Here is a 112,454-nt window from a genome sequence, read left to right on the forward strand (position 1 = left end):
AGGCGTGACAGACCGGGCGCCGGTTCGGGGGAGCCGGCGCTCCACGGCCCCCGTGGCCCCAGACCCGCGAAGGCGGGACGTCAGAGACGAACCCATGGCTGAGTGGTCTCCGGCATCCCGCCTTCGCGTACTTCTCCCGCGCTGACCGCGTGCGCCCCTGCCGCGACGCTCAGGCGAGCAGCTGGTGCCGAGCCAGGTCGCGATAGAGCGGCGTCGACTCGATCAGCTCGGCGTGAGTGCCCTGACCGACCACTGCGCCGTCCTGCAGCACGACGATGAGATCGCTGTCGACGACGGTCGACAGTCGATGAGCGATCACGATGAGGGTGCGATCGGTCGAGACCGCGTCGATGGCCTCGCGCATGCGCTGCTCGTTCACGCCGTCGAGCGACGAGGTCGACTCGTCGAGCAGCAGGATCGGTGCGTCGGTGAGCAGCGCGCGGGCGATCGCGAGACGCTGGCGTTCTCCTCCCGAGAGCATCACGCCGTCTTCGCCGACGGGGGCATCGAGACGCAGCGGATCGCGATCGAGCACGTCGCCCAGGTTCACCGCGCGCAGCACCTGTTCGCAGGCCGCATCCGAGGCATCCGGCGAGGCGAGACGCAGGTTGTCGCCGAGCGTGCCGGCGAGGGTGGGGGCGTCCTGCTCGACGTAGCCGAACTGCGCGCGCAGCTCGTCGCGCGGGTAGGTGCGCGAGTCGTGGCCGTAGAGGCGGATCGAACCGCCCGTCGGGTCGTAGAAGCGCTCCACGAGCGAGAGGATCGTGCTCTTGCCGGCACCGCTGGGCCCGACGAGTGCGACGCGCGCACCTCGGGGCACCGCGAACGAGACGCCGCGCAGCACCTCGCGCTCGGCCACGGCGGCCGAGTCGTCGGTCGGTTCGAGGTGCGCGTCGGCCAGAAGCGTCTGCGCCTCCTTCGCGGCGGCGAGGCGAGCGGCGACCACGTTCTCGGGATAGCGGAAGCGCACGTCACGGAACTCGATCGCCGGAGCGAGGGGGTCTGCCGCATCGCGGGGGACGGATGCGGCGATCTCGGCGTCGTGCTGGGTCTCCGTCGGCAGGTTCAGCACCTCCTGGATGCGGCCGAGGGCGCCGAGTGCCTGGTTCACCGAGGTGATCGCCCCGAAGGTGGTGGCGAGCGGCATCACGAGCATGAACAGGAACAGGATGAACGTGATCAGCGAGGCGATCGTGATCGTGCCGGCCGCGACCCGGAAGCCGCCGACGCCCAGCACCACCAGGAGCGACACCTGCAGTGCGACTCCGGCGATGGGGACCACGAGCGACGAGATCTTGGCGATCCGCACCCCGATGCCGTAGGCCTCCGAGGCGAGCGCCGACACGGTCTCGGTCTCGCGCTCGGTGGCTCCCGAGGCGCGCACGGTGCGGATCGAGCCGACGGCGCGCTCGACCCCGGAGGCGAGTTCGCCGACCTTCTCCTGCTGAGCGGTGGACGCGGTGCGGATGCGGCCGCTGAGCGCCGTGACGACGACGACCGAGGCTCCGATCACGACGACGATGAGCAGCAGCAGGACCGGGTCGATCACGAGCATGGCGATCAGCGCGCCGAGGAAGAGGATCGCGCTGCCGACGGCATCCGCCAGTCCCTGGGTGAGCACGGCGTAGAGCAGTGTCGTGTCGGTGCCCACGCGCGAGACGAGGTCTCCGGTCCGGCGGGCGTCGAACTCGCTGATGGGCAGGTGAAGGATGCGCGAGATCAGCTTGCGACGGCTCGAGTACACGACCGCGGTGCCGGTGCGCTGCAGCAGATAGTGCTGGTAGCCGGAGATGATCGACGACACGATCACGAGACCGACGAGGACCCACACCAGGATCCCGAGGCCCTGGTCGGACTGCACGGCTTCGATGAGCTGCCCGACCAGCAGCGGTTGCGCGAGCGAGGTGGCCGCCCCGAAGACGCTGAGCACAGCGACGACGATGAGCGTGCGCCTGTGCTCGAAGAGGAAGGGGAGGAGCTGGCGGAAAGTGGCGCGCGGGCCGTCGTAGTGCGCGCCGCGTCCGCGTCGGCGTGATGTCGCCGTGCTGGACATGCGGGACCTCGTTCTGAAAGGGGGTAGTTCGACCGTACTTCGTGTGCGGGCGGATCCTGTGGATGGGCTGTATGAGTGTCAGTGCCTGCCGAAACGGCGGTGCGCCGCCTGCTTCGAGACGCCGAGGGAGCTCGCGATCGCCTGCCAGGAATAGCCGAGATTGCGCGCCCGTCGCACCTGTGTCTCCTCGGCCCTGGCCAGCTCGCTGCGCAGAGCGGCGAGGCGGTGGAGCTCCGAGAGCGGCTCGCCGGCGTCATCCTGTGCGATGGCGGTCTTCATGGTCATGGGGAACCTCCTGCGTCAATACTTGTTGACGATCGCCCCCTTGTCAACATGCATTGACGTTATCTCGGTGCTCAGGATGCGAGACTGGGCCGATGCTGTCCGCATCGAAACCCGTGCCCGGCGACCGCGTCGCCGTCCTGTCGCCCGCCTTCGCCGCGCCCGCGGTCGCGCCCGAGCTCCACGAGCAGGCGCTCAGCCGACTCGAGCAGCTGACCGGACTGATCCCGGTCGAGTATCCGACCACGCGGCAGCTCGATGCGAGTCCTGAAGCCCGGGCCGCCGACGTGAACGCGGCCTTCGCCGACCCGAGCATCCGGGCGATCCTGGCGACGATCGGCGGGGACGACCAGATCCTGGTGGTGCCGCACCTCGACGCCGCGCTCGCCCAGGCCGACCCGAAGCCGTTCCTCGGCTACAGCGACAACACCAACATCCTCAACTGGCTGTGGAGCCTCGGGATCCGCGGCTACTACGGCGGATCCACGGCCGTGCATCTCGGTCCGGGGCCCGCGGTCGACGACGTGCATCTGCGGTCGCTGCGCGCGGCGCTGCTCGACGGCGGCACGGTCGAGATCACGGAGCCCGGAGAGTCGGAAGATGTGGGGAGGCGCTGGACGGACCCGCGCGCTCTCAGCGAATACGGCGATCGGGTCGCGACCGAGGACTGGACCTGGTCGGGTCCGGCTGTCCGCGTCGAAGGTCGCACCTGGGGCGGCTGCCTCGAGGTCGTCGATCAGCTCGCGCTCGCCGACAGGCTGCCCTCGGCATACGACCTGCGCGGCGGGATCCTGCTGCTCGAGACCAGCGAAGAGCGTCCGCCGGCGAGCTGGGTGGCGCGATGGATGCGCGGGCTGGGCGAGCGCGGCATCCTCGATGTGGTCGCGGGAGTGGTCGTCGCGCGTCCGCCCGTGAGCGATTTCGAGTTCCTCCCCTCGTCGACCGAGGCAGACGCGCTGCGCGCCGCGCAACGGGATGCGGTGATCGAGACGGTCTCGCGGTACAACCCCGACGCGGTGGTCTGCGTCGGGGTGCCTTTCGGCCACACGCGGCCGCAGTGGATCGTCCCGTTCGGCGGCACGATGGTGCTCGACGGCTCGACGCGCACCGTCCATGCCGCCTACTGACAGCCGGACGACGAAGGGCGGCACCTCCCGAGGAGATGCCGCCCTTCGTGTGGACGAGCGCGTCAGAGTTCGACGGCGGCCGCGACTCCGAGATCCGATTCGTAGTCGTTGTCCTTGGTCTCCTTCGACAGCAGGAGCGCGATGAAGGTCAGCACGCCCATCGCCGACAGGTACAGTCCCACCAGCCACGGAGCGCCGTCGCCGAGCTCCCAGAGCCAGAGCGCGATGAGCGGAGCGACGGCTGCGCCGAGGATCGACGAGACGTTGTAGGAGATCGCGGATCCCGTGTAGCGGACGTTCGTCGGGAAGAGCTCGGGCAGCAGCGCTCCCATCGGACCGAACGTCGCGCCCATGAGCATGAACCCGAACACGAGGAACGCCTGCGCGAGGGCGCCCGTGAACTTCGGGTCCATCGCGGGGAGCAGGAACGCATTGAACGTGAAGCCGAACACGATGATGAGCCCGGTGACCCACAGCAGCAGCTTGCGACGCCCGATCGTGTCGGCGATGGGACCGGAGAGCAGGGTGAAGATGCCGAAGAACACGACGCCGACGATCTGCATGAGCACGAAGTCCGTGTAGGCGAACCCGAGTCCCGGATAGAACTGCGCGGCGAAAGCCGACGCGTCGAAGTCCTTGCCCGTCGCCTCGGCAGCGGCCTGAGCGGCGGCGGACGCCGTCTCGAGCGTGGCCGGCTTCGTGCCGTACGCCAGGGTGAAGTTGGTCATCAGGTAGAACAGCACGTACGTCGCCAGCATGATGAACGTGCCGAGGATCAGCTGCTTCCAGTGGTGGCGGAACACGGTCGCGAGGGGCAGCTTGCGGATCGCGCCCTTCTTCTCGGCCTTCTTGAAGGTGTCGGACTCGACGAGCTTCAGACGCACCCACAGGCCGATGATGACCATGACGGCCGAGAACAGGAACGGGATGCGCCAGCCCCACGACAGGAAGGCCTCGGACTTCAGTGCGGGGTTGTCGGCGTGGGGAAGCAGCCAGTTGATGCCGAGGAAGAGGAAGTTGGCGATGATGAAGCCGAGCGGCGCGCCCAGCTGCGGGAACGTGCCGTACCAGGCGCGCTTGCCGGCCGGAGCGTTCTCGGTGGCGACCAGCGCGGCACCCGACCACTCGCCGCCGAGGGCGAAGCCCTGAGCGAGGCGCAGGATCAGCAGCAGCAGTGCCGCCCACCAGCCGATCTGCTGGAACGTGGGAAGGAGGCCGATGATGAAGGTCGCGATGCCCATCGTGAGCAGCGAGGCGACGAGCGTCGCCTTGCGTCCGAACTTGTCGCCGAAGTGGCCGAAGACGACCGCGCCGATGGGGCGGGCGACCATGGCGGCGCCGAACACGGCGAACGATGACAGCAGCGACGTGGTGTCGTTGCCGGTGGGGAAGAACAGCACGGGGAACACGAGCACGGCCGCTGTCGCATAGGCGTAGAAGTCGTAGAACTCGATCGTGGTGCCGACCAGGCTCGCCGTGATGACACGCGAACGCGGGTTCGCGGGGGCGGTGGACGTACTCATACAGCTCCTTAGATCCATGGCCCGGTATACCAAGGCACCGAGAGATCCTACGCCTTCCTGAGCGTTTGCTGGGTGCGTGTGACATCCCGCTGGATCGCGTGCGTAGAGTCGGAGGCGGATGCCCGTGCCCACCCGAGACGGAGAACCGTGACGACGAGACTGCTGCTGATCGCCGATACGCATGTGCCCGCCCGTGCGAAGCGATTGCCCGACGCGGTGCTGCGAGCGGTCGACGACGCCGACATCGTCGTGCACGCGGGGGACTGGATCGACCTCGCGACGTTGGATCTGATCGAGTCCCGGTCGCGGCTGCTCGTCGGCGTCCACGGGAACAACGACGGCCCCGCGCTGCGAGAGCGACTGCCCGAGATCGCACGGCTGACGGTCGAGGACGTCGAGGTCGCCGTGGTGCACGAGACCGGACCGAAGCAGCGGCGCGAGGAGCGGATGGATGCGGCGTTCTCGGGCGTCGACCTGCTCGTGTTCGGCCACTCCCACATCCCGTGGGACACCGTCGCCCCATCCGGGATGCGCCTGCTGAACCCGGGGTCGCCGACCGACCGCCGCAGGCAGCCCGTCTGCACGATGATGTCGGTCGCGATCGACGGCGAACGGGTCGACGCCACGCTGGTGCCGCTCGCATGACCACCGCACCTCGCGCGGGTAACGACATCGAGGTTCCCGCGGCGTACCGCGCCCCGATGCGATCGCGCGACGACGGGGTGCGCGAGGGGCTCGCGGTCGAGCGCGCGCTGCGGATCGGGGTCTGCGGAGTGGGAGGTCGCCTCGACCGCATCCCGGAGTCGCCGGCCGACGCGCTCGCCGCAGTCGATGCCGCCTTCGGTGAGCGGGCGGCGCGCAGGCTCGAGAGGTTCTCCTCGGTTTCCGAGGGGTCGTTCGTCTGGACGCGCGACGTCGACGGACTGCTGTGGCTCGGCCGGATCGCCGGGCCCTGGCGCTACGACGCGTCGGGCGAAGCCCGTGCAGTCGACCTCGTGCACGTGCGCGCGTGCGACTGGCTCGATCGTCCGGTGGAGCCGGCCGCGGTGCCGTCCGGCGTGCACGAGTCGTTCGCGCGGGGCGGTCGCAACTGGCAGAGCATCACCCGGGCCGACGCCGCGCACCTCACCGCGGCCGTCTGGAAGTCCCGCCGCAGCGGGTGACGGGCCCGATCAGTCGGTCGGGCGCAGGTCACGGAGAATGGCGTCATACCGGCTGAGGAAAGCGCGCTCGTCGAGTCGCTTGCGTCGGAGCCACGACGTGACCTCGTCGTTGCGCTTGCTCGCGTTGCAGGACCCGCACGCGGGCACCACGTTCTCGACGGTGTAGCGACCGCCGCGGGAGATCGGCATCACGCAGTCGCGTTGGAGCGCGATCTCGCCCGCTCCGCAGTACGCACATCCGCCCCAGGCCTCCTGCAGCGAGGCCCACTGCTCGGCGGTGAGGTCGTTGTCCGCTCTGGCCACCCGGCCCCGGCGCCGCTTCGCATGACGGGCGCGCGCAGCGGGCGTGGGGGTGGAGAATCTTCGGCGCGGCACAGACACACGGTACTGGGCGGATGCCCGTGCCTGTGATCTATTCCTCGGTGTCGCCGAGAGCGAGCGCCGGCACGAAGTCGGCCGTGGGCGCGAGCAGCTGCTCCAACTCGAGCACGATGAGCCGGTTGTCTCCCGCTCGCGTCGCCGGGGCCGGCACGAAGAGGGTGCGCTGCGGCCCGTTGCGCCAGTACCGTCCGAGGAAGAACCCGTTGACGAACGCATAGCCCTTGCTCCAGGCAACGGTGTCGAGGAACAGGTCGGCGGCGGAGTCGAGCGCGAAGTCTGCGACCCACGCAGAGGGTGTGCTTCCCGGGCCGCTCGACGTGTTCCCGCCGCTGAAGCCGATCTCCGCCGCGATCCCTGCGACGTCCAGCGCGGTCGAGTGCCAGTCGGTCAGCGGCGTGCCGTCGAGGGCAGGAGCGCCGATCAGACCCTTCTGCTCGCCGAGTCGGTGGTCGTAGTTCACGCGGCCGCCCTCCTCGACGAGGATGCTGAGCGTCCGTCCCGCGGGAATCCGCAGGGAACGGTCATGACGGGTGCGGGAGAGCGTGCCGACGGGCTGGCCGTCGACGCTCACCCAGGCGAGGTCGCGCACCTCGTCGAGCACGAGCTGACCGCCGCGACCTTCGGGAAGCTCGACGTCGTAGCGGACCAGAGCGCTCAGGTGCTCCAGCTCGTCGAATGTCCGCGGAACTGCGGATGCGGGCGTCGATGCCGCGGCATCCGTCCATGATCCCGCCGGCTTCAGCGGCACGGAGAAGACCGGTGCCGCGGTGGCCGCGGCGGGCAGCTCGTCGGGGACGGGCGCGTACTTCGCGATGACGTCGCGGAAGGCGAAGAACTTCGCGGTCGGGTTGCCGGCCTCGTCGAGAGGCGCGTCGTAGTCGTATGACGTGACGATCGGCAGGTAACGGCCCTTGTGGTTGGCACCGTTCGTGAGACCGAAGTTCGTGCCGCCGTGGAACATGTAGATGTTCACCGAGGCCCCCGCGGCCAGCAGTTCGTCGAGATCGGCGGCGGCGGTGTCCACGTCGGTCGTGTGATGCACGCCGCCCCACCAGTCGAACCAGCCGTCCCAGAACTCGGAGCACATCAGGGGACCGGTGGGCTGGTGGGAGCGCAGGGTGGCGAGGCGCTCGGCGCTGCGCGATCCGAAGGATCCGGTCTTGTGCAGCTCGGGGAGGCTGCCGTCTGCCAGCATCCGATCGGTCGGCTGGTCGACCGTGGTGAGGGGCACGGTGATACCGGCTTCTCGGGTGAGGGCGACGAGCGCCTCGAGGTAGTCCTTGTCCGAGCCGTACGCGCCGTACTCGTTCTCGATCTGCACGAGCACGACCGAGCCGCCACGGTCGATCTGCCGGGGCGCGACGATGTCGTAGACCCGGCGGAGGTAGTCGCTGACATCGGCGAGGAACGTCGGCTCGGAAGAGCGCAGCTCGCGCTCGCCCGCGGTGAGCCAGTTCGGCAGCCCGCCGTTGTGCCACTCGGCGCAGATGTAGGGGCCGGGCCGCACGATCGCATCCATGCCCTCCGCCTGGATCAGGTCGAGGAACCGGCCCAGGTCGTTCCAGCCCGTGGCATCCCACTCGCCGCGCCGAGGCTCGTGAGCGTTCCATGCGACGTAGGTCTCGATCGTGTTGAGTCCCATCAGACGGGCCTTGCGGATGCGGTCCTGCCACTGGTCGGGGTGCACCCGGAAGTAGTGGATGGCACCGGAGATCACCTGGTGGGGGAGCCCGGCGCGGAGGAAGTCTGTCTCGCCGATGGAGAAGGAGGTCACGATGAGGTGCTTTCGATGGGGAGGGCCGGACGGAGAGCGAGTCCCCGTCCGGCCCGGACGTGCGATTACTTGTTGACGGCGAAGCCCTGCGAGTTGCCGTACTCGACCAGCGCGTCCTGCCAGGTCATGAGGCCCTCGTTCAGGTCGGTTCCGTTCTGGTACGACTGGCCCACGGTGTCTCCGAAGATGCTGTTGCCGTAGACCTGGTAGGGCAGGTAGCTCCAGCCCTCGACCACATCGTCGGCCGCTGCGGCGAGGACCTCGTTGATCTTCTGGCCGCCGAAGTACTCGGGCGCGTCGGCGAGGAACTCCTCGCTCGACAGCTCGGCGGTCGTCGACGGGAATCCGCCGGACTCGAGGAACGTCGAGATGCTCTCCTCCGAGTTGTTCAGCCACCACAGGAATCCGGCGGCGAGTGCCGGGTTCTTGCTCTGCGTGGTCACGGCCTGGCCGCCGCCGCCGTTCTCCGCGGTCGCCGGGGTGCCGTCGTAGGTCGGCATCGGAGCGACGCGCCAGTCACCGGCACCGTCGGGGGCGCCCGTGATCAGGTTGCCCGGCATCCAGGCGCCGATCACGAGGGTCGCGAGGCTGCCGTCGCCGAGAGCGCGGAACCACTCGTCGCTCCAGCTGCCGTAGGGCGCGAGCAGGTCCTCCTCGACGAGGCGGTTCCAGTTCTCGGTCCACTTCTTCGATCCGTCGTCCTGCAGGTCGATCGTGACGTCGGTGCCCGACGTCTCGAACGGCTTGCCGCCGGCCTGCCAGATCATCGAGGTCGCGAAGCCGGCGTCGCCGGTGTCGTTCGTGATGTAGGCGTCGGGGTTCGCGGCGTGGATCGCCTTCGCCGCCTCGTAGTACTCGTCCCACGTGGTGGGCACGGCGACGCCGGCGGCGTCGAACACGGCCTTGTTGTAGAAGAGCGCCATGGGGCCGGAGTCCTGCGGCAGGCCGTAGATCGCGTCGCCGTCGGTGACGGAGTTCCAGGTCGAGGCGGTGTAGTCGTCCTCGAAGTCGGCGAAGCCGTACTGCGAGAGGTCGACGAAGGCATCCGTGAGCGCGAACTGCGGGAAGGCGTAGTACTCCATCTGCACGACGTCGGGGGCGCCGGAGCCCGCCTTGATGGCGTTCTGCAGCTTGGTGTACTCCTCGTTGTTGGTGCCCGCGTTGACCACGTTCACCTTGACGTTCGGGTACTCCTTCTCGAACGCCTCGACCTGAGCCTCGGCGGAGGGGGTCCACGACCAGTACGTGATCTCGCCGCCCTTCTCGAGAGCGGCCTCGACGGAGTCGAACGAGCCGTCGCCGGCAGCGCTGCCGCCGGAGCCGGAGTCGCCGGTGCTGCAGCCGGCCAGCGCCAGCGCTACCACGGTTCCGGCCGCGAGCACCGTGAGGGTGCGCCGTGCGGCGGGTGAGGGAAGGTGCTTCATTGCTGTGTCCTTTCGGGGGGTGCGGTCCAGCGTCGGACCGACAGGGGGCGGTGCGGAGGGTGCCGGAGGCTACTGCTTGACGCTTCCGGCGGTGAGACCTGACTGCCAGAACCTCTGCAGCAGCAGGAAGGCGATGACGATCGGGATGATGGTGAGGAGGGAGCCCATGATCACCAGGTTGTAGATCGGCTGAGATCCGGCGCCGATCGCCTGAGCGCTCCACTGGTTCAGGCCGACGGTGAGCGGGTACCAGGCGGGGTCGGACAGCATGATCAGCGGCAGGAAGTAGTTGTTCCACGTCGCGACCACGGTGAACAGGGTCACCGTCACGATGCCCGGTGCGAGCAGTCGCATCGAGATCGTGAAGAAGGTGCGGAACTCTCCGGCGCCGTCGATGCGCGCCGCTTCCAGCAGCTCGGTCGGCACGGACTCCGACGCGAACACCCAGATCAGGTACAGGCCGAACGGGCTGATCAGCGAGGGGATGATCACCGCCCACGGGGTGTTCGTGAGCCCGAGCTCGCTGAAGAGCAGGAAGGTCGGCACGGCGAGGGCGGTGCCCGGCACGGCGACCGCGCCGAGCACGACGGCGAACACCGCGCGCCGGCCGGGGAAGCGGTACTTCGCCAGGCCGTAGCCGGCCATGGTGGCGAGCAGCGTCGCGCCTCCGGCGCCGACCACGACGTAGAGCAGCGTGTTGCCGAGCCAGCGCAGGAAGATGCCGTCCTGATACGAGAAGGTCGCCACCAGGTTGTCGACGAATGCGAAGTCGTCGGAGAACCAGAGCCCGAACGAGCTGAACAGCCCGGACTGCGTCTTGGTCGAGCTGAACAGCAGCCAGACGAGCGGCACCAGTGTGTACAGGGCGTACATCACCATCACGATCAGCAGGATCTTCGACTTGCGCGGATTCATCAGATCGTGGCGCTTCTGCGAGGGACGGGCGAGGGGGAGTGCCATGTCAGCGCACCTCCGACTTCGAGCCGCGCAGCTGCACGACGTAGGCGATCACTGCGGTGATGACGCCCATGATGATGGCGATCGTCGCGGCGTAGTTGAACTGCTGTCCGGCGAACGAGAGGTTGTACGCGTACATGTTGGGGGTGAAGTACGTCGTGATCACGTTCGGAGCCAGGGGCCTCAGGATGTTGGGTTCGTTGAAGAGCTGGAAGCTGCCGATGATCGAGAAGATCGTGGCGATCACGAGAGCACCGCGCACCGAGGGGATCTTGATCGAGAAGATCGTGCGCCAGGCACCCGCGCCGTCGAGCGACGCCGCCTCGTACATGTCGGTGGGGATGGTCTTCAGCGACGAGTAGAAGATCAGCATGTTGTAGCCGACGAACTGCCAGGTCACGATGTTGCCGATCGAGACCAGGATCCACTCCCGGGCGAAGGGCGTGATGAGGTCGCTGCCGAGGAAGTCGTTGAAGTTCGACGTCAGACCGAACTGGTCGCCGTAGATGTACCCCCACATGAGCACCGCGACGACCGCGGGCACCGCGTACGGCAGGAAGATCAGGATGCGGAAGAACGATGCGCCGCGCAGACGTGCGCTGTCGAGGGCGAGCGCCGCGGCCAGCGCCAGGACGAGCATGATCGGCACCTGCACCACGAGGAACAGCACCACGCGGCCGAACGCCTCCCAGAACTGCGGGTCGGTGAGCGCGCGGACGTAGTTGTCGAACCCGACGAACGCCGTGCCGCCGATCAGCTTCTCCTGGAAGAAGCTGAGGTAGAGCGCGTAGGCGAGCGGGGTCAGGAAGACCAGGGCGAAGACGACCATGAACGGGCCGACGAAGGCCCATCCCTTCCAGTCGCGCTTCTCACGCCGGCGGATGCCGTGGTCCGCCAGGGCTGCGGAATCTTGAGTCGTCATTGACGAGAACCTTCTTAGAGATCGGGCGCTCACGGCGCCGTGTGTCAACGTCAACATATTCGATGCACTGCTAGTGTGTCAACGTCAACACATGAATGGATGAGTGCTCGTGACCTCGGTACAGTCGGCAGAGCCGCCGCAGCGGCGGCGAGACCCCTCCATGGAGGACGTGGCCCGCGAGGCCGGCGTCTCCGGACAGACCGTGTCGCGCGTCGTGAACGCGCGCGGCTACGTCGGCGCGGCCACCAGGGAGCGCGTCGAAGACGCCATGCAGCGGCTCGGCTACCGGCCCAACAGTGCGGCTCGTGCGCTGCGATCCGGCCGATTCCGGGCGATCGGCGTCATCATGTTCTCCTTCAGCTCGTACGGCAACCAGCGCACGCTCGATGCGATCGCCGTGCGCGCCTCGCAGATGGGATACGCCCTCACCCTCATCCCCGTCGAGTCGAGTGCCCGCGACACCGTCGCGGGAGCCTTCCGCCGCCTGGAGGAGCACGCCGTCGACGGGATCATCATCGTGATCGAGGCGCATCAGCTCGACGAGGCCGAGGTCGAGATCCCCGACGGTCTGCCCGTCGTGCTCGTCGACTCGAACCGTGGCACGACTCACCCGTTCGTCGACACGGATCAGGCTCAGGGTGCGCGCCTCGCGACCGAGCACCTGCTCGACCTCGGCCATGAGACCGTCTGGCACGTCGCAGGACCGGCGAAGTCCTATTCCGCAGAGCGTCGACGTGAATCCTGGCGCTCGACTCTCATGGAGCGCGGCATCGAGGCACCCGAGCCGCTGCAGGGCGACTGGTCAGCCGAATCCGGCTATCGCGCCGGGCTCCGCCTGCGTGACGACGACGGCGTCACCGCCGTGTTCGCGGCGAACGACCAGATGGCGATCGGCGTCGTGCGGGCATTCCGCGAGGCCGGTCGAGACATTCCCGGCGACGTCAGCGTGGTCGGGTTCGACGGCCTGCCGGATGCCGCCCAACTGTGGCCGCCGCTGACCACGGTGCAGCAGCATCCCGAGAAGGTCGGCGCTCTCGCGGTCGACGCCCTCCTCGCCGAGCTCGATGGGGGAGAGCGCAGTCAGACGCCGCTCGTCGGCACCGAGCTCATCGTGCGCGAGAGCTCGGCCCCGCCGCGCGCCGCGCGCTGACTCCGGCATCCTCTCGCGCGCGCCCCCCGCACCCAGCTCCCCGAGGTCAGAATCCGCTGATCCGGCGGAAGGGAAGGAGAGTCAGCGCCAGATGGCGGCGATGCCCGCGTTGAGGGCGGTCAGGATGCCGACGAGCCAGAACATCGCGGGCGGCACGCTGCCGGACTTGCGCTGCTTCGACGTGCCGATGCCGAGGAGCGCACCGATCGCGAGCAGCACCACGAGCTTCGTGCCGATCTTGGCGTAGTTCATCTCGACGCCCTCCGGCAGACCCCACGGAGCGGCGAGGGCGAGACCCGCGATCGCTGCGATGGTCATGCCGATGCTCATCAGGCGCGTGAACTCGCGCGTGCCGCCGAACGCCTGCACCGCCCAGGCGCCGAACAGCACGGCGAAGCCGATGAGATGGACGAACAGAACGACGTGCCGCAGAGTCTCCATGCCCTCACGGTACGAGCACGCGGGACGTGCGCGCCACCAAGGGGAGGCTGACCTACGGGGCAGGCTGACCTCAGCCCACGCGAGGCCCGGCCTCAGCCGCGCAGCGAGCGCACCAGGAGGGCCGTGCGCAGCGCGGCATCCGCAGCCTCCGCGCCCTTGTCCTCCTTCGAGCCCTCGAGCCCGGCGCGGTCGAGGCCCTGCTTCTCGTCGTCGAGCGTCAGCACGCCGAATCCGACGGGCTTGCCCGCGTCGAGCGAGACTCGCGTCAGTCCGTCGGTCGTGGCTGCCGAGACGTATTCGAAGTGCGGGGTGCCCCCGCGGATGATCACGCCGAGTGCGACGACGGCATCCGCTCCACCTGCGAAGGCGGCTTGGGCGGCGAGGGCGAGTTCGAACGACCCCGGCACGCGGACGAGGCGGTAGTCGGCGTCCGCGTCATCGAGCACACGCTGGGCGCCGGCGATGAGGCCGTTCGTGATGACGTCGTGCCAGGTGCCGGCGACGATGACGACCTTCAGGCCTCGTCCGTCGATCTTCTCGGTCTTGGGTGCTCCTGCGCCGCTCATGCGTCGTCCTTCCGTCCGTCGGCGAGAGCTTCTGCGAGCTCCGCCTCACCGATGATGTGACCCATGCGGTCACGCTTGGTCTCGAGGTATTGATGGTTGTTCGGTCCGACGCCGACGATCAGCGGCACCTGCTCGACGACATCGAGTCCGAGGGTGCGCAGCTGGTTCACCTTGTCGGTGTTGTTGGTCAACAGGCGAACCTTCGAGACGCCGAGATCGGCGAGGATGCCGGCCGCAGCCGCGTAGTCCCGCGCATCCGCGGGAAGCCCGAGTGCGAGATTCGCATCGACCGTGTCGAGCCCCTCCTCCTGCAGGCTGTAGGCACGGAGCTTGTTGATCAGGCCGATTCCGCGACCTTCATGGCCGCGCATGTAGATGACGATGCCGCCGTCCTGCTCGATCGCGTCGAGGGCGGCGTCGAGCTGCGGGCCGCATTCGCATTTGAGCGACCCGAAGGCCTCTCCGGTCAGGCACTCGGAGTGCACGCGCACGAGGGCGGTCTCGCCGGGCTCGCCCGACACGACGGCGATGTGATCGGTGCCGGTCACCCGGTCCTTGTAGGCGAGGAACCGGAAGGTCCCGTGCGTGGTCGGCACGGTCGCGTCGGCCCGCAGGCTGACACGGCGACTGGCGCGTTCGGGCGACCAGCCGGTGGGGTCGACCTGGTTGAGGTGGGCGATGAGCTGCTCGATCGTGATGACCGGCACTCCGTCGCGTGCACCCAGCTCGATGAGTCCGGGCAGTCGCATCATGCTGCCGTCCTCTGCCACGACCTCGGCGATCGCGCCCACGGGCCGCAGGCCCGCGAGCTTCATCAGATCGACCGCGGCCTCGGTGTGGCCGCTGCGCTCGCGCACTCCGCCGTCGACGGCGCGCAGCGGCAGGACGTGACCGGGGCGGATGATGCTCGTCGCGGTCGAATCGGGATTCGCCAGGACGTTCAGCGTGTGCGCGCGGTCGTGCGCGCTGATTCCGGTGGTCACTCCTTCGGCCGCGTCGACACTCACGGTGTAGGCGGTCGAACGGGCGTCCTCGGAGGCGGCCACCATGGGCTGCAGGTTGAGGTTGTCGGCGAGGTCGGCGGGCATCGGCGCGCAGATGAACCCCGACGACCAGCGGACCGTCCATGCCACCCATTCGGGCGTGGCGAGCTCGGCCGACATGATGACGTCGCCCTCGTTCTCGCGGTTCTCGTCGTCTGCGACGAGCACGGGGCGCCCCGCGCGAAGGGCCTCGAGGGCTTCGGTGATGGTGGAAAGGCTCATCGCGAGCCTCCTTCCGGTGCTGCCCGGAACGCCAGCAGGCGCTCGACGTGACGGGCGAGGATGTCGGTCTCGAGGTTGACGCGGTCGCCGACCGCGCGGGAGCCGAGGGTGGTGGCGGCGAGAGTCTCGGGGATGAGCGAGATCTCGAACCAGTGAGCGTCCGCGTCGACAGCGCTGACCGCGCTCACGGTGAGGGAGGTGCCGTCGACCGAGATGGAGCCCTTGTCGACCACGAGCGGCGCGAGGTCGTCGGGCAGCGAGATGCGCAGCACGCTCCACTGCTCGCCGGGTCGCACCTCGAGGACATCGCCGACGCCGTCGACATGTCCCTGCACGATGTGACCGCCGAGCCGCGCGCCGACCGGCATCGCCTTCTCGATGTTCACGCGGGTGCCGACGGATGCGCCGCCCAGAGCGGCCACGTCGAGGGTCTGCCTCATGACGTCGGCGTCGAAGGTGTCGCCGGTCGAGTCGACGACGGTGAGGCAGACTCCCGAGACCGCGATGGACTCGCCGTGCACGGCGTCGGAGACCGCCTTGGGGGCGCGAACCGTCAGCCGCCAGCCGTCTCCGGCGGGCGCGATAGCGGTGATCTCGCCGATCTCCTCGATGATTCCGGTGAACATCAGGCGGCTCCTTCTTCTGTGGTGAGCGCGGGATGAGCGATCGCGAGCAAGTCGGACCCGAGGGGCTGCCACTGGTCGATCGTCAGTCGTCGGGCGGCGTCGATGGATCCGACGCCGATGTCGGTCAGTGCCAGCCGGTCGCCGCCGAGCAGCACCGGCGCGATGTAGACGAGCACGCGATCGGCGAGCCCCGCGGCGACGAAGGCGCTCGCGAGCGTCGGGCCCCCCTCGATGAACACGCTCTGGATGCCGCGAGCGTGCAGGTCGGCGAGCACGGCATGCAGATCATGGGTGTCGTAGAAGAGCGGAGTCTGCGGATGCCGGCGGATCGCCGCATCGTCGGGGGTGATGCGCGAGCCGATCACGACCGGGACGGGCTGGTGTTCATGGAGCGCCTCGCCGTCGCGAGCCGTCAGCGAGGGATCGTCGGAGAGCAGAGTGCCTGTGCCGACGACGATCGCATCGGCCGCAGCGCGACGTCGATGGACGTCCGCGCGGGCTTCAGGTCCGGTGATCCACTGGCTGCTGCCGTCGGATGCCGCCGCGCGGCCGTCGAGGGACTGCGCCCACTTCACGGTGACGTGGGGGCGGCCGAGGCGCTGAGCGGTGAGCCAGCCGTCGATGATGCGGTGTGCGACATCGCTCTGTTCGCCCGCATCGACGCTGACGCCCGCCGAGCGGAGGCGGTCGGCACCGCCGCCCGAGACGGCTCCCGGATCGTCGAGGGCATAGACGACACGCGAGACGCCGGCCTCGATCAGCGCGACGGAGCAGGGGCCGGTGCGACCGGTGTGGTTGCACGGTTCGAGGGTGACGACAGCGGTCGCCCCCTCGGCGGCACCGGCGGAGAGTCGCGAGAGGGCATCGACCTCGGCGTGGGGCGTTCCGGCGCCGTGATGCCACCCTTCGGCGATGATCTCGCCGTCGGGGGAGAGGATGACGGCACCGACCTGCGGGTTCACTCCGCGAGGGCCGAGCGTCGCGAGCTCGAGCGCACGGGTCATCGCCCGGCGTTCCGCCTCGTTCACTGCCATCCGTGGTCCTCTCTGAGGCTCCGGGGGATCTCCTCGAGGGAGACGTCGGCAGAACGCGCGCGCGGCGGCGCACCGTGCTGCCTCCCTTCCGGACTAGCGAGGCTGGGCCTCGCACCACCGTCGGTCCCGGAATTCCACCGGATCGGCATCTCGGAGAACCGAGACGCTCGCGGACTGTCACCGCCGGTTCGGATTCTCACCGACCCCGGAGCACGTTGATGCTCTGAGTGTACTCAACACATCCGGATGCATTTCATTCCGCGTCGAAGTGCTACTTGAGCAGCCGTGACAACCGGCGATCGGCGAGCGGTTTTCCACCGGTCTGGCACGTCGGGCAGTACTCCATCGAGCGATCTGCGAAGAAGACGCTGCGCACCGTGTCGCCGCACACGGGGCAGGCCTCGCCACGACGAGCATGCACCTGCATCCCACGGCGCTTGGCGTCTTTGAGGTCGGCCGGCGGCTTGCCCGAGGCCTCGGCGACCGCATCCGCGATAGTCGTCTGCATGGCGGCATACAGGCGATCGACCTCGTCGTCGTCGAGCTTGTCGGCGATCGCGTACGGCGACATCCGCGCGGCGTGCAGGATCTCGTCGGAGTAGGCATTCCCGATTCCGGCGATCACGCCCTGATCGCGGAGCAGACCCTTGATCTGCGTGCGCCGCCCTTGGAGCAGACCGCCGAAGACCTCCCGCGTGAACGACTCGTCGAGAGGGTCGGGCCCGAGCCGGGCGATCCCCGGGACGTCCTGCGGGTCGCGCACGACATACACGGCGAGCGACTTCTTGGTGCCGGCCTCGGTGAGGTCGAATCCGCTCTCGTCGTCGAGGCCGACACGGACGGCGATGGGCGACTTGCCGGGTTTGATCGGCGTCGTGGGCAGCGTCTCGTACCAGCGCAGCCAGCCCGCCTTGGCCAGGTGGAAGACGAGATGCAGGTCGTCGCCGCACGAGAGCACGACGAACTTTCCCCGTCGAGAGGCCGCAGTGATCTGCTGACCGTGCAGTGCGGAGTTCGGCGGGTCGTATGTCTTGAGCGCGGCGATCGCGCCCACGCTGGTTCGCACGATCGTCCGCCCCACCGCGCGCTGGGTGAGGAATGTGGTCAGGCCCTGTACTTCCGGCATCTCCGGCATGCGTTCATCCTGCCATCGGGGTCGGACACGCGACTAGAGCACCGGCCAGTCGACCGGTGTGCGGTCGTCGGATGCGAGGAGTCCGCCGAACCAGCCGTCGTCGCGGCCGCGCTCGCTCGTGAGCGCCTGGCGTGCGAATCCCTCGTAGCGGAACCCGAGCGCCCTCGCCGACCGTGCCGACGCGATGTTGCCCGCGACCGCCCGCCAGCCCAGCCGTGCGAGACCGAGCTCGTCGAAGCCCCAGTCGACGACGGCGCGCGCGGCCTCGACGAGGTAGCCGTTGCCGCGCGCGGCAGAGGTGACCCAGTATCCGAGTTCCGCGTCCCCGCCGGTGTGGTGCGGCGTGATGTGGTGCAACCCGATCGAGGCGACGAGCTCCTCGTCGCGATACGCGCACCAGATCGTCTCGCTCCCGTCGGCCCACCACTCGCCGATCAGGCGCACATAGTCCGCGGCGTGCTCCCGCGTGTAGGGGCTCGGCACGGTCGTCCACCGCGGGATCTCCGGATCCTGGCAGGCTGCGACGATCGCGTCGATGTCCGACTCGTGCGGCACATGCAGCGTGAGGCGGTCCGTGGTGAGGGTGACCGGTTCCATCCCGGAATCCTACGGGTCGGAGAACGCGTGTGCGGGCGGCTCCCGGTCCCGGTGTCGGCGGCCGCGACTAGGCTTGTCCGGTGACTGTTCCGGGGATTCTGCGCGCCTTGGAAGAGGCGTCTCTTTTTCGTGACGCCCTCGGCTGGGCGCAGACCGATGCCGATCTCGGCCTCGTCGACGGCCTCGACGCGCCGGCGCTCGCCGGCCTGCTCGAGAAGCGCCGCGCCGCGGGTCATCCCGCAGCGCTGCTGACCGTCGTCCCCACGGGGAGGCGCGCCGAGAGCCTCGCCGCGGCGCTCGGCGCCTACATCCCCGACGCCGAGGTCGTGACCTTCCCCGCGTGGGAGACACTGCCGCATGAGCGACTGAGTCCCAGCCCCGACACCGTCGGTCAGCGACTGCAGACCCTCCGTCGCGTCGCCGAGTGGTCGGGTGACCACCCCCTCGTCGTCGTCGCCTCGGTGCGAGCAGCGCTCCAGCCCATCGCCGGCAACCTCGGCGAGATCGCTCCGCTCGAGCTGCGCGCCGGCACGCGCGGTCATGAGCTCGACCGCGTCGTCGAGCAGCTGGTCGAGCGCGCCTACTCGCGCGTCGACATGGTGTCGCGTCGCGGCGAGTTCGCCGTGCGCGGCGGCATCCTCGATGTCTTCCCCGCGATCTCGGAACACCCCTTCCGCGTCGAGTTCTTCGGCGATGAGGTCGACCAGATCCGCGCGTTCTCCGTCGCCGACCAGCGCTCGCTTCCGGGCGACGTCGACGGCGTCGATCTGCCTCCGAGCCGCGAGCTGCTGCTGACCCCCGATGTGCGCGATCGTGCGCGGGCGCTGATCGGCGGCTTCCCGGCGATCGCCGGCATGCTCGAGAAGATGGCAGAGGGCATTCCGGTCGAGGGAATGGAGTCGCTGCTCCCGGCGGTGTCCGGTCCGCTCAAGTCCCTGGCCGAGTATCTGCCCGAGGGCAGCGCGACCGCGGTCGTCGATCCCGAGCGCTCCAGCGCGCGGGCCATCACGCTGGGCGAGACGAACCGCGAGTTCCTCGATGCGGCCTGGAGCGCGGCGACGTCCGGCGCATCGGCTCCCATCGATCTCGGCGCCGGCGACTTCCTCACCATCGCCCGACTGCGCGAGGTCGTCCGCGACCGTGGCGGCGTGTGGTGGCGGCTGAGCCCGTTCGCGATGGGCGGCGAGGATGCCGAGACCATCGACGCCCAGGTCATCCCGTCGTTCCACGGCAACGTCGACGGCGCGATCTCGTTCGTCGACGCCAAGGTGGCCGAGGGGTGGCGCGTGGTGGTCATCGCCGCCGGTGCCGGACTCGTCGACCGCGCCCGCGACGTGCTCTCCGACCGTGGCATCGCCGCGCGCATCGTCTCCGAGCTCATCGAGGCGCCCGACACCGGCGTCGCGACGCTCGTCACAGGGTCCGTCGAGGCCGGCTTCCAGATCGGCGAGGCGAAGCTCGCCGTCCTCACCGACAACGAGTTCTACGGCCGCACCATCGGCGGCGACCAGCGGGTCGTCAAGAAGCTCGCCTCGCGCCGCAAGAACGTCGTCGACCCGTTGCAGCTCAAACAGGGCGACTTCGTCGTGCACAACACCCACGGCATCGGCCGCTTCGTCGAGATGACGCAGCGCGAGGTCTCCACGGGCGGCCGCAATGCGACCAAGTCGGTGCGCGACTACCTCGTGCTCGAGTACGCGCCGTCGAAGCGCGGCTACCCGGGCGACAAGCTCTACGTGCCGACCGACCAGCTCGACCTGCTCTCGAAGTACGTCGGCGGCGAGGGCCCCACGCTCTCGAAGATGGGCGGCAGTGATTGGTCGCAGGCGAAGGGCAAGGCGCGCAAGGCCGTGCGCGACATCGCCGTCGAGCTCGTCAAGCTGTATTCGGCGCGGATGAGCGCCAAGGGGCACGCCTTCGGTCCGGACACGCCCTGGCAGCGCGAGCTCGAAGAGGCGTTCCCGTTCGCGGAGACCCTCGATCAGCTGCAGACCATCGACGAGATCAAGGCCGACATGGAGCGGCCGATCCCGATGGACCGCCTGCTCTCGGGCGATGTCGGGTTCGGCAAGACCGAGGTCGCCGTGCGTGCGGCGTTCAAGGCGATCCAGGACGGCAAACAGGTCGCGATGCTGGTGCCGACCACGCTTCTCGTGAAGCAGCATCTCGAGACCTTCACCGAGCGCTTCGCCGGATTCCCGGTCAAGGTGCGGCCGCTGTCCCGCTTCCAGACCGACAAGGAGGCTCGTCTCACGCTCGACGGCCTGCTCGACGGCACGGTCGACATGGTGATCGGCACGCATCGCATCCTCACCGACCAGGTCATGTTCAAGGACCTCGGTCTGATGATCATCGACGAGGAGCAGCGCTTCGGCGTCGAGCACAAGGACACCCTCAAGAAGATGAAGACCAACGTCGACATCCTCGCGATGAGTGCGACGCCGATCCCGCGCACGCTCGAGATGGCGGTCACCGGCATCCGCGAGATGTCGACGCTCGCCACCCCGCCGGAGGACCGGCATCCGATCCTCTCGTTCGTCGGCCCCCGCAGCGACAAGCAGATCGCGGCGGCGATCCGGCGCGAGATCCTGCGCGAGGGGCAGGTGTTCTTCGTGCACAACCGTGTGCAGTCGATCCAGCGGGTCGCGGCACAGCTCGCCGAGCTCGTGCCCGAGGCGCGCATCGCGGTCGCACACGGTCAGATGGGCGAGCACGCGCTCGAGCAGGTCGTCGACGACTTCTGGGAGCGCAAGTTCGACGTGCTCGTCTCGACGACGATCATCGAGACCGGCCTCGACATCTCGAACGCGAACACGATCATCATCGACCGCGCCGACAAGTACGGACTCAGCCAGCTGCATCAGCTGCGCGGACGTGTCGGGCGAGGTCGCGAGCGTGCGTACGCCTACTTCCTCTACGACGAGATGAAGCCGCTGAGCGAGACGGCGGCTGACCGACTCCAGACGATCGCCGTGAACAACGACCTCGGCTCCGGCATGCAGGTCGCGCTCAAGGACCTCGAACTGCGCGGCGCGGGCAACCTGCTCGGCGGTGAGCAGGCCGGGCATATCGCCGGCGTCGGATTCGATCTCTACCTTCGGATGATCGGCGAGGCCGTCGCGACGTTCCGCGGCGAGGATGTCGAGTCGGGACAGGAGCTGCGACTCGAGCTGCCTTTGGACGCGCGCATTCCGGAGCACTACATCGACAGCGAGCGACTCCGTCTCGAGGCTTACCAGAAGCTCTCCTCCGCCTCGGCGGCCACGGCGAAGGACGACGCGATCGACCTCGTCATCGACGAGCTCACCGACCGCTACGGCACCCCGCCCGACGAGGTCGAGGGTCTGATCGCCGTCGCACGTCTGCGTCGGCGCGCGGCCAGAGCAGGACTCTCCGACGTGGTGGTCATGGGATCGAACCTGCGCATCGCGCCGGCGCGGCTCGAGGACTCGATCAAGGTGCGTCTGCAGCGGCTGTATCCCAAGGCGAAGCTGGTCGCCGGGGGTGAGGCCCTCGTCGTGCCCATGCCCACCGTGCCGGCCGCCGTGGGAGTCGGCCTCGAACCGCTGCAGGCGGCCGAGCTGCTCGAGTGGGTCGGGCAGCTGTTCACCGCGATCTTCCCCGAGCCCGTCTCGGCCGAGAAGACCGTCGACGCCTAGGCGCGGCGCAGCGACCTCGCGTGCGTCACAGCGAGAACCCGCCGTCCGTGGTCAGCACCTGACCCACCACCCAGGAGCCGGCGTCGGTGCACAGCCAGCCGATCAGCCGCGCCGGGTCGTCCGGTCGACCGACTCGGCCGAACGGCGTGCCGGCGATCCATTCGTCGACGCCCGAGAGATCGCGATCCGTGGTGTCCGCATCGAGGTAGCCCGTGTTCACGGGGCCTGGGTTGACGGTGTTCAGCACGATCCCGACGTCGAGCAGCTCCGCCGCCGTCGACCGCGTGATGCCCGCGAGCGCGGCCTTGCTCGTCGCATAGGAGATCTCTCCGCGCATCGCTCCGTGGCCCTGACCGGAGGTCATCCAGATGACGTGCGCCGTCGGCTTCTCGAACGGGCCGAGTGAGGGGATGCTGTCGCCCGGGCGGGCGACGGGGGTGTCCGCGCCGCCGAGCTCGACCCGGACTCGACGCGCCAGGCCCGCGGTGAGCAGCAGCGATGCGCGCGCGTTCGCCTGCCAGTGCGCGTCCAGCCGGTCGGCGGTCATGTCGAAGATCGTCCCGTCGCCTCCGCTCATCGCCTGATTGCAGACGACGATGTCGAGCCGTCCTGACAGCGAGGACGCCGCATCGAGCAGCGGTTCGATGCTGTCGGGGTCACGGAGATCCGCCTCGGCGTCGCCCATCACCGCTCCGGATGCGAGCGAGTCCCGGATGCCGGTGCGGACGGCGTCGAGATCGTCGCCGCCCCAGGGGTGGTCGAGATCGTGCGGGCGGAAGTGATGGACGAACACGTTCGCGCCGAGGGAGGCGAGCGTCGTGGCGGTCGCGAATCCGATGCCGCGCCTGCGCGAGACGCCGGTCACGAGCGCGGTGCGTCCGAGCAGGGGAAGGTCGGCGGAGTGCATGAGGATGCCTTTCGATCGAGGATGCCGCGGCATGCCGAGGGGCGGCCGGAGGCCGGGGAGAGATCGAGTCACCTGCATTGCATGGGCGTCAGCGTAGCAGAACGCCGCCGTCGGCCTTCTCGTCCCGTGCGCTGCACCACTACGCTGGCGTCATGTTGTACGAGCACCTCGGGGCTCGGCCCCGGATCCATGACACCGCCGTCGTCGCTCCCACCGCCGTGATCTCCGGAGACGTGACGATCGGACCGGACTGCCAAGTGCTGCACGGCGCCGTGATCACCGCCGAGGGCGGGCCCATCACGCTCGGCGAGCACGTGATCGTGATGGAGAACGCGCTCATCAGGGCGACGGCCGCGAACGCCGTGCACATCGGCTCGCACACGCTCGTCGGAACCCTCGCGAGCATCGCGGGTGCGACCGTCGGCGAAGAGGTCTTCCTCGCGTCGGGCGCCCGGATCTTCAACGGCGCGCTGGTCGGGGACCGGTGCGAGGTGCGCGTGAACGCCATCGTGCACCGGCGGGCGGTGCTGCCGTCCGGCACCGTCGTGCCGATCGGCTGGGTCGCGGTCGGGGATCCCGTCCAGCTCCTCTCTCCCGACCGCGAGGAGGAGATCTCCGCGGCCCAGCCCGAGCTCGACTTCCCGGGGCACGTCTTCGGCGTGGACCGCGACACCCCCGACCTGATGGTGCAGCTGACCGAGCGGTACGGCAGTTCCCTGGCCCGGCATGCCGACGACGTGCGTCTCGATGCCGACGGCCACGCGGCGGGCCGAGGGTGAGTGACGGGGCAGGGCTCGTCCGACCGGACATCAGCACGGAGGACGCCGCGCTGATCGCTCGCGACTGCTACGGGGTCGACGCCCAGGCGAGCGAGCTCGGGAGCAACCAGGACCGGAACTTCGTCCTGATCGAGCCGGACGGATCACGCAGCGTGCTGCGCGTCGACAACCCCGTGTTCGGCGACGACGCGAGAGCCGCGCAGCATGCGGCGCTCGACGCCTACCGCGCAGCCGGCGTTCGTGTTCCCACCGTGCTCCCCGGGCTCGACGGTGAGCTCACCCAGCGCTGGCGAGGATTCGCGGTGCGGCGCAGCGAGTTCGCCGAGGGCGAGCCGATGGTCGACGCGGGCTATCTCGCTCCCGTCGTCCTGGGGGAGTTCGGCACGCTGGCTGCGGCATCCGTGAACGCGCTCGCAGGTCTCGTGCATCCGGGGCTCGACCGTGAGCAGATGTGGGACATGCGCGTCGCGTACGAGCAGATCATCGCGCTGGCCCCGGCAGTGACCGAGGCCGAACTGCGCGTGCGCGTGCGCACGGCAGCCGATGAGGCTCACGCCGCTGTCTCGACCGTCGCTGCCGGCCTGCCAGTGCAGCCGATCCATGGCGACCTGACCGACGACAACGCCACCGGAATGCGCGGTGCCGACTCGCGGCTGCACCCCCACACGGTGCTCGATCTGGGAGACCTGGGTCTCGGTTGGCGCGTCGCGGAACTGGCTGTCTGCGTCTCGTCGATGCTGCACCATGAGCCGGAGCGCCCGCTTCGCGCACTCGACACCGTCGCGGCGTTCCACGCCGATGCCCCGCTCACTCGCGACGAGGCGGTCGCGGTGTGGCCCCTCGTCGTGCTGAGAGCAGCGCTGCTCGTCGCGAGCGGCTGGCGTCAGCTCGCGATCGACGGGGACAACGACTACGCCCGCGAGAGGATCGAGGGGGAGCAGGCCATCTTCGACGCGGCGACCGCCGTTCCGCTCGCCGAGATGTCCGAGCACGTGCTCGCGCGGCTCGGGTTCGCGTCTCCGGAGTTCGAGATGTCGGATGCCGAGACTCCGGATGAGACTCCTGATGCGGGGACCCCGGATGCAGGGACTCCGGATGAGACTCCGGATGCAGGGACTCCGGATGCGGGGACTCCGGATGCCGAGATTCCGGGGGACGCTCCCGACGTGCCTGACGCTCCCGACGTACCCGACGCTTCCCGCCGGGAACTGTCGATGCTGCTTCCCGATCTCGACGGCCGAGTCCTCCTGGTCGATCCGGGCATCGAAGCCGAGGGGCTCGATGCAGGGCGCTGGTCGCATCCGGATGCCGAGGCGATTCTCGTGGCCGAGGCCCACGCGGCGGGTGCTCGCGCTGCCGTGGTTCCCTACGGCGTCTTCCGGCTCACCCGGACGACCGTCGACGCCGTGAGTGCGGCCGCCACCTGGCCGGTGGAGACGGAGGTGCATGTCGCCCCCGGTCCGTCGTCGCGACTGGTCGCGCCGACCGCGGGGGAGCTGAAGATCACCGACGACGGGGTGCACATCGAGCTCGACGGCGGGTGGAGGCTCGCGCTCCGTGGCACCGACATCGAGCCGAATCGCAGCGGGAGAGTCGAGAGGGGCGAGAGCATCGGCAGGCTCGCCGCATCCTTCGAGAACCGCACGATGGTCATCGGGCTGACGCGAGGGGATGCTCCGCCGCTCCGCTCCCCGCTGCCGAATCCGCCGATCGCCGCGCGGCTCGTCACCCCGGAACGCGTCGCGGCCTGGCGTCGCTTCACCGCGGACCCCGCTCCGCTGCTGGGCCTCCGGTCCGCCGCGCAGCGCGACGAGGCCGGTCAGGAGCTCGAGCGCCGCGAGCGCATCTTCGCGGCCGCACAGGAGCGCTATTACGTGCACCCGCCGCAGATCGAGCGAGGCTGGCGGCACCACCTCGTCGACACGACCGGTCGCAGCTACATCGACATGGTGAACAACGTCGCCGGGCTCGGCCACGGCCACCCGCGAGTCGCGGCGGCGGCGAACCGCCAGCTGAAGACGCTCGCCACGAACTCCAGGTTCCTGTTCCGCGGCCTCGCCGAGTACAGCGAGCGACTCATCGCGCTGATGCCCGAGGGGAGCGGCCTCGACACCGTGCTGCTCGTGAACAGCGGATCGGAGGCGGTGGACCTCGGCATCCGTCTCGCGCAGGCGGCAACCGGCCGACGAACCGTCGTCGCGCTGCGAGAGGCCTATCACGGGTGGACGATGGCGAGCGATGCGGTCACCACCAGCGCCTATGACAATCCTGATGCGCTCGCGACGCGTCCCGACTGGGTGCACGTCGCCGATGTGCCCAACTCGTTCCGCGGCACGCACCGCGGCCAGGACTCGGCGGACCGGTACCTCGCCGACCTCGCCGCCGACCTCGACCGACTCAGCGTCGAGGGCCGGGATCCGGCCGGGTTCGTGTGCGAGTCCGTGCTCGGCAACGCGGGCGGGGTGGTCCTTCCCGACGGATATCTGACCGGTGCGTACGACCTCGTGCGTTCACACGGTGGCCTGTGCATCGCCGACGAGGTGCAGGTGGGCTTCGGGCGCATGGGATCCACGTTCTGGGGATTCGAGCAGTCCGGAGTGATCCCCGACATCGTCACGATCGCGAAGCCGATGGGCAACGGCTTCCCGATCGGCGGCGTGATCACTTCGAAGAGGATCGCCGACGCGCTGAGCGAGCAGGGCCAGTTCTTCTCCTCGGGCGGTGGCAGCACGCTCAGCAGCAGCGTCGGCCTCGCAGTCCTCGATGCCATGGTCGAGGACGACCTGCAACGCAACGCGCTCGACGTCGGTCGGCATCTGGCGGAGTCGCTCCGTGCGCTCGCGCAACGGCATCCGATCGTCGGGCCCGTGCACGGGCAGGGGCTGTATCTCGGGGTCGAGCTCGTGCGCGACCCCGAGACCCTGCACCCGGCGGCGGCCGAGGCGGCCGCGATCTGCGAGAGGCTTCGCGAGCTCGGCGTGATCGTGCTCACCACCTCGGAGCGCTCGAACGTGCTGAAGATCAAACCCCCGCTCTGTCTGTCGGTCGAGAGCGCCGACCATGTCGTCGCGATGCTCGACCGCGTGCTCACCGAGGGCTGGTGATCGAGCGGGGTCTTCGAATCGAGTCGGTTCTCGGCATGTTAAATGCGTATTTCGAATCAGATCCGCTCTTCCGCTGACGATTCTCCGGGGTACATACTGAGCGTCAGTGTCGGACCGCCCGAAGTCCGGCCCATGCGCTGTTCCCGAAGGAGTACTCATGGTCACGCCCATCAAGACGAAGCCGCTCGCGCAGGGCGGAGGAACCCTCCGCCGCAATCTCGGCCTCTGGGCGATCGTCGGTCTCGGACTCGGCTACATGACACCGACCGTCGTCTTCGACACGTTCGGCATGGTGGCTCGCGACACCGACAACGTCGTCCCTGCGGCCTACCTCGTCGCCCTCGTCGTGATGGTGTTCACCGCCATCAGCTACGGCAAGATCTCCCGCGCCATCCCGAGCGCCGGGTCTGCGTACACGTACGTCCGTGAGTCGATCCACCCGAACCTCGGGTTCATGGTCGGCTGGACCTCGCTCATCGACTATGTGCTGCTCCCGATGGTCAACTGCCTCATCATCCGCAGCTACCTCGAAGCGCTCTTCCCCGACATCCCCGGCTGGATCTGGGTCGTGCTGTACTGCATCCTCGTCACGAGCATCATCTACATGACGATGCGCGGCACCTCGAACATGAACATGATCCTGCTCGTGTTCTCGATCGTCGTGATGGTCGTGTTCGTCGTCATGGTCGTCGCGCAGCTGATGCGCGGCGAAGGAGCGGGCACGATCGCATCGGCCGCGCCTTTCATCCACGACGGTGCGACGATCGGCGCGGTGCTCATGGGCGCGACGATCGTCTGCTTCTCGTTCATCGGGTTCGACGCCGTGACGATGTACGCCGAGGAGGCGAAGGATCCGAAGACGATGCCCAAGGCGATCCTGCTGACCGTGCTGCTCGGCGGCGCGATCTTCCTCGTCGCCGCGTACGTCACGCAGCTGCGCTTCCCCGACTGGAACGAGTTCGCACCCGGTGGCGACATGCAGTACGTCGAGGATTCGACGCTGCCGATCATCGGAAACCTCGTCGGGGGCAACGTGCTCATGGCCGTGCTGACCGCCGCCGGCTTCTGCGCCACGCTCGCCTCGGGTCTCGCCTCGCACGCATCCGTCTCGCGGATGCTGCTCGTGATGGGTCGCAACAACGTCCTTCCGCAGAAGGCCTTCGGCTACATCAACCCGTGCACCCACACGCCCACCTTCAACATCGTGCTGGTCGGCGCGATCTCGCTGCTCGCGATCCCGTTCACCCTCGAGCTGATCGCGGCGTGGATCAACTACGGCGCCCTGATCGCGTTCACCTTCGTCAACATCTCGGTGATCGCCTGGTTCGCTGTGCGCAAGGGGCGGCGCCACACACCGCGCGACATCTTCTCGTACATCGTGATGCCGGGCATCGGCATGCTCCTCACGGGTCTGCTGTGGGTGAACCTGCACTCCGACGCCCTGACAGGGGGACTCATCTGGACCGCTCTCGGCCTGATCTACCTCGCCGTGATCACGAAGGGGTTCCGCAAGAAGGTGGTCGCGTTCGATGAGAACCAGGCGGTGACCGGGTTCAACAAGGTCGTGAAGGTGCCGGTCGACGAGAACTGAGCACCTCAGGCGTAGAGACGCGCAAGAGCCGCCTGCCCGGGAGGGAGGCGGCTCTTGTGTCGTGCGCAGTGGGTGCGACTCCGGTCAGATCACGCCCTGGGCGAGCATCGCGCCCGCGACGCGCTCGAAGCCCGCGATGTTCGCCCCGGCGACATAGTCGCCGGACACGTCGTAGCGCTCCGCGGCATCGAACGCGGCGCGGTGGATGTCCGCCATGATCTCGCGCAGCTTGTTCTCGCTCGCGTCGAAGCTCCACCGCTGGCGAGACGCGTTCTGGCTCATCTCGAGAGCGGAGGTGGCGACGCCTCCCGCGTTCGCGGCCTTGCCCGGCGCGAAGAGGACTCCGGCGCTCTGGAACGCATCGACGGCAGCGGGGACGCAGGGCATGTTCGCGCCTTCCGAGACCGCTCGCACGCCGTTGGCGATCAGGGTCTCGGCGGCGTGGAGATCGAGTTCGTTCTGGGTCGCCGACGGCACGGCGATGTCGACCGGGACCTCCCAGACGCTGCCGCCTTCGATGAATCGGGCGCCGGGGCGACGGTGGGCGTACTCGACGATGCGCGCGCGCTCGACCTCCTTGATCTGGCGCAGCAGGTCGACGTCGATGCCGGCGTCGTCGACGACGTACCCCGACGAGTCGGATGCCGTGACGGCGGTCGCGCCGAGCTGGGATGCCTTCTGGATCGCGTAGATCGCGACGTTGCCCGAGCCCGAGACGCCGACGCGCTTGCCGTCGAGCGAGTCGCTGTGCACGCCGAGCATCTCCTGTGCGAAGAACACCGCGCCGTAGCCGGTCGCCTCGGTGCGCACCTCTGCGCCACCCCAGCCGGTGCCCTTGCCGGTGAACATGCCGGACTCGTGGCGGTTGGTGATCTTGCGGTACTGGCCGAACAGGTAGCCGATCTCGCGACCGCCGACGCCGATGTCGCCGGCGGGGACGTCGGTGTGCTCGCCGAGGTGACGGTAGAGCTCGTTCATGAACGACTGGCAGAAGCGCATGATCTCGGCATCCGACCTGCCGTGCGGGTCGAAGTCGGATCCGCCCTTGCCGCCGCCGATGCCCTGGCCGGTCAGTGCGTTCTTGAAGATCTGCTCGAACCCGAGGAACTTGATGATCGACAGGTTGACCGACGGGTGGAAGCGCAGGCCGCCCTTGTACGGTCCGAGCACCGAGGAGAACTGGATCCGGTACCCGCGGTTGACCTGCAGACGCCCGGCATCGTCGACCCACGGCACGCGGAACAGGATCTGCCGCTCCGGCTCCACCAGACGCTCGAGGATGCCGCCGTCGACGTACTGCGGGTTGCGCGCGAGCACCGGTGCGATCGAGTTCAGCACCTCGTGCACGGCCTGCTGGAACTCGGGCTCGTGCGGGCTGCGGGCGAGCACCGTGTCGAACACGGGCTGCACGTCGTCGGCGAGCGGATGGAAGTCGACGGAAGACGGAGAGGTCACGCGAAAGAGCTTTCTGATCGGGGGATGGTGCTGCGTGCGATCGTGTCGCGTGAGGGTGCGCCGGATACGGCGAAGTTTTCACTCTAGCGGGCACGCCGACGTGAGCACCTTCACACCGGCATGCGCTTGTTCGGGGACGACGACGCGGGGGTCACCCGGTGTTCTGGAGGCCCGCCGCGACGCCGCTCACCGAGAGCAGCAGCAGTCGCCGCTGCTCGTCGTCGGCACCCGAGCCGGTCGCCTCGGCCGGGTCGCGCAGTGCGCGGAGGGCGCGCAGCTGCAGCAGCGACAGGGCGTCGACGTACGGAGTGCGCAGCTGCACGGCGCGCTGCAGGATCGGCTTGTTCTCGAGCAGGCCCACGCCGCCGGTGAGACGGATGACCCACTCGCGCGTCAGCGACAGCTCGTCGAGCACGAGCTGCGCGAGATCGTCCCGATCGCCGAGGGCGAGGTACTGGCGGGCGATGCGCTCATCGGTCTTCGCGAGGCTCATGGCGACGTTGTCGATCATGGTGCGCAGCAGCGGCCAGTCGCGATAGGCCTCGGCGAGACGGGCCTCGTCGCCGACGGCGGCGAGAGCGGTTCCGAGTCCGAACCAGCCGGCGAGGTTGATGCGGGCCTGGGTCCAGGCGAAGACCCACGGGATCGCGCGCAGGTCTTCCAGCGACTCGACCGACAGCCCGCGTCGAGCCGGGCGGGAGCCCAGGGCGAGCAGGCCGATCTCCTCGAGAGGGGTGACCGTGGCGAACCAGGGGGCGAAGCCCTCCGCCTTGACGAGCGAGAAGAAGCGCTCGCGCGACGAGGTGTCCATGACGGCGGCGATGTCGGCGAAGCGTGCGGCGGCGTCGCTCGTGTGCTTCTCGACGGACGGCGACGAGGCGAGCAGCGTCGCCGCGGCGACCTGATCGATGTGGCGCATCGCGATGGCCGGCTCGCCGTAGCGCGCGAAGATGACCTCGCCCTGCTCGGTGAGCTTGAAGCGACCGTCGACCGAGTGCGGTGGCTGAGCGAGGATGGCCGAGTTGGCGGGTCCGCCGCCTCGGCCCAGAGCACCGCCGCGACCATGGAACAGGGTCAATTCGATGTCGGAGTCTTTGGCCCACTGCGCGATCTTCTCCTGCGCCTCGTACAGGGCGAGGTTCGCGGCGACCGGGCCGACGTCCTTCGACGAGTCGGAGTAGCCGAGCATGACCTCGAGCCGGTTGCCCGTCGCGGCGAGGCGTTCCTGGAACTCCGGGAACGTCACGGCCTCCGCGAGGATGGCGGGCGCCGCCTGCAGGTCGGCGAAGGTCTCGAACAGGGGAACGACGTCGAGCACGGGGGCGTCGTCGCCCAGCGCGTGCCTCGCGAGCGCATACACGTTCGCGAGGTCGGACGCCGACTGAGTGAACGACACGACATAGCGGCCGGCAGCCCGCAGGCCGCGGTCGCGCTGGATCTCGGCGATCACGCGGAAGACCTCGAGCACCTCCTCGGTCTGCGCGCTGATCGCGTCGCCGCTGGAGAGCTCCGAGAGCGCCTTGCGGTGCACCTGCGAGTGCTGACGCACCTCGAGCTCGGTCAGATGGAAGCCGTAGGTCTCCACCTGCCAGATGAGGTGCTGCACGCCGCCGAACGCATGGCGCTTCGCGCCCGCATCCGCCAGCGACGACTGCACCGTGCGCAGGTCGTCGAGCAGCTCCTCGGGGCGCGAGTAGCGCTGCTCCTCGCCGCGGCGGGTGGCCGCGACACGGTGGGCGAGGGCGAGCAGCACGCGGCGGTGCGGCTCACCGGGGGAGCGGGCGCCCAGCTCCTCGGCGACGCGCGGCTCAGCGGCGGCGAAGGCCTCCCACAGAGCCGTGACTCCTGCGCTCGCAGGGGTGTCCTCGGCGTCGAGCGTGAGGGCGCGGCCGATGCGCTCGAGTGCGCGCTCCAGTCCGCGCAGCACGTGGTCGGACGCGATCTGCGACGCCTCACGGGTGACGGATGCGGTCACGAACGGGTTGCCGTCGCGGTCGCCGCCGACCCAGGACCCGATGCGCACGAACGCGGGCACGACCGGAGCGCTCGAGCCGGAGTCGTCGCCGCGGAGTGCGTCGTCGATGCGCCGGTACACGTGCGGCACGGTGGTGAACAGGGTCTCGTCGAACACGCCCACGACCGTGCGCACCTCGTCGGTCGGCGAGGGCTTCTCGGCGCGGAGCGGCGCGGTGCGCCAGAGGGTGTCGATCTCCTCCAGCATCCTCCGGCGCGCGCGGTGCTCCTCCGACCCGCCCTCGCTCGCGGCGTCGTGCTGGGTGAGCAGCTCGGAGAGGCGGCGGATGCTCGACGACACCGCGCGACGGCGTGCCTCGGTCGGGTGGGCGGTGAACACCGGGTGGAAGCGCAGGCCCTCGAGACGGCGGAGCGCCTCGTCGTCACCGACCTCCGTCTTCAGACGCGCATAGGCGGTGGCGACGGTGTCGGCCGCATCCTCGCGGCCCGGCTGGCCGGCCCGCTCGCGGAGCACCCGCACGCGCTGGTGCTCCTCGGCGAGATTGACGAGGTGGAAGTAGCAGGTGAACGCCCGGGCGACCTCGTCGGCGCGCGCGATGCTGAACGACTCGGCGATCGCGGCCGCCCGATCGAAGGCGTCGGAGGTCTCTTCGTCATAGGCCTGGATCGTCGCCAGCCGCAGCCGCTCGACGTCCTCGAAGAGGTCGTCACCGCCTGCTTCGCGCAGTACCTGGCCGAGAAGGGCGCCGAGCATTCTGACATCGGTGCGCATGGCATCCGGAATGCCGCGGCCCGCTTCGAAACGGCCGATGATGCGGATGGCCGAGGTGTCAGTGGGCTCGGGGAAGGCGTGTTCGGGGGTCACCGTTCGAGAGTATCCCGGGTCGGGGTCGTGCTCTGAACGCATGACGATGTGAGACGTGCGGGGCGCTCGCAACTACCATGGGGGCGATGCGCATCTCCGCGAACCCTCTCCGTGGCCAGCAGTTCCCTGCTGTCCTGCTCCTCCTCGCGGCAGGGCTCGGCATCCTGCTGGCGAATCTTCCCTCGCATGATGCGCTCGCCGCGGTGCTCGACTTCCACATCGCCGTGCCCGGCACAGTGCTCGACCTCTCGATCGAGCACTGGGTGTCCGACGGTCTTCTCGCCGTGTTCTTCCTCGTGGTGGCGATCGAGCTGCGGCACGAGCTCACCCACGGCGAGCTCGATTCGCCCAGCAAGGCCGTGCAGCCGGCAATCGCCGCCGCCGGCGGTGTGCTGGTGCCGATCGCTGTCTATCTGCTCATCGCGGGCGACTCCGCGACCGCCACCGGCTGGCCCATCCCGACGGCGACCGACATCGCCTTCGCGCTCGGCGTGCTCGCGATGTTCGGACGGGGGCTTCCGTCGAACGTCCGCGTCTTCCTGCTCGCGCTCGCGATCCTCGACGACATCATCGGCATCATCTTCATCGCGGTCCTCTTCGCGCACGACGTGCAGTGGCTGTTCCTCGCGCTCGCCGTCGTCGCCGTCGTCGCGTTCTGGCTGCTCAGCAGACTGCTCCATGCCAAGGGGCATCCGGCGGTGGCCGTCGCGATGATCGTCGTCGGCGTCGTCGCCTGGGGCCTGGTGGCCTCGTCGGGCATCCACGCCACCATCGCCGGCGTGATGCTCGGGCTCGTGATGTCCCCCGTTCCTGCCGCGCGCACCAGGCACGTGCTCGAACCGACCGTGAACGGCGCGATCCTGCCGATCTTCGCGTTCGTCGCCGCCTTCGTGGTGATCCCCGCCCTCGCACCGTCGGAGCTCTCTCCCGCCTTCTGGGGGATCGTCGTGGCGCTGCCCGTCGGAAAGATCATCGGCATCTCCCTGTTCGGGTGGCTCGCGATGCGGATCCGGCCCCGAGGCGCGGCGCCGGCCCTGCCGTTCGCCGACATCTTCGCCGCCGGCGCGCTGGGCGGCATCGGCTTCACCGTCTCGCTTCTGCTCGCCAACCTCGCCTTCGCGGCCGACGCCGGCACCCGCGATCAGGCGATCCTCGGTGTGCTCGTCGGCTCGCTCGTGGCTCTCGTGCTCTCGGGTGTGATCGTGTCACTCCGCGCCCGTACGTACCGACGACGGGGCGCCGTGACCTCGTGACCGCGAGGCGACCCGAGTGGCGTTCGAAGGAGGACCGGTGAGTGCAGAGCCCGCCCGCGACCCGCTGCGCGCCGCAGCCGAGACGATGCGCGAGGTCCGGAATCGCTGCGTCTGGTCGCAGCAGATCACCCATCGTGATCTCGTGCCGTATCTCATCGAGGAGTCGCACGAGGTGATCGACGCCGTCGAGGACGGCTCACGGGCCGACCTGCGTGAGGAGCTCGGCGACCTGCTCTGGCAGGTGCTGTTCCACGCCGCGATCGCCGCGCAGGACCCCGACGACCCGTTCGACATCGACGATGTCGCGGCCACGCTCACCGAGAAGATGGTGCGGCGGCATCCTCACGTCTTCGCGGACGAGGTCGCGACGACCCCTGAAGAGGTCCTGGTGCACTGGAACGCCGCGAAGGCGGCGGAGAAACGCGCGAGACGCAGCGTCCTCGACGGGATCCCGCGCGGTATGCCGGCGCTCGCGCTGGCACAGAAGGTCGCCGGTCGAGCCGAGGGGGCCGGCGTCGTCGTCGCCCGGACCGACGCGGACGGGGCTGGACCGGCGCCCTCCTCGGAAGCAGAGCTCGGCGACGCACTTCTCCGCCTCGTGGCGGTCGCGCGCGCCGAGGGCTGGGATGCCGAACGAGCGCTGCGCGAACGGCTCCGAGCGGTCGAGGCCGAGGTCCGCGAGGCGGAATCCGAAGCCTGAGTCCACGGCCTGGCCCGCCGACCTGGAAAGATGGAGGCGTGGCTACTGTGAACCCGCCGCGCGGAATGCGCGACATCCTCCCCGCCGACAAGGCTCGCCGCGAGCGCGTCCTCTCCGTGATCCGTGATCGTTACCGCTCGCACGGGTTCGACGAGATCGAGACACCGGCGCTCGAGGAGTACTCGCGATTGCACGCCGGCATCGGCGGCGACAACGAGAAGCTCGCCTACAATGTGCTGCGCCGCGGCCTCGATGCGGATGCCATCCGCGACGCCGCCGACGACCAGGGCGCCCTGGCCGACCTCGGTCTGCGATACGACCTCACGGTTCCGCTCGCGCGCTTCTACGCGAGCAATCGCGCTCAGCTCCCCGGTGTGTTCCGCGCGATCCAGATCGGTCCGGTCTGGCGTGCTGAGCGACCGCAGAAGGGGCGCTACCGCCAGTTCGTGCAGTGCGACATCGACATCATCGGCGACGACTCGTCGCGCGCGGAGGCCGAGCTCATGGTCGCCTCGCTCGATGCGGTCGACGCACTGGGTCTCGAGGGCGCCACCGTGCGCATCAACGACCGCCGTGCGCTGGACTGGATGCTCGACAGCTTCGGCTTCACGGGCGACGAACGTCCCGGGGTCCTCATCACGATCGACAAGCTCGACAAGATCGGGCCCGACGGCGTCGCCGCCGAGCTGCGCGAGCGCGGTTCGGCGCCATCGGCCGTCGACGCGTTCGAAGTCTTCCTCCTGCGCCCGCAGACCATGGAGTACAACCCCTTCGGCGAACGTCAGATCCGCAAGGCGCTTCCCGACGGTGCCCCGGACGAGATCGTCGGACACCTCGTCGCGATCGGCGAGGCCGTCGCCGCCGGCCGAGGCGCGACCGACATCCCGCTGGTCTTCGACCCGTTCCTCGTGCGCGGCATGGGCTACTACACGGGCACGATCTTCGAGCTGGCCCACCCTTCGGTGTCGTACTCGCTCGGCGGCGGCGGTCGCTATGACGGCATGATCGGCCGCTTCCTCGGCCAGCAGGTCCCTGCCGTCGGGTTCTCGCTGGGCTTCGAGCGCCTCGTCGACCTCGTGACGGCGGGCGCGGATGCCGGCGAGCGCGCCGTCGTGCTCATCCATGACGCCGACGTGCCGGTCGCCGAGCTCGTCATGCACAAGGCGGGTCTCGTGGGCTCCGGGGCGCGAGTGCGGCTGGAACGGCGCACGAAGAACGTGAAAGCCCTGCTCGAGCGCTCGGCCGCCGACGGATACACGGAGTTCGCGACCGTGTCGTCGGGCACCTCGCAGCTGGAGCTCAAGCCCCTCTTCTGAGTTCGGCGGATGCCGTTCACTCGGCGTTCACGCCGTTCCGGTCGAATCGGGACATGAGCCGACCGTCGTTCGTCGCCGTCGCGGCGGTGGGTGTCGCGACCGCGGTGGCCGCCGCCGGAGTCCAGGTCGTCCTCACCCGACAGGCCGCGATCGCGCGTCGACGCATCGGCAAGCCGCTCGGTGAGGAGTCGATCGACGCCGACCGCGTCTGGCGTCGTTCGCTCGACGGCATGCCGATCGATCTGCTCGTGCTCGGAGACTCGCTGGCGGCGGGCCTCGGCGCCGAGCGGCGCAAGGAGACACTGGGCGGACGACTCGCCAAGGGTCTGGCGCGACGGATGCGACGACCGGTCCATCTGCGCACGGCCGCCGTCGTCGGGTCCGAATCGCCCGACCTCGCCGCCCAGCTCGACGCGCTGCCCGAGGACTACGCCCCGCATGTCGCCGTGATCGTGGTCGGGGGCAACGACGTGACGCACCGCATCCCCGTCGCCGTCTCGACGCAGCACCTGCGGGAGGCCGTCCGACGGCTGCGTGCTCGGGGTACGGAGGTCGTGGTCGGCACCTGTCCCGATCTCGGAGCCCTCCGCCCCGTACCGCAGCCTCTGCGGCGCCTGATGTCGAGCATGTCCCGTCGACTCGCCAGGGTACAGGCCGAGACCGCTCGTGCCGAGGGCGCGCACCCCGTCGACCTCCGCCGCGCCGTCGGCCCGATGTTCTTCGACGACCCGGAGGCGATGTTCAGCCTCGATCGCTTCCACCCGAGTCCGCTCGGCTATCGGCGCACGGCGGAGGCACTGCTCCCGGCCGCGTGTCGGGCTGCCGAGACCGCGCTCAGCTCGCGCCGTCAGACGGGGCAGCACTGAAGGACGCCGCCCAGTCGGCGACCCGCCGTGCGCTCTCCTCGTCCGAGAGGTCTTCGACCCGGGTCATCACCGACCATCGCACGCCGAACGGATCCCGGATGCTGGCGAATCGGTCTCCCGACACGAACGCCGACGGAGCCTCGCGCACGGTTGCGCCCGCGGCGACGGCACGCTCGACGACGGCGTCGACGTCCGAGACATAGAGGCCCATTGAGTAGCAGTCGTCGTCTCCCGACGGCGCAGAAACCAGATGATAGTCGGGGCTCGGCTCGCCCAGCTGCAGGTGGCCGAACCCGAAGTCGAGGTCCGCATGGGCGACGACACCGCCGAACTCCGTGACATCGATGACGCGAGCGCCGAAGACGTCCCGGTAGAACTCGATCGCCTCCCGCGCCCGGGGGACCGCGAGGAAGGGAGTGAGGGAGGTCGCGCTGTTCGGTCGGCCGTCCGTCGTGTGCTCGCCGGTCACGCCGGTCCTGTTCTCGGTGCTCATGCACCCACAATAAGGAGCAGTCGCAGACGCGCGCTTGAACTTGCGCGACACGATCGTGCGCCGGGGTCATAGGGTCGAGGCATGGACGTCGACGACCTCGGACCGACCGTGTCCGCCATGCGGGTCACCGTGGCGATCCTCGCCGGCGGCTAGCGATGCGTGCGACCCGCGGTGTGCTGTATCCGGCCCGGCTGCCGGACTTCCATCGTCTGCCGCCTGCGACCGCCGCGCGGGACCTCGCGGTGTGGTTCTGGATCCCCGAGTGGAGCATCGAGCCCGCTCGATCGTCTCGCCAGGAGATCGTCGGCTACCCGGCGCTGAACCTCGTCGTCGAGAACGGTGACGTGAGTCTGTCCGGGGCGACGACACGGGCTTCGCATCGCGAGCTGACCGGCACGGGCTGGGCAGTGGGCGCCCTGCTGCGACCCGCAGCTGTCGCGGCCCTCATCGACGACCCTGCCGCACTCGTCGATTCCGAGCAGCCGGTCGTCGCTCCCGAGCTCGCGGACGGGGTCAGTGCTGCGATGGCGTCGGGGGAGGGGCATCGCGAACGCGCCGTCGCGGTGTTCTCGGAGTGGCTCGCTCGTCGGGTCGGACCCCTCGACGACAGTGCGAGGCATGCGAACGCGCTGGTCGAGGTGCTCATGGAGGAGGGCGCGGCCGACTCGGTCGAGGAGGCCGCGACCCGACTCGCGGTCTCGCTGCGCACGCTGCAGCGCCTCGCCCATCGTCACGTCGGAGTGTCGCCGGCCGCCATGATCCGGCGCCGCAGGCTGCAGGAGGCCGCGGAGCACCTGCGTCTGCACCCATCGGTCGATCTGGCGGATCTCGCCGCCGACCTGGGGTACGCGGATCACGCCCATCTCACCCGCGACTTCCGGAACGTGCTCGGAATCGCGCCCCGCGCGTACCGGGCGTCCTCCGCGCAGGACGTTCGGAGCGCTGCCGCGCCACCCTGATCAGCGCGCGAGCCGCAGCCGGATCATCCGATAGAGCACACCGACCAGCACGACCGCGGTACCCACCACCGAAGCCACCACCGGCAGCGTGTTCACGAGCACGAGGCACCCGAGCGCACCGACGACCTGCAGCACCCGCGGATAGCGGCGAGCCGCAGTGCGCTGGCGGAATGCCGCCGCATTGGCGATGAGGTAGTACAGCAGCACACCGAACGAGGAGAAGCCGATCGCGTCGCGCAGATCGGCGACGAGCACGATCATCACGATGATGACCGCGATCGTGATCTCGGCCCGACGGGGTACGTGCCAACGCTCGTCGACCTTCGCGAGGAAGCGCGGCAGATCCTCTTCGCGGGCCATCGCCAGTGTCGTGCGACCGATGCCGGTCAGGAGGGCGAGCAGAGCTCCGAGCGAGGCGGCGGCCGCGGCCACGCGGACGACAGGAGTGAGAGCCGTCCACCCCGAGGCCGTGACGACATCGGCGAGAGGGGTGGTGCTCGTGACCGCGTCGCCGCCGAGCACGACGACGACCGTGATCGCGACGAGCGTGTAGACGACGACCGTGCCGCCGAGGGCCAGGGCGATCGCCCGGGGGATCGTCCGGGCGGGGTCGACGACCTCTTCGCCCATCGTCGCGATGCGCGCGTATCCCGCGAACGCGAAGAAGAGCAGGCCTGCGCCCTGCAGCACCCCGTACGCGGAGGCATCCGGAAGGGGAGCCGGGGCGGTAGACGAGGAACCGCCGAGGCCCACCGCGACCACCACGGCGAGTCCGAGCAGCGAGCACACGCCGAGGATGCGCGTGACGAGGGCGGTTCGCGTCACGCCGAAGCAGTTGACCGCCGCGAGAGCGACGACGGCAGCGACGGCGACCGGCACCTCCCAGCCGTCCGGCGCGGCGTAGGCGGCGAAGGTCATGGCCATCGCCGCGCAGCTGGCGATCTTGCCGATCACGAAGCTCCATCCGGCGACGAAGCCCCACCACGGGCCGATCTCGGCGCGGGCGTACGCGTAGGTGCCGCCGGCGACGGGATGCGCGGCGGCGAGCTGCGCCGAGGCGGTCGCGTTGCAGTAGGCGACGATCGCGGCGATCGCCAGGGCGATCAGGATGCCGCTTCCGGCGACTCCCATGGCCGGTGCCCACACGGAGAACACGCCGGCGCCGATCATCGAACCGAGACCGATCGCGACGGCGTCGACCAGCGTCAGGCGGCGGGCGAGGGGCATCCCGTCATCGTGTCACGTCCGGGTGAACGTCCGGTATCGCCGTCGCCGTCAGCTCCGAGCGGCGGTGACGCGCTGCTTCTCGCGGATGTAGACCTGTCGGCGGACTCTGGCGACGACGTCTCCGTCGCGGTCGGTGATGACGGTCTCGAACCACTCGAGCACCTTCGCACCGCCGTGCGCCCGCTCGCGGATCTCCTCGGCCCGCTCGCGGCTGACCTCGAACTCGGCCGTCAGCACCCCGCGCCCGGGCTTGAGGAACTCGATCTCGCCCCGGGTGTCCCAGACGACATAGTCCCGGCCGAGCTGATGCATCACGAGCATGAAGAAGTACGGGTCCGTCATCGCGGACATCGAGCCGCCGAATGCCGTCTTCACGTAATTGCGGGTGAACACGTTGACGTGCAGCTCGACCGTGGCGTGCGTCCAGTCCTCGCTGAAGCGGCGGATGCGGATGCCGCTGAACAGATTGGGGACCCACAGGCTCATGCCCGTGGCGAGACGACGGGGAGTGATGCGCATGAGGTCAGTGTGGCCGACGGCCTGATCCGGACAAAGCTCGCTGGAGGGTTGCGACAGTTGTTATAGTTTATGTAGAACTACTAGAAGATTGGAGGACGGGATGCTGATCCGCATCGACGCCGACAGCGCTCGGCCGCTCTTCGATCAGGTCGCGGCATCCGTTCGCGCCGATGTCCTGGCCGGACGTCTCGTGCCGGGTGACCGGCTGCCGGCCGCCCGTGAACTCGCCGAGGCGCTCGAGATCAACCTGCACACCGTGCTCCGTGCCTATCAGCAGCTGCGCGACGAGGGGCTGATCGATCTGCGCCGTGGCAGGGGAGCGGTGGTGTCCGCTGCTGCATCTCCGCTCGCCGAGCTCTCACAGGACATCGCCGCGCTCGTCGCCCGCGCCGCATCCCTCGGACTCTCTTCCTCGACACTGGCCGCGCTCATTAAGGAGACCGACGCATGACCCCCGAGATCCGCCGCGCCCGCACCGCCTTCTGGTGGGTCGGGGTCATCGTCCCCGCCGCTCTGATCGTGCTCGCCGCCGTCATCGTCCTGGCGTGGCTGCCCGACATCCCCGATCCTGCGGCGATCCACTGGGGCCTCGACGGGGCCGATGGCTTCGCGCCGCGGTGGACGCCACTGGTCATGCTGATCGGCCTGGGCGGAGGGATCGTGGCGATGTTCGCGATCATCGTCCTGGTCTCGCACAGGCTGCCCCCACGGGGCTCGGGCGGGCCGCTTCCTCAGTCGCAGTGGTCGACGACCGCCCGTCTGCTCGGAGCGGCCGGCCTCGCGATGGCGGGCCTGATGTCCATGCTCGCGATCACGACGACCGGCTCCCAGCGAGGGCTCTCCGATGCGAACGAGGCGCCCGACATCACCCTCTGGGTCCCGGTCATCGTCGCGATCGCCGCCGGCCTCGGGGTGATCGGATGGTTCGCGCAGCCGAAGGTGCCCGTCGCGTCCGTCGCGTCCGCGGATCCGGCGGCACCTCTCCCTCTCGCCGACCACGAGCGCGCCGTGTGGATGAAGACCGTGAACGTGGCCCGCAGTGGCCAGGTCGTCCTCGGGATCAGCGTCTTCTTCACGGTCGCCGTGAGCGTGCTGCTGCTCGCCCGGGGCATCGCCGCCGGGTGGATCGTGGCGGGCATCACTGTGGTCCTCGTCATCGTCGTGGCGACGGGGCTGTCGTTCCGGGTGCGGGCGAGCACCGCTGGCCTTCGGGTGCGCTCCGTCGCCGGATGGCCGCGTCTCGAGATCGCCGCGGCCGACATCGCCAGCGCTCGCGCGGTGCAGGTCGACCCGTTCGCGGAGTTCGGCGGCTGGGGCTACCGAATCGGCACCGACGGGCGGCGCGGATTCGTGCTGCGCACCGGCGAGGCCCTCGAGATCACCCGCACAGACGGTCGCGTGTTCGTCGTCACCGTCGACGACGCCTCCACAGCGGCATCCGTCCTCGCTTCCGCAGCATCCCGATGATCGCACCGCACATCGACACCGAACAGCACATCGACACCGAACAGCACATCGACACCGAACCGGGAGTCAATCCATGACCCGCATCAGAGCCGCATCCGTCGTCCTCTTCGTCGCGCTCGCGTGCGGGCTCGCCTGGCTCGTCGCCCTGCCGCTGTGGCTGGGCGACGGCCTCGCCGAGCCCAGCACCTGGTTCCTGCTGCCCGTGATGATGCTGACCCCCGCGCTCGCCGCGCTCGTGGTCACCTTCGCCCTGCGTGTGCCGGCACCGGGGGAGCGACTCCGCTTCCTGGGCATCTGGCCCCTGCGCCCGGCCAGGCGGGTCGTCTGGCTGATGGTGGCGGGCTGGCTCGTCCCTCCGGTTCTCGTCGCGCTCGGCATCGTGGTCGCGGCGGCCTTCGGATGGGTGCAGCTCGACCCGACGTTCTCGGCGTTCTCCGCTGAGATCGCGAGGTCGCTGCCCGCCGGTGCGCCGATGCCCCCGATCGAGCTCATCGTGATCTCGCAGATCGTGATGATCCCTGTCGGCGCCCTGATCAACAGTGTGCTGGCGTTCGGCGAAGAACTCGGCTGGCGCGGGTGGCTCGTCCCGGCCCTGCGACCGCTCGGCACGTGGCCGGCACTCCTCATCAGCGGAGCGATCTGGGGCTTCTGGCACAGCCCGGTGATCCTGCTGGGCTACAACTTCGGGCGCACCGACATCACCGGCGTGCTGTTCATGATCGGCGGCTGCATGGCCTGGGGTGTGCTGCTGGGCTGGCTGCGTCTGCGCTCCGCATCGGTCTGGCCCGCCGTCCTCGCGCACGGCTCGCTGAACGCGGCCGCCGGACTCGTCCTCATCTTCGCCGCATCGCAGCCCGATCTCGCACTCGCCGGACCTCTCGGCGTCGCGGGATGGATCGTCGCGGCGGCGGTGATCGCCGCATTGGCCCTCACGGGCCAGTTCCGTCGTCAGCCCGAGCTCGCGGGCGCGCCCGGGCGGCTGCTGTCCGCTCCCCGAGCCGGGAGGGGTCCGCAACCCTCTTGACGCTCTTCGGGGCTCACGGTTTGCTGAGGGCATGGAATCCACTCCCGCCGCCTGGTCGAATGCCGACGCCTATCTCGCTGATCTCCTCGTCGGCCATGATCCGCAGCTGGAGGCGGCGCTGGCCGCTCAGCACGATGCCGGTCTTCCCGAGATCGAGGTCGCGCCGGTCGGCGGCAAGCTCCTCAACCTCCTGGCCCGCATCAGCGGCGCTCGCCGCGTGCTGGAGATCGGAACGCTCGGCGGCTACTCGACGATCTGGCTCGCACGGGCGGTGGGTCCCGAGGGGCGGGTGATCACCGTCGAGGCCGAAGCGGACAACGCCGCCGTGGCCCGCGCGAGCATCGATGCCGCCGGCGTCGGAGACCGCGTCGACATCCGGATCGGCCGAGGTGCCGACGTGCTCCCCACGCTGGTCGGCGGCTTCGACCTGGTCTTCATCGACGCCGACAAGGAGTCGAACACGGTCTACCTCGACTGGGCCGCGAAGCTGGGCCGTCCCGGAACCGTGATCGTGCTCGACAACATCGGACGGGAGGGTGAGATCGTGCGCGACGATGCGACCGACCCCAAGGTCGTCGGCACCAGGGATGCACTGCGGATGCTGGGCGAGGACCCGCGCTTCGACGCCACCGCGCTGCAGACGGTCGGTGTCAAAGGCTGGGACGGCGTCGCGCTCGCTGTCGTCGTGTGAACCTCCGGCCCCGACCCGGGTGCTGAGGGCCGGGCGGGCTAGACTGGGCGCGGATCGACGACGCTCCACACACCTTTTCTCTGAGCAAGGAGCACATCAGTGGCACTGATCGAGGCTGTAGGCGCACGCGAGATTCTCGACTCGCGCGGAAACCCGACCGTTGAGGTGGAGGTGCTCCTCGACGACGGCGTAGTCCAGCGGGCAGCCGTCCCGTCGGGTGCATCCACCGGCGCATTCGAGGCGTACGAGCTGCGCGACGGCGACAAGAGCCGTTATGGCGGCAAGGGCGTGCTCAAGGCCGTCGACGCCATCATCGACGAGCTCGGACCGGCGCTCGAGGGCATCGAGGCGAGCGAGCAGCGCATCGTCGACGAGATCCTGATCGAGACCGACGGCACCGAGAACAAGCAGCGTACCGGCGCCAACGCGATCCTCGGCGTCAGCCTCGCCGTCGCGAAGGCCGCGGCCGACTCGGCCGATCTGCCCCTGTTCCGCTACCTGGGCGGCCCCAACGCGCACGTGCTGCCCGTGCCGCTCTTCAACGTGATCAACGGCGGCGAGCACGCCGACAACGGCATCGACATGCAGGAGTTCTTCCTCGCGCCGATCGGCGCCGAGACGTACTCCGAGGCGCTCCGCTGGGGTGTCGAGACCTACCACGTGCTGCGCGGCGAGCTGAAGGCCGCCGGCTACGCGACGGGCCTCGGCGACGAGGGCGGCTTCGCCCCCGACCTGCCCAGCAACCGCGAGGGTCTCGACTTCCTCGTCAAGGCGATCGAGAAGGCCGGCTTCAAGCCGGGCACCGAGATCGCGCTCGGCCTCGACGTCGCAGCGACCGAGTTCTTCAGCGACGGCGTGTACCGCCTCGACAACAAGGACTGGACCGGCCCCGAGCTGATCGAGTACTACCAGGGTCTGGTCAACGACTTCCCGATCGTCACGATCGAGGACGCCCTCGCCGAGGACGACTGGGACAACTGGAAGCTCCTCACCGACGCTCTCGGCTCGAAGGTCCAGCTCGTCGGAGACGACCTGTTCGTCACCAACCCGACGCGTCTGGCTGACGGCATCAAGCGCGGCGTCGCCAACTCGCTGCTCGTGAAGGTCAACCAGATCGGAACGCTCACCGAGACGTTCGACGCGGTCAGCCTGGCGCAGCGCTCGGGTTACACCGCCATGCTGTCGCACCGCTCGGGTGAGACCGAGGACACGACGATCGCCGACCTCGTGGTCGCGACGAACGCGGGTCAGATCAAGGCGGGTGCGCCTGCTCGCAGCGAGCGCGTCGCGAAGTACAATCAGCTTCTGCGCATCGAGGAAGAGCTGGGCGACGCGGCTGTCTTCGCCGGCCGCTCCGCGTTCCCGCGCTACCAGGGCTGAACACAGCTGAGACAGACAGAAGCCGCCTGAGCGGCTCGAACGGAGGAGGAGCCGTGGCACGACGACCGGCTCCTCCTTCGGCGTCTCCGGGGGCGACCCGGCCCGCCTCAGCGCCGCCGTCGCCCGCACAGCGCACCGCGGGTCGGACGCCCCGGGGTGCGGCGAGCAGAGGCGCGCAGGACCGCAGGGTCGATGTGCGCGAGTGGGCCTCCGGCATCCGCCTGTCGGCCTTCTCGGTCATCATGCTGTCTCTCGTGGTCCTCGGCGCATGGGTGCTGGTGCCGACCCTCGGCACCTTCATCGATCAGAGGCAGAAGATCTCGGCTCTGGAGCAGTCGATCCAGGTCTCCGAAGACCAGATCGCCGCGCTCGAGAAAGAGCGTGAACGCTGGAACGACCCGGCGTACATCACCACCCAGGCGCGTGAGCGCCTGTATTACGTCAAGCCCGGCGAGGTCGTGTACCTGATCGACAACGACCTCGACCCCGCCGCGCTTCCGCAGCAGCAGGGCCCGGTCAGCGACACGCTCGAGGAGACGCCCTCCGACTGGATGCCGCAGCTCCTGCGCACTCTGACGTCCGCCGGACTCAGCGACACGGCCGCAGTCGCCCGCTGACCTGCGCCGCCGCCGCACGGGGCGTGTGCTCCGAGCATCCTCCCGGTCGGCTCCCGTACGCTGGTCGGGTGACCACGCCGCCATTCCCCGCCCCCACGACCGCCGAACTCGCCGTGGTGTCGGCCCAGTTGGGGAGAACCGCTCGCGGCGTCGTCGGCATCGCAGCCCGTTGCGTCTGCGGCAACCCCACGGTCGTCGCCACCACGCCGAGGCTGCCGGACGGAACGCCGTTCCCCACCTTCTACTACCTCACCCACCCTGCCGCGACTGCGGCCATGTCGACTCTCGAGGCCGCGCAGGTCATGCCGGAGCTCGCGGCGCTCCTCGCCGAGGACGACGGGGTCGCGGCGGCCTACCTCGCGGCGCACGAGGCCTACCTCGCCGACCGTGCGCAGTTCGGCGAGGTCACCGAGATCGACGGCATCTCGGCCGGCGGCATGCCCACGCGCGTCAAGTGCCTGCACGCTCTGGCCGGTCACGCTCTCGCGGCCGGCCCCGGCGTGAACCCGATCGGCGACGTGGCGCTCGAGCGTTCGACGTGGTCTCCCGAGAAGTGCCGGTGCGACGCCCCGGGCGCGGCGCTGCGCGACGTCGAGGCGTCGACCGAATGAGGCCGCAGCGGATGCTGCGCAACGGCGTCGCGGTGGCGACGATCGTGGCATCCGTCCTGCTCCTCGGCGCAGCGGCGACGCCGCCGCCGGTGCCTGATGATCCTGCCGATCCGGTGCGCGCCGCCGAATACTGGCTCGATGGCGCCGGGATCCGAGACGCCTGGCAGACCACCCGCGGCGACGGAGTGACCATCGCCGTCATCGACACCGGGATCGCCAAGGTCCCGGGAGTGTTCGACGGGGCCGTCGTCGGCGGCACGGACGTGTCCGGCACCGGGACACCCGACGGGCGCACCCCGGTGGGTGCCATCGACGGCAATCACGGCTCGTGGGTCGCATCCCTCGCCGCCGGGCGCGGCGCGGCCGACGGCAAGGGCATGATCGGCGTTGCCCCCGAAGCCGATCTGCTCTCGATCTCCGTGGGGTTCGGCGCAGCTGCCGCCGTGCCGTTCACCGAGCAGGTGGCGAAGGCGATGCGCTGGGCGGTCGATCACGGGGCGGACATCATCAACCTCTCGTTCACCACGAACACGCTGGACTGGGACAAGAGTTGGGACGACGCGTTCCTCTACGCCTTCGAGAACGACGTCGTGGTCGTGGTCGCGGCGGGCAATCGGGGGAGCGGCACCGACATCATCGGCGCCCCCGCGACGATCCCCGGCGTGCTCACGGTCGGCGGAGTCGATCAGACGGGCACGGCGAGCATCGAGGCCTCGACGCAGGGGATCACCATCGGCATCGCGGCACCCAGCGAGGGCCTGCGCGGCGTCTCGGCGGACGGCACGGTCGTGCCCTGGAGCGGCACCAGCGGTGCGGCGCCCATCGTCGCGGGCATCGCGGCCCTCGTCCGGTCCGCGCATCCCGAGCTCGATGCCGCCAACGTCATCAACCGCATCATCAAGACGGCGATCGAGGTCCCCGGCATGGCGGATCCTCCCGACCCCCTCTACGGCTACGGTCTGGTGGATGCCGAGGCGGCGATCAGCGGGGACGTGCCCAAGGTCTCCGAGAACCCCATGGGAGACCTCGCCGAGTGGGTCCGCCTGTTCCGTCGGGCGGAGACCGTCCCGCAGCCGGAACCCACCGCCGCGCCGGTCGAGGTCCCGCCTCTGCCGGATGCGGACGCGCCGACGGAAGCCGGTTCACCGCTGCTTCCCAGCGCTGAATCGCTGCGCTACGGTACCCTGCCGCTCATCGCGCTCACAGTCCCTGGTATCCTGATAGCGCTTGGCGTCACCGCAGCTGCCCGGCGCATCCGATCGGCGCGCGCACGCACGCCACATTCCTGACTCCCGAGGAGTTGTCCCCCTGTGCCTCAGAACAGCACTGTGCCCAAGATTCTGATCGTCGGTGGAGGCTATGCAGGCTTCTACACGGCGTGGAAGCTGGAGAAGCACCTTCGCAAGGGTGAAGCAGACGTCACCATGGTCGACCCGCTGCCGTACATGACGTACCAGCCGTTCCTCCCCGAGGTGGCCGCCGGCTCGATCGAAGCCCGACACTCCGTCGTCGCCCACCGCCGTCACCTCAAGCGCACGAACGTGCTCACCGCCAAGGTGACCGGAATCAACCACGCCGAGAAGGTCGCGACGATCACGCCTCCCGTGGGTGAGCCGTACGAGTTCGCGTACGACCAGATCGTGGTGACCGCGGGTGCCGTCTCGCGCACCTTCCCGATCCCGGGCATCGCAGACAACGCGATCGGCCTGAAGACGATCGAGGAGGCCGTCGCGATCCGTGACCGCCTGATGTCGAACTTCGACAAGGCGGCGTCGCTGCCTGCGGGCCTCGCGCGTGATCGCCTGCTCTCCGTCGTCGTCGTCGGCGGTGGCTTCGCCGGCATCGAGGTGTTCGCCGAGCTGCGCTCGCTCGCCTCGTCGCTGGTCAGCAAGTACCCGCAGCTGACCTTCGACGACACCCACTTCCACCTCATCGAGGCGATGGGGCGCATCATGCCCGAGGTCTCGCTGCAGACGAGCGAGTGGGTGCTCAAGGACCTCGCGAAGCGCGGCGCCAACGTGCACCTCGACACGCAGCTCACCAGCGCGGTCGACGGCAACGTCGAGCTGTCGACGGGTGAGGTCATCCCCACCGATCTGATCGTCTGGACCGCCGGTGTCATGGCGAACCCGACGGTGGTGCGCGGTGGCGACCTCCCGATCGAGGAGCGCGGCCGCATCCAGACCCGTGCAGACCTCCGTGTCGGCACCCCCAAGGCCTTCGTTCCCGGGGCCTGGGCCGCCGGTGACGTCTCTGCCGTCCCCGACCTGTCCGGTGGTGGCGTCGGCGGCTTCTGCGTGCCGAACGCCCAGCACGCCGTCCGTCAGGCGAAGCTCCTCGCGAAGAACATCGTCGCCGTGCTGCGTGGCGAGGACCCGAAGGAGTACTTCCACAAGAACCTCGGCGCCGTCGCGGGCCTCGGGCTCTACAACGGTGTCTTCCAGTCCGGCAAGATCGCCCTCAAGGGGTTCGTCGCCTGGGTCGCCCACCGTGGATACCACGGCCTCGCGATGCCCACGTGGGAGCGCAAGTTCCGCGTGGTGTGGGGCTGGTGGAACAACCTGTGGCTCGGTCGCGACCTGGTGAACCTCGAGACGGTCCAGAACCCGCGCTATGTCTTCGAGGAGTTCGCCGCTCGCCCGCGTCCGGCCGCCGATGCGCCGGCTCCCGCCGTCACGGCTCCGGCCGCGCAGGCGACCGCCGTCGACAAGGCTGCTGACGAGAAGCCCGCCGGCCAGAAGACCGGTGCCAAGAAGCCGGCCGCCAAGAAGACCGCCGAGACGGCTGCCGCCAAGTAGTCCTCTCCTCGAACGCCCCGATTCCTCCGGAGTCGGGGCGTTCGTCGTCTCCGCCGACGGGGCGTGTCTCGCACCCCGTTCATAGGCGCGCTTGCTACCGTCGGCAGCGCAAGGGGAGTACTCCCGTCTGCGGTGGTGTCGTCATTACGGATACGAGGTCGTGTCCCGGCCCACCGGCCCGTGAGGGTGGAGGAGACCTGGCGTCCGTATCCGCGGACGGCCAAGGACCCCTCACCGCACCGCTGTCGAGACCCGTGGTCGTCCACACCACGAAGGAATCGTCACCATGGGAAAACTCAACCGACTGCTCGGGATGGCCGCTCGCGCCCTCGATCTCGACGAGAGCGGATCCCGCACGGATCGCGACGGCTCGCGGGGGCAGACGCCTCCCGCGCCCGGACGGCGTCACCCGGAGAATGATCGATACTCTCCTCCGCCGGTGCACCGGACGTCGCGTGACCCGTACTCTCCGCCTCCTGCCGGTGCCGCCTCCGCCTCCCGTGCAGCCGGATCGGGGTCGGACGCCGACCGGGCCGCGATCGCACGGTACGACTACCTGCTCGAGACCGCCGATCCGCACCGCGTCGAGCAGATCCATCGCGAGGCGTTCGCGCGGCTGACGCCGGCGCAGCGCGCGCAGGTGCAGGAGCGCATGAACACGGAGCTCGCGCCCGGCGAACGCCCGACCTCGTCCTCGCCGGAGGATCTCGCACGCGCGGCCGGGCGCTCCGAGGCGGCGCACCCCGGACGCATGCGCGGCATCCTGTCGCGGGTGCGCGGGTTCGGCGCTGCCGGTGCCGTCGGCGGCGCCGCCGTGGGCGCGTTGGGCATCGTGGCGGTCGGCGCCGTCGGCAGTGCCGTCGCCGCCCCCCTTCTCGAGCAGGCGGCCGGGCTCGGTGTCGACTTCGACGCGCTCGCGCAGGGTGTCGACGTCGAGGCGATCGCGAGCGGACTCGGCGGCGAGGAGCTCGCGGGAGCCGCTGAGGGTGTTCTCGGATCGGCCGGTGAGACCGTCTCGGGCCTCGGCGACGCCGCGAGCGAATGGGGTCAGCGGCTCGGCGACCTGGGCATCCCCGGAATCGGCGATCTGTTCGGCCGATGAGCGGCGCGATCATGGCGGCCGCCGAGTCATCGCCGTCGGATCACGGATTCTCCGGCCTCACCGGGTTCGCCGCCGACGTCCTCACCCAGCTCGGCGACATCGGGGTGGGCGTGCTGGTGTTCCTCGAGGTGCTCGTCCCGCCCATTCCGAGCGAGGTGATTCTCCCGTTCGCCGGCTACCTGAGTCAGAGCGGCGACCTCACGCTCGGCTGGCTGATCGTGTGGAGCACCCTCGCCTCATGGATCGGGGCGCTCCTGCTCTACTGGCTCGGGGCGGCCATCGGCATCGAGCGGGCCGTGCGGCTTCTCGCGGCCACCAAGCTGGTCAGCCGCGGCGATCTGGACCGGGGAGTGGCCTGGTTCCAACGAAGCGGAGGGTGGACGGTGCTCGTGGGGCGGATGGTCCCCGGAGTCCGCAGCCTGATCTCGATCCCTGCGGGTGCCACGCGGATGAACCTGGCGCGATTCAGCGTCTACACCATCGTGGGCAGCGGCCTGTGGAACACTCTGCTCATCGGGGTGGGTGCCCTGCTGGGAACCCAGCACGAGCAGCTCGAGCACCTGCTCGGGTATCTCGACTACGCCGTGTATTCAGCGCTGGCGATCGCCGTCGGTGTGCTGGTCCTGCGCCGAATCCGTGAGGCGCGCGGGTCGGCATCCGCGAACGGACAGACCCGCGGCGCGGCAGATGGACGCGCGGATGGCTGAGAAGCGCGCTGTGCCCCCGCTGGGACTCGAACCCAGACTGAAGCGATTTTAAGTCGCCTGCCTCTGCCATTGGGCTACGGGGGCTCCATGTGACTGGCTCAGATTACACGGGTATATCGGCCGCTCCGGCGCCGCATCCCGCACGGACAGGGCGAAGGGAGACGGGCGTCCCAGCGCCCGTCTCCCTGTGATGCTGCTGAGACAGCATCGCTACCCCCCGGCAACCGGCCGGGCACGGCCGGTGAGCCGCCACGAATGACGGCCTCAGTGATAGAGACGGCGACCGTGGATGTTCATTACGAGCATTGCGGCTAAAGTACCGGGATTCCGGACGTGGCCGTACGACTGCGCTGCGACTCGATCTCAGAAAGCATGAATCCGCGTCCGCGCTGGTCATAGGGTGGGGGAGTGCTCGACCTCATCGCCGATATGAGCCCCGATCAGGGACGAAACGCAGTCTCCCCCGAGTGGCACGACCCGTCACGGTACTGGCCGCGCCTGTCTGCGGCGACCGGCCACCTCTCTGCTCCCGTGGCGGTGATCGACAGAGAAGCGCTCCGGCACAACGCCCTGGATCTGCTGGTCCGTGCGGGCGGACTGCCGATCCGCGTCGCCTCGAAGTCGGTGCGCGTGCGCTCGGTGCTCGACGCGGTGCTGCAGCTTCCCGGCTACCGGGGGATTCTCGCGTTCACCCTCGCCGAAGCGCTCTGGCTCGCCGAGACCCATGACGACATCGTGATCGGCTACCCGACGGTCGATCGCGCGGGACTCGCGCAGCTCTTCGAATCCGAAGAGGCGGCGCGGCGCATCACGCTCATGGTCGACGACCCGGCGCATCTCGACATCGTCGACAGCGTCGCGCCTGCCGGCCATCGCCCCGACATCCGTGTCGCGATCGACGCGGACGCCTCACTGCGATCGGCGGCGCTCGGTCATATCGGCGTCCGCAGGTCCGCGCTGTTCACTCCGGGAGAGGTGGCGGCCTTCGCTCGCACGATCGTCCGCCGCCCCGGCTTCACGCTCGTCGGCCTGCAGATGTACGAGGCCCAGATCGCCGGGCAGGGCGACAACGCGGGACCGGACGCGCCGGTGATCCGTCTGATGCAGGCGCGCTCGCGGTCAGAGCTGCGAGACCGACGAGCCGCGATCGTCGGCGCACTCTCGGAGATCGCCCCTCTCGAGTTCCTCAACGGCGGAGGGACCGGCTCCCTCGAGTTCACCGGCAGCGACGAATCGCTGACCGAGGCGAGTGCCGGCAGCGGACTGCTCGGAGGGCACCTCTTCGACGGGTATCGATCCTTCCGCCCGGCACCGGCGTCCGCGTTCGCGTTCGACGTGGTGCGGCGGCCGGCCGCCGACATCGCGACCGTGCTCGGTGGCGGATGGATCGCCTCGGGCCCCGCCGTGGCGTCGCGACAGCCGTCGCCCGTCTGGCCGCAGGGACTGCGCACTCTGTCGCGCGAGGCCGCGGGCGAGGTGCAGACACCGCTGCAGGGGCGAGAGGCCCAGCACCTCGGAGTGGGCGATCGGGTCTGGTTCCGCCACGCGAAGAGCGGCGAGCCTGCCGAGCGCATCGACAGCTACCAGCTCGTCTCCGGCGACGAGATCGTCGACGAGCTTCCCACGTATCGCGGCGAGGGGAAGGCGTTCCTGTGACCCGGATCGGCGGAACCTGGCAGAACTGGGGGCGGTCGGCGCAGGTGAAGCCGCTCCGCGTCGAGCGCCCGCGCACGCCGGAAGGCGTGCAGCGCGCCGTCCGGGCGGCTGTGTCGCAAGGTCTCACCGTGAAGGCGGTCGGAGCGGGGCACAGCTTCACGGGCATCGCCGTCGCCCCCGGGGTGCTCCTGGAACTCGACGACATGCAAGGACTCGTATCGGCCGACGCGTCCACCGGCCGCGCGACCCTGCTCGCGGGAACCCGGCTGCACCGCATCCCCTCACTGCTTGCGCCGTTCGGTCTCGCCATGGAGAACCTCGGCGACATCGACCGTCAGTCCATCTCCGGCGCGATCTCGACAGGGACGCATGGCACCGGGTCCGGGTTCGGGGGACTCGCCACACAGGTCGTCGCGGCGACCATGGTGACCGCAGCCGGCGAGTTCCTGAGAGTGGACGAGAGGCAGAACACCGATCTGCTGCCCGCGGTCACGCTGGGGCTCGGCGCACTCGGGATCCTGGTCGACATCACGCTGCAGTGCGTGCCGAACCTCCTCATGGAGGCAGTCGACGAGCCAGCGCCTCTCGACGACGTTCTCGAGACCCTGCACAGTCGGGTCGAGGAATCGGACCACTTCGAGTTCTACTGGTTCCCGCACACGGACATCGCTCTGACCAAGAGACAGACCAGACTGCCGGAGTCGACACGGCGGCAGCCTCTCCCCGTCGTAGGGCGCTGGATCGATGAGACCCTGCTCTCGAACGGCGTGTACCGGGCGGTATGCGCCGCCGGGCAGGTGGCACCCGTCATCACTCCGCCGTTCAACAGGCTCGCGGTGAAGCTCACGGGCGACCGGCGCTACACCGAGCTGTCGCACCGCGTCCTGACACAGAGCCGCACGGTGCGGTTCCGCGAGATGGAGTACGCGCTGCCCGTCGAGAACGTCGTGCCGGCCTTCCGCGCTGTGCGCGAGCTCATCGAGCGACGAGGATACCGCATCGAATTCCCTATCGAGGTGCGCTTCGCGGCGGGCGACGACAGGTGGCTGTCGACGGCGTACGGCAGGGCCACGGGGTACATCGCGGTCCACCGCTACTGGCGCGCCGATCCGTCGGTGTACTTTGAGGCCGTGGAGCAGATCATGCTCGAGCACGGCGGACGGCCCCACTGGGGCAAGCTGCACACGCTGAACGCCGAGCAGCTGCGAGAGCGCTATCCGCGGTTCGACGACTTCACCGCCGTGCGCGACCGGCTCGACCCGGATCGCCGATTCACGAACCGATACCTGGATCGCGTTCTCGGCGCATGACGGGGCTGCAGCTGACCGTCGCACACCCAGTCGACGCGCAGGCTGCGCCGATAGGATGAGACAAACACGAGGAAGGGTGGGCCTCTGATGGAATGGCTCGTGCCGGTACTGATCGTCGTCGGTGTGATTCTGCTCATCGGAATCTACCTCTGGGCGACCTACAACTCGCTGGTGCAGCTCAACGTCCGCGTCGACGAGGCCTGGAGCGGCATCACGGTTCAGCTGAAGCGCAGAGCGGATCTGATACCCAACCTCATCGAGACGGTGAAGGGCTACGCCTCGCACGAGAAGGCGGTGTTCGAGAACGTCACGCGTGCGCGAGCGGAAACGCTGTCTGCCGGCAGCCCCGGCGAGGCGGGCATCGCCGAAGGTCATCTGCAGCAGGCGCTCCGCAGCCTGTTCGCGGTCGCCGAGGCCTATCCGCAGCTGCAGGCGAGCCAGAACTTCCTTCAGGTGCAGCAGGCCCTCGTCGACACCGAGGACAAGATCCAGGCTGCGCGCCGCTTCTACAACGGCGGGGTCCGCGAGCTGAACACCAAGATCAAGGTCTTCCCCAACAATCTCTTCGCCAAGGGACTCGGATTCACCGAGCGCGAGTTCTTCGAGGTCGCCGACAGCGGCGCGATCTCCGAACCGCCACGCGTGCAGTTCTGATGTGTCACAAGGCCCGATGCGCACCAGCGCATCGGGCCTTCTGCATGTCCGGCTGCCCGTGGCGAGTCGATCGCGGGGCCTGAGCGACGCTCACCAGACGTCGAGCTCCACAGCGTCACCCTCGACGGTCACGCCACCGCGGAGCGTCCAGGAGTCCGTGCGATACGTCTCGGTCCTCGGACTGCCGTCCTGACCTGTGCCAGACACGGTGGCGACGAGGACGCCCCCGTCGGCGACGAATCCACCGTCCGTGAGCTCCAGGACCGGCAGCTGCTCTATGCGGAACCGGACGTCGTCGACCGAGGCGAACTCGGTGCCCCAGGGGATCCTGATCCCGCATCCGTCGGGAACGGCGTCATCGGAGGCCTCCGCAGACGTGCACTCCTCGAGGTGGTCGTCCAGCGCCTGCTGTGCGGTCGTGCGCACATCGATCTCAGGCGTCGGTGCGCTGCTCGTCGCCGGGGGACCGGCAGCAGGGGACACATCGCCGGATGACAGCCACAGCCATGATGCCGCCACCACGACGACGAGAGCGGCACCGACGCCGCCGATCGCCCATGCCCTGCGGCGGTTCACGAGGGCACCTCTCTCGCGTGCACATGGCGACGCACGGACGTGTCCGGGCGAACCGAGAGTGCGGCGTGAAGAGCCTCTGCCGCGGTGCCCCACCGCGAGACCGAGACATGCGCGAGGCCCTGCCATTCCGCTGCGAGGGCCAGCTCTGCGGCGATCCGCTCAGCGTCGGCGTCAGGCCTGGCCTGAGGTTCCCACCAGGCCGACTGCACCTGAAGCGTCGACGTCGCGCGGTCGGCCTTCAGATCGACGCGGGCCACGATCCGGTCGCCGACGAGCACGGGCAGCGAGTAGTAGCCGTATCGCCGCTTGTCGGCGGGGACGTAGATCTCGATCCTGTAGTCGAGCTCGAAGGCGCGCAGCGCTCTGTCGCGGAACCAGACGACGGGATCGAACGGTGTCAGCAGCGCTGACGCGTCGATGCGGCGCGGCAGCACGGCATCCCGATGTCGCCAGCTCGGGAGCGGGCGCCCACCGCGGTCCCAGCCCCGCACCGACACCGGGAGCAGCTCGCCCGTGTCGACCAGATCGGCGATCGACTGCGAGACCGCCGCGCGATCGCGGATGCGGTGGTAGTCGGCGAGATCCGACTGCGTCGCGACTCCCGACGAGCGCGCCGCCCGACGTGTGAGCTCGCGGATCGCATCGTCCCGCGGCACGTGGCGCGACAGGATGGCGTCGGGGATCACCTGCTCGGCGAGAGCGTAGCTGCGCTCGAAACCCTTCCGACCGCTGATCGCGACGTCCCCGGTGCGCCACAGGTGCTCGAGCGCGAGCTTGACGTCATCCCAGTCCCACCATGTGCCGCGCTCGCGGGGCGCATCTTCTCGGAGATCCGCCGGTCGCAGTGGGCCCCGCGCCCTGAGCTCGTCCTGCACCCAGCGCAGCGTCCGCGTGTTCAGGCTCATCCACGAGTCGGCCGCCGCCCATCGAGCGCGGAAGCGATCCATCCGGAATCGCCACAGCGGCCAATCCTCGATGGGGATGAACGTCGCCTCATGAGCCATGTACTCGACGTAGTGGGTGGTCCGGGAGTGGAACACCCGATCGAACAGCGCCGGATCGTAGGCTCCCAGACGCGAGAACAGCGGCATGTAGTGCGACCTCGCGAACACGTTGACCGAGTCGATCTGCAGCACGCCCAGCCGATCCATCACCCGGTGGATGTGCCGGGCCGACACCGATGCGGGGCGTGCGCGGGAGAAGCCCTGCGCGGCCAGCGCGATGCGACGGGCCTGGGCGGAGCTGAGGGTCTCGGTCACCTCGTCAGGGTATCTCCGAGCGCCGACATCCGGGCCTCGTACGTCCGGACGCGCGGCGCCCGCGCCGTAGACTTGGGCGATGAGCGAAGAGCTGCGTCCACGGCTGAGAGACCTCTTCCGTCCGCGCCCGGTCTCGCCGGATCGCACGGTGACCACCGAGGCCGATGAAGCCGTCCCGCGAGGACTCCGCATCACGGCCGCATATTCCTGGCGCATCCTGCTGATCGCAGCGGTGGTGGCCGGATTCATCTGGCTCGTGATCGAGCTGAAGCTCCTCGTGATCCCGCTCATGGTCGGCATCCTCATCACGGCTCTGCTGTGGCCGGGATTCCAGTGGATGCTGCGCCACCGGTTCCCGCGCTGGCTGGCAGTGGCGCTGTCGATCATCGGCACGCTCGCGATCGTCTCCCTACTGCTCTGGCTCGTCATCTGGCAGGTCCGCGCCCAGCTGCCCGACGTGCAGGCGCGGAGTTCCCAGGCGATCGAGGAATTCCGGCAGTTCCTTCTCAACGGACCGCTGCACCTGAGTGAGACGCAGATCCAGGACTACATCGATCAGGGCCTCGGCATCATCAACGAGCAGACGCAGACGCTCCTCAACGGGGCTCTCGCGGTCGGCACGACCGCCGCGCATGTGGTGACCGGAGCGGTCCTCTCACTGTTCATCCTGATCTGCCTGCTCGCCGACGGTCGGGGGATCTGGCGCTGGACGCTGCGCCTGTTCCCGCGCGCGGCGCGACCTGCCGCCGACGCGGCCGCGAGCAACGGCTTCGCGACGATCGTCAACTACGCCCGCACGCAGCTGCTGGTGGCCGCGATCGACGCGGTCGGCATCGGCGTGGGTGCCGCTCTGCTCGGCGTCCCGCTGGCGATACCGGTCGCCGTGCTCGTCTTCCTCGGATCCTTCGTGCCGATCGTCGGTGCGGTCGTGACCGGCGCGATCGCGGTCCTGCTGGCCCTCGTCTACAACGGGCCGTGGATCGCTCTGGCGATGCTGGCCGTCGTGCTCGGCGTGCAGCAGCTCGAGGGGCACATCCTGCAGCCGATCCTGATGGGCTCCGCGGTGAAGGTGCACCCGCTCGCGGTCGTGCTCGTCGTCGCCGGCGGCTCGATGGTCGGCGGCATCCCCGGAGCGCTGTTCGCGGTGCCTCTCGCAGCGTTCGTCAACGTCGCAGCGGTGACCGTCAGCACGGGGTCGTGGAAGACCGGCGACGTCCCGAACGCAGACCTAATCTGGAGCACAGTTCCGCGCGAGCGGAGACGGAGGAATCGATGAGCGCAGTCCCCAGCCTGGACGAGTTCGAGAAGGCAGCTCAGAGTCTGGCTGAGGTGATCACGCGGACGCCGACGTTGCCTTCGCGCGCTCTGTCGGATGTCCTCGGAGCGCCGGTCGTACTCAAGATGGAGAACCTGCAGCGAACGGGGTCCTTCAAGATCCGGGGATCCGCATATCGCCTCTCCCAGCTGAGTGCCGAAGAGCGCGCGCGCGGCGTGGTCGCGGCCTCCGCCGGCAATCACGCGCAGGGCGTCGCCCTCGCGGCGCAGACCCTCGGAATCCCGGCGACCATCTTCGTGCCGATCGGCATCCCGGTGCCCAAGCTGCTGGCGACCAGGAGCTACGGCGCCGAGGTCGTGCTCGAGGGAGAGACGGTCGCGACGTCGCTGCGGCTCGCCGCCGAGTTCGCCGAGCGCACGGGAGCGGTGATCATCCATCCGTTCGACCACCGCGATGTCGTCATCGGCCAGGGCACGCTCGGACTCGAGCTGCTCGAGGATGCTCCGGACGTCGACACGATCGTGCTGGGGATCGGCGGGGGAGGCCTGATCGCCGGTGTCGCCGCTGCGGTGAAGGCGAAGGCCGCCGAGATGGGCCGCACCGTCCGCATCATCGGCGTCCAGGCCGAGAACGCCGCGGCGATGCTTCCCTCGCTCGAAGCGGGATACCCGGTCGACATCGAGACGAAGCCCACGATCGCTGACGGCATCCTGGTCGCGCGCCCCGGCGCCATCCCGTTCGAGATCATCAAGGACCTCGTCGACGAGGTCGTCACGGTGACGGACGACGACCTCGCACGCGCCATCCTCGTGCTGCTCGAGCAGTCCAAGGTGATCGCGGAGCCGGCGGGTGCCGTCGGAGTCGCCGCGATCCTCGCCGGTAAGGTGAAGGCCAGCGGCAAGACCATGGCCGTGGTCTCCGGTGGCAACATCGACCCGCTGCTGCTGCAGCGCGTGGTCTCTCACGGTCTGGCGGCATCCGGCCGGTACCTGACGATCCGCATCCCGCTGCCCGACCGTCCCGGTCAGCTGGCGCGGGTGTCCGAGCTGATCGCGGAGGCCGGCGCCAACGTGATCGAGGCGATGCACACCCGTCACGGGCACGGGCTGCAGATCAGCGAGGTCTTCCTCGAGCTCAGCGTCGAGACGCGGGGCACCGAGCATTCCGAGCACACCCTCGACACCCTCCGTCGTGCCGGCTTCCAGCCGATGATCGTTCCGGACTGACCCGCGACGACAGAAGGCCCCGTCCATTCGGACGGGGCCTTCTGTCGTCGCGGAACGCGCGCGTGATCGGAGCGCGTCAGCCGGTGTAGGTCTCGACGTTCACGATCTCGACCGAGATCGCGCGGCCGTTCGGCGCCTCGTACGAGGACTTCTCGCCGACCTTGAGTCCGAGGATCGCCTGTCCGAGCGGGCTGGCCTCGCTGTACACGTCGAGGTCGCTGCCCACGGCGATCTCACGGCTGCCGAGGAGGAAGACCTCTTCGCCACCGGCGACCACGGCGGTCACGACCGTGCCGGGCTCGACGATGCCGCGGCTCGCGGGCGCCTCGCCGACCTTGGCGGTCTTGAGAAGGTTCTCGAGGGTGCGGATCCGCGCCTCCTGCTTGCCCTGCTCGTCCTTGGCGGCGTGGTACCCGCCGTTCTCCTTGAGGTCGCCCTCTTCGCGTGCCGCTTCGATGCGCTTGGCGATCTCTTCGCGACCGGTGGTGGAGAGGTGCTCGAGCTCGGCGACGAGCCGGTCATACGCTTCCTGCGTGAGGAAGGGAACCTGAGCGTCAGTAGACATGACGAAGCTCCTTCGTTAGGTACCCGGCGACGTTCCGCGGGGGATATGCCAAGACGCCCCGGCACGGTGCCAGGGCGTCATCTGTCTGGCTCGAGTCTAAGCGACCCAGCAGCTGTTCACCAAACCTGTCGTGGCGCTCGAGACGGTGGGAACCGTGGCAGAGAGCGCCTGCGAATGGGCATCTCCGGCGGGGATCTCGACGACCTTCCAGCCGACGACCCCGAACTCCTCGTCCAGCGCCTCGACGATGCAGGCAACGTCCTTGCCCTGCACCCCGGTGATCTGGAAGCGCACGGTGACGCTGTGCTCATCCACCAGATCGAAGCCGAGATCGTCCGAGTCGACCGCGTTCATCTGCGCCGCGACGATCATCCAGCCGAACGCGCCGACGAGAAGTGCCGCGATGGCGATCAGGACGATCCATGGCCCCCGGCGGGAGCGGGCGCGACCGTAGCGGTCATCGAGCTGTTGTGCGGTCGTCACGGGGTGGGTCTTCCGGTCGTTAGGCTGGTAACTCCAGGTTATGCGACCTGCGCATGAAAGGCAGACTCCATGCTCGCTCTGACCGAGACACCGATGCCGACGCCCACGATGACGGTGGCACCGGAGCTGGTCACGCCCGGATTCGTCGGCTTCGCCGCCGTCGTGATCATCCTGATCGCGGTGATCCTGCTGATCCTCGACATGAACCGTCGCATCCGTCGGGTCCGCTACCGCGAAGAGGTCAGGGATGAGCTCGACGCCGAAGAGGCCGCGCGGGCGGCTGACGAGGCGACCGAGACGGATGCCGACCTGCCGATCGTGCGCGAGGGCGACGACGACCCCGAGAAGCGCTGACCGAGCCTTCGGCGGGTCAGGCCCCGAGTGACGGGGACAGCGGTGCGAGGGCGATGAGCAGACACGCGACCCAGTGGCACAGGAAAGCGAGCACCGTGCATACGTGGAAGATCTCGTGGAACCCGAAATGGCCGGGCCACGGGTTGGGCTTCTTGATCGCGTAGACGACCGCGCCGCCCGTATAGAGGAGCCCTCCGACGATGACGAGCACCATCATCGTGGCGTTCGCGACGAAGAGGTCGGCGAGGTACATCACCGCAGCCCAGCCCAGAAGCAGGTAGAGGGCGACGTACAGCCACCGCGGAGCATTGATCCAGAACACCCGGAACAGGATGCCGAGAAGCGCCCCGCTCCACACGAACACGAGCAGCAGGGCGCCCTTCTGAGGGGGCAGAGCGAGCACGGCGAGCGGCGTATAGGTGCCGGCGATCAGCAGCAGGATGTTCGCGTGGTCGATCCGCTTGAGGATCACCTTGACCTTCGGGCTCCAGTCGATCCGGTGATAGAGAGCGGAGTTGCCGAAGAGCAGGAGCGAGGTGGCCATGAACACGGCGGCGGCCCACTTGGCCGCGCCGCCCTGCGCGACGGTGATCAGCACCACCCCGGCGACGATCGCGACGGGGAACGTGGCCGCGTGGATCCAGCCGCGCCAGGTCGGCTTGATCTCGACGGCGGCGTCGTGCGCCGCCTCCTCCAGGAGGGGCAGCTGGGGGACGTCAGGTACCGAGGAGTCGGGAGTGCTCACGCCTTCACTCTATGCGGGCGCCCATGCAGGCGAGCGTACATATCCTGAGCGTCGGCCCTGGGTCCGCCGACGCCGACGCGATAGCGTAGGGAGGTGATGACACGCGATGGTCAGGGGCGGGGGCCGCTGTACCGCCTCTACACCAGCCGGCTGCGCCGCCATCTCGATCCGGCGACCGTTCCCCATCACGTCGCCATGATGATCGACGGCAATCGGCGCTGGGCCAGGCAGCTCGGCTACGAGACTCCCGCGGAGGGACACAGGGCGGGTGCCGCCAAGATGCGCGAGTTCCTCGGCTGGTGCGACGAACTCGGGGTTCGGGTCGTGTCGCTGTATCTCCTGTCCAGCGACAACCTGCGAAAGCGCGACTCCGCCGAGCTCGCCGATCTGATCGAGATCATCGCCGAGCTCGCCGAGGCACTGTCGCGCGAGGGCAATTGGCGTGTGAAGCACGTCGGACGCTCCGACATCCTTCCCGCGGAGCTCGCGAAGGTGCTGGACGACGCACAGGAGCGCACGCGCGACCACACCGGCCTCCACGTCAACCTCGCGGTCGGCTACGGCGGACGCAACGAGATCGTCGATGCGGTGCGCAGCATCGTCACGGCGCATCAGGCGTCCGGCGGCACGATCGAGGACCTCGCCGCTCATCTGACCCCCGAGATGATCGGGGAGCATCTGTACACCGGCGGCCAGCCGGACCCCGATCTCGTCATCCGCACGAGCGGCGAGCAGCGTCTGAGCGACTTCCTGCTCTGGCAGAGCGCCCACAGCGAGTTCTACTTCGTGGAGGCGCTCGGGCCGGACCTGCGACAGGTCGACTTCCTCCGCGCGATCCGCGACTTCGCCGACCGTGACCGGCGCTTCGGCCGCTGACCTCGCCGACGACGCCACCCCGCGTTAACCAACACGTAACGAACTCGTGGCGTGTCGAGTCCGTCAAATGTCGGCGGCTGGTCGTAGCTTCTAGGCATCGGGCAAGGTGCCCGTCGGGTCGGCCTCAGGATGACGACTCGTGACCCCCTGGTCGACTCGTTCGAATAACCGGGAGTTCCCCGGGTCGGGAGTGGGTCGTGACCTCACGTACAGCGCAGCAGTCCACCAGCACCGCGCAGCAGTCCACCCGTAAGACGACGATGCGAGCGGGGGCGGAGGGTCCTGATCAGGATCTTCGGACCTATGTGCTCGACACGTCCGTCCTGCTGAGCGATCCGCAGGCGTTCTTCCGGTTCGCCGAGCACTCGGTCGTCCTTCCGGTGGTGGTCATCACCGAACTCGAAGGCAAGCGGCACGACCCGGAGATCGGATACTTCGCCCGTCAGGCGCTTCGCCACCTCGATGACCTTCGTGTCGAGCACGGACGGCTGGACTTCCCCGTCGAGGTCGGCGAGGGCGGCACGCTTCGGGTCGAGCTGGCCAACACGGACTCCTCGGTGCTCCCGGCCGGCATCCGGCTGAGCGACAACGACACCCGCATCCTCTCGGTCGCGATGAACCTCGCGCAGGACGGTCAGGACGTCACGATCGTCTCGAAGGACCTCCCGATGCGCGTCAAGGCGGCCTCGCTCGGTCTGCGTGCCGAGGAGTACCTCGCCGAGCAGGCCGTCGATTCGGGATGGACCGGAATCACCACCCTCGACCTGTCCGGTGACGAGATCAGCGATCTCTACGAGAGCGAGGTGGGCATCAGCGAAGATGCGAGGGGCCTGCCGGTGAACACCGGGCTCATCATCCACTCCGAGCGCGGTTCCGCACTCGGCAGGATCACGGGAGACGGCGAGTACAAGCTCGTCCGCGGCGACCGCGACATCTTCGGCATGCACGGGCGGTCCGCCGAGCAGCGGATCGCGATCGACCTGCTCACCGACCCGGACATCGGCATCGTCTCGCTGGGCGGGCGCGCGGGCACCGGAAAGTCCGCCCTGGCTCTCTGCGCCGGCCTCGAGGCGGTGCTCGAACGACAGCAGCAGAAGAAGATCATCGTCTTCCGCCCGCTGTTCGCCGTCGGAGGCCAGGAGCTCGGCTACCTGCCCGGCGATCAGGGCGAGAAGATGGGCCCGTGGGGGCAGGCGGTGTTCGACACGCTCGGTTCGGTCGTGTCAGGCAACGTCATGGAGGAGGTCGTCGAACGGGGCATTCTCGAGGTGCTCCCGCTCACGCACATCCGCGGTCGGTCGCTGCACGACGCGTTCGTGATCGTCGACGAGGCGCAGTCGCTCGAGCGCAACGTGCTGCTGACCGTCCTCAGCCGCATGGGGCAGAACTCGCGCGTGATCCTGACCCACGACGTCGGCCAGCGCGACAACCTCCGTGTCGGCCGTCATGACGGCATCGCCAGTGTGATCGAGACGCTCAAGGGGCATGACCTGTTCGCCCACGTGACGCTGATGCGGTCCGAGCGCTCCGCGATCGCCGCCCTGGTGACCGAGCTTCTCGAAGGGGGCGAACTCAGCTGACCTGAGTGGTCCGACAGCGGATGCCGTGGTGTCACGGCATCCGCTGTCGCATGTTCCGGCGGATGCGTCGGCGATTCGCTTCCGTCGACGTGGTCGTCGGATTACGCTCGTGGCACCGAACGCAGACGATGGAGTGATGCGCCATGAGTGACACAACGAAGACTGTCGAAGACCACTCGCTTCCCCCGGTGGCTGTCGATGAGAAGCCGCGCTGGACACCGCTGAAGATCGTCCTCTGGGCGGCGATCGCGCTACTGGGCGGTGTCGCCTGGACGATGCTCGCCATCGTCAGAGGCGAGACGGTGAACGCGATCTGGTTCGTGTTCGCGGCGGTCTGCACCTATCTCGTCTTCTACCGTTTCTACTCGAAGTTCATCGAGCGCAACCTCGTCAAGCCGAACGACCGACGCGCGACACCCGCCGAGTACAAGGCGGACGGCAAGGACTACGTCGCGACCGACCGTCGAGTGCTGTTCGGACACCACTTCGCCGCGATCGCGGGTGCCGGCCCTCTCGTGGGACCCGTGCTCGCCGCGCAGATGGGCTACCTGCCGGGCACGATCTGGATCATCGTCGGAGTCGTCCTGGCGGGTGCCGTGCAGGACTACCTCGTGATGTTCTTCTCGATGCGCCGGGGCGGGCGCTCTCTCGGCCAGATGGCCCGCGACGAGCTCGGTCGATTCGGCGGCACGGCGGCCATCGTCGCCACACTCCTCATCATGATCATCATCACGGCGATCCTCGCTCTCGTCGTGGTGAACGCCCTCGGCGAGAGCCCCTGGGGCGTGTTCTCCGTGGCCATGACGATCCCGATCGCCCTGTTCATGGGTGCGTACCTCCGGTGGATCCGACCAGGCAAGATCACCGAGGTGTCGCTCATCGGGTTCGTGCTCCTGATGGCGGCGATCATCGGCGGCGGGATGGTCGCCGAGACCGACTGGGGTCAGGCGGTCTTCACCCTCGACCGCACGACGATCGCGTGGGGGATCATCATCTACGGCTTCATCGCCGCGGTGCTGCCGGTGTGGATGCTGCTCGCTCCGCGCGACTACCTCTCGACCTTCATGAAGATCGGCGTGATCGTGGCACTCGCCGTCGCGATTCTTTTCGTGCGGCCCGAGATCACCGTCCCGGCCTTCAGTGAATTCGCTGCGGGGGAGACGGGGCCGGTCTGGGCGGGTTCCCTCTTCCCGTTCCTGTTCGTGACGATCGCCTGCGGGGCGCTGAGCGGATTCCATGCGCTCATCGCGTCGGGCACCACGCCGAAGATGATCGAGAAGGAGAAGCAGACCCGCTTCATCGGCTACGGCGGCATGCTCATGGAGTCGTTCGTCGCGATCATGGCGCTCGTCGCCGCGATCTCGATCGACCGTGGTCTGTACTTCGCGATGAACTCCTCGCCGGCCGCGACCCTCGGCACCGTCGAAGGCGCCGTGCAGTTCGTCAACAGCCTCGGGCTGACGGGGGTGAACCTGACCCCCGAGATGCTCACGAGCACGGCCGAGGCTGTGGGGGAGGAGTCGATCGTCTCCCGGACCGGCGGTGCGCCGACCCTCGCTCTCGGCCTCGCGCACATCATGCAGCAGTGGATCGGCGGCACCGGGATGATGGCGTTCTGGTATCACTTCGCAATCATGTTCGAGGCGCTGTTCATCCTGACCGCGGTGGATGCCGGCACCCGTGTCGCGCGATTCATGCTGCAGGACTCGGTCGGCAACGTCATCCCCCGTTTCAAGGACACGTCGTGGCGGGCCGGGGCCTGGATCTGCACGGCGGTGATGGTCGCGGGCTGGGGCGCGGTGCTGATCATGGGCGTCACGGACCCTCTCGGCGGCATCAACACCCTGTTCCCGTTGTTCGGCATCGCCAATCAGCTGCTGGCGGCCATCGCGCTCGCCGTGGTGCTCACCATCGTCGCCCGCAGGCGCACGTTCACGGTTCTCTGGGTGGTCGCTCTGCCGCTGGCATTCGTGACGGTCGTCACCGTCACGGCGTCGCTGCAGAAGATCTTCTCGAGCGTGCCGCAGGTCGGCTACTTCGCCAATCACGTCGCCTTCCGCGACGCGCTGGCTGCGGGCGAGACGTCGTTCGGCACGGCGACCAGCGTCGCCGCGATGGAGGCGGTGGTGCGCAACACGATGATCCAGGGCATCCTGTCGGTGACTTTCCTCGTGCTGTCTGTGATCGTCATCACGATCTCGATCGTCAAGGTCATCCAGGCGGTGCGACCCGGGCCGATCATCGATCACGAAGACCCGGAGGTGCCGTCGCGTCGGTTCGCTCCGGCAGGACTCATCGCCTCACCGGAGGAGCGCGCGGTCGAGAAGGAGTGGAACGCGCTGCCCTCGTCCGCCCAGCCGACGAGGGGGCACTGATGTCTGCGGCGGTGGCCGAGGCGGCGCGCAGGATCTGGCACTCCGTCGCCTGGTACATGAACGGCGTGACAGGGCAGTCGCGGTACACGGCCTACGTCGCGCACGAACGGGAGCGGCATCCCGAGCGAGAGCCGCTCACCGAACGCGAGTTCTGGCGGGCGCACTACGCCCAGCAGGATGCCGACCCCGGAGCCCGCTGCTGCTGAGGGGCAGAGACGACGGATGCCGCAGGGAACCAGTCCCTGCGGCATCCGTCGTGTCAGCGTCCGGTGATCAACCCGGGTGGGTCATCGACAGCAGGTCGAGCTTCTCGTCGAGCTGCTCGAGCGTCAGGTCTCCGCGCTCGACATAGCCGAGGTCGATCACGGCGTCGCGCACCGTGATGCCCTTCGCGACCGAGTGCTTGGCGATCTTCGCCGCAGCCTCGTAGCCGATGAGCTTGTTGAGCGGGGTGACGATCGACGGGCTCATTCCGGCGAAAGCCGCCGCGCGGTCGAGGTTCGCCTGCAGTCCGTCGACGGTCTTGTCGGCGAGCACGCGCGAGGCGTTGGCGAGCAGACGGATCGACTCGAGAACGGCGGTGCCCATGACCGGGATCGCGACGTTGAGCTCGAACGAGCCGGATGCTCCGGCCCAGGCGACGGTCGCGTCGTTGCCGATCACTCGTGCGCACACCATCAGCACGGCCTCGGGGACGACCGGGTTCACCTTTCCGGGCATGATCGAGGAACCCGGCTGCAGGTCGGGGATGTGCAGTTCGCCGAGTCCGGTGTTGGGGCCGGAGCCCATCCAGCGCAGGTCGTTGTTGATCTTGGTCAGCGAGACGGCGATCGTGCGCAGCGCGCCGGACGCCTCGACGAGACCGTCGCGGTTGGCCTGTGCCTCGAAGTGATCCTTGGCCTCGGTGATCGGAAGCTCGGTCTCGGCTGCGAGCAGCTCGATGACCTTCTGCGGGAATCCGAGCGGGGTGTTGATGCCGGTGCCGGTGGCGGTGCCGCCGAGCGGGACCTCGGCGACGCGGGGGAGCGCCGACTGCACGCGCTCGATGCCGAGGCGCATCTGACGGGCGTAGCCGCCGAACTCCTGGCCCAGGGTGACGGGCGTGGCGTCCATGAGGTGCGTGCGACCCGACTTCACCGCGTCCTTCCACAGCTCGGCCTTCGCCTCGAAGGCGACGGCGAGGTGGTCGAGCGCGGGGATGAGGGTGTCGATGAGCGCCTGCGTGACAGCGATGTGCACCGAGGTCGGGAACACGTCGTTCGACGACTGCGAGGCGTTCACATGGTCGTTCGGGTGCACATCCGCACCGAGGATGCGCGTCGCGAGCGTCGCGAGCACCTCGTTCATGTTCATGTTCGACGACGTGCCGGAGCCCGTCTGGTAGGTGTCGACGGGGAACTCGCCGTCATGTGCACCGGATGCGACCTCGTCGGCGGCCTGGGCGATCGCGTCCGCGATGGCCCCATCGAGCGTGCCCAGCTCCTTGTTCGCGAGCGCGGCGGCCTTCTTGATGCGCGCGAGGGCGGCGATCTGCGTGGATTCGAGGCCCTTGCCCGAGATCGGGAAGTTCTCGACGGCGCGCTGCGTCTGTGCGCCGTAGAGCGCGTTCACGGGAACACGCACCTCGCCCATCGTGTCGTGCTCGATGCGGTAGCCCTGCGCGTCTGCGCCGCTGTGCTGGTCGGTCATTCCGAACCCTCCTTGGTTGCGGGGCTGTGCCCCTCGGTGTCGTTTCCGTCTGTGTCGAGTCCGACCGTGATGACGGGAATCGCGGTTCCCTCGGCCAGACGGTAGTTGGCGCCGACGATGCCCAGACGACCCTCGGCGACGGCGTGGGAGATCACCTCGGACGACTGCAGCAGGTCGCGGACCGTGTTGCGCAGGTGCTCCTGGCCGACCAGGTCGGCGTCGATCTCGGCGACCGTGGTCCCGCCGCTCTCGACGAGCACCTTCCGGGCCGCAGGCACGATCGGTGCGATGAGCTTCCAGATGTGCGGCGGCAGCGGCGCCGCGTCGATCGCGGTGCCGTCGATGGCGGCGCGCACAGCACCGCACGAGTCGTGTGCGAGCACGACGATCAGGGGGACGTTCAGCACCGCGACCGCGTACTCGAGGCTCGCGACGATCGACTCGCCGATCACCTGACCGGCATTGCGGACGACGAACAGGTCGCCGAGCCCCAGGTCGAAGATGATCTCCGCGGCCAGCCGGGAGTCGGAGCATCCGAACAGGGTGGCGACAGGATGCTGCGCCGCAGCCAGGTGCTTGCGTCGGGCGACATCCTGATTCGGGTGCCGCGGGGCGTCATCGACGAATCGCTGGTTGCCCTCCTGCATCTGCTTCCAGGCGGCGGCGGGCGTGAGCGTGTCTGTCATGAGGGCTACTCCGAGAGGTCGCGGATCTGGGGGACGAGGGACTCGGCGAGCTCGGCGGTGGAGTCGGCGGAGCGTGAGCCGTAGAGCAGCAGGTAGTCGTCACCCGCCTGGGTGCCGATCGCATAGGTGATGTTCTGCTTCGCACCGGCATCGCCGAGGTCGTAGACGTCCCACTCCAGCCCGCCGATCGACGTCGTGTCCGTCGGCGCGGTTCCGTTGAGGCGCTGCGGGGCCCAGGCTGCGTCAGCATCGAAGGCCTGTGCCAGCTTGATGAATCCGCGCTCATCCTCGGCTGACGGGGCGAGGGTGACATCCCAGACCGTCGTCGCGCCGCTCGTGAGCTCGGCCGTGTTGACTCTCCAGAAGTCGGCCAGGTCGGGCACGATCACCGGGCGATCCATGGTGGACTCCACGTCCGCGGCTACGCCGACCACGTCGATCTTCTGGGCGGTCGCGGGTTCGCCACGGGGAACTGCGAGCACGATCACCGTGACGATGGCCAGCGTGACGATCAGAGCGGCCACCAGGCTGCGCACCGTCTGGCTCGAGCGATAGGCCTTGCTCGACGCGGCCTTGCGGGCCGCCGTCTCTTCGGGGGTCTCCGGCCGGCCCAGTTCGGCGACGATGGGAGCGGGCTTGCTCATGAGTCGTCTCCGTCGGCGGCACCGGTCGACGTCGCACGGGCGGCCTCGAGGCGACGCTTGGCGCCGAGCAGCCATTCCTCACAGCGGGCCGCCAGGGCCTCGCCGCGCTCCCAGAGAGCGAGCGACTGCTCGAGGGTCGGAGCGCCCTGTTCGAGCTCGGAGACGACCTTCACGAGCTCATCGCGAGCGGCCTCGAATGACAGCGTGTCCACAGGGGTGTCGTTCGGCGCACTCACGCCTCCATCCTACGCGGTACGCGGGACCCGCTCATCCGGAGCGGGGCACCGGTGCTTCCGCGATCTCGCCCTCGGAACGGGCCGCGACGGAGCCGCGGTCGACCGTGATCGTCAGGCTGCTGCCGGCCGGAGCGTCGGCGGCGTCGCGGAGGATCACTCCGCCCTCGAGATGGGCGATCGCATAGCCGCGCGACAGCGTGGCCGCGGGGGAGAGCGCCCGCAGTGAGGCTCGCAGCTCGCTCGTCGCACGGCCGGCCGCATCGTGCTGACGGGTGATCGTGTCGCGTCCCCGCGAAAGCAGCAGCCACACGTCCTGAGAACGCGACTCGATGATCGGGTCGGGGGAGCGCAGCGAGGGACGGGACCGCAGCTGCTCGAGCTGTGCGATGTCGTGCGACAGCCGCTGCGTCAGTCGGGTCGTGGCTCGGGATCGCAGCTGCGCGATCAGCGCCCGCTGCTCGCTGACGTCGGGTACGACGCGCTTCGCGGCATCCGTCGGAGTCGATGCGCGCAGGTCGGCCACGTCGTCCAGAAGCGGATGATCGTTCTCGTGTCCGATCGCGCTGACGATCGGAGTCGTTGCCGCGGCCACAGCCCGGACGAGTCGTTCGTCACTGAATCCGAGCAGCGTCTGCGGATCGCCGCCGCCGCGGGCGATGACGATCACGTCGACATCCGGGTCGGCGTCCAGTCGTGCCAGAGCGGCGAGGGTCTCGGGGACGCACCGGTCGCCCTGAACAGCCGCATACTCCGTGCGGAAGCGCACCTGGGGCCAACGCAACTCGGCGTTGCGGTGCACGTCCTTCTCGGCATCCGACTTCTCTCCCGTGATCAGGCCGATCACATGGGGGAGGAACGGGAGGCGCTTCTTGCGCGAGGCGTCGAACAGGCCCTCCTGGCGCAGCTGCAGTCGCAGCTTCTCCAGCTTCTCCAGCTGATCGCCGAGGCCCACGTGCTTCATCGCCGAGACGGCGAAGCTGAAATCGCCGGCCTTGACGAAGTAGTCGGCCTTGACGGCGGCGACGACATGGTCGCCGACAGCCAGATCGCCGGGGATCCGCGGGCGCACACTCGACCAGATCCTGATGGAGATCTGCGCGTCGGAGCGGGTGTCCTTGAGCCGGGCGAAGATGTTGCCCCCGCGCACGTTCCAGGAGGTGATCTCGCCTTCGACCCACACCGTGTTCCAGCGCGCCACGAAGTCGCGGATCGTCGCGTTCAGGCGTGCGACCGAGGTCGGTGCGTCGGCCGAGGAGTCGCGCGGGGCGACCGCATCCGCCGGCGGAGTCTCGCCAGGACGCGTCGATGCTTCGAAGACCGTCATGCGCTCGGTGCCCCTTCCCGCTCCTGCTCAGGTTCTCGGCGGTAGAATTCAAGGGTGACCTCGACTGCCGTTCATCTGCCTCTGCCGCGCATCCCCCGAGTACGTGGGGCGGCCGGGCGGCTTCAGGATAACCCGGTCGTCGGCAACAAGCGTGTTCTGCTCGCCGCTCCGCGCGGATACTGCGCCGGCGTCGACCGGGCTGTGGTCGCCGTCGAGAAGGCGCTCGAGCGCTACGGCGCGCCGGTCTACGTGCGCAAGCAGATCGTGCACAACATCCACGTCGTCACCGAGCTCGAGGAGAAGGGCGCGATCTTCGTCGAGGAGGTCGACGAGGTTCCCGAGGGCGCTCACGTCGTCTTCAGTGCGCACGGAGTCTCGCCCGCGGTCGTCGAGGCGGCGTCGGACCGCGGCCTGCACGCCATCGACGCGACCTGCCCGCTGGTCACCAAGGTTCACCGCGAGGCAGTGCGTTTCGCCCGCGACGATTTCGAGATCCTGCTCATCGGTCACGAGGGGCACGAGGAGGTCGAGGGCACCGCGGGAGAGGCTCCCGAGCACGTGACCATCGTGAACTCGCCCGCCGAAGCCGACACCGTGCAGGTGAAGGACCCCTCGAAGGTGGTCTGGCTCTCGCAGACCACGCTCTCGGTCGACGAGACCATGGAGACCGTGAACCGACTGCGGGCCCGGTTCCCCGAGATGCACAATCCGCCGTCCGATGACATCTGCTACGCCACGCAGAACCGCCAGGTCGCCATCAAGAAGGTCGCGGCGAACGCCGACCTCGTGATCGTCGTCGGTTCCTCGAACTCGTCGAATTCGGTGCGCCTCGTCGAGGTCGCGCTCGAATACGGCGCGAAGGCCGCCTATCGCGTGGACTACGCCGAAGAGGTCAAGCAGGAGTGGCTCGACGGCGTTGCGACTGTCGGTGTCACCAGCGGCGCCTCCGTGCCCGAGGTGCTGGTTCGCGAGGTCCTCGACGCACTCGACGGAGCGGGTTACCGCGACGTCGAAGAGGTCAAGACGGCGGAGGAGGACCTCATGTTCTCCCTGCCCAAGGAGCTGCGACAGGATGCCGCGGGTCAGCGAGATGCGCGTGCGCTGGGAGGCCGTTCCTCCAGCGGGAACGCCTGACGGTGGCCGCCACAGAGGCGGCGCCGACGCTGATCGGCTCGGTGCAGCGCGCGCTCCGACTCGTCGACATGGTCGCGAACTCTCCGCGCCCGGTGCCGGTCAAGACTCTCGCCATGCGAACCGGCCTCACCCCGGGCACGACCTACAACCTCGTGCGCACACTGGTGCATGAGGGGTATCTCGTGAGCGAGCCCGACGGTCTGGTCCTCGGCGAGAACTTCCCCGCTTTCCGGCTGCAGTCCGACGCCGGGGGCGTGTTCTTCGCGCATGTCCGCATGGCCCTGCGTCAGACCGCCGACGAGGTGGGTGCTTCCGCATACCTGTCCCGCTATCAGGACGGCGAAGTGCACCTCATCGACATCGTGGATGCCCCGCGCAGTCCTCGGCTCGATCTGTGGGTGGGTCTGGATTCGAGCGCGCATGCCACGGCGCTCGGCAAGCAGATCCTCAGCGATCTGAGCGGAGAGGAGCGTGACGACTATCTCTCGCGGCATCCGCTGGAGGAACTCACGTCTCGCACGATCAGTGACCGGCGTGCGCTGATCGCGGAGCTCGACCGCTCTCCGGGATTCGCCGTGGACCGCGAGGAGTATGCCATCGGCAACACCTGCATCGCCGTTCCCGTGATCGCCCCGAGCGTCAGAGCCTCACTCGCCGTCTCGCTTCCTGTGGGACACCCGCGCTTCGATCGCGGCCTGCTCGGGAAGCTCAAGCTCGTGGCGAGGCGGTTGTCCATGCAGTTGGGGGCGGACGCTCTGGGCGGCGGCGCAGCCCGTCTGGCGACGCCGATCTGACGCAGCACGTGTCGCCCGTCTGATGCTCTTCACTATCTGAAGAAGTGCCTCTGGTGCTCGGGCACGCGCTTTCCTAACATGTGAGGTGTAGTCGTCTGTGCAATCGGCGCTACAGGTGGAGGAATGTCCCCAGCGTTCCTCACCCCACTTGGATGACGAGCGTCCCCAGCGTTCCGAGTCCGCGGCCCCGAGGAGTCCCCACTCCTCCGGGGCCGCCATTCTTTTGACGCCCGCAGTCTGTGAGTCGTGCAGAGACCGGGCGGATACCATGGCCGAATGACCGATCAGCGTCCTCAGTACGGCGAAATCGCGACCCTCGAAGAGCAGCGGAGGGCAGCAGGGCTGCCGCCGCTGGGCGAGGTGCCGGCTGTGGATGTGAGCGGGACCGAGAACGCGCCCGCTCCCGGTGACCGAGTCCCGTCCGCATCGGCAGCGGCTCGTCCGCGTCCCGTCGATCGCTTCGTGACCATCGCACTGCTCGCCTACGGGCTGATCAATGTCGTGATGACAGGACTGTCATACCTCGACTTCTCCACCGCGATGAATCAGATGATGACGGTGCTCGGCGTGGACGGCGAGTTCACCAACTTCGCTGAGGGCCGGATCTGGGGAACCGTCGCGGCGATAGTGCTCGCCGTGGGCTGGTCGCTCACCGCTTTCCTGTCGATCCGCCGCCTGCGCGCCGGCAAGCTCTCGTGGTGGGTTCCGCTGGTCGGTGCGGCCGTGACCCTGCTCGTGGCGTCTGTATGCGCCGCGATTCCGCTGATGAACGACCCGGCGTTCATCGACTTCGTCGCCAAGACGGCGGGTGGATGACCCCGTGAAACAGGAGATGCCCCCGGCCGTTCGGTCGGGGGCATCTGCGTTGTCAGGCTGGATCAGCTCTGGGACTGGCCGTACGAGCCGAGCTGGCGCGTGGACTCGACGACGCGAGCGGCCATGGCCGTCTCCGCGATCTTGCCCCAGGCGCGCGGGTCATACTGCTTCTTGTTGCCGACCTCGCCGTCGACCTTGAGCACACCGTCGTAGTTCTTGAACATGTAGTCCGCGATGGCACGCGTGTAGGCGTACTGCGTGTCGGTGTCGATGTTCATCTTGATGACGCCGTTGGCAACCGCGAGGGCGATCTCCTCATCGGTCGAACCAGAACCGCCGTGGAAGACGAGGTCGAGCGGCTTCGCGCCGGTGTTGTACTTCTCGGCGACCTGCTGCTGGATCTCTCCGAGGAGCTCGGGACGCAGCTTCACTCCGCCCGGCTTGTAGACGCCGTGGACGTTGCCGAACGTGAGGGCTGCGATGTAGCGCCCCTGCTCGCCGAGACCGAGCGCCTGTACGGCCTGGTCGACGTCCGCGAACGTCGTGTAGAGGGCATCGTTGGATCCCTCGTGCGCCACACCGTCTTCCTCGCCGCCGACGACGCCGATCTCGACCTCGAGGATGGCGTTGATGTTCTTCATGCGGGGCAGGAGATCCTTGGCGATCTCGATGTTCTCCGCGAGCGGCACGGCCGAGCCGTCCCACATGTGGGACTGGAAGATCGGGTTGCGTCCCGCCTTGACCTCGTCTTCGGAGGCGGAGATCAGCGGCTCGACGAAGCCGGCGAGAGCATCCTTCGGGCAGTGGTCGGTGTGCAGCGCGACGGTGATCGGGTAGTTCTTCGCGACCTCGGTCGCGAAGCGCGCGAAGGCGAGTGCGCCGGTCGCGCGGGCCTTGACCGTGTGGCCGGCGAAGTAGTCGGCGCCGCCGGTGGTGACCTGGATGATTCCGTCGGAACCTGCCTCGGTCAGGCCCTGGAGGACGGAGTTGATGGTCTGCGAGCTCGAGACGTTGAAAGCCGGGTACGCGAAGCCGCCGGCCTTCGCGCGGTCGAGCATTTCGGCGTACTGATCCGGGGTGGCGACGGGCATGAGAACTCCTGCGATTTGGGGAAGCCGGGACAGCAGTCACTCTATCGGGGCTGACTGCCGGATGCTGTCGGCGGCGACGGGGCGAGCACGCCCTCCTACCCGTATGTTAAGAATCGGGATTCCTTCGTCGTCACTTGACCGAAAACTGCCGTTTCAGACGTTCACGCTGGTTAGGCTGACCGCATGGTTAGTCTTACAGCGGATCTCAGCCCCCTTCGTCCCGATCGAAACCTCGCGATGGAGCTGGTGCGGGCCACTGAAGCAGCCGCCATCCGGGCCGTTCCGTTCATCGGTCGTGGCGCGAAGGAGGCGGCGGACGGCGCCGCCGTCGATGCGATGCGTGCCTTCCTCGGGACAGTGGCCTTTCAGGGGCGAGTGGTCATCGGTGAGGGCGAGAAGGACAATGCTCCGATGCTCTTCAACGGCGAAGAGGTCGGCACCGGCAGCGGCCCGGAGTGCGACATCGCGGTCGACCCGATCGATGGCACCTCGCTGACCGCAGCAGGACGTCAGAATGCGCTCTCCGTCATCGCCGTCTCCGATCGCGGATCGATGCTCGACGCGTCCAGCGTCTTCTATATGGACAAGCTCGTCACGGGCCCTGCCGGTGTCGGAGTGGTCGACATCCGCCTGCCGATCGGCGAGAACATCCGCAAGCTCGCGGGGGCTCTCGGCAAGCCGGTGGACGAGATCGTCGTCTCGGTGCTGAACCGTCCGCGTCACGAGCAGCTGATCCAGGAGATCCGGGATGCCGGTGCCGGGACGCGACTCATGAGCGACGGCGACGTCGCCGGCGGGATCAACGCGGCGCGTCACGCGGCCCGAACCGACATGTGCGTCGGGGTGGGCGGCAGCCCCGAGGGAATCGTGACGGCGTGTGCGATCAAGGCTCTCGGCGGTCACATCCAGGGGCGGCTCTGGCCTCGCGACGACGATGAGCGCCAGCGCGGAATCGACGCCGGCCTCGACATGGACAAGGTCTACGAGGCCGACGATCTCGTGCGCGGGGACAACACGATCTTCGTCGCCACCGGCGTCACGGACGGCCAGCTGGTGGCCGGCGTCCGACGCGAGGGCGGCTACATCTACACCGAGAGCGTCGTGCTGCGCGGTGCCTCGGGAACCCTTCGCCGGATCGCCTCGGAGCACCTCGTCTCGAAGTGGCTCTGACTGCCGTGACCTGAGAGCGCGAGTCGGGAACGGGCCCCTCATCGTTACCGACCCGGTACCGCCTGTGCGGTGCTGAGCCGAGCTTTCTCGTGCGTTCGTGTGACAATTGACACTGGATTTGTCGCCGTCGACGGAGCCGCCAGGCACCGCAGGCACAGGAGGGCAGACCGATGACAACGCAGCACACGAATGGTTCCCAGGCCACGCCGACCAAGATCGTGACGACGCCGACCGGCCGGATCATGCGGATCAACGTCGACGAGGCCGGAGTGCCTCTGCCGATCGCGACTCCGGCGGCGCCTGTCGTCAAGACAGCTGTCTCAGATCCCGCTCGACGTGCGGACGTGCTGTTCCGCAAGCGCCTCGACGAGGGGCACGAGATCAGCTCCTGGTGGATGGTCGGAGCTTTCGTCGTGACCAGTGGCCTCGTGATCCTGCTGCTCAGCGGCGTACCGGGCGTCGCCTGATCTCAGCGGCGGGGCTCTTCCGCCTCGACCTGTCGGGATGCCGAATCCAAGTTCGCCGATTCGTCGTCGCTGACCCGGCCGCGAACGTCTCCGACATCGGCCTGGATCGACGTACCCGGCGCAGCGGACGCATCGTCAGCAGCATGGGGGATGCGGAGCTCGGAGCCGATCTCCGCACCGGAGCCGCTCATGAGCTCTGCCGAGGTGAAGCGTCGCGTCTGCGCGGTGATCGCCGGTGGGGCGGAGTCGAGCGTCGACGCGCTGATTCCGGGGAACTGCCTGGCCGTCACGAGCACACGGCTCTCGAGCGAACCCGCGAATCTGTTGTAGCTGTCGACCGTGCGTTCGAGTGCGCGGCGCAGATCGTCGGCGTGCCCTGCGAGGACGCCGAGTCGGTCGTAGAGCTGGGTGCCGAGATTCAGCAGTGCGCGCGCCTCGGTCGACACCTCTTGCTGCGTCCAGCTGTAGGCCACGGTCTTGAGCACGGCCCACAGATTCACTGGGGAAGCGAGCGCCACCTTCTTCGTGAACGCGTAGTCCAGCAGCGTCGGGTCTTCGTCGATGGCTGCGGCGAGCAGCGACTCGCTCGGCAGGAAGCAGATGACGAACTCAGGACTGGCGTCGAGGCCCGTCCAGTACGCCTTCTTCGCGAGTGCGTCGACGTGCGCGCGAACGGCCTTCACGTGCTTCTGCATGTGGGAGCGACGCTGGGTCTCATGCGCGTCCCCGATCGGCAGTGCCGATGCCTCGAGGTAGGCATCGAGCGGAACCTTGGCGTCGACCGCGATCGATGTGCCGCCGGCAAGACGGATCACCATGTCGGGCCGTCCCTGACCCCGGTCTGACGAGATGCTGGACTGCAGATCGAAGTCGACGTGTCGGATCAGCCCTGCGGCCTCGACGACCCGTCGCAGCTGCGTCTCACCCCAGACCCCTCGCGTGGCGGTCGAGCGCAGTGCTCCGGCGAGCGACTCGGTCGTCGAGCGCAACGCCTCGTCGGACTCCTGCGCGCGCCTGAGCTGCTCCGCGAGCGATCCGAACTGCGCATGACGCTCCTGCTCGATCGCCGAGACCTTCTGCTGCATCTGCTGGAGACTCTCGCGCACGGGCGCGAGCGCGGTGAGCACGGCATTCTGCTGCTGCACCCGCTGGGCTTCGGCGCGCTGCTCGAGCCGTGCGTGCTCGACGGCATCCCGATACAGGTCGTACTGTCGGTCGCGATCGTCTCGAGCTGCGGCGAGCTCTGCCTCGGCGCGAGCGAGGTCTGCTGCTCCGCGCGATCCGCGGAGGAACCACCCCGCGGCGGCGCCGGCCGCGAGCGCGACCAGGAGAAGAACGAGCGTGAGAGCATCCATGTGCTCCATGATGCGCTCGGCCACGGACATCCGTCCGGTGCGACTCAGGCGACCGCGCGCTCCGGGGTGGCGAGGACCGGCTCGGTCACTCGCAGCGACAATGCATCCGCCAGGGAGAAGACGTCAGACGCGCCGTGTCGGCGAGTGGCGTCGATGATGATGTGGGCGCACGCGAGCGCGTCCGCAAGCGCGTCATGGTGCGAGAAGCCGGTGAAGCCCGCAGCCTCTGCGGCTTTCGGGAGTCGGTACGACTCGAGGTCGTAGGTCTTGCGAGCCACCTGCAGGCTGCACAGCGAGCGATACGGCGGGCAGTCGCCGCCGGTGGCCTCGGACGCCCGGCGGAGCACATTGAGGTCGAAGCCCGCGTTGTGCGCCACGAGCACGTCGGCGCCGGCGAAGGCGCACAGGCGGTCGAACTGATCGGCCCAGGTGGCCGCGTCGATCACGTCGTGGGCGCGGATGCCGTGGATCTTGGTGTTCCACTCCTGGAACTCGTCGTGACCGGCGGGCGGGCGGATCAACCATCCGGCGGTGGCGACGATCCTGCCGTCGCGCACCCGTACGAGGCCGACGGAGCAGGCCGAGGCGGGGCTGGAGTTCGCCGTCTCGAAGTCGATTGCGGTGAAATCCAGTGGCACATCCCCACTCTCTCCCGGCATCCGAGACGCTCCAGGATGACGCGCCGTAGGCTGGCGACATGAGTACCGACCGAGCGACATCCTTCGGCGCCGAGGCCGCGAACTACGAGGCGGGAAGACCCGAGTATCCCTTCGAGGCCGTGTCGTGGATGCTCGATCCGATGCCTCACGGCTCCCGTCGCATCGCCGACGTGGGCGCGGGCACCGGAAAGCTCACACGTGTGCTCGCGCAGGCCCCGGATGCCGAGGTCGTCGCCGTGGATCCGGACGCCGCCATGCTCGCGACACTGCGGCGGAGCGTTCCCGGTGTTCCGACTTTCCAGGGAACAGCCGAACGGATGCCGCTGCCCGACGCCAGCCTCGACGCCGCCGTGCTGGGTCAGGCCTGGCACTGGGTCGAGCCGTCTGCGGCGTCCCTCGAACTCGGACGAGTCGTCCGCACCGGGGGAGTGCTGGGGCTGATCTGGAACATCCGCGACGAACGCGCGGACTGGGTGCGCCGTCTCACTGACATCATGCACAGCAGTCCGGCGGAGGACATGGTCAACGGACCCGGCTCCGACGGCCCGCGCATCGAGGCCCCGTTCACGGGGATCGAGAAGCAGCAGTGGGAGTGGACCCGGGCGATGAACCGGACGCAGTTGCATCAGATGGCGCGCTCGCGCAGCTACCTGATCGCGGCGTCGGACGACGAACGCTCAGAGATCACACGGCAGATGGACGAGCTGTTCGACGAGCTCGGACTCGACGGTGAGGGGACGATCGACCTGCCCTACGTGACGCACGCATTCCGCGCCGTGCGAGCCTGACGCCGACACCCGCAGGGGCTGCGCATCTGCGACCGGTAGACTCGACCCCCGTGGCTCTCACTATCGGAATCGTCGGCCTGCCCAATGTCGGCAAGTCCACCCTCTTCAACGCTCTGACCAAGAACGACGTGCTCGCGGCGAACTATCCGTTCGCGACGATCGAGCCGAACGTCGGGGTGGTGAACCTGCCCGATCCTCGTCTCGACAAGCTCGCCGAGATCTTCGGCAGCGAGCGCATCCTGCCCGCCGCGGTGTCGTTCGTCGACATCGCCGGCATCGTGCGCGGCGCGAGCGAGGGAGAGGGACTCGGCAACAAGTTCCTCGCGAACATCCGCGAGGCGGATGCCATCGCCCAGGTCGTGCGCGGGTTCGCGGATGACGATGTCGTGCACGTGGACGGTGCGGTCAATCCGGCATCCGACATGGAGACCATCAACGCCGAGCTCATGCTGGCCGACCTCGAGACCGTCGACAAGGCGATCACGCGGTACGAGAAGGAGGTGCGCGGTAAGAAGATCGAGCCCGTCGTCCTCGAGACCGCCAACGCGGCGAAGGATGCGCTCGAGCGTGGTGTGCTGCTGTCCGTCGCGGGCATCGATCTGACGCCGATCCGCGAGCTCGGACTCCTCACCGCCAAGCCGGTCATCTTCGTCTTCAACGTCGACGAGGGCGTGCTCACCGACGACGCCCGCAAGGCGGAGCTCGCCGCGCTGGTCGCCCCGGCGAAGGCCATCTTCCTCGACGCCAAGATCGAGTCCGAGCTGATCGACCTCGACCCCGAGGATGCCGCAGAGCTGCTCGCGTCGACCGGGCAGGACGAGTCCGGTCTCGACCAGCTCGCCCGCATCGGCTTCGACACTCTCGGACTGCAGACCTACCTCACGGCTGGCCCGAAAGAGGCGCGCGCGTGGACGATCCCCAAGGGATCCAAGGCGCCGCAGGCCGCCGGAGTCATCCACACCGACTTCGAGAAGGGCTTCATCAAGGCTGAGATCGTCTCGTTCGACGACCTCGTCGAGACCGGGTCCGTCGTCGAAGCCCGCTCCAAGGGCAAGGCCCGCCTCGAGGGCAAGGACTACGTCATGCAGGACGGCGACGTCGTGGAGTTCCGTTTCAACAACTGAGCGACGTTCTGCCCGAGTGCTGAGGAGATCGGCACCGGCGCGTGCGAAGCCGCGGGGTGCGAATCAGATGTCGTCGCTACGTCGAGCACGCACGGTCCAGCCGACCTGCGTCAGTGCCTCCGTGAGGCGGTCGGCGGCAGCGCTCGCGACTTCGACGCTTGCGTCAGAGCAGACGTCGATGGCGATCGGCGGCGGATCGGCGAAGCGTGGGATCTGCACCTCTGCCCAGGCGTCGGGCGACAGCGGTACCCGAGGGGACGCGGTGCGGGCGTCTCGGATGGCGCTGTCCGCCGCGAAAGCGATGACGTCCAGCGCATGGAGCTTGGTGATCGGCATGTCCACCACGAGGGTGACGGCGAAAGTCGCGTCTGCGGTATCCCCGAATTCTGGCCTCACCGCATGAAGATATCACTGCGCGGTCGGTGCGGATACGAGCGTGACAGCGACGGGCGATGATCGCCATGCCGCGGAGTCGCGAGCGAACTCGGCGCGCACAGCCGGTCTAGCTGCGACGCTCGACATCCTGACTCAAGAGCTCGGGCCAGGCTTCGACATCTTCAGGAGTGCGGGCGACCGCCAGGGTCGCGTGCGGGAGCAGCTCGGCAAGGGATTCTGCGGTCGACAGCGGGTGGCCGGGGTCGTCCACCCAGGCCAATATCGTCGTCGGCACATCGATCCCTGCGACCGCCTCAGGGGCGGGCAAGTCGCTGAGCGCTGCACCGCGAAGCAACGACGGCAGAAGGGCATCGGCGACGTCGGGCCATGTCTCCGGTGCCGAGACGGTGGCCGGGGGTGGCGTCGATCCGCGCGTGCCGGCGAGGTACGCCTCCACACCATCGGCTTCGATCAGCGCAGCCGCGGCTCGGTAGATGTCCGCTTGAGCGGGTCTGGTCTTCCACCCGGTGGGCGGCACCATGAGTGTGAGTCCCGTGAAGCGGTCCGGCTCGAGCGACGCAGCGTGCAGAAGGGTCGCGGCACCCATCGAGGGGCCGACCCCGTGGACGCGCTCGCCGGGGAACCAATGATCGAGCAACCGCAGAAGATCATCCGCCAGGTTCGGCCAGCGATAGTCGTCGGCAACCTTCCGCCCGGTCGAACGGCCATGGCCGCGTGCGTCGTACCGCAGGAGTCGAGTTCCGCTCAGTCCGCGACCGAGGTCGAGATTGAGCACCCGGTCGCGGGCCCGACTCGACGTGAGGCCATGCAGCTGGACGACGGGGTGCCCGCCTTCATCGCTCAGGGCGACAGCCAGCTCGGCTCCGGGTACCTCGAAGGTGGGCATCAGGCTCCTCGATCGATGACTGAGCGAGTCTGCTCGGACAGTCGTGTTGAGTGATCAGGTTATCCGGACGATATGGTGCTACCCATGCGACTGACCAACGTCACGCACCTCCGCCTCCCCTTCGGACGGCTCTGGGGGTACGACGTCAGCGCGTCCGCGCTCGGACGACCCCTGCCCGTGTCGTTCGACCAGCGACTGCATGTCGGGGCGGGTGACCGACCCGGCTCCTGGATGGCTCTGTCGTTCCGGTTGCCCGCGCAGACCGATCGTGAATCGATCGCGGATGCGTGGCTGGCTGTCGTCGCTCGACATGGCACGCTGCGATCGGCCTTCGCACGTGGTGCGGACGGCGATCCGACGCTTCACGAGATCGAGATCAGCCCCGGAAGCTGGGTCGAGCATCAGGTGGGCCCTGGTCAGGCGGTCAATGACGCGCTGCGCGATATCCTCGACGCGGAGTGCTCCCCGTACGGACGTCCGTCCCATCGGCTGTGCGTGCTGGAGACCGCTGCGGGGCTCACGGTCGTGATCGCGGCGGACCACGCGCACGTCGACATGTGGTCGATGCTCGTGATCGTGCGCGATCTGCTGTCCGCGCTGGACGCGGGCAAGACGGGCGCGAAACCGATGTCGACGCCGAGGTCGGCGCCGGCATTCGTCGAACACACGCAGGCGCTGCTGGACAAGGACCCTGCACCGGACCACGTGCGGCGGCGATGGGAAGCGATCATCGCGGACAGCGGCGGTGTGATGCCGCAGTTCCCCCTGTCGCTCGGCGCACCCGAGCCGCATCGCGAGCGCGTGGAAGTGCGCGATGTGTTCGATGTCGACGACGCCGCGGCATTCGCCGCGCAGGCCCGTGACGATGGCGTCTCCACGCTCGCATCTGCGGTGGTCGCGATGACTGCGGTGACGCGCGAAGTCGCGGGTACTGCGCTGCGAGCCGTGTTCCCCGTGCACAGTCGCTTCGAGGACGACTGGCATGACTCGGTCGGCTGGTTCATCACGAATTCCGTCCTCGAATCGGAGCTCGCCGAACCGCACGCTGCGGCAGCGGCCGTCAAGGAAGCAGTGCAACTCGGTGCGTGGCCGCTCGCAGATGTGCTCGCACCGTGGGGTGGGATGCCGGTGGCTCCAGGGATGTTCGCGATCTCGTGGCTGGATCTGCGCAGGCTGCCCGTGCGGATCGACTCCGTGGGGCTCGACGCCCAGTACGTCAGCGCGGCAACCGACACCGACGGCGTCATGCTGTGGTTCATCCTGGACGAGTCCGGTCTGCACCTGAGATGCCGCTATCCCGACACCGCAGAGGCTCGCACCAATGTCGGCGGATGGCTCGACCTACTCGTAGCCAGGATGCAGGCCGACGCGCGGTCCTCGGTGCGGGGACGACTGCAGGTGGCGGGCCGAACCTTCCGTGTCGAGCGGGCGACTCGGGATGACATCGAGGCGATCGCAGCGCTGCTGTCGGACGATCGATTCGGTGCAGACCGTGAGCGTGTCGAACTCGACCGATACGAGGCGGGCTTCCGCGCCGTCATCCGCGACGCATCCAACTACCTGGGGGTCGTCCGGGACAGCGCCGACCGCATCGTCGCCACCATGCAGTTGACCGTCATCCCGGGGCTCTCTCGCGGCGGGTCGACCCGACTGCAGATCGAGGGACTGCGTGTCGCGACGGCGGAGCGATCACGGGGCCTGGGCGCGGCGATGCTGGAGTGGGCGCACGAGTTCGGTCGTGCGCGGGGGGCGACGCTGTCACAGATCACCACAGACGAGGCTCGGGATCGCACCCGCGCGTTCTACACCCGGCTCGGCTACCAGACGGCCCACGTCGGGCTCAAACGGAACATCTAGCGCGCGTCACACCGCCAGGGCGTACGGGTAATCCGTCGATCGTCCCTGGAAGCTCAGGATGCTCGGGTTCTGGATCATTCCGTCGCGGATCTCGATCGCGCGTGTGAGCGTCGAGCTCTCGGCCCACGCGTCGGGGCCTTCGAGAACAGTGCGGAGGAAAGGCAGGAGAGCTTCGCTGATGTCCCACGTGGCCGAGTTCCAGAGATACGACGGGCTGTGGTCGACGGCGTAGTAGTTCACGCCCTGACCCACCGTGAACATCGGCTCGTCGAAGGTCGTCGGGGTCGCCCACTCGAAGCCCATGCCCTCGTCGCACGACACATCGATGATCAGGCTGCTCGAGGCGAAACGGGACAGGTCCTCGGTGCGCAGATACGTCAACGGCGCCGCGACATCCTGCAGGGTGCAGTTCACGACGATGTCGTACGTCGCCAGGAAGTCGGGGAGCAGCACGGAGCCGTCCTCCGTCTCGACCTCGCTGAGGTGCGTGGGTCCGTCGTCGGTGTTCAGCTGAGTGAGGTGCGAATTGTGGATGGGGGAGCCCACGGCGGCCGCCCCGCGCTGAGTGAGGACTTCGATGTCGTGCACCCCGTGAGCATTCAATGCCGTCACCGCGCCGCGTGCCGTCGCCCCGAAGCCGATGACGACTGCGCGCAGGCGCGGGCCGTAGTCCCCGGTCGAGCCGACGAGGCTCATCGCATGGATGACCGAGCAGTAGCCGGCCAGCTCGTTGTTCTTGTGGAAGACGTGCAGGCTCATGTCTCCCTGCGGGGTCCAGTGGTTCATGGCCTCGAAGGCGATCAGCGTGAGGCGGCTGTCGATCGCGGTCTGCGTGAGAGCGACGTCCTGCACGCAGTGCGGCCAGCCCCACAGAATGCCGCCAGCGCTGATCTCGGCGACATCCGCGAGCTGCGGCTTGGGCAGCAGCAGCACGTCAGCGGAGGCGAGCACGTCAGACCGCGCGGCGACCCGGCCGACGCGGGACTCCACATAGCCGGGCTCCAGCTGGAAGTCGGCGCCGTACCCGTGCTCGACGATCATGCGAGCGCGCACATCCGCGTCGATGCGGTCGAGATGGCGGGGATGGATCGGGAGGCGCCGTTCGTTCTCCATCGAGGAGTTCGCCAGCAGGCCGAGGGTCAGAAGCTCCGGGCCGGAGGTCTGGGTATGGACGGACGAGCGTGTCGTGTCTGACAACGGGTTCCCATCTTCGGGGAACCAGAGTCAGCTCCTGGCCTGACTCTACGCCCCTGCGCGCCTGAGGTGGGGCGGGGCCGATCTCCGCCGACGGGCTCGACTACGCTGGAAAGCGATCCCTGACATCCGAACGAGGAGCCGCGCGCCCATGACCGATACCCAGATCTTCGAGCCAGAGGGCCGCGCGATCCCCTTCGTGGATGAGGGAGACGGTCCGGTCAAGCTGGTTCTGATCCAGGAGCAGGGACTCGCCGCCGACGTGCTGGGCGTCGCCGCGCACTATCTCGCCGAAGAGGCGGGTTTCCATGTGCTGCGGATCGGCCACCGCGCGGCATCCGATGCCTCGCTCGACGAGCGCGTCGACGACGTCATCGACGTGATCGATCACGTCGGAATCGAGGACACCTGGGTCGGCGGTCATGGCTTCGGCGGGACGATCGCACGCGCCCTCGTGGCAGCGCACAGCGACCGGGCAAACGGTCTGCTGCTGCTCGGCGTCGAGGACGTCGACATCGCCGTCGCACCGGCGATCCCCGTGCTGATCGTGCAGGGAACCGAAGACACCGACACCCCCGCCGCCACTGCCGAGGCGTTGCAGGCCACGATGCCCGACCGTTCCAGCATCAAGACGATCGCCGGCGACCACCTGTTCCCGATGCACCACCCGATCGAGACCGGCGTGATCATCGAGGAATACCTGGACTGGGACTGACTCGGATGCCATCATCTGGCCGCACTGTCGTCCTCGCGATCGACCTGCAGGCCGGGGTGATGCCGGGATGCTTCGACGAGCACAGTGTGCTCGCGCGTGCCGCAAGCCTCGTCGAGCGCGCTCGCGACGGTGGGGTTCCCGTGGTCTGGGTCCACCACGACCCCGTCGGAGTGGGCACACCCGAGTGGGAGCTCGCCGTGCCGCTGCGGCGGGACGAAGGAGAGCCGTTGGTTCGCAAGAGCTACCGCGACTCCTTCGCCGACACGAACCTGCGCGAGACCCTGGACGCCCTCGGCGCGACACGACTGGTGATCACCGGCGCGCAGTCCGACTTCTGCGTACGCACCACGATGCAGCGCGCGGCGGCGGAAGGCTATGACGTGACCCTCGTGAGTGACGCGCACACGACGGTCGACACGGAGTGGGACGGCGTGCCGATCTCAGGTGAGCAGATCGTCGCGCACACGAACATGTACTTCTCGGGACTGCGGTATCCCGGGCAGGAGTTCGCGATCGCGACGCATGATCAGGTCGCGCTCTGACGAGAGTCGCGCTCTATAGTGATCTCGTGACCCAGTATGCCGCTCAGGCCAAGACGAACCTGCTCGCCCTGGTGGGCTTCATCGCCGCGTTCGTGATCCCTCTTGCGGGTGTGATCCTGTCGATCTTCGCGCGCCGACAGCTGGACGCTCCCGGGAACACCGAGTCCGGCCGGGGCCTCGCTCGGTGGGCGATGGTGATCGGCATCCTCGGCACGCTCGCTCAGGTCACCTTCTTCATCCTCTGGTTCTCGCTCTTCTTCCGCGCCGTGGCCTGACGGTCACCGGGCCGGGGCGGGCGTGGACCAGCCGTGAGCCTGACAGACTGGTCTGATGACCGCCACCCTCGTCGCCCAGAACCTGGCAGGCGGCTACGGCCACCGCATCCTCTTCGAGGGCCTCGACCTGACTGTCGCTCCCGGTGACGTCATCGGCGTGGTAGGTGCGAACGGCGCAGGGAAATCGACTCTGCTCCGCCTGCTCGCCGGTGTGGATGCGCCGATGGGCGGGTCGATCTCGCTCGCGCCCACCGACGCTTTCGTCGGCTGGCTGCCTCAGGAGCATGAGCGCGTCGACGGCGAGACGGTGGCGGGATACATCGCGCGCCGCACGGGCTGCGCGACGGCGACGAGTGAGATGGATGCCGCTGCAGCGGCGCTCGGCGATCCCACGCTCGCCCCGGCGGGCACGGACCCCGCCGACACCTATTCTCAGGCGCTCGATCGGTGGCTCGCGAGCGGTGCCGCCGATCTCGAGGAGCGCATCCCTGCGGTGCTCGCCGACCTCGGACTCCCGAGCACGAGCGGCGTCGCGGAGGACGCGCTCATGACCGGCCTGTCCGGCGGCCAGGCGGCTCGCGTCGGACTCGCCGCACTGCTGCTGTCGCGGTTCGACATCGTCTTCCTCGACGAGCCGACCAACGACCTCGACCTCGATGGGTTGGAGCGCCTCGAGGCGTTCGTACGCGGTCTCCGCGGCGGCGTCGTTCTCGTCAGCCACGACCGCGAGTTCCTGGCTCGCAGCGTCACCCGCGTGCTCGAACTCGATCTCGCCCAGGGATCGAATCGTCTCTACGGGGGCGGCTACGACGCCTACATCGAGGAACGCGCCGTCGTGCGTCGGCACCTGCGGGAGAAGTATGACGAGTTCGCCGACAAGAAGGCGGACCTCGTCGCGCGGGCGCGCACCCAGCGAGAATGGTCGAGCCAGGGCGTCCGGAACGCGATGAAGAAGGCTCCGGACAACGACAAGATCAGGCGCAAGGCGTCGACGGAGTCGAGTGAGAAGCAGGCGCAGAAGGTGCGTCAGATGGAAAGCCGGATCGCACGACTGGACGAGGTCGAGGAGCCGCGCAAGGAATGGCAGCTGGAGTTCACGATCGGCTCTGCGCCCCGATCGAGCAGCGTGGTCTCGACACTCAACGGGGCGGTCTTCCAGCAGGGCGCGTTCACGCTGGGGCCGCTGTCTCTGCAGGTGGACGTCGGCGACCGCATCGGAATCACCGGTCCCAACGGCGCCGGCAAGTCGACTCTGCTCCGTGGGCTCCTCGGACGACAGCAACCCGTCGAGGGGACCGCGGCGCTCGGGAGCAGCGTGCAGATCGGCGAGATCGACCAGGCTCGGTCGCTGCTGATCGGCGATTCTGCGCTCGCCGATGCGTTCGAGGCTCTCGTGCCCGAGATGTCGTCGGCCGAGGTGCGCACTCTGCTGGCGAAGTTCGGTCTGAGGGCAGACCACGTCACGCGTTCCGTCGAAGCCCTGTCACCCGGTGAACGCACGCGGGCGGCACTGGCGCTGCTGCAGGCGCGGGGAGTCAATCTGCTCGTCCTCGACGAGCCGACCAACCACCTCGACCTGCCGGCGATCGAACAGCTCGAGCAGGCGCTCCAGTCGTACACCGGAACTCTGCTGCTGGTCACGCACGACCGACGGATGCTGGAGGCTGTCCAGACCGATCGGCGGTGGTCCGTCGAGAGCGGCCAGGTCACCGAACGCTGAGGCTCAGCGACCCTGACGCTTCTTGTAGGGCTTCGGCTGACCCTTCACGATGGGCGCGCGACCTTTGCCCTTGGACGCCTTGGCCTTGCCGCCCGCCGGGCCCGCCGTCTTCGGCGCGGGCGGGGGAGCGGCGGCCACGGTCGCCTGCGCTTCAGCGAGGAACAGCTCTCCCACGTTCGTGAGTCGCGGCGTCCCTTCGCGATTGATCAGCGTGTGTCCGACCTCGTCCTCGAGCTTGTCGAGAGAGGTGTACAGGGAGGCCAGGGGAATGCCCAGCTGGGAAGCGGCTCGGGGGAAGTGCAGCGTCTCAGCGAGGACGACGTAGCGACGGAGCAATGCCAGCTTCATGCGGGGGAACGGTCCTTCTGGATCCGCGACGATCACGGGTCTCCGTCTAACCTACGCGAGGCGGATGCGCGTCAGTCCCAGACGCACGGATGCCGCGGCTCGATGAGCCGCGGCATCCGGTGGCGGATCTCCTCAGGAGACCTGCGGAAGCACGGCGAAGGACACGGATCCCTCGTCATCGACGCCGGCGTCGAGCACCTTGTCATCGAGCGCGGCTGCGGCGGTCTCATCGAGGAAGAGTCGGGTGCCCGACACCTCGACGACCTGGTCGTCGGGTTCCGGGTCCGGCGTCACGAGGACGGCGAGGCGCGCACCCCCATCCGGTCCAGGGGCGGGCGTGGAGTGGATGCGAAGCCCGGCGTCGTCAGCGTCGGTCTGACGGCTGACGAGGGTGTTCACGATTGCGGTGGCGTTATCGGTGAGGGTGAGCACAAGACTCTCCTTCCGGTTGCGGTCACGACGCGGGTGCGGCGTGACGGGCCACGATTCCGCACTCGGCGGGACGATTCAACCCGACGCGCCCGTTCAGAGGGGTCTCACACCTGATGCAGAGGTTTTCTCAGGAACACCTGCTCGGTTCCGTCGCCCTGCGGCACGCGCTCGGCCTCCTCGTATCCGCATGACTCGTACAGGCGGATGTTGGCCTCGCTCAGACTGCCGGTGAAGAGCTCGGCCACATCCGCGCTCGACGCGCGTTCGGCCGCGTCGAGCAGCGTGCGCCCGATGCCCTCTCCCTGCATGTCGGGCGCGATCGCGATCCTGCCGATCAGTAGCACGCCGTCGTCCTCGACGAACCGGATGACCCCGACCAGCCGTCCGTCCTTCCGCGCCGCGAGGCCGCTGCTGGAACGCAGCTCGGCCTCCACTTCGGGGAGCGTCTGGGTCAGCGGGGGCATATCGGCGCTGCCATAGATCTGCGCCTCCGACACGAACGCCGCGCGTTGCAGGGTGAGCACCTCACCCGCATCCGACTCCGAGGTCGGGCCGATCACCACATCCGATGCGTGGTCGTCGATCTCGGTCTGTGCTCTCTCTGATTTCGTCACTGCGCCACGATCTGATGAGACCGGGGGGACTGTCAACCCCCTCGATACGGGCCGCGAGCGGAGCTAATCTCGCAGTTTCCAACCCCAGGAGGACTCATGGCTGAGAAGAGCACGTCCAAGAGCGCGTCCAAGACCGGCACCGCATCCAAGCGCGGAGCGAAGACGACGAGAAGGCAGAACGCCGAGAAGGGATTCACGGCGTCGCCCACCCTCGCCGCGAACCTGCAGCTCGTGCTGGTCGACCTGATCGAGCTCTCACTACAGGGCAAGCAGGCACACTGGAACGTCGTCGGACGCAACTTCCGGGACACCCACCGTCAGCTCGACGAGATCATCGACGCCGCGCGCACGTTCAGCGACACGGTCGCTGAGCGGATGCGGGCACTGCACGCGGTGCCCGACGGACGCACGGACACGATCGCGGAATCGACCTCTCTTCCCGCGTTCCCGATGGGCGAGGTCTCGACGACCGACACGATCGACCTCATCACCGCGCGCCTCGAGGCGACGATCGGGACGATCCGCGACGTGCACGATGCCGTCGACGAGGAAGACCCCACGTCGGCCGACATCCTGCACGCGGTGCTCGAGAGCCTGGAGCAGTTCGCGTGGATGGTGAGTGCCGAGAACCGCACTCCCGCGACCAGCTGAGCTGACGTCTCACTCTCGTTCGTCCTCCCGCGTACGTTCGGCCTCTCGCCGGACCAGGCGCGGGAGGACGAGCCAGAGGAGGAGGACGGCGACCAGTGAGGAGACGAGCGCGATGAGCCCGGCGGCGCGATCGACGGTGAAGTCGATGATGAGGGTGGTCACACCGATCGTCAGCGCGGAGATCGCCACGAGGTCGATCTTCACGATCCGAGCGGCCACCCGGACGAGTTCGGGTTTGCGGCGGCGACCGAACAGCGCCCGGTGCATGCCCACCGGCGCGAGCGCCAGGATCGTCGCCAGCGCGGCGAGTGCCACCAGCACCACGTACAGATCCCTCTGGACCTCGTCCATGTCCTCGAAGCGGGGAGTGAAGGCGACGGCCAGCAGGAATCCGGTGAGGATCTGCGTACCGGTCTGCATCACTCGCAGCTCCTGCAGGAGCTCCTCCCAGTTGCGGTCGGCGCGCTCGTTCCGAGTCTCGTCGCGTCCGTCTCGTCGGTCGTCGAGCTCGCTCGACGGTGCAGATCGGTGGTCGGGTTCCATGCAGTCAGTTTTGCGGCACCGCTCGGAGTCTGTCCAGACTCTTGCGCAGATGCACTCGAGGAGCAGGGGATGACGCTTCCACCGATCCGCGAGTGGTGGCCCGGGCTGTCGCTCGAGGCGCGAGTCGAGGTGCTCGGAGATACCGCGCCGCACCTCGGCGAGCGAACGCGGGATGAGATCAGGACGATCACCGGGGCTGTGGTCGGCATGGCCGAGACGCTGTCCGACGACGATCTGGAGTACGCCCGTTCCGAGGCCCGGTCGGAGATCGAGCAGGAGGACTCGGCCTGAGACGGCGTTGTCAGCTGTCGCCGTTCGCGTGCTCCTCGCGCAGCCGCGGCACGGTGCGGCGTTCGGGACGGAGACCGGCCTTGTCTGCGTAGAACGCCCGGATCCTGTCCATGTCAGCGGCGACGTCCCCCGTCAGCTCGATCGTGGGGCCGAGTCCGGTGGTCATCGTGGTGCGGTCGACGAAACCGAGAGTCACCGGCATCCCGGTCTCTCGTGCGATCCGATAGAAGCCGGACTTCCAGTACTCTTTGCCCCCGCGAGTGCCGTCGGGCGTGATCACGAGGCCGAAGACGCCGCCGGAATGGACCTGCTCCACGACGTCGTTGACGACCCGCGCCGGGTCGGCGCGGTCGACGGCGATGCCGCCGAGACGACGCATGATCGGACCCCGCCACCCGCGGAACAGGCTGTTCTTGCCGAGCCAGTGCACCTCGATGCCCAGTCTCCACGCGATCGCCAGCATGAGCACGAAGTCCCAATTGGACGTGTGCGGCGCACCGATGAGGATGGTGGGTCTCTGAGGAGTGGCCTCGGCGGTGAGGGTCCAGCGGCTGACTGCCCAGAAGAAGCGGGCGAGGAGTCGTTTGAGCACTCGTCCACCGTAGGGCAGAACGTCCGATGATCAGCCGCCCCCCGGCCGCCGCCGCATTTCCGCGCCATGCCGTCGCCACAGGCGTACGATCGAATGATGGCCAAGACACAGGACTCCGCCGAGCAGGACGCACCGACCGTGCTTCAGCCGCTGACCGGAACTCCGAACCTGCTTGATGACGACGCCGCCGGGTACTGCAGCGGCGGCGTCTGCCACTTCCCTGCGCCGAAGACGCAGTAGCAGGAGACGCCGCCGCAGCGGGACGATCAGTGCCCGCCGTGCGCTCCGCCGGAGACATCGTCTGCCGGCTTGCGGACGAAGGGGCTCAGCGCCACCGCAGCCAGCGAGATGATCGCGGCGATGAGGAATGCCATGCGGGCACCCGGCGCACCGGCGACCGCCGTGGGGAGCCCTTCGGCTTCTCCGGCGTGCAGGATGGCGGAGTACGTCACCGTCAGCACCGCCACGCCCGCCGCGCCACCGACCTGCTGGAGGGTGTTCAGCACAGCGGAGCCGTGTGAGTACAGCGAACGCTGCAGCGACCCGAGCGACGCGGAGAACAACGGCGTGAACGACATCGCGAGTCCGACCGACATGGCCGCCTGCACGATGATGAGGACCCACCACACGGTGTGCTCGCCGACGGTCGAGTAGTAGAACAGCGCGGCCGACACGAGGATCGTTCCGGGGATCAGCAGCGGGCGAGTGCCGCGTGCGTCGTACACCCGACCCATGATGGGGCCGAGCAGACCCATCAGCACCGAACCGGGAAGGAGGATGAGGCCGGACTCGAGGGCGTTGAGGCCGGCGACGTTCTGCAGGTACTGCGGCAGAAGGGTCAGCGTCCCGAACATCGACAGCGCGAGGATCGTCATGATGACGACCGAGAACGTGAAGTTCGCCGAGCGGAACACGCGCAGGTCGAGCAGTGCGTCGTCGACCCGCTGCAGCACCAGCTGGCGCCACACGAACAGCGCGAGTGCGACGGCACCCACGACGAGAGCGACGACACCGGCGGTCTCGCCGGATCCGCCTTCGCCGCCGAACTGGCTGAGACCGAAGACGATGCCGCCGAATCCGAGAGCGGCGAGCGGGATGGAGACGACATCGAGGGGGACCACGCGGGTCTCACCCAGGTTGGTCATCCACTTGACGCCGATGAGCAGCGAAACGAGCGCGATGGGCAGGATGATCGCGAACAGCGCACGCCAGTGGAGCGTCTCGAGGACCGCACCGGCGAGCGTCGGTCCGATCGCGGGAGCGAGCGAGATGACGAGTCCGACGCGCCCCATCATGCGTCCGCGCGACTGGGCGGGGACGACGTTCATGATGGTGGTCATGAGGAGCGGCATCATGATGCCCGTGCCGGCGGCCTGGATGACGCGGCCGGCGAGGAGGATCTCGAATCCGGGCGCCACGAGGGCGACCAGGGTTCCGAGCGAGAACGAGATCATCGCGGCGATGAAGACCTGACGGGTCGTGAAGCGCTGCAGGATGAACCCGGTCGTCGGGATGACGACCGCCATGGTGAGCATGAATGCGCTCGTCAGCCACTGGCCGAGCTCGGGCGGGATGCCCAGATCGACGTTCAGATGGGGGATCGCGATGCCCATCGTGGTCTCGTTGAGGATCGCGACGAACGCGGCGACGAGCAGGAGCCAAATCACGCGCATGTCGCTGCGGGCGATCTCGCCGCTGCGCGCGGGAGGGGGCGTGGTGATCGACCCGGTGTCGACGGCAGACATACGGCCTCCAAGGCACTGAAGAGAGGGGGAGATCGCGCGAGTGCGCGGGGACCACTCAGCGTAACCACAGGTTCGGACATTTCATTCCGGATCCCTCTGAATCCGCTCTCAGCGGACGGACGCCCGCGCTGAGCGCGTCCCGGGGTCATGCGTGCTGACTACGCTGGCGACATGAGCATGGGTGGTGGACGCGGGGGATTCCGCGGTGTGGACGAGAGCGCACAGCGTCGGCTCAACGCCGAGGCACCGCGCATCAGCGGGCTCGGATCCAGGGTGATCGCGCTGTTCCGTCCGTACCGCTGGCGCATCTTCTGGACCGGCGTATTGGTTGTGATCGGCGCCGCCATCGCCGTGATCCCGCCGCTGATCGTGCAGCGGATCTTCGACGACGCGCTCTTCCCCGTCGACGGCGGTGGCCCCCAGCTGCAGCTCCTGATCTGGCTGGTCTCGGCGATGGTCGGGCTCTTCCTCCTCTCCGCCGTCCTCGGCGTCGCGCAGACCTGGCTGACCTCGACCGTCGGCAACAGCGTCACGGGCGACCTGCGGGTCCGGCTGTTCGAGCATCTGCAGGCCATGGAGCTCGGATTCTTCACCCGGACGAAGACCGGCGTCATCCAGTCGCGTCTGCAGAACGACGTCGGCGGCGTCTCGGGCGTCCTGACCAACACCGTGACCAGCATCCTCGGCAATGTCGTGACGGTCATCGCCTCCCTCGTCGCGATGATCCTGATCGATTGGCGGCTCACGCTGATCGCTGTCGTGCTCATGCCGTTCCTCATCATCGTGCAGCGACGCGTGGGGCAGGTCCGTGCGCGCATCGCCGGCGAGACCCAGGAGTCGCTGTCCGAGCTCACCTCCATCACGCAGGAGACTCTGAGCGTGTCGGGGATGCTCCTGTCGAAGGCGTTCAACCGACAGCGCACCGAATCGCAGCGGTACCAGGCCGAGAACCGCAACCAGGTGAGGCTGCAGGTACGGCGGGCGATGAGCGGGCAGGGCTTCTTCGCGGTCGTCCAGGTGCTGATGGCGAGCGTCCCCGCGGTCATCTACCTCGTCTCGGGCTACCTGATCGCCGGCGGCACCGGCGCGATCACCGCGGGAACCGTCGTCGCCTTCACGACCGTCCAGGCCCGTCTGCTGCAGCCGCTGATGGGCCTCATGCGGGTGTCGCTCGACCTCCAGACGTCGTCTGCGCTGTTCGCGCGCATCTTCGAGTACCTCGACCTGGTGCCCGAGATCCAGGACGCCCCGGATGCGATCACGGTCGCTGAAGCGCCGGGGCCACGGGGACGGATCGAGTTCGCCGACGTCGTCTTCCGCTATCCGGACGCGGCACCCGATGTTCGCCCCACCCTGCAGGGCGTATCCTTCGTGGCCGAGCCCGGTCAGCACGTCGCATTCGTCGGTCCCTCGGGTGCGGGCAAGACGACGGTGCTGTATCTGGCGCCGAGACTGTACGAGGCGCATGCCGGCGCGGTGCTGTTCGCGGGAGCGGACGTGAAGACCCTCACGCAGGAGTCGATCATCGACCAGGTCGGCATCGTCTCGCAGGAGACGTACCTGTTCCACGCGACGATCCGCGAGAACCTGCTGTACGCCAGACCCGACGCGACGGACGAGGAGATGATCGCCGCCTGCACCGCAGCAAACATCCATCACATCATCAGCGGGTTCGAAGACGGCTATGACACCGTGGTCGGAGAACGGGGATACCGTCTCTCGGGCGGTGAGAAGCAGCGCATCGCGATCGCCCGAGTGCTGTTGAAGGATCCGCCCGTGCTGCTGCTCGACGAAGCGACGTCCGCTCTCGACACGGTGTCGGAGCGCGTCGTGCAGGAGGCGTTGGACGAAGCGGCCAAGGGGCGCACGACGCTGACGATCGCGCATCGACTCTCGACGATCATGGGTGCCGACGTCATCCATGTCGTCGAAGCCGGCCTGATCGTGGAGTCGGGCACTCACGCCGAGCTCCTCGCGCGGGGCGGCCTCTATGCCGAGCTCGCCGCGCAGCAGGTGGCCGCTTCGCGAGTGCTCGATACGGAGAGGGCCGTCGAGACGGCCGTCTCGGGAGGCGTGCGCGCCGCCCTCGCCCACCGTCGGGCCGACCGGGCTCCGGAGGATTCCGCCGGGGCCGATGCGGTCGACGCGCTCACCGCTCCGGTTCCGCTGCTCGACGTGTCCCGTGCCGACGAGCGGGTCTACCCGGCCGAGGGGTGAGACGTGCTCAGTGCACCGACAGGCCGCCGTCGATGAACAGCGACTGCCCGGTGACGTAGCTCGAGCCGGCGCCGGCGAGGAACACGGCCGCGGCCGCGAAATCCGACGGCAGTCCGTTGCGTCCGATCATGGTCCGTGCGGCGAGGGCGGCGATCTGCTCGGGGTCCTCCTGCAGCCGGGCGTTGAGCGGGGTGAGCACGAACCCGGGGACGAGACTGTTGCTCGTGACTCCGGTGCCTCCCCATGCCTCGGCCTCCGAGCGCATCAGCGACTCCACGGCTCCCTTCGAGGCGCCGTAGACGCCGCTGCCGACGAACGCGCGGTGCGCCTGCTGTGAGCTGATGTGGATCAGGCGCCCGTAGCCCCGCTCGGCCATGCCGGTGGCATAGCGCTGGCCGAGCAGGAAAGGGGCGAGCGCATTCACGGTCATCGTCGCGTCCCAGTCGTCCTCGGTGATCTCGGAGAACGGCGGGCGGATGTTGATCCCTGCGGAGTTCACCAGGATGTCCGGCTCGCCGAACGGCGCGACGGCCGCTTCAGCGAGGGCTCGGATTCCCTCCCGCGTGCCGAGGTCTCCGACGACTCCTGCCGCCCGGCATCCGGCGCGGGTGAGCTCCGCCACGGTCTCGGCAATCCGCGCTTCACCGCGCGCCACGATCACGGTCGAGGCGCCTGCGCTCGCGAGTGCCGTCGCGATGCCGCGTCCGATGCCCGAGCTGCCACCGGTGACGACGGCGGTGCGCCCCTCGAGCGAGAAGAGGTCGGCGAGGTACTGGTTCATCGGTCTCCAGAGTGCGGGTCTCACCACGCCAGCGCGGCGGTGAGGGCGGGATCGGGGCGGGCGGCGGCGTGCTCGGGGAGTGCTTCGATCTCGGCGACGAACGCGTCGACCTCGTCTGAGTAGTCCGGTTCGGTGTGCGTGCGCGCGATCTCGAGCAGCGGCGGAATGTCCATGGCCAGGATCAGCTCGAGACGGGCGGTGACGGCGGCCTGTGCCCCCGCCTCGTGCAGCACGCGGATTCCTCCGCGCAGAGCCGTGAGATAGTCGCGCAGCACGGGGAGCTTCGCACGCCCCTGCGTGATCGAGGTGCCGTCCGCGCGCAGGCGCCAGCGCACCACGGTGTCGGGGATGACATCGAAGCTGCGCGCCCGTGTGTACATCAGCTGGGCGACCACCTGATCCTCGTAGGCGACGCCCTCGGGGAACCTCAAGTCGTTCCAGAACTCGGTGCGGCTGACCTTCGACCAAGCCACGATGTTCGCGCTCGCTCGAGGGTGCTCCGCGATCGTGGTGGCGAGTCGTTCGGGCGACGTCGCTGCCGACACCCACGGCTGCACGCGCCCCGCGACGTAGCGCTCGCCGTCGAAGCGCGACCGCACGTAGGCGCCGGCGACGAAATCGCTGCCGGTCTCGGCGAGCGTCCCCACGAGTCGTTCGAGGGCAGAGGGCGTGAGTTCGTCGTCTCCGTCGAGGAAGCCGATCAGGGGAGTGTCGACGAGGTCGATGCCGGCGTTCCGCGCGGCACCCAGGCCGCGGGACGCCTCGTGCTGCACCGCCCGGAACCGAGGATCCGATGCGGCTGCCGCGGCGAAGATCTCCGCCGTGTCGTCTGTGGATCCGTCGTCGATGAGGATCGCGTTCCACCGCGTCTCGGTCTGCGAGCGCAGCGACTCGAGTGCGGCAGGAGCGAAGGCGCCGATGTCGCGGCCGGGGACGATCAGGGTCACGATCGGGGCGGAGGCGGTCACGAGCCGAGTCTATGGCCGGCCGGTCGGGCTCGTCGTTCAGGGGTGGGTGACCGCGCGCACCGATTCGGCGACCAGCCCGGCGAGCCGTTCGGCCAGGTCGTGCGGGAGCGCCTCGCGTCCGAAGGTGAACCGCACAGAGGTCTGCGCGACCGCGGGGGAGATCCCGCATGCGAGAAGCACATGCGAGGGCTCGTCGCTTCCGGCGGCGCAGGCAGAACCGCTCGACGACACCACGCCCCGACGCTCGAGCTCGAGCAGGACAGCCTCCCCGCTGACTCCGGCGAACGTGAAGCTCGCTGTGCCGGGCAGCCGTGTCACGGGGTCGCCGGTGAGGGCCGCCTGCGGCACGAGTGCGTGCACCGCGGCGATGAAGCGCCCCGTCGACTCAGCGACCCGGGCGCTCGCCTCCTCGCGCTCCGCGTCGGCGAGCTCCAGCGCTGTCGCGAGGGCCACCGCGCCGGCGACGTTCTCGGTGCCCGAACGGCGTCCTCGTTCCTGGCCGCCCCCGTGCATGAGCGGCTCGAGCGCGACGCGCCCTCGCACGGCGAGCGCTCCGACCCCCTTCGGAGCTCCGAGCTTGTGCCCGGCGATCGCGACGGCATCCGCTCCGAGGCCGCTGAGCGGCAGCCACCCCGCAGACTGCACGGCGTCGACATGCACCGGGACGCCTGCCTCCCTCGCGGCTGCTGCGAGGGAGGCGACGTCCTGGACCGTGCCGATCTCGTTGTTGGCGTGTCCGAAGGCGACCAGTGCGGTGTCATCGCGCAGGGCCTGCGTCAGAGCGGCGACGGAGATCCTGCCGAGGCCGTCGACGGGGATCGGCGTCACCTCGACGTCGTGGAAGCGCCGCAGGTGGTCGGCGGATTCGAGGATCGACTCGTGCTCGATCGGCGAGACGACCAGATGCCGGCGACCGCGTGCGAGGGCTGCCAGCACGATGCCCTTCACCGCGAGATTGTTCGATTCCGTTCCACCGGATGTGAAGATTACATCGCCCGCGCGCATGCCCAGCACTCGGGCCACCCGCGACCGTGCGTCGTCGAGTGCGCTCGCCGCGGCCTCACCGTACGTGTGGTGGCTCGACGGATTGCCGAAGACCCCGGTCAGGAACGGGCGCATGGCCTCGACGACCTCCGGTCGCACCGGAGCCGTTGCGGCGTGATCGAGATAGAGCATCCCCGTCAGTCGATCCGCACGTCGAGACCGAGATCGAGCGCCCGGGCGGAGTGCGTCAGGGCGCCGACCGAGATGACGTCGACCCCGGTCGCCGCGATCGCCCCGACCGTGTCGAGAGCGACCCCGCCCGAGGCTTCGACCTGCGCGCGATCGCCGATCATCGAGACCCCGGCGCGCAGGTCGTCGAGAGTGAAGTTGTCGAGCAGCACCGTGTGCGCGCCCCCGTCGAGCACGGCGGGGATCTGATCGAGCCGGTCGACCTCGACGACCACGTGCGTCGTGTGGGGCAGTCGGGAGAGCGCATCCCGCAGAGCCGAGGCGAGGTCGACGCCCGAGCGCTTCAGCACCGCGAGATGGTTGTCCTTGGCCATCACCGCATCGGACAGCGAGAACCGGTGGTTGTGACCACCGCCCGAGAGCACCGCATGCCGTTCGAACGCTCGCATGCCCGGGGTCGTCTTCCGCGTGTCGGCGATCCGCGCCGATGTCCCCTCGACCGCGCGCACGTAGGCGGCGGTGGCTGTCGCGACACCGCTCATCCGCTGGGTGAAGTTCAGAGCGATGCGCTCGGCGGTGAGGATGCCGCGGGCCGAGCCGGATACCGAGGCGAGCACGTCGCCCGCATCGAAGGCGTCTCCGTCGCCCACATGCACGTCGACCGCGATCGCCGGATCGGTGAGGTGGAACGCGGCCGCGAACACCTCGCCGCCGCTGAAGGTGCCCGCTTCGCGGGCGACGAGGTCGGCAGTGGCGGTGGCATCCGCGGGAAGCAGGGTCGCGCTCGTCAGGTCGCCCCAGGGGGCGTCTTCCTCGAGGGCTGCGCTGACGACGCGGGTGATGTGGGCGGCGGTGAGCATCAGACTGTCTCCAGGAGAGGTGAGGCGAGGGGTTCGCGGAAGTGCGCACCGACGGAATCGGTGCGACCGAGCGCGGCAGACGCGGTCGCGCGGGCGAGCAGGAGGAGGTTCGCATCCTCGCGCTCGGCGACGGTGGCCGGCTCGGGAACCGCGCTGAGCCAGCGGCCGACAGTGGCTGCGACGTGTCGCAGACCCTCTTCCGAGCGCAGCAGGCCGACGTGGTCCCACATCAGGCGCTGCAGGGCGGCGCGGCTGAAGTCGTCGCCGACAGCGGTTTCGCCGGTAGATTCCGACTCCTCGGACAGAGGTGCGCGAGGCGCCGAGCCGCGCTGCGAGCTGACGGGAGGATGCTGCCAGGGCGTGCCGAGCGCGGCTGCCGCGCGGGCTCCGAAGACCGCGCCTTCGAGCAGCGAGTTCGAGGCGAGACGATTCGCGCCGTGCACGCCGGTGCGCGCGACCTCGCCCACGGCGAAGAGCCCGGGGACGGAGGTGCGCCCGTCGAGGTCGGTGACGACGCCTCCCATCAGATAGTGGGCGGCGGGTGTCACCGGGATCGGAGTGGAGGCCCAGTCGAGACCGCGTTCCCGCGTCACGCGATCAATCGTCGGGAATCGCTGCGCGAGTCTGAGTCCGCCGATCATGGTCGCGTCGAGACGCACCGGGGAGCCCTGTCGGGCGGACTGGCGGGCGATCGCCCGCGCGACGACGTCGCGCGGGGCGAGCTCGCCGTCCGGGTGGCTGTCGAAGACGAATTGCCGGCCGTCGGCGTCCACCAGCGTCGCCCCTTCGCCGCGGACCGCTTCCGAGACGAGGAAGGCGGGACCCTCGGCCAGGATCGTCGGATGGAACTGCACGAACTCGAGGTCGGCCACCGCGGCCCCGATCCGCACGGCGGCGGCGATGCCGTCGCCCGTGGTGCCGAGGGGATTCGTGGTGTGCGCATACAGGTGCCCTGCGCCGCCCGTGGCGAGCACGACCGCGTCGGCGGAGAGCTCCGAGACCGCCCCGCCGACCTGGACCCGCACGCCGCGCACGACGCCGTCCTCGGCGATCACGTCGGCCAGAAAGGCGCCCTCCACGACGGTGACATCCGCGTCGCGGACCGAGGCCACCATCGCCCGGGTGATCTCTGCTCCCGTGGCATCCCCTCCGGCGTGCACGATGCGTGCGTGACGGTGCGCCGCCTCCCGCCCGAGCAGCAGCCGCCCGTCGAGTGAGCGGTCGAACGCGACGCCTCGGGCGATCAGCTCCGCGATCCTGGTCGCGCCCTGGTGCACGAGAACATCGACCGCGGCGGGATCCGAGAGTCCTGCTCCGGCATCGATGGTGTCTGCGGCGTGCTGTGCCGCCGAGTCGCCGACGCCGTAGATTCCGGCGACGCCGCCCTGCGCGTACCCCGTGCAGCCGTCGCCCAGCGCACCCTTCGTCACGACCGTGACCGAGTGACCGGTCTCGTGCGCGTGCAGGGCCGTCGTGAGTCCGGCGATGCCCGAGCCGACGACGACGACGTTCATCGGGCGCTCGCCGCCACGGGCGGCTTCGCCGCCAGCATCCGTTCGAGGGCGATGCGGGCGGGGTCGGCCACGTCCGCCGTCACCGTGATCCGATTCGGCGTGCGGCCCGCGACGAGCTCTTCGAGCACCCAGGCGAGATACCCGGGGTGGATGCGGTACATCGTCGAGCAGGGGCACACCACCGGGTCCAGGCAGAAGATCTCGTGCTGGGGGAACTGCGCCGCGAGGCGACGGACGAGGTTGATCTCGGTGCCGATCGCGAAGGTGGTCGGCGTGGTCGCCGCGGCGATCGCCCGACGGATGTAGTCGGTCGATCCCGCCTCGTCCGCCGCGTCCACGACGGCCATCGGGCACTCAGGGTGCACGATCACCCGGACCCCGGGGTGCTCGGCCCGCGCCTGGTCGATCTGATCCACGGTGAAACGGCGGTGCACCGAGCAGAACCCGTGCCAGAGGATCACCTGCGAGTCGACGAGCTGTGCCGCGGAGGATCCGCCGAGCGCCTGGCGCGGGTTCCACATCGGCATCCGCTCGAGCGGTATGCCCATCGCCTTCGCGGTGTTGCGGCCGAGGTGCTGGTCGGGGAAGAAGAGCACGCGCTGACCGCGCTCGAACGCCCACTCGAGTACGGTCTGCGCATTCGAGGAGGTGCACACGATTCCTCCGTGGCGCCCGACGAAGCCCTTGATCGCGGCCGACGAGTTCATATATGTGACGGGGATCACCGGCACTCGTCCACCCGCATCGGGTGTGTCGAGGTCGCCCAGCACGTCCGCGAGCTGCTCCCAGCAGTCCTCGACCTGATCGATGTCCGCCATGTCGGCCATCGAGCATCCGGCCGCCAGATTGGGCAGGATCACGGCCTGGTCGGGTCCCGAGAGCAGGTCAGCCGTCTCGGCCATGAAGTGCACTCCGCAGAACACGATCGCCTCGGCGTTCGGACGCTCCTTCGCCGCGGTCGCGAGCTGGAACGAGTCGCCCACGTAGTCGGCGTGCCGCACGACCTCTTCGCGCTGGTAGAAGTGCCCGAGCACGACGGCGCGGTCACCGAGGGTGGCCTTCGCGATGCGGATGCGCTCGTCGAGGTCGGCCTCGCCGGCCTCTCGGTACTCGGCGGGGAGCTCTCCCTGCCGCGGAGCGCCGGTGGGGATGACGTCGCCCATCGACGACCCGGGGCCGTATCCGGGGCGGGAGTCGAAGTCCCAGGGGCCGGCGGCGAGGTCGGTCGCGCACGTCGCGTCGGTCGAGGCGCCGGACACGATCGACTGGATCGCGTGATCGACAGAGGCGTCGATCGGCTGGACGACCGGTGTGGGAACGAAGGTGATGCTCATCGGGTGCTCGTCTCCTCGGGGCCGAGGGGGCCGTGATCGGCCAGCTCGACGTCGGTGTTGTAGCGGTACAGGCGGGCGGGTCGGTGGTTGCCGGTGCGGAACCGGTCGGTGGGAAGGAGGTTGCCGGCGGATTCGACCTGGCGGCGGAAGTTGGCCGGATCCAGGTGCTTGCCGAGAATGGCCTCGTACGCCTCGCGGAGATCCGCCAGGGTGAACTCGGCAGGAAGGAAGCCGTGGGCGACGCGGCTGTAGCCGACCTTGTTCCGCAGTCGCCACAGGGCGTACTCGACGATCTTCGTGTGATCGAAGGCCAGCGCCGGGAGCTCATCGAGGTCGACCCAGCGCACGTTCTCCGGAGCCTTGCCGGATGCCCGATGCGCCGCGCTCTGCGCGTCGACGTCATCCTGGCGGAGCAGTGCCCAGTACACGATCGACACGACGCGGGTGGGGGAGCGGTCGACGGCCCCGAAGGCGTAGAGCTGCTCGAGATAGCTCGGCGTCAGTCCCGTCGTCTCGGCCAGAGTCCTGGCTGCGGCGTCGACAGCCGATTCGGTCTCGGTGAGCCAGCCGCCGGGGAGGGCCCACTGGCCGGCGAACGGCTCGCGCGTGCGCAGCACGAGTGGCAGCGCGAGCACCGCCGAGCCGTCCTCGGCGCGTCGAAGGGTGAGGATCACGGTCGACACGGCGACGTCGATGCCTCTGCTTTGGGTCATATGTACCTTAACCTCCTGCTCCGATCTTAGTGTCATCTCGACTGTTAGTGCATCTTCATGACGCCACCGCCCCTGAGGCCGAAACGTTATATACCAGCGTTCTGGACTCTTGTCGCTATGAAAGGGATTTGTTAGGTTACTGTCCTAACAAATCCCTTTCGGGATCTGTTGCGAACTCCGTCCGGAGTTCGACTCCACCCGGAGAAATCCCTCCTGCAGTGCAGCACCGAGAGGAAATACAGAATGATCCGTAACGGAAGGCGCAAGATCGCGCTCACCGCTGTGGCGGGGGCATCCGTCCTCGCCCTGGGCCTGACGGCCTGTGGCGCAGGCGGAGGCAACGAGGGGAGCGGTGGCGATGGCGACCGTGCTCTTCGTGTCTGGGCCGGCAGCCAGACCCCCATCACCGCGAACTACAACCCGTTCGCCCCGACCGTGCTCCACGGTGCGCTCGGGCCGATCTACGAGCCGCTGTTCTTCTTCAACAAGACGGCGGATTCCGAGCCCGTCGGTCTGATCGGAGACTCGTACGAATACAACGAGGACGGCACGGTGATCACGATCGCCATCAAGCCCGATCTCAAGTGGAGCGACGGAGAGCCGCTGACCGCCGCGGACGTCGCGTTCTCCTTCACCTACGAGGCCAACAACCCTGAGGGCAACGGTCTCGTCTCGGCGGAGGCGACCGACGACACCACGGTCGTCCTCACGTACACGACCGCGCAGTACACGACCGAGTTCCAGCGCCTCGGTTCGACCTACATCCTCCCCGAGCACGTGTGGGCGGAGGTCACCGACTTCGCGAACTTCGCCAACGAAGAGCCTGTCGGCTCCGGCGCCTACGTGGTCGACAAGACGACGAGCGAGTCGTACACGCTCGTCGCGAACGAGAACTTCCGCGACGCCGACGAGCTCGGAGTCAAGAAGGTCCAGTACATCGCGGTCGACAACAACCAGACCGCACAGGACCTGCTCGCCGCCGGCAAGCTCGACTGGACGGGCATGTTCATCCCGAACCCGGACGACGTCACGGGCAACGGAGCGATCGATTGGATCAACACGCCGCAGGACCCGACCGTCCTGTACACGTGCTCGAACGCCGAGCTCGGCTGCACGGGTCCCCAGACCGACGTCGCGGTTCGACAGGCGCTCAACGTCGCGATCGACCGCGCGGCCATCAAGGACAAGGCGTTCGTCGGTCTGACCGGCGACATCTCGCCGACCTTCGCGCTGCTGCCCCGTGACGAGAAGTGGGTCGCGGACTCCGCCAACGAGATCAGCCCCCAGGAGGCGAACGCCGACGAGGCTGGCGAGATCCTCGAGGCCGCCGGCTACACGAAGGACGGCGACTTCTACGCGAAGGACGGCGTGCCGCTCGAGCTCAGCCTGATCTCGGTCGACGGCTGGACCGACTACAACGATGCGGCGAAGCTGATCGCCGAGCAGGCAGAGGCTGCCGGCATCAAGATCACGGCATCCACGGTGCAGTGGCAGGAATTCTCGGACGCCCGTCAGGGCGGTGACTTCCAGCTGATCGTCGGCGGTGTGGTCGGAACCTCGGTGGCCGACCCGTTCCAGATCTACCGCGACTGGTTCGGCGGCACGACCGTCGGTTCGACCGCAGCGGTGGGCTCGGAGGTGCCCGCGGGGCGTTGGAACTTCAGCCGATACAGCAACCCCGTCGTCGACACGGCCGTCCAGGCCGCGATCAGCACGAACGACGAGGCAGAGAAGAAGGAGCTGTACGGCACGATCCAGACCGAGATCGTCCGTGATCTGCCCTATATCCCGCTCGTGATCAACGCGACGCAGACCTTCTACAACACGAAGGACTTCACGGGATGGCCGACGGAGGAGGACCTCTACGCCTTCCCGCCGTCCTGGGGTGCGATCGCGGCGGGCTACGTCCTGACGCAGCTCGAGCCGGCGAACTAAGCACATGGAGTCGGGGGAGCAGGAAGCACGGTCAGTGACATGAAGTTCTATGCACGAAGAATCGGGTTCTACGCGTTCACGCTATGGGCCGCGATCTCACTCAACTTCCTGCTTCCCCGGCTCATGCCGGGGAACCCGGCGGACATCATGATCGCCAAGATGCAGCGAGCGGGCGGCGAGGTCTCCGAGACCACGATCCGCAACATCAAGCTGCTTCTCGGCGGTGATGACTCGTCCCTCTGGGATCAGTACATCGCGTACTGGGGGCGCATGTTCCAGGGCGACCTGGGCATCTCCGTCACCAAGTTCCCCGCGCCGGTGAGCGAGCTGATCGGGCAGGCGCTGCCCTGGACGCTCATCCTCGTCGGCACGGTGACCGTGATCTCCTTCATCCTCGGCGTCGTCCTCGGCGCCTGGGCGGGATGGAAGCGCGGAACGTGGGTCGACCACCTCATCCCGGCGACCACCGTGCTGCAGTCCATCCCGTACTTCTGGATGGCGCTGCTGCTCGTCTCGGTGTTCGCGGTCGGGCTCGGCTGGTTCCCGATCTTCGGCGGCTACGACGTGTTCGACTTCCCGGACGGTCCCGAGCCGACCTGGGCGTTCTTCATGGATGCGCTCTCGCACGCCATCCTGCCCGCACTGACGATCGTGATCTCGTCGGTGGGCGGCTGGATGTTCGGGATGCGCAACATGATGGTGCAGACCATGGCCGAGGACTACGTGCTCACGGCCGAGGCCAAGGGGCTCCGTCCGCGTCGCATCATGACGACGTACGCCGCCCGCAATGCCGCGATCCCGTCGATCGCCGGCTTCTCGATCACCCTGGGATTCGTGGTCGCCGGCTCCATCGTCATGGAGCAGGTGTTCACCTACCCGGGCATCGGGAAGCTGATGTTCCAGGCGGTCACGAACAACGACTACGCGCTGATGCAGGGACTCTTCCTCGTCATCACGATCACGGTGCTCGCCGCCAACTTCATCATGGACCTCGTCTATGGCTTCATCGACCCGAGGGCTCGCCAGAATGTCTGACACCGAGAACACAGTGCTGATCACGAAGGATCAGCCCATGACCCAGCCTGCGAGCACGATCTCTCTCGCCACCCAGCGGGGCCGCAGACGCCGCCGCGTCCTTCCCACCTCATCGACGAAATTCATCATCGGCGCGAGCATCGTGATCGCGATCGTGCTGTTCGCGATCATCGCGCCGATCTTCTCGCAGGACCCTCGAAGCACCGACAACCCCGCACTGCTCCCGCCCTCGCCGGAGCACTGGTTGGGCACCACCAAGCTCGGCAACGACATGTTCGCCCAGCTCGCCATCGGCGCCCAGGGCTCGCTCCTCGTGGGCGTGGTAGCGGGCGGAATCGCCATCATCCTGTCGCTTGTCTTCGGAGTCCTCGCGGGGTACCTCGGCGGATGGCGCGAGGACACCCTGGCGCTGCTGACCAACGTGATGATCGTGATCCCCGGCCTGCCGCTGGTGATGGTGATCTCCTCCTTCGTCCCGCAGCGCAGTTGGCAGCTCGTCGCGTTCGTGCTCGGCATCACGTCCTGGGCCGGTGCCGCCTACGTGCTCAGGCTGCAGACCCGATCTCTGCGCACGCGTGACTACGTCTACGCGTCCAAGGTCGCGGGAGAGCGATCCTTCCGCGTCATCCTGGTCGAGATCATGCCGAACCTGCTGCCGTTGCTCACCGCGCAGTTCCTGTTCGCGATCATCTTCGCGATCCTCGGCGAGGCCGGACTCTCATACCTCGGTCTCGGCCCCAACTCCTCCATCACCTGGGGGACGATCCTCAACGACGCGCAGTCAGGGCAGGCGCTCGGACGAGGCGCCTGGTGGTGGTTCGTCCCACCGGGAATCATGATCGCCATGCTCGGCGCGGGACTCTCGCTCATCAACTTCGCGATCGACGAGGTCATCAACCCCAAGCTCCGCAATGCACCCGACGCCGCTCGGCGCGTGCGCAAGGCCGCCAAGACGAAGGGGGTCGCCGCATGAGCGCTCCGGATGCCGTGCTGACCGCACGCGACGTGTCGATCGAGTACGAGGTGGATCCGCCCGTGAAGGCGGTCCGCAACGTCTCTCTCACACTCAACCGAGGCGAGATCCTCGGCCTCGCCGGTGAGTCCGGCTGCGGCAAGACGACGCTCGCCTACGGCATGAATCGGCTGCTCAAGGCTCCTGCGCTCATGACCAGCGGCGAGATCGTGTTCCATGACCGCGACGGCCACGACATCGACATCGTCGCTCTCGACGGCGATGGGCTGCGGGCCTTCCGCTGGGACAAGATCTCGATGGTGTTCCAGGGAGCGATGAACTCGCTCAATCCGGTCATCAGCGTCAAGGCGCAGATCTTCGACATCTTCGAGACCCATCGCCCCGGCATATCCAAGAAGGACAAGCAGGCGCGGGCCGAAGAGCTGCTGACCCTGGTCGGGGTCGACCCGTCGAGACTGACGAGCTTCCCCCATGAGCTGTCCGGTGGCATGCGTCAGCGCATGATGATCGCGATGGCGCTCGCGCTGGACCCTCAGGTGATGATCATGGACGAGCCGACCACGGCGCTCGACGTGGTCGTGCAGCGCGGGATCATCCGCGAGATCATGAGGTTGCGTGAGCGGCTGGGCTTCGCGGTGATCTTCATCACGCACGACCTGCCCATGCTGATCGAGATCAGCGACCGCATCGCCGTGATGCTGCAGGGGCAGATCGTCGAGGAGGGCACCGCGGAGGAGATCTACCGCACGCCCCAGCATGAATACACCAAGAAGCTGTTGTCGAGCTTCCCGAGTCTGACCGGCGAGCGCGGAGATTTCGTCCGCACCGGCAACCAGCCCAGTCAGGAGGAGGTCCGATGAGTGCTCCCACCCTCGAAGCCCGCAACCTGGTGAAGGACTTCACGCTGCGATCCGGCCTCAAGACGTCGGTCCTGCACGCGGTGAAGGACGTCTCGTTCACCATCGAAGCGGGGAAGACGGTCGCTCTCGTCGGCGAGTCCGGGTCGGGCAAGTCGACGATCGCCCGGATGCTGATGAAGCTCGAGACGCCGACGGGCGGGCAGATCCTGCTCGACGGCAAGGACTCGGGCATGCGCGGCCGCGCCGTGGAGGACTACCGCTCCCAGGTGCAGATGGTCTTCCAGGACCCCTTCGCGTCACTCAACCCGTTCCACACGATCATCCATCACCTGGAGCGGCCGATCCGGCTCCACCACCCCAAGCTGTCTGGCTCCCAGGTGCGGGCGCGGGCGATCGAGCTGCTCGAGCGCGTGCGGCTGTCGCCCGGCGAGAGCTTCGCGGAACGTCGCCCGCATGAGCTGTCCGGTGGTCAGCGGCAGCGGGTGGCGATCGCTCGTGCGCTCGCCCCGGGCGCGCGGTTCATCGTCGCGGATGAGCCGGTCTCGATGCTCGATGTCTCGATCCGACTGGGAGTGCTCAACCTGCTGGCAGACCTGCAGCGGGAGGAGAACCTCGGCGTGCTCTACATCACGCACGATCTCGCGACGGCACGTCACTTCAGCGACGAGATCATGGTGCTCTACAAGGGTGATGTCGTCGAGCGCGGCCCAGCCGACGAGGTCATCCTCAATCCGCAGCACGAGTACACCAGGACATTGCTGGGCGCCGCGCCCGAGCCCGAGAACCTCGGGCGTCTGCGAGACGAGGTCAGAGCCGAGCTGGCGGGTCGCTGACCTTCAGTGGATGACGCCGCGCTCGCCTGGCGCCCCTCCTTCGGGGCGTCGGGGGAGCGCGGCTTTCTGCGGCCTGTGCCGACGACGTCGACCCGCTAGACTGAGGCCACAAGTGAAGACAGGCCGAATGACCCACGCGGGAGAGCCCCGGCGAATGCAGCCGGGCACCGAAGGAGCAAGCCTCCCCGCCAATCTCTCAGGTACGCGTACCGCGCGGTTCCGGCCACTCTGAAAAGCGATCTCGAGCGACGCCGCGTCAGCTCGGATCCGCCGACGGTGAAAGCCCAGTCTCTGGGCGAAGCTCTCAGGCTCATGACAGAGGGGGAGTTCCCAGGAGCAGCGTCGCTGTTCCGCCCGATCCAGCCCGGGAGAACTCCATGTCCGACCCCCGCTACACCCCGCTGCGTGAGCGCCACGAGGCGCTCGGTGCATCGTTCACCGACTTCGGCGGTTGGCAGATGCCGGTGCGATACACGTCCGACCTCGCCGAGCACCACGCCGTGCGGCAGGCGGCCGGCATCTTCGACATCTCCCATATGGCGGAGTTCCTCGTCACCGGCGACTTCGCCGGGGAGTTCCTCGACTACTCGCTCGCGGGCCGGCTGTCGGCGATGGCGGTCGGCAAGGCGAAGTACTCCCTGATGCTCGCCGACGACGGCGGGATCATCGACGACGTCATCGTCTACCGGCTCGCAGACGACCGCTTCCTGGTGATCGCGAACGCGGGGAACCGCGGATTCGTCGACCAGGCGTTCGCATCGCGCGTCCGTTCGTTCCCATCGCGGATCGAACGCGAGATGCCCGCCAGGGCCGAGGGAGAGGACCGCAGCTTCGCGGGGTTCATCGGCGACAGGGGCGTGGACGTCGAAGACGTCTCCGACGACTATGCCCTGCTCGCGGTCCAGGGCCCCGCCTCCGAGGCGATCGTCTCGTCGACGCCGGGCATCACCGATCTCGGCACCCCATGGGCGGAACAGAAGTACTACGCCTGGGCCGATGCGCTGTTCCAGGGTGCACCGCTGCTGCTCGCCCGCACGGGCTACACGGGTGAGGACGGATTCGAGCTTCTGGTGATAGCCGCCGACGCACCCGCCCTGTGGGATGCCCTCGTCGAGGCGGGTCAGCCGCACGGGCTCGTCCCCGCGGGCCTCGCCGCGCGCGACACCCTCCGGCTCGAAGCGGGGATGCCTCTCTACGGTCACGAGCTCTCGCGCGAGACGAAGCCGTCTCAGGCCGGTCTCGGGCGAGTGGTGGTGTCCGACAAAGATGACTTCATCGGCAAGGGAGCGGTGGATGCCGCATCCGACGCTCCGGTGCTCGTCGGCCTGGTCGCCGAGGGCAAGCGTGCCGGACGCGCGGGCTACTCGGTGGTCGACGCGGACGGCATCGTGCTGGGCGAGGTCACCAGCGGTGCACTGAGCCCGACGCTCGGCCACCCGATCGCGATGGCCTACGTGGCACCTTCTTCCGCTGCCGCGGGAACCGCAGTATTCCTTGATGTGCGGGGGACCAGGATCCCCGCGACCGTGACCGCCCTGCCTTTCTACCGGAGGACCAAATGACCGATCTCAACGCACTCAGCTATACCGACGAGCACGAGTGGATCGCCGCTGACGGTGACACCGTGACCATCGGGATCACCGACTACGCGGCCGACAAGCTGGGAGACGTCGTGTTTGTCGAACTCCCCGCCGTCGGCACCGAGATCACCGCAGGGTCGGTCGTCGGTGAGATCGAGTCGACCAAGTCGGTCGGCGAGCTCTACGCCCCGGTCACCGGCACGGTCGTCGAGATCAACGACGCCGTCGTCGACGACCCGTCGCTCGTGAACGCCGAGCCGTTCGACGGAGGCTGGCTCATCAAGGTCTCCGTCGCCGCCGGTGCGCTCGAGGGCCTGATGGACCGCGACGCGTACGTCGCTCTCACGGAGGGCTGATCGTCCAGTGGTCTCGTTCGCCGATCGTCATATCGGAACCACCGCCGCCGCCCAGCGCCAGATGCTCGACACGCTGGGCGTCGAGTCGAAGCTCGAGGACTGGAGCCCGGTCGAGGCGCTGATGCGTCAGGCCGTGCCCGCTTCGATCTTCACCCCCGCCTCCACGGAGTCCGTGATCCCGCGCGCAGCGAGCGAGACCGAGGCGCTCGCCGAGCTGCGAGCGCTCGCGTCCCGCAACACGGTGAACCGGCCGATGATCGGTCTCGGGTACTACGGCACGATCACCCCTCAGGTGATCCAGCGCAACGTGCTCGAGAATCCGTCGTGGTACACCGCGTACACGCCGTACCAGCCCGAGATCTCGCAGGGTCGCCTCGAAGCACTCATCAACTTCCAGACGATGGTCGCCGAACTGACCGGCCTGACCACCGCGAACGCGTCGATGCTCGACGAATCGACCGCTGTGGTCGAGGGGATGCTGCTGGCACGCCGCGCGTCGAAGAAGGCGTCGAACGTCTTCGCCGTCGACGCCGACGCGTTCCCGCAGACGAAGGCACTGCTCGAGACCCGTGCCGAGGCCGTGGGCATCGAACTGGTGTCCGTCGACTTCGCGGCGGGTGAAGAGCTGCCCGCCGAGCTGTTCGGAGTCTTCGTGCAGTACCCGGGGGCCTCCGGGCGAGTCTGGAACCCGGCGGCCGTGATCGATGCGGCGCACCTCGCGGGCGGGCTCGCCGTCGTCGCGGCCGACCTCCTCGCGCTCACCCTCATCGCGTCGCCGGGCTCGCTCGGGGCCGATGTCGCGGTCGGGACGACGCAGCGCTTCGGCGTGCCGATCGGCTTCGGAGGCCCGCACGCGGGCTACATGGCTGTGCGCGCAGGGCTCGAACGTCAGCTGCCCGGCCGTCTCGTCGGCGTCTCTGTCGATGCCGACGGCAAGCCGGCGTATCGGCTGTCGCTGCAGACCCGCGAGCAGCACATCCGCCGCGAGAAGGCGACGAGCAACATCTGCACGGCTCAGGTGCTGCTCGCCGTGATGGCGTCGATGTACGCCGTCTACCACGGTCCCGATGGACTGAAGGCGATCGCCCGGGAGGTCGCGGCCAAGACCGCGATGCTGCGCGACTGGCTCGCCGATGCGGGTGCGGACGTCGTGCACGACTCGTTCTTCGACACCCTCCAGGTGCGGGTGCCGGGGCGCGCTGCCGAGTTCGTGGAGCAGGCCCATCACGGTTTCGGCATCCTGCTGCACGCCGCGGATGCCGACACGATCGGCATCTCGATCGACGAGACCACGACGGTCGCCGAGCTCCATCAGGTCGCTCAGGTCTTCGGCGGTGCCCGGGAGCGCGCATTCGGATTCTTCGGCTCCGGTTCGCAGGGCGGCCTCCCCGGCGATCTGCTCCGTCAGGACGAGTACCTCACGCACCCCGTCTTCCACGCGCACCGCAGCGAGACGGCGATGATGCGCTATCTCAAGAGCCTCGCCGATCGTGACTATGCGCTCGACCGCGGCATGATCCCGCTCGGGTCCTGCACGATGAAGCTCAACGCGGCGACCGAGATGGCATCGATCACGTGGCCGGAGTTCGCGGGCATCCACCCGTTCGCGCCGGCATCCGATGTCGCGGGGTATCTCGACATGATCACGCAGCTCGAAGCGTGGCTCGCCGAGGTCACGGGGTACGACGCCGTCTCGCTGCAGCCGAACGCCGGCTCGCAGGGCGAGCTGGCCGGCCTCCTCGCCATCCGCGGATACCACCTCGCGAACGGCGACACGCAGCGCACGGTGTGCCTGATCCCGTCGTCCGCGCACGGCACCAACGCGGCCTCCGCGGTGCTCGCCGGAATGAAGGTCGTCGTCGTGGCGTGCGATGAGCTCGGGAACGTCGACCTCGACGACCTGCGGGCGAAGATCGCGGCGCACGCCGACGAGCTCTCGGCGCTGATGATCACCTACCCGTCGACGCATGGCGTCTACGAGCAGGACGTGGTCGAGATCACGACCGCGGTGCACGACGCCGGCGGCCAGGTGTACGTGGACGGTGCGAACCTCAACGCGCTGCTCGGCTACGCCCGGTTCGGCGATCTCGGCGGCGACGTCTCGCACCTCAACCTGCACAAGACGTTCGCGATCCCGCACGGCGGCGGCGGCCCCGGTGTGGGCCCCGTCGCAGCCAAGGCGCACCTCGCGGCCCACCTGCCGTCGCACCCGCTCGCGCAGCGGGCGGAGCATGCGGGCGGATTCGTCTTCGAAGGCGGCGCGGTGTCGGCGGCACCGTACGGATCTGCGGGCATTCTGCCGATCTCGTGGTCCTATGTGCGAATGATGGGCGCCGACGGCCTCCGTCACGCGACCGCGGCCGCGGTGCTGTCCGCGAACTACATCGCCGCGCGCCTGGGCGAGCACTTCCCCGTGCTGTACGCGGGGGAGGACGGCCGGGTGGCGCACGAGTGCATCCTCGACCTGCGTCCGCTTCGCGAGGAGACCGGGATCACCGTCGACGACGTCGCCAAGCGACTGATCGACTTCGGCTTCCACGCACCGACCATGTCGTTCCCGGTCGCGGGGACTCTGATGGTCGAACCCACCGAGTCCGAGGACCTCGGCGAGATCGAGCGGTTCATCGAGGCCATGATCATGATCAAGGCCGAAGCGGATGCCGTCGCCGCCGGGCGCTGGCCCGCGGACGACAACCCTCTCGTCAACGCTCCGCACACCGCAGTCTCGCTGATCGCGGGGGAGTGGGAGCACGCCTACAGCCGTGAAGACGCCGCCTATCCGGTGCACGCCCTGGTGGCAGGCAAGTACTGGCCGCCCGTGCGCCGCATCGACCAGGCGTACGGTGACCGCAACCTCGTGTGCGCCTGCCCGCCGATCGAGGCGTTCGCCTGAACCGAATCCTGAGGGGTGACGGCGTCGTGTCCATGCGGACACGACGCCGTCACTCGTTTCCGTGCATTTCCGCGTGTTTCGGGGATGTTTCAGTTGGTCACCACTCAGTAACGGTTCATTAGCCGAGAGCGGCGTCCACGAAACCGCGGGTTACAGTCAACTATCCCTACGCGTTCGACGATGAGCGCGCAGTCTGATGAATACCCGTCCACAGGAGGACACAAAGTGAAGC

Annotated in this window: 110 protein-coding genes, 1 tRNA gene and 3 riboswitches (2 of these 114 cut by a window edge); of the genes, 60 read left to right on the forward strand and 51 right to left on the reverse strand. The window is 68.5% G+C overall.

Annotated elements, in window-relative coordinates; translation table 11 throughout:
• Window positions 1-8, forward strand: the 3' end of a protein-coding gene (locus BMW26_RS05035; RefSeq protein WP_072590945.1) for a phosphoenolpyruvate carboxykinase (GTP). Its footprint begins 1,855 nt before the window's first position; only the last 8 of its 1,863 coding nucleotides appear in the window; the start codon falls outside the window, past its left edge; it ends in the stop codon at window positions 6-8.
• 161 nt (window positions 9-169) lie between these two features.
• On the opposite strand, the gene BMW26_RS05040 is transcribed toward BMW26_RS05035, so the two are convergent.
• Both BMW26_RS05040 and BMW26_RS05045 read right to left on the reverse strand, forming a co-directional pair.
• Window positions 170-2,053, reverse strand: a complete 1,884-nt coding sequence (locus BMW26_RS05040) for an ABC transporter ATP-binding protein (RefSeq protein ID WP_056277840.1) — start codon at window positions 2,051-2,053, stop codon at window positions 170-172.
• A gap of 78 nt (window positions 2,054-2,131) precedes the next feature.
• Entirely contained in the window at window positions 2,132-2,338 is a 207-nt protein-coding gene (locus tag BMW26_RS05045) for a hypothetical protein (RefSeq protein ID WP_053095473.1), read from the reverse strand.
• A 92-nt stretch (window positions 2,339-2,430) separates the two neighbouring features.
• Between BMW26_RS05045 and BMW26_RS05050 the strand changes: the two genes are divergently transcribed.
• Window positions 2,431-3,462: a S66 family peptidase gene (locus tag BMW26_RS05050; protein WP_072590946.1), complete on the forward strand. Its 1,032-nt coding sequence runs from the start codon at window positions 2,431-2,433 to the stop codon at window positions 3,460-3,462.
• 62 nt (window positions 3,463-3,524) lie between these two features.
• Here the strand turns inward: BMW26_RS05050 and BMW26_RS05055 are convergent, their stop codons facing one another.
• Window positions 3,525-4,985 (reverse strand): MFS transporter, encoded by a 1,461-nt coding sequence (locus BMW26_RS05055; protein ID WP_053095475.1) that lies wholly within the window; start codon window positions 4,983-4,985, stop codon window positions 3,525-3,527.
• Between the two features lie 147 nt (window positions 4,986-5,132).
• Here BMW26_RS05055 and BMW26_RS05060 point away from each other — a divergent pair, with 147 nt between their 5' ends.
• Together BMW26_RS05060 and BMW26_RS05065 are read left to right on the forward strand one after the other, a co-directional pair.
• Window positions 5,133-5,630: a metallophosphoesterase family protein gene (locus tag BMW26_RS05060; RefSeq protein ID WP_072590947.1), complete on the forward strand. Its 498-nt coding sequence runs from the start codon at window positions 5,133-5,135 to the stop codon at window positions 5,628-5,630.
• Window positions 5,627-6,148, forward strand: a complete 522-nt coding sequence (locus BMW26_RS05065) for a GAF domain-containing protein (protein WP_072590948.1) — start codon at window positions 5,627-5,629, stop codon at window positions 6,146-6,148. Before BMW26_RS05060 ends, BMW26_RS05065 begins: the two co-directional genes overlap by 4 nt.
• A gap of 9 nt (window positions 6,149-6,157) precedes the next feature.
• Here the strand turns inward: BMW26_RS05065 and BMW26_RS17590 are convergent, their stop codons facing one another.
• From BMW26_RS17590 to BMW26_RS05090, 5 genes are all read right to left on the reverse strand, one after another.
• On the reverse strand, window positions 6,158-6,523 hold the full coding sequence (locus tag BMW26_RS17590; RefSeq protein WP_072592232.1) for an HNH endonuclease: 366 nt from the start codon (window positions 6,521-6,523) through the stop codon (window positions 6,158-6,160).
• Window positions 6,524-6,560: 37 nt separating this feature from the next.
• Complete coding sequence (locus BMW26_RS05075; RefSeq protein ID WP_072590949.1) at window positions 6,561-8,303, reverse strand: glycoside hydrolase family 35 protein; 1,743 nt, start codon at window positions 8,301-8,303, stop codon at window positions 6,561-6,563.
• 65 nt (window positions 8,304-8,368) lie between these two features.
• Window positions 8,369-9,727, reverse strand: coding sequence for an ABC transporter substrate-binding protein (locus BMW26_RS05080; RefSeq protein ID WP_072590950.1), 1,359 nt, complete (start codon window positions 9,725-9,727; stop codon window positions 8,369-8,371).
• Window positions 9,728-9,796: 69 nt separating this feature from the next.
• Window positions 9,797-10,642, reverse strand: coding sequence for a carbohydrate ABC transporter permease (locus tag BMW26_RS05085; protein WP_056277856.1), 846 nt, complete (start codon window positions 10,640-10,642; stop codon window positions 9,797-9,799).
• A gap of 46 nt (window positions 10,643-10,688) precedes the next feature.
• On the reverse strand, window positions 10,689-11,606 hold the full coding sequence (locus BMW26_RS05090; RefSeq protein WP_056277859.1) for a carbohydrate ABC transporter permease: 918 nt from the start codon (window positions 11,604-11,606) through the stop codon (window positions 10,689-10,691).
• Window positions 11,607-11,766: 160 nt separating this feature from the next.
• Between BMW26_RS05090 and BMW26_RS05095 the strand changes: the two genes are divergently transcribed.
• Window positions 11,767-12,756 carry a LacI family DNA-binding transcriptional regulator gene (locus BMW26_RS05095; RefSeq protein WP_083569293.1) on the forward strand — a complete coding sequence of 330 codons (990 nt, stop codon included), beginning with the start codon at window positions 11,767-11,769 and terminating at the stop codon, window positions 12,754-12,756.
• Between the two features lie 81 nt (window positions 12,757-12,837).
• On the opposite strand, the gene BMW26_RS05100 is transcribed toward BMW26_RS05095, so the two are convergent.
• The 7 genes from BMW26_RS05100 to BMW26_RS05130 form a co-directional block, all read right to left on the reverse strand.
• A complete protein-coding gene (locus BMW26_RS05100; protein ID WP_072590951.1) occupies window positions 12,838-13,197 on the reverse strand; it encodes a Fe-S protein in 360 nt (119 codons plus the stop codon).
• 92 nt (window positions 13,198-13,289) lie between these two features.
• Window positions 13,290-13,763: a 6,7-dimethyl-8-ribityllumazine synthase gene (ribH, locus tag BMW26_RS05105; RefSeq protein ID WP_053095484.1), complete on the reverse strand. Its 474-nt coding sequence runs from the start codon at window positions 13,761-13,763 to the stop codon at window positions 13,290-13,292.
• Window positions 13,760-15,028 carry a GTP cyclohydrolase II gene (gene ribA, locus BMW26_RS05110; RefSeq protein WP_072590952.1) on the reverse strand — a complete coding sequence of 423 codons (1,269 nt, stop codon included), beginning with the start codon at window positions 15,026-15,028 and terminating at the stop codon, window positions 13,760-13,762. Before ribA ends, ribH begins: the two co-directional genes overlap by 4 nt.
• Window positions 15,025-15,654: a riboflavin synthase gene (locus tag BMW26_RS05115; RefSeq protein WP_072590953.1), complete on the reverse strand. Its 630-nt coding sequence runs from the start codon at window positions 15,652-15,654 to the stop codon at window positions 15,025-15,027. The genes ribA and BMW26_RS05115 overlap by 4 nt, the downstream gene beginning before the upstream one ends.
• Window positions 15,654-16,688: a bifunctional diaminohydroxyphosphoribosylaminopyrimidine deaminase/5-amino-6-(5-phosphoribosylamino)uracil reductase RibD gene (ribD, locus tag BMW26_RS05120; RefSeq protein WP_072590954.1), complete on the reverse strand. Its 1,035-nt coding sequence runs from the start codon at window positions 16,686-16,688 to the stop codon at window positions 15,654-15,656. The genes BMW26_RS05115 and ribD overlap by 1 nt, the downstream gene beginning before the upstream one ends.
• Window positions 16,689-16,759: 71 nt before the next feature.
• Window positions 16,760-16,905, reverse strand: a riboswitch (FMN riboswitch).
• 54 nt (window positions 16,906-16,959) lie between these two features.
• A complete protein-coding gene (locus BMW26_RS05125) occupies window positions 16,960-17,823 on the reverse strand; it encodes an Fpg/Nei family DNA glycosylase (protein WP_072590955.1) in 864 nt (287 codons plus the stop codon).
• A 33-nt stretch (window positions 17,824-17,856) separates the two neighbouring features.
• On the reverse strand, window positions 17,857-18,420 hold the full coding sequence (locus tag BMW26_RS05130; RefSeq protein ID WP_072590956.1) for a GNAT family N-acetyltransferase: 564 nt from the start codon (window positions 18,418-18,420) through the stop codon (window positions 17,857-17,859).
• Between the two features lie 80 nt (window positions 18,421-18,500).
• Here BMW26_RS05130 and mfd point away from each other — a divergent pair, with 80 nt between their 5' ends.
• Complete coding sequence (gene mfd, locus BMW26_RS05135; protein ID WP_072590957.1) at window positions 18,501-22,079, forward strand: transcription-repair coupling factor; 3,579 nt, start codon at window positions 18,501-18,503, stop codon at window positions 22,077-22,079.
• 25 nt (window positions 22,080-22,104) lie between these two features.
• Here the strand turns inward: mfd and BMW26_RS05140 are convergent, their stop codons facing one another.
• Window positions 22,105-22,986: an SDR family oxidoreductase gene (locus BMW26_RS05140; protein ID WP_053095491.1), complete on the reverse strand. Its 882-nt coding sequence runs from the start codon at window positions 22,984-22,986 to the stop codon at window positions 22,105-22,107.
• Between the two features lie 152 nt (window positions 22,987-23,138).
• On the opposite strand from BMW26_RS05140, the gene BMW26_RS05145 reads away from it, so the two are divergent.
• From BMW26_RS05145 to BMW26_RS05155, 3 genes are all read left to right on the forward strand, one after another.
• Window positions 23,139-23,765: a gamma carbonic anhydrase family protein gene (locus BMW26_RS05145; protein WP_072590958.1), complete on the forward strand. Its 627-nt coding sequence runs from the start codon at window positions 23,139-23,141 to the stop codon at window positions 23,763-23,765.
• Entirely contained in the window at window positions 23,762-26,869 is a 3,108-nt protein-coding gene (locus BMW26_RS05150) for an aminotransferase (RefSeq protein WP_072590959.1), read from the forward strand. The genes BMW26_RS05145 and BMW26_RS05150 overlap by 4 nt, the downstream gene beginning before the upstream one ends.
• A gap of 157 nt (window positions 26,870-27,026) precedes the next feature.
• Window positions 27,027-28,460, forward strand: coding sequence for an APC family permease (locus tag BMW26_RS05155; RefSeq protein WP_072590960.1), 1,434 nt, complete (start codon window positions 27,027-27,029; stop codon window positions 28,458-28,460).
• A gap of 84 nt (window positions 28,461-28,544) precedes the next feature.
• Here the strand turns inward: BMW26_RS05155 and gdhA are convergent, their stop codons facing one another.
• Together gdhA and BMW26_RS05165 are read right to left on the reverse strand one after the other, a co-directional pair.
• The gene (gdhA, locus tag BMW26_RS05160; protein WP_053095494.1) at window positions 28,545-29,915 is read right to left on the reverse strand and encodes an NADP-specific glutamate dehydrogenase; all 1,371 of its coding nucleotides are present in this window, start codon (window positions 29,913-29,915) and stop codon (window positions 28,545-28,547) included.
• Between the two features lie 151 nt (window positions 29,916-30,066).
• Window positions 30,067-32,754 (reverse strand): phosphoenolpyruvate carboxylase, encoded by a 2,688-nt coding sequence (locus tag BMW26_RS05165; RefSeq protein ID WP_072592234.1) that lies wholly within the window; start codon window positions 32,752-32,754, stop codon window positions 30,067-30,069.
• Between the two features lie 86 nt (window positions 32,755-32,840).
• Between BMW26_RS05165 and nhaA the strand changes: the two genes are divergently transcribed.
• From nhaA to BMW26_RS05185, 4 genes are all read left to right on the forward strand, one after another.
• Complete coding sequence (gene nhaA / locus BMW26_RS05170; protein ID WP_072592235.1) at window positions 32,841-34,007, forward strand: Na+/H+ antiporter NhaA; 1,167 nt, start codon at window positions 32,841-32,843, stop codon at window positions 34,005-34,007.
• Between the two features lie 85 nt (window positions 34,008-34,092).
• Entirely contained in the window at window positions 34,093-34,707 is a 615-nt protein-coding gene (locus BMW26_RS05175) for a MazG family protein (RefSeq protein ID WP_072592236.1), read from the forward strand.
• Between the two features lie 65 nt (window positions 34,708-34,772).
• Window positions 34,773-36,023, forward strand: a complete 1,251-nt coding sequence (locus BMW26_RS05180) for a histidine--tRNA ligase (RefSeq protein ID WP_232224575.1) — start codon at window positions 34,773-34,775, stop codon at window positions 36,021-36,023.
• A gap of 53 nt (window positions 36,024-36,076) precedes the next feature.
• Window positions 36,077-36,889, forward strand: a complete 813-nt coding sequence (locus tag BMW26_RS05185) for an SGNH/GDSL hydrolase family protein (protein WP_083569296.1) — start codon at window positions 36,077-36,079, stop codon at window positions 36,887-36,889.
• Here the strand turns inward: BMW26_RS05185 and BMW26_RS05190 are convergent.
• Window positions 36,858-37,382: a VOC family protein gene (locus BMW26_RS05190; protein WP_056279003.1), complete on the reverse strand. Its 525-nt coding sequence runs from the start codon at window positions 37,380-37,382 to the stop codon at window positions 36,858-36,860. The genes BMW26_RS05185 and BMW26_RS05190 overlap by 32 nt on opposite strands.
• A 155-nt stretch (window positions 37,383-37,537) precedes the next feature.
• Here BMW26_RS05190 and BMW26_RS05195 point away from each other — a divergent pair, with 155 nt between their 5' ends.
• Window positions 37,538-38,341, forward strand: a complete 804-nt coding sequence (locus BMW26_RS05195) for an AraC family transcriptional regulator (protein WP_072590962.1) — start codon at window positions 37,538-37,540, stop codon at window positions 38,339-38,341.
• Here BMW26_RS05195 and BMW26_RS05200 read toward each other — a convergent pair whose 3' ends face one another.
• Window positions 38,342-39,568: an APC family permease gene (locus BMW26_RS05200; RefSeq protein WP_072590963.1), complete on the reverse strand. Its 1,227-nt coding sequence runs from the start codon at window positions 39,566-39,568 to the stop codon at window positions 38,342-38,344.
• Window positions 39,569-39,616: 48 nt separating this feature from the next.
• Entirely contained in the window at window positions 39,617-40,087 is a 471-nt protein-coding gene (locus BMW26_RS05205; RefSeq protein ID WP_072590964.1) for a PaaI family thioesterase, read from the reverse strand.
• A 100-nt stretch (window positions 40,088-40,187) separates the two neighbouring features.
• Between BMW26_RS05205 and BMW26_RS05210 the strand changes: the two genes are divergently transcribed.
• The 11 genes from BMW26_RS05210 (at window position 40,188) to BMW26_RS05260 (ending at window position 50,484) form a co-directional block, all read left to right on the forward strand.
• Window positions 40,188-40,538 carry a GntR family transcriptional regulator gene (locus tag BMW26_RS05210; RefSeq protein WP_072590965.1) on the forward strand — a complete coding sequence of 117 codons (351 nt, stop codon included), beginning with the start codon at window positions 40,188-40,190 and terminating at the stop codon, window positions 40,536-40,538.
• Window positions 40,535-41,554, forward strand: coding sequence for a DUF1648 domain-containing protein (locus BMW26_RS05215; protein ID WP_072590966.1), 1,020 nt, complete (start codon window positions 40,535-40,537; stop codon window positions 41,552-41,554). Before BMW26_RS05210 ends, BMW26_RS05215 begins: the two co-directional genes overlap by 4 nt.
• Window positions 41,555-41,627: 73 nt before the next feature.
• Window positions 41,628-42,578, forward strand: a complete 951-nt coding sequence (locus BMW26_RS05220) for a CPBP family intramembrane glutamic endopeptidase (protein ID WP_072590967.1) — start codon at window positions 41,628-41,630, stop codon at window positions 42,576-42,578.
• A gap of 31 nt (window positions 42,579-42,609) precedes the next feature.
• The gene (locus BMW26_RS05225) at window positions 42,610-43,269 is read left to right on the forward strand and encodes an O-methyltransferase (protein ID WP_072590968.1); all 660 of its coding nucleotides are present in this window, start codon (window positions 42,610-42,612) and stop codon (window positions 43,267-43,269) included.
• Window positions 43,270-43,368: 99 nt separating this feature from the next.
• Window positions 43,369-44,649: a phosphopyruvate hydratase gene (gene eno, locus BMW26_RS05230; protein WP_053095504.1), complete on the forward strand. Its 1,281-nt coding sequence runs from the start codon at window positions 43,369-43,371 to the stop codon at window positions 44,647-44,649.
• Between the two features lie 53 nt (window positions 44,650-44,702).
• Window positions 44,703-45,266 carry an FtsB family cell division protein gene (locus tag BMW26_RS05235; protein ID WP_083569297.1) on the forward strand — a complete coding sequence of 188 codons (564 nt, stop codon included), beginning with the start codon at window positions 44,703-44,705 and terminating at the stop codon, window positions 45,264-45,266.
• Between the two features lie 68 nt (window positions 45,267-45,334).
• Window positions 45,335-45,877 (forward strand): DUF501 domain-containing protein, encoded by a 543-nt coding sequence (locus BMW26_RS05240; protein WP_072590969.1) that lies wholly within the window; start codon window positions 45,335-45,337, stop codon window positions 45,875-45,877.
• A complete protein-coding gene (locus BMW26_RS05245) occupies window positions 45,874-47,166 on the forward strand; it encodes a S8 family serine peptidase (RefSeq protein WP_072590970.1) in 1,293 nt (430 codons plus the stop codon). Before BMW26_RS05240 ends, BMW26_RS05245 begins: the two co-directional genes overlap by 4 nt.
• A 39-nt stretch (window positions 47,167-47,205) precedes the next feature.
• Window positions 47,206-48,675: an NAD(P)/FAD-dependent oxidoreductase gene (locus tag BMW26_RS05250; protein ID WP_072592238.1), complete on the forward strand. Its 1,470-nt coding sequence runs from the start codon at window positions 47,206-47,208 to the stop codon at window positions 48,673-48,675.
• A 286-nt stretch (window positions 48,676-48,961) separates the two neighbouring features.
• Window positions 48,962-49,777, forward strand: a complete 816-nt coding sequence (locus BMW26_RS05255) for a hypothetical protein (RefSeq protein ID WP_072590971.1) — start codon at window positions 48,962-48,964, stop codon at window positions 49,775-49,777.
• Window positions 49,774-50,484, forward strand: a complete 711-nt coding sequence (locus tag BMW26_RS05260; RefSeq protein WP_056277947.1) for a DedA family protein — start codon at window positions 49,774-49,776, stop codon at window positions 50,482-50,484. The genes BMW26_RS05255 and BMW26_RS05260 overlap by 4 nt, the downstream gene beginning before the upstream one ends.
• Before the next feature lie 11 nt (window positions 50,485-50,495).
• Here the strand turns inward: BMW26_RS05260 and BMW26_RS05265 are convergent.
• Window positions 50,496-50,568, reverse strand: a tRNA-Leu gene (locus BMW26_RS05265).
• A 324-nt stretch (window positions 50,569-50,892) separates the two neighbouring features.
• On the opposite strand from BMW26_RS05265, the gene BMW26_RS05270 reads away from it, so the two are divergent.
• The 3 genes from BMW26_RS05270 (at window position 50,893) to BMW26_RS05280 (ending at window position 54,104) form a co-directional block, all read left to right on the forward strand.
• Entirely contained in the window at window positions 50,893-52,140 is a 1,248-nt protein-coding gene (locus BMW26_RS05270; RefSeq protein ID WP_072590972.1) for an alanine racemase, read from the forward strand.
• Window positions 52,137-53,450, forward strand: coding sequence for a D-arabinono-1,4-lactone oxidase (locus tag BMW26_RS05275; protein ID WP_072590973.1), 1,314 nt, complete (start codon window positions 52,137-52,139; stop codon window positions 53,448-53,450). The genes BMW26_RS05270 and BMW26_RS05275 overlap by 4 nt, the downstream gene beginning before the upstream one ends.
• 87 nt (window positions 53,451-53,537) lie before the next feature.
• Window positions 53,538-54,104 (forward strand): LemA family protein, encoded by a 567-nt coding sequence (locus BMW26_RS05280; protein WP_042542063.1) that lies wholly within the window; start codon window positions 53,538-53,540, stop codon window positions 54,102-54,104.
• 90 nt (window positions 54,105-54,194) lie between these two features.
• On the opposite strand, the gene BMW26_RS05285 is transcribed toward BMW26_RS05280, so the two are convergent.
• Window positions 54,195-54,680, reverse strand: coding sequence for a hypothetical protein (locus tag BMW26_RS05285; protein ID WP_056277954.1), 486 nt, complete (start codon window positions 54,678-54,680; stop codon window positions 54,195-54,197).
• Window positions 54,677-55,939: a winged helix-turn-helix domain-containing protein gene (locus BMW26_RS05290; protein ID WP_072590974.1), complete on the reverse strand. Its 1,263-nt coding sequence runs from the start codon at window positions 55,937-55,939 to the stop codon at window positions 54,677-54,679. Before BMW26_RS05290 ends, BMW26_RS05285 begins: the two co-directional genes overlap by 4 nt.
• 79 nt (window positions 55,940-56,018) lie before the next feature.
• Between BMW26_RS05290 and BMW26_RS05295 the strand changes: the two genes are divergently transcribed.
• Together BMW26_RS05295 and ilvA are read left to right on the forward strand one after the other, a co-directional pair.
• Window positions 56,019-57,215, forward strand: a complete 1,197-nt coding sequence (locus BMW26_RS05295; protein ID WP_082297766.1) for an AI-2E family transporter — start codon at window positions 56,019-56,021, stop codon at window positions 57,213-57,215.
• Window positions 57,212-58,441, forward strand: a complete 1,230-nt coding sequence (gene ilvA / locus BMW26_RS05300; RefSeq protein ID WP_053095513.1) for a threonine ammonia-lyase — start codon at window positions 57,212-57,214, stop codon at window positions 58,439-58,441. The genes BMW26_RS05295 and ilvA overlap by 4 nt, the downstream gene beginning before the upstream one ends.
• A gap of 76 nt (window positions 58,442-58,517) precedes the next feature.
• On the opposite strand, the gene greA is transcribed toward ilvA, so the two are convergent.
• Together greA and BMW26_RS05310 are read right to left on the reverse strand one after the other, a co-directional pair.
• The gene (gene greA / locus BMW26_RS05305) at window positions 58,518-59,006 is read right to left on the reverse strand and encodes a transcription elongation factor GreA (protein WP_053095514.1); all 489 of its coding nucleotides are present in this window, start codon (window positions 59,004-59,006) and stop codon (window positions 58,518-58,520) included.
• 96 nt (window positions 59,007-59,102) lie between these two features.
• The gene (locus tag BMW26_RS05310; RefSeq protein ID WP_072590975.1) at window positions 59,103-59,489 is read right to left on the reverse strand and encodes a DUF4307 domain-containing protein; all 387 of its coding nucleotides are present in this window, start codon (window positions 59,487-59,489) and stop codon (window positions 59,103-59,105) included.
• Between the two features lie 69 nt (window positions 59,490-59,558).
• Here BMW26_RS05310 and BMW26_RS05315 point away from each other — a divergent pair, with 69 nt between their 5' ends.
• Window positions 59,559-59,843, forward strand: coding sequence for a hypothetical protein (locus tag BMW26_RS05315; protein WP_053095516.1), 285 nt, complete (start codon window positions 59,559-59,561; stop codon window positions 59,841-59,843).
• Window positions 59,844-59,859: 16 nt separating this feature from the next.
• Here BMW26_RS05315 and trhA read toward each other — a convergent pair whose 3' ends face one another.
• Window positions 59,860-60,588: a PAQR family membrane homeostasis protein TrhA gene (gene trhA / locus BMW26_RS05320; protein WP_072590976.1), complete on the reverse strand. Its 729-nt coding sequence runs from the start codon at window positions 60,586-60,588 to the stop codon at window positions 59,860-59,862.
• A 96-nt stretch (window positions 60,589-60,684) separates the two neighbouring features.
• Here trhA and BMW26_RS05325 point away from each other — a divergent pair, with 96 nt between their 5' ends.
• The 4 genes from BMW26_RS05325 (at window position 60,685) to BMW26_RS05340 (ending at window position 65,625) form a co-directional block, all read left to right on the forward strand.
• Window positions 60,685-61,464, forward strand: a complete 780-nt coding sequence (locus BMW26_RS05325; protein ID WP_053095518.1) for an isoprenyl transferase — start codon at window positions 60,685-60,687, stop codon at window positions 61,462-61,464.
• A gap of 260 nt (window positions 61,465-61,724) precedes the next feature.
• On the forward strand, window positions 61,725-63,044 hold the full coding sequence (locus BMW26_RS05330) for a PhoH family protein (RefSeq protein ID WP_053095519.1): 1,320 nt from the start codon (window positions 61,725-61,727) through the stop codon (window positions 63,042-63,044).
• Between the two features lie 143 nt (window positions 63,045-63,187).
• Window positions 63,188-65,419 carry a carbon starvation CstA family protein gene (locus BMW26_RS05335; RefSeq protein ID WP_072590977.1) on the forward strand — a complete coding sequence of 744 codons (2,232 nt, stop codon included), beginning with the start codon at window positions 63,188-63,190 and terminating at the stop codon, window positions 65,417-65,419.
• On the forward strand, window positions 65,419-65,625 hold the full coding sequence (locus tag BMW26_RS05340; protein WP_053095521.1) for a YbdD/YjiX family protein: 207 nt from the start codon (window positions 65,419-65,421) through the stop codon (window positions 65,623-65,625). The genes BMW26_RS05335 and BMW26_RS05340 overlap by 1 nt, the downstream gene beginning before the upstream one ends.
• 67 nt (window positions 65,626-65,692) lie before the next feature.
• On the opposite strand, the gene BMW26_RS05345 is transcribed toward BMW26_RS05340, so the two are convergent.
• The 5 genes from BMW26_RS05345 to xseA are packed head-to-tail and all read right to left on the reverse strand — an operon-like array spanning window position 65,693 to window position 69,998.
• Window positions 65,693-67,108 (reverse strand): class II fumarate hydratase, encoded by a 1,416-nt coding sequence (locus BMW26_RS05345; RefSeq protein ID WP_053095522.1) that lies wholly within the window; start codon window positions 67,106-67,108, stop codon window positions 65,693-65,695.
• Entirely contained in the window at window positions 67,105-67,794 is a 690-nt protein-coding gene (locus BMW26_RS05350) for a carbonic anhydrase (protein WP_053095523.1), read from the reverse strand. The genes BMW26_RS05345 and BMW26_RS05350 overlap by 4 nt, the downstream gene beginning before the upstream one ends.
• Before the next feature lie 5 nt (window positions 67,795-67,799).
• Window positions 67,800-68,438: a DUF4245 family protein gene (locus BMW26_RS05355; RefSeq protein ID WP_053095524.1), complete on the reverse strand. Its 639-nt coding sequence runs from the start codon at window positions 68,436-68,438 to the stop codon at window positions 67,800-67,802.
• Window positions 68,435-68,674 (reverse strand): exodeoxyribonuclease VII small subunit, encoded by a 240-nt coding sequence (locus BMW26_RS05360; protein ID WP_053095525.1) that lies wholly within the window; start codon window positions 68,672-68,674, stop codon window positions 68,435-68,437. The genes BMW26_RS05355 and BMW26_RS05360 overlap by 4 nt, the downstream gene beginning before the upstream one ends.
• Before the next feature lie 31 nt (window positions 68,675-68,705).
• The gene (gene xseA / locus BMW26_RS05365; protein ID WP_056277973.1) at window positions 68,706-69,998 is read right to left on the reverse strand and encodes an exodeoxyribonuclease VII large subunit; all 1,293 of its coding nucleotides are present in this window, start codon (window positions 69,996-69,998) and stop codon (window positions 68,706-68,708) included.
• 90 nt (window positions 69,999-70,088) lie between these two features.
• On the opposite strand from xseA, the gene BMW26_RS05370 reads away from it, so the two are divergent.
• The 3 genes from BMW26_RS05370 to BMW26_RS05380 all read left to right on the forward strand — a co-directional run bounded on the left by BMW26_RS05370 (window position 70,089) and on the right by BMW26_RS05380 (window position 72,742).
• Window positions 70,089-71,132, forward strand: coding sequence for a 4-hydroxy-3-methylbut-2-enyl diphosphate reductase (locus BMW26_RS05370; protein WP_053099044.1), 1,044 nt, complete (start codon window positions 70,089-70,091; stop codon window positions 71,130-71,132).
• 2 nt (window positions 71,133-71,134) lie between these two features.
• The gene (locus BMW26_RS05375) at window positions 71,135-71,926 is read left to right on the forward strand and encodes an IclR family transcriptional regulator (RefSeq protein WP_056277976.1); all 792 of its coding nucleotides are present in this window, start codon (window positions 71,135-71,137) and stop codon (window positions 71,924-71,926) included.
• Between the two features lie 276 nt (window positions 71,927-72,202).
• Window positions 72,203-72,742 carry a DUF6264 family protein gene (locus BMW26_RS05380; protein ID WP_053095528.1) on the forward strand — a complete coding sequence of 180 codons (540 nt, stop codon included), beginning with the start codon at window positions 72,203-72,205 and terminating at the stop codon, window positions 72,740-72,742.
• A gap of 62 nt (window positions 72,743-72,804) precedes the next feature.
• On the opposite strand, the gene fbaA is transcribed toward BMW26_RS05380, so the two are convergent.
• Complete coding sequence (fbaA, locus tag BMW26_RS05385; protein WP_056277981.1) at window positions 72,805-73,833, reverse strand: class II fructose-bisphosphate aldolase; 1,029 nt, start codon at window positions 73,831-73,833, stop codon at window positions 72,805-72,807.
• 183 nt (window positions 73,834-74,016) lie between these two features.
• Between fbaA and glpX the strand changes: the two genes are divergently transcribed.
• Both glpX and BMW26_RS05395 read left to right on the forward strand, forming a co-directional pair.
• Window positions 74,017-75,003 carry a class II fructose-bisphosphatase gene (gene glpX / locus BMW26_RS05390; protein WP_053095530.1) on the forward strand — a complete coding sequence of 329 codons (987 nt, stop codon included), beginning with the start codon at window positions 74,017-74,019 and terminating at the stop codon, window positions 75,001-75,003.
• Between the two features lie 170 nt (window positions 75,004-75,173).
• Window positions 75,174-75,470 carry a hypothetical protein gene (locus BMW26_RS05395; RefSeq protein ID WP_056277984.1) on the forward strand — a complete coding sequence of 99 codons (297 nt, stop codon included), beginning with the start codon at window positions 75,174-75,176 and terminating at the stop codon, window positions 75,468-75,470.
• A gap of 2 nt (window positions 75,471-75,472) precedes the next feature.
• On the opposite strand, the gene BMW26_RS05400 is transcribed toward BMW26_RS05395, so the two are convergent.
• Window positions 75,473-76,825, reverse strand: a complete 1,353-nt coding sequence (locus BMW26_RS05400; protein WP_157557466.1) for a DNA recombination protein RmuC — start codon at window positions 76,823-76,825, stop codon at window positions 75,473-75,475.
• Between the two features lie 44 nt (window positions 76,826-76,869).
• Window positions 76,870-77,463 (reverse strand): exonuclease domain-containing protein, encoded by a 594-nt coding sequence (locus BMW26_RS05405; RefSeq protein ID WP_072592239.1) that lies wholly within the window; start codon window positions 77,461-77,463, stop codon window positions 76,870-76,872.
• A 59-nt stretch (window positions 77,464-77,522) separates the two neighbouring features.
• On the opposite strand from BMW26_RS05405, the gene BMW26_RS05410 reads away from it, so the two are divergent.
• Together BMW26_RS05410 and ychF are read left to right on the forward strand one after the other, a co-directional pair.
• Entirely contained in the window at window positions 77,523-78,272 is a 750-nt protein-coding gene (locus BMW26_RS05410; RefSeq protein ID WP_072590979.1) for a class I SAM-dependent methyltransferase, read from the forward strand.
• A 50-nt stretch (window positions 78,273-78,322) separates the two neighbouring features.
• The gene (gene ychF, locus BMW26_RS05415) at window positions 78,323-79,396 is read left to right on the forward strand and encodes a redox-regulated ATPase YchF (RefSeq protein ID WP_056277996.1); all 1,074 of its coding nucleotides are present in this window, start codon (window positions 78,323-78,325) and stop codon (window positions 79,394-79,396) included.
• Between the two features lie 63 nt (window positions 79,397-79,459).
• On the opposite strand, the gene BMW26_RS05420 is transcribed toward ychF, so the two are convergent.
• Both BMW26_RS05420 and BMW26_RS05425 read right to left on the reverse strand, forming a co-directional pair.
• A complete protein-coding gene (locus tag BMW26_RS05420) occupies window positions 79,460-79,792 on the reverse strand; it encodes a hypothetical protein (RefSeq protein ID WP_232224530.1) in 333 nt (110 codons plus the stop codon).
• A 106-nt stretch (window positions 79,793-79,898) separates the two neighbouring features.
• Window positions 79,899-80,678 carry an alpha/beta fold hydrolase gene (locus BMW26_RS05425; RefSeq protein ID WP_072590980.1) on the reverse strand — a complete coding sequence of 260 codons (780 nt, stop codon included), beginning with the start codon at window positions 80,676-80,678 and terminating at the stop codon, window positions 79,899-79,901.
• Window positions 80,679-80,762: 84 nt separating this feature from the next.
• Here BMW26_RS05425 and BMW26_RS05430 point away from each other — a divergent pair, with 84 nt between their 5' ends.
• Window positions 80,763-82,535, forward strand: coding sequence for a GNAT family N-acetyltransferase (locus BMW26_RS05430; RefSeq protein WP_072590981.1), 1,773 nt, complete (start codon window positions 80,763-80,765; stop codon window positions 82,533-82,535).
• Between the two features lie 6 nt (window positions 82,536-82,541).
• Here BMW26_RS05430 and BMW26_RS05435 read toward each other — a convergent pair whose 3' ends face one another.
• Complete coding sequence (locus BMW26_RS05435; RefSeq protein WP_072592241.1) at window positions 82,542-83,648, reverse strand: N(5)-(carboxyethyl)ornithine synthase; 1,107 nt, start codon at window positions 83,646-83,648, stop codon at window positions 82,542-82,544.
• A gap of 232 nt (window positions 83,649-83,880) precedes the next feature.
• Between BMW26_RS05435 and BMW26_RS05440 the strand changes: the two genes are divergently transcribed.
• Genes BMW26_RS05440 through BMW26_RS05455 form a run of 4 tightly spaced genes read left to right on the forward strand, consistent with a single transcriptional unit; the run spans window position 83,881 to window position 86,981 of the window.
• Window positions 83,881-84,444: an alpha/beta fold hydrolase gene (locus tag BMW26_RS05440; RefSeq protein WP_053095540.1), complete on the forward strand. Its 564-nt coding sequence runs from the start codon at window positions 83,881-83,883 to the stop codon at window positions 84,442-84,444.
• A gap of 5 nt (window positions 84,445-84,449) precedes the next feature.
• Window positions 84,450-84,986 (forward strand): isochorismatase family protein, encoded by a 537-nt coding sequence (locus tag BMW26_RS05445; RefSeq protein ID WP_072590982.1) that lies wholly within the window; start codon window positions 84,450-84,452, stop codon window positions 84,984-84,986.
• Between the two features lie 26 nt (window positions 84,987-85,012).
• A complete protein-coding gene (locus tag BMW26_RS05450) occupies window positions 85,013-85,261 on the forward strand; it encodes a hypothetical protein (protein ID WP_072590983.1) in 249 nt (82 codons plus the stop codon).
• A 55-nt stretch (window positions 85,262-85,316) separates the two neighbouring features.
• A complete protein-coding gene (locus tag BMW26_RS05455) occupies window positions 85,317-86,981 on the forward strand; it encodes an ABC-F family ATP-binding cassette domain-containing protein (RefSeq protein ID WP_056278010.1) in 1,665 nt (554 codons plus the stop codon).
• Between the two features lie 3 nt (window positions 86,982-86,984).
• Here the strand turns inward: BMW26_RS05455 and BMW26_RS05460 are convergent, their stop codons facing one another.
• The 3 genes from BMW26_RS05460 to BMW26_RS05470 form a co-directional block, all read right to left on the reverse strand.
• Window positions 86,985-87,329 (reverse strand): LysR family transcriptional regulator, encoded by a 345-nt coding sequence (locus BMW26_RS05460; protein ID WP_053099048.1) that lies wholly within the window; start codon window positions 87,327-87,329, stop codon window positions 86,985-86,987.
• 132 nt (window positions 87,330-87,461) lie between these two features.
• A complete protein-coding gene (locus BMW26_RS05465) occupies window positions 87,462-87,761 on the reverse strand; it encodes a Fe-S cluster assembly protein HesB (protein WP_053095543.1) in 300 nt (99 codons plus the stop codon).
• 104 nt (window positions 87,762-87,865) lie between these two features.
• Window positions 87,866-88,375, reverse strand: a complete 510-nt coding sequence (locus BMW26_RS05470) for a GNAT family N-acetyltransferase (RefSeq protein WP_372984305.1) — start codon at window positions 88,373-88,375, stop codon at window positions 87,866-87,868.
• A gap of 96 nt (window positions 88,376-88,471) precedes the next feature.
• Between BMW26_RS05470 and BMW26_RS05475 the strand changes: the two genes are divergently transcribed.
• On the forward strand, window positions 88,472-89,026 hold the full coding sequence (locus tag BMW26_RS05475) for a Dps family protein (protein ID WP_053095544.1): 555 nt from the start codon (window positions 88,472-88,474) through the stop codon (window positions 89,024-89,026).
• A 9-nt stretch (window positions 89,027-89,035) separates the two neighbouring features.
• On the opposite strand, the gene BMW26_RS05480 is transcribed toward BMW26_RS05475, so the two are convergent.
• Window positions 89,036-89,569 carry a DUF6328 family protein gene (locus BMW26_RS05480; RefSeq protein WP_056278016.1) on the reverse strand — a complete coding sequence of 178 codons (534 nt, stop codon included), beginning with the start codon at window positions 89,567-89,569 and terminating at the stop codon, window positions 89,036-89,038.
• A 69-nt stretch (window positions 89,570-89,638) separates the two neighbouring features.
• Between BMW26_RS05480 and BMW26_RS05485 the strand changes: the two genes are divergently transcribed.
• Complete coding sequence (locus BMW26_RS05485; protein WP_053095546.1) at window positions 89,639-89,860, forward strand: hypothetical protein; 222 nt, start codon at window positions 89,639-89,641, stop codon at window positions 89,858-89,860.
• A gap of 10 nt (window positions 89,861-89,870) precedes the next feature.
• On the opposite strand, the gene BMW26_RS05490 is transcribed toward BMW26_RS05485, so the two are convergent.
• Window positions 89,871-90,452, reverse strand: a complete 582-nt coding sequence (locus BMW26_RS05490; RefSeq protein WP_072590984.1) for a 1-acyl-sn-glycerol-3-phosphate acyltransferase — start codon at window positions 90,450-90,452, stop codon at window positions 89,871-89,873.
• A gap of 96 nt (window positions 90,453-90,548) precedes the next feature.
• On the opposite strand from BMW26_RS05490, the gene BMW26_RS17740 reads away from it, so the two are divergent.
• Window positions 90,549-90,692, forward strand: coding sequence for a hypothetical protein (locus BMW26_RS17740; RefSeq protein ID WP_164481686.1), 144 nt, complete (start codon window positions 90,549-90,551; stop codon window positions 90,690-90,692).
• Between the two features lie 26 nt (window positions 90,693-90,718).
• On the opposite strand, the gene BMW26_RS05495 is transcribed toward BMW26_RS17740, so the two are convergent.
• The gene (locus BMW26_RS05495) at window positions 90,719-92,197 is read right to left on the reverse strand and encodes an MDR family MFS transporter (RefSeq protein WP_053095548.1); all 1,479 of its coding nucleotides are present in this window, start codon (window positions 92,195-92,197) and stop codon (window positions 90,719-90,721) included.
• Between the two features lie 171 nt (window positions 92,198-92,368).
• Here BMW26_RS05495 and BMW26_RS05500 point away from each other — a divergent pair, with 171 nt between their 5' ends.
• Entirely contained in the window at window positions 92,369-94,414 is a 2,046-nt protein-coding gene (locus tag BMW26_RS05500) for an ABC transporter ATP-binding protein (protein ID WP_072592242.1), read from the forward strand.
• A gap of 7 nt (window positions 94,415-94,421) precedes the next feature.
• Here the strand turns inward: BMW26_RS05500 and BMW26_RS05505 are convergent, their stop codons facing one another.
• The 7 genes from BMW26_RS05505 to BMW26_RS05535 are packed head-to-tail and all read right to left on the reverse strand — an operon-like array spanning window position 94,422 to window position 101,757.
• Entirely contained in the window at window positions 94,422-95,195 is a 774-nt protein-coding gene (locus BMW26_RS05505) for an SDR family NAD(P)-dependent oxidoreductase (protein ID WP_072590985.1), read from the reverse strand.
• Window positions 95,196-95,215: 20 nt separating this feature from the next.
• Window positions 95,216-96,163 (reverse strand): glycosyltransferase family 2 protein, encoded by a 948-nt coding sequence (locus BMW26_RS05510; protein ID WP_072590986.1) that lies wholly within the window; start codon window positions 96,161-96,163, stop codon window positions 95,216-95,218.
• A 36-nt stretch (window positions 96,164-96,199) separates the two neighbouring features.
• Window positions 96,200-97,339 (reverse strand): cysteine desulfurase family protein, encoded by a 1,140-nt coding sequence (locus BMW26_RS05515; protein WP_072590987.1) that lies wholly within the window; start codon window positions 97,337-97,339, stop codon window positions 96,200-96,202.
• A gap of 5 nt (window positions 97,340-97,344) precedes the next feature.
• On the reverse strand, window positions 97,345-98,196 hold the full coding sequence (gene nadC / locus BMW26_RS05520; RefSeq protein WP_072590988.1) for a carboxylating nicotinate-nucleotide diphosphorylase: 852 nt from the start codon (window positions 98,194-98,196) through the stop codon (window positions 97,345-97,347).
• On the reverse strand, window positions 98,196-99,710 hold the full coding sequence (gene nadB / locus BMW26_RS05525; RefSeq protein ID WP_072590989.1) for an L-aspartate oxidase: 1,515 nt from the start codon (window positions 99,708-99,710) through the stop codon (window positions 98,196-98,198). The genes nadC and nadB overlap by 1 nt, the downstream gene beginning before the upstream one ends.
• The gene (gene nadA / locus BMW26_RS05530) at window positions 99,707-101,044 is read right to left on the reverse strand and encodes a quinolinate synthase NadA (protein WP_072590990.1); all 1,338 of its coding nucleotides are present in this window, start codon (window positions 101,042-101,044) and stop codon (window positions 99,707-99,709) included. Before nadA ends, nadB begins: the two co-directional genes overlap by 4 nt.
• Window positions 101,041-101,757 (reverse strand): NUDIX hydrolase, encoded by a 717-nt coding sequence (locus BMW26_RS05535; protein ID WP_072590991.1) that lies wholly within the window; start codon window positions 101,755-101,757, stop codon window positions 101,041-101,043. Before BMW26_RS05535 ends, nadA begins: the two co-directional genes overlap by 4 nt.
• A 243-nt stretch (window positions 101,758-102,000) precedes the next feature.
• Here BMW26_RS05535 and BMW26_RS05540 point away from each other — a divergent pair, with 243 nt between their 5' ends.
• The 9 genes from BMW26_RS05540 to BMW26_RS05580 form a co-directional block, all read left to right on the forward strand.
• Window positions 102,001-103,692, forward strand: coding sequence for an ABC transporter substrate-binding protein (locus BMW26_RS05540; RefSeq protein WP_053095556.1), 1,692 nt, complete (start codon window positions 102,001-102,003; stop codon window positions 103,690-103,692).
• Between the two features lie 39 nt (window positions 103,693-103,731).
• Window positions 103,732-104,727 (forward strand): ABC transporter permease, encoded by a 996-nt coding sequence (locus tag BMW26_RS05545; RefSeq protein ID WP_053095557.1) that lies wholly within the window; start codon window positions 103,732-103,734, stop codon window positions 104,725-104,727.
• Window positions 104,720-105,700, forward strand: a complete 981-nt coding sequence (locus tag BMW26_RS05550) for an ABC transporter permease (protein ID WP_053095558.1) — start codon at window positions 104,720-104,722, stop codon at window positions 105,698-105,700. Before BMW26_RS05545 ends, BMW26_RS05550 begins: the two co-directional genes overlap by 8 nt.
• Window positions 105,697-106,560: an ABC transporter ATP-binding protein gene (locus tag BMW26_RS05555; RefSeq protein WP_072590992.1), complete on the forward strand. Its 864-nt coding sequence runs from the start codon at window positions 105,697-105,699 to the stop codon at window positions 106,558-106,560. The genes BMW26_RS05550 and BMW26_RS05555 overlap by 4 nt, the downstream gene beginning before the upstream one ends.
• On the forward strand, window positions 106,557-107,393 hold the full coding sequence (locus BMW26_RS05560) for an ATP-binding cassette domain-containing protein (RefSeq protein WP_072590993.1): 837 nt from the start codon (window positions 106,557-106,559) through the stop codon (window positions 107,391-107,393). The genes BMW26_RS05555 and BMW26_RS05560 overlap by 4 nt, the downstream gene beginning before the upstream one ends.
• 127 nt (window positions 107,394-107,520) lie before the next feature.
• A riboswitch (glycine riboswitch) is annotated at window positions 107,521-107,615 on the forward strand.
• A gap of 1 nt (window position 107,616) precedes the next feature.
• A riboswitch (glycine riboswitch) is annotated at window positions 107,617-107,719 on the forward strand.
• A 51-nt stretch (window positions 107,720-107,770) separates the two neighbouring features.
• The gene (locus tag BMW26_RS05565) at window positions 107,771-108,955 is read left to right on the forward strand and encodes a glycine cleavage system aminomethyltransferase GcvT (protein WP_072590994.1); all 1,185 of its coding nucleotides are present in this window, start codon (window positions 107,771-107,773) and stop codon (window positions 108,953-108,955) included.
• Window positions 108,952-109,329, forward strand: a complete 378-nt coding sequence (gene gcvH, locus BMW26_RS05570; protein WP_072590995.1) for a glycine cleavage system protein GcvH — start codon at window positions 108,952-108,954, stop codon at window positions 109,327-109,329. The genes BMW26_RS05565 and gcvH overlap by 4 nt, the downstream gene beginning before the upstream one ends.
• Before the next feature lie 61 nt (window positions 109,330-109,390).
• Window positions 109,391-112,222: an aminomethyl-transferring glycine dehydrogenase gene (gcvP, locus tag BMW26_RS05575; protein ID WP_056279008.1), complete on the forward strand. Its 2,832-nt coding sequence runs from the start codon at window positions 109,391-109,393 to the stop codon at window positions 112,220-112,222.
• Between the two features lie 225 nt (window positions 112,223-112,447).
• Window positions 112,448-112,454, forward strand: partial view of a peptide ABC transporter substrate-binding protein gene (locus tag BMW26_RS05580; RefSeq protein WP_150115049.1) — the beginning only. The gene runs 1,631 nt beyond the window's last position; 7 of the gene's 1,638 nt are visible here — the first part of the coding sequence; it begins with the start codon at window positions 112,448-112,450; its stop codon lies off the right edge, out of view.

Origin of the sequence: Microbacterium sp. 1.5R, assembly GCF_001889265.1 — a bacterium.
Classification (GTDB): Bacteria; Actinomycetota; Actinomycetes; order Actinomycetales; family Microbacteriaceae; genus Microbacterium.

Bases quoted from the DNA above. Each gene is read 5' to 3' on its own strand.
- BMW26_RS05565 (WP_072590994.1), top strand. From the start codon at position 107,771: ATGTCCGACCCCCGCTACACCCCGCTGCGTGAGCGCCACGAGGCGCTC.
- BMW26_RS05445 (WP_072590982.1), top strand. From the start codon at position 84,450: ATGCCATCATCTGGCCGCACTGTCGTCCTCGCGATCGACCTGCAGGCC.
- BMW26_RS05455 (WP_056278010.1), top strand. From the start codon at position 85,317: ATGACCGCCACCCTCGTCGCCCAGAACCTGGCAGGCGGCTACGGCCAC.
- BMW26_RS05040 (WP_056277840.1), bottom strand. From the start codon at position 2,053: ATGTCCAGCACGGCGACATCACGCCGACGCGGACGCGGCGCGCACTAC.
- nhaA (WP_072592235.1), top strand. From the start codon at position 32,841: ATGCGCATCTCCGCGAACCCTCTCCGTGGCCAGCAGTTCCCTGCTGTC.
- BMW26_RS05325 (WP_053095518.1), top strand. From the start codon at position 60,685: ATGACACGCGATGGTCAGGGGCGGGGGCCGCTGTACCGCCTCTACACC.
- BMW26_RS05460 (WP_053099048.1), bottom strand. From the start codon at position 87,329: ATGAAGCTGGCATTGCTCCGTCGCTACGTCGTCCTCGCTGAGACGCTG.
- BMW26_RS05045 (WP_053095473.1), bottom strand. From the start codon at position 2,338: ATGACCATGAAGACCGCCATCGCACAGGATGACGCCGGCGAGCCGCTC.
- BMW26_RS05340 (WP_053095521.1), top strand. From the start codon at position 65,419: ATGTCTGCGGCGGTGGCCGAGGCGGCGCGCAGGATCTGGCACTCCGTC.
- BMW26_RS05185 (WP_083569296.1), top strand. From the start codon at position 36,077: ATGAGCCGACCGTCGTTCGTCGCCGTCGCGGCGGTGGGTGTCGCGACC.
- BMW26_RS05430 (WP_072590981.1), top strand. From the start codon at position 80,763: ATGCGACTGACCAACGTCACGCACCTCCGCCTCCCCTTCGGACGGCTC.
- BMW26_RS05410 (WP_072590979.1), top strand. From the start codon at position 77,523: ATGAGTACCGACCGAGCGACATCCTTCGGCGCCGAGGCCGCGAACTAC.
- BMW26_RS05480 (WP_056278016.1), bottom strand. From the start codon at position 89,569: ATGGAACCCGACCACCGATCTGCACCGTCGAGCGAGCTCGACGACCGA.
- BMW26_RS05125 (WP_072590955.1), bottom strand. From the start codon at position 17,823: ATGCCGGAGATGCCGGAAGTACAGGGCCTGACCACATTCCTCACCCAG.
- BMW26_RS05215 (WP_072590966.1), top strand. From the start codon at position 40,535: ATGACCCCCGAGATCCGCCGCGCCCGCACCGCCTTCTGGTGGGTCGGG.
- BMW26_RS05515 (WP_072590987.1), bottom strand. From the start codon at position 97,339: ATGCTCTATCTCGATCACGCCGCAACGGCTCCGGTGCGACCGGAGGTC.
- BMW26_RS05260 (WP_056277947.1), top strand. From the start codon at position 49,774: ATGAGCGGCGCGATCATGGCGGCCGCCGAGTCATCGCCGTCGGATCAC.
- BMW26_RS05195 (WP_072590962.1), top strand. From the start codon at position 37,538: ATGCGTGCGACCCGCGGTGTGCTGTATCCGGCCCGGCTGCCGGACTTC.
- BMW26_RS05495 (WP_053095548.1), bottom strand. From the start codon at position 92,197: ATGTCTGCCGTCGACACCGGGTCGATCACCACGCCCCCTCCCGCGCGC.
- BMW26_RS05535 (WP_072590991.1), bottom strand. From the start codon at position 101,757: ATGACCCAAAGCAGAGGCATCGACGTCGCCGTGTCGACCGTGATCCTC.
- BMW26_RS05435 (WP_072592241.1), bottom strand. From the start codon at position 83,648: ATGGAGAACGAACGGCGCCTCCCGATCCATCCCCGCCATCTCGACCGC.
- BMW26_RS05100 (WP_072590951.1), bottom strand. From the start codon at position 13,197: ATGGAGACTCTGCGGCACGTCGTTCTGTTCGTCCATCTCATCGGCTTC.
- BMW26_RS05220 (WP_072590967.1), top strand. From the start codon at position 41,628: ATGACCCGCATCAGAGCCGCATCCGTCGTCCTCTTCGTCGCGCTCGCG.
- BMW26_RS05330 (WP_053095519.1), top strand. From the start codon at position 61,725: ATGCGAGCGGGGGCGGAGGGTCCTGATCAGGATCTTCGGACCTATGTG.
- gcvP (WP_056279008.1), top strand. From the start codon at position 109,391: ATGCTCGACACGCTGGGCGTCGAGTCGAAGCTCGAGGACTGGAGCCCG.
- BMW26_RS05295 (WP_082297766.1), top strand. From the start codon at position 56,019: ATGAGCGAAGAGCTGCGTCCACGGCTGAGAGACCTCTTCCGTCCGCGC.
- BMW26_RS05255 (WP_072590971.1), top strand. From the start codon at position 48,962: ATGGGAAAACTCAACCGACTGCTCGGGATGGCCGCTCGCGCCCTCGAT.
- BMW26_RS05355 (WP_053095524.1), bottom strand. From the start codon at position 68,438: ATGAGCAAGCCCGCTCCCATCGTCGCCGAACTGGGCCGGCCGGAGACC.
- glpX (WP_053095530.1), top strand. From the start codon at position 74,017: ATGGTTAGTCTTACAGCGGATCTCAGCCCCCTTCGTCCCGATCGAAAC.
- BMW26_RS05225 (WP_072590968.1), top strand. From the start codon at position 42,610: ATGGAATCCACTCCCGCCGCCTGGTCGAATGCCGACGCCTATCTCGCT.
- nadC (WP_072590988.1), bottom strand. From the start codon at position 98,196: ATGCTCACCGCCGCCCACATCACCCGCGTCGTCAGCGCAGCCCTCGAG.
- fbaA (WP_056277981.1), bottom strand. From the start codon at position 73,833: ATGCCCGTCGCCACCCCGGATCAGTACGCCGAAATGCTCGACCGCGCG.
- BMW26_RS17740 (WP_164481686.1), top strand. From the start codon at position 90,549: ATGGCCAAGACACAGGACTCCGCCGAGCAGGACGCACCGACCGTGCTT.
- BMW26_RS05180 (WP_232224575.1), top strand. From the start codon at position 34,773: ATGCGCGACATCCTCCCCGCCGACAAGGCTCGCCGCGAGCGCGTCCTC.
- BMW26_RS05540 (WP_053095556.1), top strand. From the start codon at position 102,001: ATGATCCGTAACGGAAGGCGCAAGATCGCGCTCACCGCTGTGGCGGGG.
- BMW26_RS05145 (WP_072590958.1), top strand. From the start codon at position 23,139: ATGTTGTACGAGCACCTCGGGGCTCGGCCCCGGATCCATGACACCGCC.
- BMW26_RS05475 (WP_053095544.1), top strand. From the start codon at position 88,472: ATGGCTGAGAAGAGCACGTCCAAGAGCGCGTCCAAGACCGGCACCGCA.
- BMW26_RS05395 (WP_056277984.1), top strand. From the start codon at position 75,174: ATGACAACGCAGCACACGAATGGTTCCCAGGCCACGCCGACCAAGATC.
- BMW26_RS05440 (WP_053095540.1), top strand. From the start codon at position 83,881: ATGACCGATACCCAGATCTTCGAGCCAGAGGGCCGCGCGATCCCCTTC.
- BMW26_RS05205 (WP_072590964.1), bottom strand. From the start codon at position 40,087: ATGCGCATCACTCCCCGTCGTCTCGCCACGGGCATGAGCCTGTGGGTC.
- BMW26_RS05130 (WP_072590956.1), bottom strand. From the start codon at position 18,420: ATGGAACCGGTCACCCTCACCACGGACCGCCTCACGCTGCATGTGCCG.
- BMW26_RS05555 (WP_072590992.1), top strand. From the start codon at position 105,697: ATGAGCGCTCCGGATGCCGTGCTGACCGCACGCGACGTGTCGATCGAG.
- BMW26_RS05425 (WP_072590980.1), bottom strand. From the start codon at position 80,678: ATGCCCACCTTCGAGGTACCCGGAGCCGAGCTGGCTGTCGCCCTGAGC.
- BMW26_RS05505 (WP_072590985.1), bottom strand. From the start codon at position 95,195: ATGAACCAGTACCTCGCCGACCTCTTCTCGCTCGAGGGGCGCACCGCC.
- BMW26_RS05560 (WP_072590993.1), top strand. From the start codon at position 106,557: ATGAGTGCTCCCACCCTCGAAGCCCGCAACCTGGTGAAGGACTTCACG.
- BMW26_RS05065 (WP_072590948.1), top strand. From the start codon at position 5,627: ATGACCACCGCACCTCGCGCGGGTAACGACATCGAGGTTCCCGCGGCG.
- BMW26_RS05085 (WP_056277856.1), bottom strand. From the start codon at position 10,642: ATGAATCCGCGCAAGTCGAAGATCCTGCTGATCGTGATGGTGATGTAC.
- BMW26_RS05210 (WP_072590965.1), top strand. From the start codon at position 40,188: ATGCTGATCCGCATCGACGCCGACAGCGCTCGGCCGCTCTTCGATCAG.
- ribA (WP_072590952.1), bottom strand. From the start codon at position 15,028: ATGAGCCTTTCCACCATCACCGAAGCCCTCGAGGCCCTTCGCGCGGGG.
- BMW26_RS05485 (WP_053095546.1), top strand. From the start codon at position 89,639: ATGACGCTTCCACCGATCCGCGAGTGGTGGCCCGGGCTGTCGCTCGAG.
- BMW26_RS05155 (WP_072590960.1), top strand. From the start codon at position 27,027: ATGGTCACGCCCATCAAGACGAAGCCGCTCGCGCAGGGCGGAGGAACC.
- BMW26_RS05140 (WP_053095491.1), bottom strand. From the start codon at position 22,986: ATGCACTCCGCCGACCTTCCCCTGCTCGGACGCACCGCGCTCGTGACC.
- BMW26_RS05345 (WP_053095522.1), bottom strand. From the start codon at position 67,108: ATGACCGACCAGCACAGCGGCGCAGACGCGCAGGGCTACCGCATCGAG.
- BMW26_RS05095 (WP_083569293.1), top strand. From the start codon at position 11,767: ATGGAGGACGTGGCCCGCGAGGCCGGCGTCTCCGGACAGACCGTGTCG.
- BMW26_RS05055 (WP_053095475.1), bottom strand. From the start codon at position 4,985: ATGAGTACGTCCACCGCCCCCGCGAACCCGCGTTCGCGTGTCATCACG.
- BMW26_RS05335 (WP_072590977.1), top strand. From the start codon at position 63,188: ATGAGTGACACAACGAAGACTGTCGAAGACCACTCGCTTCCCCCGGTG.
- BMW26_RS05090 (WP_056277859.1), bottom strand. From the start codon at position 11,606: ATGACGACTCAAGATTCCGCAGCCCTGGCGGACCACGGCATCCGCCGG.
- BMW26_RS05190 (WP_056279003.1), bottom strand. From the start codon at position 37,382: ATGAGCACCGAGAACAGGACCGGCGTGACCGGCGAGCACACGACGGAC.
- greA (WP_053095514.1), bottom strand. From the start codon at position 59,006: ATGTCTACTGACGCTCAGGTTCCCTTCCTCACGCAGGAAGCGTATGAC.
- BMW26_RS05245 (WP_072590970.1), top strand. From the start codon at position 45,874: ATGAGGCCGCAGCGGATGCTGCGCAACGGCGTCGCGGTGGCGACGATC.
- BMW26_RS05400 (WP_157557466.1), bottom strand. From the start codon at position 76,825: ATGGATGCTCTCACGCTCGTTCTTCTCCTGGTCGCGCTCGCGGCCGGC.
- BMW26_RS05050 (WP_072590946.1), top strand. From the start codon at position 2,431: ATGCTGTCCGCATCGAAACCCGTGCCCGGCGACCGCGTCGCCGTCCTG.
- BMW26_RS05200 (WP_072590963.1), bottom strand. From the start codon at position 39,568: ATGCCCCTCGCCCGCCGCCTGACGCTGGTCGACGCCGTCGCGATCGGT.
- BMW26_RS05500 (WP_072592242.1), top strand. From the start codon at position 92,369: ATGAGCATGGGTGGTGGACGCGGGGGATTCCGCGGTGTGGACGAGAGC.
- nadA (WP_072590990.1), bottom strand. From the start codon at position 101,044: ATGAGCATCACCTTCGTTCCCACACCGGTCGTCCAGCCGATCGACGCC.
- ilvA (WP_053095513.1), top strand. From the start codon at position 57,212: ATGAGCGCAGTCCCCAGCCTGGACGAGTTCGAGAAGGCAGCTCAGAGT.
- xseA (WP_056277973.1), bottom strand. From the start codon at position 69,998: ATGACGGTCTTCGAAGCATCGACGCGTCCTGGCGAGACTCCGCCGGCG.
- ribD (WP_072590954.1), bottom strand. From the start codon at position 16,688: ATGGCAGTGAACGAGGCGGAACGCCGGGCGATGACCCGTGCGCTCGAG.
- BMW26_RS05115 (WP_072590953.1), bottom strand. From the start codon at position 15,654: ATGTTCACCGGAATCATCGAGGAGATCGGCGAGATCACCGCTATCGCG.
- BMW26_RS05175 (WP_072592236.1), top strand. From the start codon at position 34,093: ATGCGCGAGGTCCGGAATCGCTGCGTCTGGTCGCAGCAGATCACCCAT.
- BMW26_RS05545 (WP_053095557.1), top strand. From the start codon at position 103,732: ATGAAGTTCTATGCACGAAGAATCGGGTTCTACGCGTTCACGCTATGG.
- BMW26_RS05380 (WP_053095528.1), top strand. From the start codon at position 72,203: ATGACCGATCAGCGTCCTCAGTACGGCGAAATCGCGACCCTCGAAGAG.
- nadB (WP_072590989.1), bottom strand. From the start codon at position 99,710: ATGAACGTCGTCGTCGTCGGCTCGGGCATCGCCGGACTCACGACGGCC.
- BMW26_RS05550 (WP_053095558.1), top strand. From the start codon at position 104,720: ATGTCTGACACCGAGAACACAGTGCTGATCACGAAGGATCAGCCCATG.
- BMW26_RS05315 (WP_053095516.1), top strand. From the start codon at position 59,559: ATGCTCGCTCTGACCGAGACACCGATGCCGACGCCCACGATGACGGTG.
- gcvH (WP_072590995.1), top strand. From the start codon at position 108,952: ATGACCGATCTCAACGCACTCAGCTATACCGACGAGCACGAGTGGATC.
- ribH (WP_053095484.1), bottom strand. From the start codon at position 13,763: ATGAGCGGCGCAGGAGCACCCAAGACCGAGAAGATCGACGGACGAGGC.
- BMW26_RS05080 (WP_072590950.1), bottom strand. From the start codon at position 9,727: ATGAAGCACCTTCCCTCACCCGCCGCACGGCGCACCCTCACGGTGCTC.
- BMW26_RS05350 (WP_053095523.1), bottom strand. From the start codon at position 67,794: ATGACAGACACGCTCACGCCCGCCGCCGCCTGGAAGCAGATGCAGGAG.
- BMW26_RS05280 (WP_042542063.1), top strand. From the start codon at position 53,538: ATGGAATGGCTCGTGCCGGTACTGATCGTCGTCGGTGTGATTCTGCTC.